General features: G+C 37.1%; 131 protein-coding genes, 1 tRNA gene, 1 pseudogene and 3 riboswitches (1 of these 136 running past the window's edge). Of the genes and pseudogenes, 37 read left to right on the plus strand and 96 right to left on the minus strand.

The genetic code is table 11. From position 1 onward, the window contains the following. From AC6CH1_RS07770 to ilvD, 5 genes are all read right to left on the minus strand, one after another. On the minus strand, positions 1 to 1216 hold the 5' portion of the coding sequence (locus AC6CH1_RS07770) for a 2-isopropylmalate synthase (protein WP_251687733.1). The gene continues 329 nt to the left of window position 1, outside the view; only the first 1216 of its 1545 coding nucleotides appear in the window; it begins with the start codon at positions 1214 to 1216; its stop codon lies off the left edge, out of view. A gap of 1 nt (position 1217) precedes the next feature. Continuing rightward, a complete protein-coding gene (ilvC, locus tag AC6CH1_RS07775) occupies positions 1218 to 2231 on the minus strand; it encodes a ketol-acid reductoisomerase (protein WP_079526917.1) in 1014 nt (337 codons plus the stop codon). A gap of 228 nt (positions 2232 to 2459) precedes the next feature. Beyond that, positions 2460 to 2975, minus strand: a complete 516-nt coding sequence (gene ilvN, locus AC6CH1_RS07780) for an acetolactate synthase small subunit (protein WP_008403681.1) — start codon at positions 2973 to 2975, stop codon at positions 2460 to 2462. After that, positions 2972 to 4717, minus strand: a complete 1746-nt coding sequence (ilvB, locus tag AC6CH1_RS07785) for a biosynthetic-type acetolactate synthase large subunit (protein ID WP_498316947.1) — start codon at positions 4715 to 4717, stop codon at positions 2972 to 2974. The genes ilvN and ilvB overlap by 4 nt, the downstream gene beginning before the upstream one ends. A 447-nt stretch (positions 4718 to 5164) precedes the next feature. Next, positions 5165 to 6835, minus strand: a complete 1671-nt coding sequence (gene ilvD, locus AC6CH1_RS07790) for a dihydroxy-acid dehydratase (RefSeq protein WP_251687729.1) — start codon at positions 6833 to 6835, stop codon at positions 5165 to 5167. A gap of 674 nt (positions 6836 to 7509) precedes the next feature. Between ilvD and AC6CH1_RS07795 the strand changes: the two genes are divergently transcribed. Both AC6CH1_RS07795 and AC6CH1_RS07800 read left to right on the plus strand, forming a co-directional pair. Then, positions 7510 to 8052 (plus strand): cysteine hydrolase family protein, encoded by a 543-nt coding sequence (locus tag AC6CH1_RS07795; protein WP_498316948.1) that lies wholly within the window; start codon positions 7510 to 7512, stop codon positions 8050 to 8052. A 171-nt stretch (positions 8053 to 8223) separates the two neighbouring features. Further along, positions 8224 to 8481: a GlsB/YeaQ/YmgE family stress response membrane protein gene (locus AC6CH1_RS07800; protein ID WP_251687726.1), complete on the plus strand. Its 258-nt coding sequence runs from the start codon at positions 8224 to 8226 to the stop codon at positions 8479 to 8481. 49 nt (positions 8482 to 8530) lie between these two features. On the opposite strand, the gene AC6CH1_RS07805 is transcribed toward AC6CH1_RS07800, so the two are convergent. Next, positions 8531 to 9214, minus strand: coding sequence for a lytic transglycosylase domain-containing protein (locus AC6CH1_RS07805; protein ID WP_498316949.1), 684 nt, complete (start codon positions 9212 to 9214; stop codon positions 8531 to 8533). A 141-nt stretch (positions 9215 to 9355) separates the two neighbouring features. On the opposite strand from AC6CH1_RS07805, the gene mscL reads away from it, so the two are divergent. The 3 genes from mscL (at position 9356) to metC (ending at position 12207) form a co-directional block, all read left to right on the plus strand. Further along, the gene (mscL, locus tag AC6CH1_RS07810) at positions 9356 to 9748 is read left to right on the plus strand and encodes a large conductance mechanosensitive channel protein MscL (RefSeq protein ID WP_427709716.1); all 393 of its coding nucleotides are present in this window, start codon (positions 9356 to 9358) and stop codon (positions 9746 to 9748) included. Between the two features lie 183 nt (positions 9749 to 9931). Next, positions 9932 to 11047 carry a methionine biosynthesis PLP-dependent protein gene (locus AC6CH1_RS07815; protein ID WP_498316951.1) on the plus strand — a complete coding sequence of 372 codons (1116 nt, stop codon included), beginning with the start codon at positions 9932 to 9934 and terminating at the stop codon, positions 11045 to 11047. After that, entirely contained in the window at positions 11044 to 12207 is a 1164-nt protein-coding gene (gene metC / locus AC6CH1_RS07820; RefSeq protein WP_251687717.1) for a cystathionine beta-lyase, read from the plus strand. Before AC6CH1_RS07815 ends, metC begins: the two co-directional genes overlap by 4 nt. A 55-nt stretch (positions 12208 to 12262) precedes the next feature. Here the strand turns inward: metC and AC6CH1_RS07825 are convergent, their stop codons facing one another. Continuing rightward, positions 12263 to 12694 (minus strand): DUF4362 domain-containing protein, encoded by a 432-nt coding sequence (locus AC6CH1_RS07825; RefSeq protein WP_498316953.1) that lies wholly within the window; start codon positions 12692 to 12694, stop codon positions 12263 to 12265. Between the two features lie 175 nt (positions 12695 to 12869). Here AC6CH1_RS07825 and AC6CH1_RS07830 point away from each other — a divergent pair, with 175 nt between their 5' ends. From AC6CH1_RS07830 to AC6CH1_RS07840, 3 genes are read left to right on the plus strand one after another with little or no spacing between them, the layout of a single operon-like run. Beyond that, on the plus strand, positions 12870 to 13304 hold the full coding sequence (locus tag AC6CH1_RS07830; protein ID WP_498316955.1) for a MarR family winged helix-turn-helix transcriptional regulator: 435 nt from the start codon (positions 12870 to 12872) through the stop codon (positions 13302 to 13304). 17 nt (positions 13305 to 13321) lie between these two features. After that, positions 13322 to 14260 carry a ring-cleaving dioxygenase gene (locus AC6CH1_RS07835; protein ID WP_498316957.1) on the plus strand — a complete coding sequence of 313 codons (939 nt, stop codon included), beginning with the start codon at positions 13322 to 13324 and terminating at the stop codon, positions 14258 to 14260. A gap of 13 nt (positions 14261 to 14273) precedes the next feature. Further along, positions 14274 to 15347, plus strand: coding sequence for an LLM class flavin-dependent oxidoreductase (locus tag AC6CH1_RS07840; RefSeq protein ID WP_498316959.1), 1074 nt, complete (start codon positions 14274 to 14276; stop codon positions 15345 to 15347). Positions 15348 to 15496: 149 nt separating this feature from the next. Here AC6CH1_RS07840 and AC6CH1_RS07845 read toward each other — a convergent pair whose 3' ends face one another. The 14 genes from AC6CH1_RS07845 to AC6CH1_RS07910 form a co-directional block, all read right to left on the minus strand. Next, a complete protein-coding gene (locus AC6CH1_RS07845; protein WP_498317754.1) occupies positions 15497 to 16411 on the minus strand; it encodes a 3-hydroxyacyl-CoA dehydrogenase in 915 nt (304 codons plus the stop codon). Between the two features lie 135 nt (positions 16412 to 16546). Continuing rightward, positions 16547 to 17080, minus strand: a complete 534-nt coding sequence (gene ssuE, locus AC6CH1_RS07850) for an NADPH-dependent FMN reductase (RefSeq protein WP_498316961.1) — start codon at positions 17078 to 17080, stop codon at positions 16547 to 16549. Between the two features lie 12 nt (positions 17081 to 17092). Further along, complete coding sequence (locus tag AC6CH1_RS07855) at positions 17093 to 18415, minus strand: LLM class flavin-dependent oxidoreductase (protein WP_498316963.1); 1323 nt, start codon at positions 18413 to 18415, stop codon at positions 17093 to 17095. Positions 18416 to 18426: 11 nt separating this feature from the next. After that, entirely contained in the window at positions 18427 to 19554 is a 1128-nt protein-coding gene (locus AC6CH1_RS07860; protein ID WP_498316965.1) for an LLM class flavin-dependent oxidoreductase, read from the minus strand. A 12-nt stretch (positions 19555 to 19566) separates the two neighbouring features. Next, positions 19567 to 19938, minus strand: a complete 372-nt coding sequence (locus tag AC6CH1_RS07865; protein ID WP_498316967.1) for a chemotaxis protein CheY — start codon at positions 19936 to 19938, stop codon at positions 19567 to 19569. A gap of 15 nt (positions 19939 to 19953) precedes the next feature. After that, positions 19954 to 21252 (minus strand): O-acetylhomoserine aminocarboxypropyltransferase/cysteine synthase family protein, encoded by a 1299-nt coding sequence (locus AC6CH1_RS07870; protein ID WP_251687698.1) that lies wholly within the window; start codon positions 21250 to 21252, stop codon positions 19954 to 19956. A 15-nt stretch (positions 21253 to 21267) separates the two neighbouring features. Further along, positions 21268 to 21759: a redoxin domain-containing protein gene (locus AC6CH1_RS07875; protein ID WP_498316969.1), complete on the minus strand. Its 492-nt coding sequence runs from the start codon at positions 21757 to 21759 to the stop codon at positions 21268 to 21270. Further along, positions 21756 to 22109, minus strand: coding sequence for a FixH family protein (locus AC6CH1_RS07880; RefSeq protein ID WP_498316970.1), 354 nt, complete (start codon positions 22107 to 22109; stop codon positions 21756 to 21758). The genes AC6CH1_RS07875 and AC6CH1_RS07880 overlap by 4 nt, the downstream gene beginning before the upstream one ends. Next, positions 22106 to 22876: an ABC transporter permease gene (locus AC6CH1_RS07885; protein WP_251687692.1), complete on the minus strand. Its 771-nt coding sequence runs from the start codon at positions 22874 to 22876 to the stop codon at positions 22106 to 22108. The genes AC6CH1_RS07880 and AC6CH1_RS07885 overlap by 4 nt, the downstream gene beginning before the upstream one ends. Positions 22877 to 22889: 13 nt before the next feature. Continuing rightward, positions 22890 to 23960: an ABC transporter substrate-binding protein gene (locus AC6CH1_RS07890; RefSeq protein WP_498316972.1), complete on the minus strand. Its 1071-nt coding sequence runs from the start codon at positions 23958 to 23960 to the stop codon at positions 22890 to 22892. Between the two features lie 12 nt (positions 23961 to 23972). Beyond that, positions 23973 to 24848, minus strand: a complete 876-nt coding sequence (locus AC6CH1_RS07895; protein WP_498316973.1) for an ABC transporter ATP-binding protein — start codon at positions 24846 to 24848, stop codon at positions 23973 to 23975. A gap of 4 nt (positions 24849 to 24852) precedes the next feature. Next, positions 24853 to 25992, minus strand: a complete 1140-nt coding sequence (locus AC6CH1_RS07900; RefSeq protein ID WP_251687687.1) for an acyl-CoA dehydrogenase family protein — start codon at positions 25990 to 25992, stop codon at positions 24853 to 24855. A 259-nt stretch (positions 25993 to 26251) separates the two neighbouring features. Further along, positions 26252 to 26470 (minus strand): hypothetical protein, encoded by a 219-nt coding sequence (locus AC6CH1_RS07905; RefSeq protein ID WP_251687684.1) that lies wholly within the window; start codon positions 26468 to 26470, stop codon positions 26252 to 26254. A gap of 22 nt (positions 26471 to 26492) precedes the next feature. Beyond that, on the minus strand, positions 26493 to 26861 hold the full coding sequence (locus AC6CH1_RS07910) for an SLAP domain-containing protein (RefSeq protein WP_498316975.1): 369 nt from the start codon (positions 26859 to 26861) through the stop codon (positions 26493 to 26495). Between the two features lie 111 nt (positions 26862 to 26972). On the opposite strand from AC6CH1_RS07910, the gene AC6CH1_RS07915 reads away from it, so the two are divergent. Then, positions 26973 to 27356, plus strand: coding sequence for an SET domain-containing protein (locus AC6CH1_RS07915; protein ID WP_498316976.1), 384 nt, complete (start codon positions 26973 to 26975; stop codon positions 27354 to 27356). 21 nt (positions 27357 to 27377) lie between these two features. Here the strand turns inward: AC6CH1_RS07915 and AC6CH1_RS07920 are convergent, their stop codons facing one another. Next, a complete protein-coding gene (locus tag AC6CH1_RS07920; protein WP_498316978.1) occupies positions 27378 to 28127 on the minus strand; it encodes an alpha/beta hydrolase in 750 nt (249 codons plus the stop codon). A 156-nt stretch (positions 28128 to 28283) separates the two neighbouring features. Here AC6CH1_RS07920 and AC6CH1_RS07925 point away from each other — a divergent pair, with 156 nt between their 5' ends. Next, on the plus strand, positions 28284 to 28847 hold the full coding sequence (locus AC6CH1_RS07925; RefSeq protein ID WP_251687678.1) for a copper resistance CopC family protein: 564 nt from the start codon (positions 28284 to 28286) through the stop codon (positions 28845 to 28847). Beyond that, positions 28844 to 29923, plus strand: a complete 1080-nt coding sequence (locus AC6CH1_RS07930) for a CopD family protein (RefSeq protein ID WP_251687676.1) — start codon at positions 28844 to 28846, stop codon at positions 29921 to 29923. Before AC6CH1_RS07925 ends, AC6CH1_RS07930 begins: the two co-directional genes overlap by 4 nt. 61 nt (positions 29924 to 29984) lie before the next feature. Here the strand turns inward: AC6CH1_RS07930 and AC6CH1_RS07935 are convergent, their stop codons facing one another. The 6 genes and pseudogenes from AC6CH1_RS07935 to ribE all read right to left on the minus strand — a co-directional run bounded on the left by AC6CH1_RS07935 (position 29985) and on the right by ribE (position 34958). Beyond that, positions 29985 to 30710 carry a TspO/MBR family protein gene (locus AC6CH1_RS07935; protein WP_427709687.1) on the minus strand — a complete coding sequence of 242 codons (726 nt, stop codon included), beginning with the start codon at positions 30708 to 30710 and terminating at the stop codon, positions 29985 to 29987. A 111-nt stretch (positions 30711 to 30821) separates the two neighbouring features. Continuing rightward, positions 30822 to 31454 (minus strand): LysE family translocator, encoded by a 633-nt coding sequence (locus AC6CH1_RS07940; RefSeq protein WP_251687672.1) that lies wholly within the window; start codon positions 31452 to 31454, stop codon positions 30822 to 30824. A gap of 325 nt (positions 31455 to 31779) precedes the next feature. Next, positions 31780 to 32976, minus strand: a complete 1197-nt coding sequence (locus tag AC6CH1_RS07945; protein WP_498316980.1) for a DUF2812 domain-containing protein — start codon at positions 32974 to 32976, stop codon at positions 31780 to 31782. Between the two features lie 239 nt (positions 32977 to 33215). Continuing rightward, entirely contained in the window at positions 33216 to 33680 is a 465-nt protein-coding gene (gene ribH / locus AC6CH1_RS07950; protein WP_427709683.1) for a 6,7-dimethyl-8-ribityllumazine synthase, read from the minus strand. Positions 33681 to 33698: 18 nt separating this feature from the next. Continuing rightward, positions 33699 to 34307 (minus strand): annotated as a pseudogene (gene ribB / locus AC6CH1_RS07955) (3,4-dihydroxy-2-butanone-4-phosphate synthase); the annotation flags it as partial. Between the two features lie 15 nt (positions 34308 to 34322). Then, positions 34323 to 34958, minus strand: a complete 636-nt coding sequence (ribE, locus tag AC6CH1_RS07960; protein ID WP_498316982.1) for a riboflavin synthase — start codon at positions 34956 to 34958, stop codon at positions 34323 to 34325. 120 nt (positions 34959 to 35078) lie between these two features. Further along, positions 35079 to 35213: riboswitch (FMN riboswitch) on the minus strand. 98 nt (positions 35214 to 35311) lie between these two features. After that, a riboswitch (FMN riboswitch) is annotated at positions 35312 to 35448 on the minus strand. A gap of 322 nt (positions 35449 to 35770) precedes the next feature. Between ribE and AC6CH1_RS07965 the strand changes: the two genes are divergently transcribed. From AC6CH1_RS07965 to AC6CH1_RS07985, 5 genes are all read left to right on the plus strand, one after another. After that, positions 35771 to 36454 (plus strand): VC0807 family protein, encoded by a 684-nt coding sequence (locus AC6CH1_RS07965; protein WP_498316983.1) that lies wholly within the window; start codon positions 35771 to 35773, stop codon positions 36452 to 36454. Between the two features lie 106 nt (positions 36455 to 36560). After that, on the plus strand, positions 36561 to 36941 hold the full coding sequence (locus AC6CH1_RS07970) for a group-specific protein (protein ID WP_427709677.1): 381 nt from the start codon (positions 36561 to 36563) through the stop codon (positions 36939 to 36941). A 7-nt stretch (positions 36942 to 36948) separates the two neighbouring features. Next, positions 36949 to 37464 (plus strand): RNA polymerase sigma factor, encoded by a 516-nt coding sequence (locus AC6CH1_RS07975; protein WP_427711585.1) that lies wholly within the window; start codon positions 36949 to 36951, stop codon positions 37462 to 37464. After that, the gene (locus AC6CH1_RS07980) at positions 37448 to 37696 is read left to right on the plus strand and encodes a hypothetical protein (RefSeq protein WP_427709675.1); all 249 of its coding nucleotides are present in this window, start codon (positions 37448 to 37450) and stop codon (positions 37694 to 37696) included. The genes AC6CH1_RS07975 and AC6CH1_RS07980 overlap by 17 nt, the downstream gene beginning before the upstream one ends. A gap of 45 nt (positions 37697 to 37741) precedes the next feature. Continuing rightward, a complete protein-coding gene (locus tag AC6CH1_RS07985) occupies positions 37742 to 37945 on the plus strand; it encodes a transcription initiation factor TFIIIB (protein WP_251690010.1) in 204 nt (67 codons plus the stop codon). 377 nt (positions 37946 to 38322) lie between these two features. Here the strand turns inward: AC6CH1_RS07985 and AC6CH1_RS07990 are convergent, their stop codons facing one another. The 7 genes from AC6CH1_RS07990 to AC6CH1_RS08020 all read right to left on the minus strand — a co-directional run bounded on the left by AC6CH1_RS07990 (position 38323) and on the right by AC6CH1_RS08020 (position 42884). Beyond that, positions 38323 to 38502, minus strand: coding sequence for a hypothetical protein (locus tag AC6CH1_RS07990; RefSeq protein WP_251687660.1), 180 nt, complete (start codon positions 38500 to 38502; stop codon positions 38323 to 38325). A 16-nt stretch (positions 38503 to 38518) separates the two neighbouring features. Beyond that, entirely contained in the window at positions 38519 to 39517 is a 999-nt protein-coding gene (metE, locus tag AC6CH1_RS07995) for a 5-methyltetrahydropteroyltriglutamate--homocysteine S-methyltransferase (RefSeq protein WP_498316985.1), read from the minus strand. Between the two features lie 15 nt (positions 39518 to 39532). Continuing rightward, the gene (locus tag AC6CH1_RS08000) at positions 39533 to 40789 is read right to left on the minus strand and encodes a hypothetical protein (RefSeq protein ID WP_498316987.1); all 1257 of its coding nucleotides are present in this window, start codon (positions 40787 to 40789) and stop codon (positions 39533 to 39535) included. A gap of 162 nt (positions 40790 to 40951) precedes the next feature. After that, positions 40952 to 41131, minus strand: a riboswitch (cobalamin riboswitch). Between the two features lie 360 nt (positions 41132 to 41491). Further along, positions 41492 to 42103 carry an SCO family protein gene (locus AC6CH1_RS08005; protein ID WP_427709671.1) on the minus strand — a complete coding sequence of 204 codons (612 nt, stop codon included), beginning with the start codon at positions 42101 to 42103 and terminating at the stop codon, positions 41492 to 41494. Positions 42104 to 42209: 106 nt separating this feature from the next. Further along, positions 42210 to 42350, minus strand: a complete 141-nt coding sequence (locus AC6CH1_RS08010; protein WP_251687655.1) for a YvrJ family protein — start codon at positions 42348 to 42350, stop codon at positions 42210 to 42212. A gap of 63 nt (positions 42351 to 42413) precedes the next feature. Continuing rightward, positions 42414 to 42635: a DUF2922 domain-containing protein gene (locus AC6CH1_RS08015; protein ID WP_251687653.1), complete on the minus strand. Its 222-nt coding sequence runs from the start codon at positions 42633 to 42635 to the stop codon at positions 42414 to 42416. Positions 42636 to 42665: 30 nt separating this feature from the next. Then, positions 42666 to 42884 (minus strand): DUF1659 domain-containing protein, encoded by a 219-nt coding sequence (locus AC6CH1_RS08020; RefSeq protein WP_498316990.1) that lies wholly within the window; start codon positions 42882 to 42884, stop codon positions 42666 to 42668. A gap of 164 nt (positions 42885 to 43048) precedes the next feature. Here AC6CH1_RS08020 and AC6CH1_RS08025 point away from each other — a divergent pair, with 164 nt between their 5' ends. Further along, positions 43049 to 43483 carry a DUF2621 domain-containing protein gene (locus AC6CH1_RS08025; protein ID WP_498316992.1) on the plus strand — a complete coding sequence of 145 codons (435 nt, stop codon included), beginning with the start codon at positions 43049 to 43051 and terminating at the stop codon, positions 43481 to 43483. Positions 43484 to 43534: 51 nt separating this feature from the next. Here AC6CH1_RS08025 and AC6CH1_RS08030 read toward each other — a convergent pair whose 3' ends face one another. From AC6CH1_RS08030 to AC6CH1_RS08070, 9 genes are all read right to left on the minus strand, one after another. After that, a complete protein-coding gene (locus tag AC6CH1_RS08030; protein WP_079527013.1) occupies positions 43535 to 44026 on the minus strand; it encodes a CcdC family protein in 492 nt (163 codons plus the stop codon). A 125-nt stretch (positions 44027 to 44151) separates the two neighbouring features. Further along, positions 44152 to 44862 carry a cytochrome c biogenesis CcdA family protein gene (locus AC6CH1_RS08035; protein WP_251687648.1) on the minus strand — a complete coding sequence of 237 codons (711 nt, stop codon included), beginning with the start codon at positions 44860 to 44862 and terminating at the stop codon, positions 44152 to 44154. Between the two features lie 215 nt (positions 44863 to 45077). Next, positions 45078 to 45455: a hypothetical protein gene (locus AC6CH1_RS08040; RefSeq protein ID WP_251687646.1), complete on the minus strand. Its 378-nt coding sequence runs from the start codon at positions 45453 to 45455 to the stop codon at positions 45078 to 45080. Positions 45456 to 45570: 115 nt separating this feature from the next. Continuing rightward, positions 45571 to 46203: a GIY-YIG nuclease family protein gene (locus AC6CH1_RS08045; RefSeq protein WP_498316994.1), complete on the minus strand. Its 633-nt coding sequence runs from the start codon at positions 46201 to 46203 to the stop codon at positions 45571 to 45573. Positions 46204 to 46347: 144 nt separating this feature from the next. Beyond that, positions 46348 to 46989, minus strand: a complete 642-nt coding sequence (gene cbpA, locus AC6CH1_RS08050; RefSeq protein ID WP_251687642.1) for a cyclic di-AMP binding protein CbpA — start codon at positions 46987 to 46989, stop codon at positions 46348 to 46350. A gap of 94 nt (positions 46990 to 47083) precedes the next feature. Beyond that, a complete protein-coding gene (locus AC6CH1_RS08055; protein ID WP_498316996.1) occupies positions 47084 to 48415 on the minus strand; it encodes a dehydrogenase in 1332 nt (443 codons plus the stop codon). Positions 48416 to 48430: 15 nt separating this feature from the next. Then, on the minus strand, positions 48431 to 49054 hold the full coding sequence (locus AC6CH1_RS08060; RefSeq protein ID WP_498316997.1) for a serine protease: 624 nt from the start codon (positions 49052 to 49054) through the stop codon (positions 48431 to 48433). Positions 49055 to 49176: 122 nt separating this feature from the next. After that, positions 49177 to 50364: an NAD(P)/FAD-dependent oxidoreductase gene (locus AC6CH1_RS08065; protein ID WP_251687636.1), complete on the minus strand. Its 1188-nt coding sequence runs from the start codon at positions 50362 to 50364 to the stop codon at positions 49177 to 49179. Positions 50365 to 50399: 35 nt separating this feature from the next. Beyond that, a complete protein-coding gene (locus AC6CH1_RS08070; protein WP_498316998.1) occupies positions 50400 to 50828 on the minus strand; it encodes a helical membrane plugin domain-containing protein in 429 nt (142 codons plus the stop codon). Positions 50829 to 51365: 537 nt separating this feature from the next. Between AC6CH1_RS08070 and AC6CH1_RS08075 the strand changes: the two genes are divergently transcribed. Further along, complete coding sequence (locus tag AC6CH1_RS08075; protein WP_251687631.1) at positions 51366 to 52205, plus strand: aldo/keto reductase; 840 nt, start codon at positions 51366 to 51368, stop codon at positions 52203 to 52205. A gap of 62 nt (positions 52206 to 52267) precedes the next feature. On the opposite strand, the gene AC6CH1_RS08080 is transcribed toward AC6CH1_RS08075, so the two are convergent. Continuing rightward, positions 52268 to 52651 carry a winged helix-turn-helix transcriptional regulator gene (locus tag AC6CH1_RS08080; RefSeq protein WP_251687630.1) on the minus strand — a complete coding sequence of 128 codons (384 nt, stop codon included), beginning with the start codon at positions 52649 to 52651 and terminating at the stop codon, positions 52268 to 52270. 109 nt (positions 52652 to 52760) lie between these two features. Here AC6CH1_RS08080 and AC6CH1_RS08085 point away from each other — a divergent pair, with 109 nt between their 5' ends. Further along, a complete protein-coding gene (locus tag AC6CH1_RS08085) occupies positions 52761 to 53984 on the plus strand; it encodes an MFS transporter (RefSeq protein ID WP_498317000.1) in 1224 nt (407 codons plus the stop codon). 204 nt (positions 53985 to 54188) lie between these two features. Next, complete coding sequence (locus tag AC6CH1_RS08090; protein ID WP_498317001.1) at positions 54189 to 54989, plus strand: M15 family metallopeptidase; 801 nt, start codon at positions 54189 to 54191, stop codon at positions 54987 to 54989. A gap of 85 nt (positions 54990 to 55074) precedes the next feature. Here AC6CH1_RS08090 and rarD read toward each other — a convergent pair whose 3' ends face one another. From rarD to AC6CH1_RS08105, 3 genes are all read right to left on the minus strand, one after another. After that, a complete protein-coding gene (rarD, locus tag AC6CH1_RS08095; RefSeq protein ID WP_251687623.1) occupies positions 55075 to 56001 on the minus strand; it encodes an EamA family transporter RarD in 927 nt (308 codons plus the stop codon). A gap of 86 nt (positions 56002 to 56087) precedes the next feature. After that, positions 56088 to 57854, minus strand: coding sequence for an ABC transporter ATP-binding protein (locus AC6CH1_RS08100; RefSeq protein ID WP_251687621.1), 1767 nt, complete (start codon positions 57852 to 57854; stop codon positions 56088 to 56090). Further along, entirely contained in the window at positions 57844 to 59607 is a 1764-nt protein-coding gene (locus AC6CH1_RS08105) for an ABC transporter ATP-binding protein (protein ID WP_498317003.1), read from the minus strand. Before AC6CH1_RS08105 ends, AC6CH1_RS08100 begins: the two co-directional genes overlap by 11 nt. A gap of 277 nt (positions 59608 to 59884) precedes the next feature. Here AC6CH1_RS08105 and AC6CH1_RS08110 point away from each other — a divergent pair, with 277 nt between their 5' ends. Then, on the plus strand, positions 59885 to 60463 hold the full coding sequence (locus tag AC6CH1_RS08110; protein ID WP_251687616.1) for a copper resistance CopC family protein: 579 nt from the start codon (positions 59885 to 59887) through the stop codon (positions 60461 to 60463). A gap of 62 nt (positions 60464 to 60525) precedes the next feature. Here the strand turns inward: AC6CH1_RS08110 and AC6CH1_RS08115 are convergent, their stop codons facing one another. The 12 genes from AC6CH1_RS08115 to AC6CH1_RS08170 all read right to left on the minus strand — a co-directional run bounded on the left by AC6CH1_RS08115 (position 60526) and on the right by AC6CH1_RS08170 (position 71120). Next, positions 60526 to 61260, minus strand: a complete 735-nt coding sequence (locus AC6CH1_RS08115; protein WP_251687614.1) for a glucose 1-dehydrogenase — start codon at positions 61258 to 61260, stop codon at positions 60526 to 60528. 76 nt (positions 61261 to 61336) lie between these two features. Further along, positions 61337 to 61969, minus strand: coding sequence for a TetR/AcrR family transcriptional regulator (locus tag AC6CH1_RS08120; RefSeq protein ID WP_427709644.1), 633 nt, complete (start codon positions 61967 to 61969; stop codon positions 61337 to 61339). Between the two features lie 123 nt (positions 61970 to 62092). Next, positions 62093 to 62281, minus strand: a complete 189-nt coding sequence (locus AC6CH1_RS08125; protein ID WP_008403793.1) for a hypothetical protein — start codon at positions 62279 to 62281, stop codon at positions 62093 to 62095. A 15-nt stretch (positions 62282 to 62296) separates the two neighbouring features. After that, positions 62297 to 63493, minus strand: a complete 1197-nt coding sequence (locus tag AC6CH1_RS08130; protein ID WP_251687610.1) for a class I SAM-dependent rRNA methyltransferase — start codon at positions 63491 to 63493, stop codon at positions 62297 to 62299. 154 nt (positions 63494 to 63647) lie between these two features. After that, the gene (gene bioB, locus AC6CH1_RS08135) at positions 63648 to 64643 is read right to left on the minus strand and encodes a biotin synthase BioB (protein ID WP_498317006.1); all 996 of its coding nucleotides are present in this window, start codon (positions 64641 to 64643) and stop codon (positions 63648 to 63650) included. Between the two features lie 248 nt (positions 64644 to 64891). Next, complete coding sequence (locus AC6CH1_RS08140; RefSeq protein WP_427709639.1) at positions 64892 to 66133, minus strand: ABC transporter permease; 1242 nt, start codon at positions 66131 to 66133, stop codon at positions 64892 to 64894. Further along, positions 66117 to 67019 carry an ABC transporter ATP-binding protein gene (locus AC6CH1_RS08145; protein WP_251687605.1) on the minus strand — a complete coding sequence of 301 codons (903 nt, stop codon included), beginning with the start codon at positions 67017 to 67019 and terminating at the stop codon, positions 66117 to 66119. The genes AC6CH1_RS08140 and AC6CH1_RS08145 overlap by 17 nt, the downstream gene beginning before the upstream one ends. Before the next feature lie 219 nt (positions 67020 to 67238). Beyond that, positions 67239 to 67649 carry a VOC family protein gene (locus tag AC6CH1_RS08150; protein ID WP_498317007.1) on the minus strand — a complete coding sequence of 137 codons (411 nt, stop codon included), beginning with the start codon at positions 67647 to 67649 and terminating at the stop codon, positions 67239 to 67241. 21 nt (positions 67650 to 67670) lie between these two features. Then, the gene (locus AC6CH1_RS08155) at positions 67671 to 68114 is read right to left on the minus strand and encodes a GyrI-like domain-containing protein (RefSeq protein WP_498317009.1); all 444 of its coding nucleotides are present in this window, start codon (positions 68112 to 68114) and stop codon (positions 67671 to 67673) included. A gap of 13 nt (positions 68115 to 68127) precedes the next feature. Continuing rightward, positions 68128 to 68574, minus strand: coding sequence for an aspartate aminotransferase (locus tag AC6CH1_RS08160; protein WP_498317010.1), 447 nt, complete (start codon positions 68572 to 68574; stop codon positions 68128 to 68130). 115 nt (positions 68575 to 68689) lie between these two features. Then, on the minus strand, positions 68690 to 70582 hold the full coding sequence (locus AC6CH1_RS08165) for an N-acetylmuramoyl-L-alanine amidase (RefSeq protein ID WP_498317011.1): 1893 nt from the start codon (positions 70580 to 70582) through the stop codon (positions 68690 to 68692). 301 nt (positions 70583 to 70883) lie between these two features. Beyond that, positions 70884 to 71120 carry a hypothetical protein gene (locus AC6CH1_RS08170; RefSeq protein ID WP_079527068.1) on the minus strand — a complete coding sequence of 79 codons (237 nt, stop codon included), beginning with the start codon at positions 71118 to 71120 and terminating at the stop codon, positions 70884 to 70886. 224 nt (positions 71121 to 71344) lie between these two features. On the opposite strand from AC6CH1_RS08170, the gene AC6CH1_RS08175 reads away from it, so the two are divergent. After that, positions 71345 to 71971 carry a LysE family transporter gene (locus AC6CH1_RS08175; protein WP_427709627.1) on the plus strand — a complete coding sequence of 209 codons (627 nt, stop codon included), beginning with the start codon at positions 71345 to 71347 and terminating at the stop codon, positions 71969 to 71971. 93 nt (positions 71972 to 72064) lie between these two features. Next, positions 72065 to 73294 carry an MFS transporter gene (locus AC6CH1_RS08180; RefSeq protein WP_498317013.1) on the plus strand — a complete coding sequence of 410 codons (1230 nt, stop codon included), beginning with the start codon at positions 72065 to 72067 and terminating at the stop codon, positions 73292 to 73294. Positions 73295 to 73340: 46 nt separating this feature from the next. Here the strand turns inward: AC6CH1_RS08180 and AC6CH1_RS08185 are convergent, their stop codons facing one another. Beyond that, the gene (locus AC6CH1_RS08185; RefSeq protein ID WP_420820144.1) at positions 73341 to 73604 is read right to left on the minus strand and encodes a YqhV family protein; all 264 of its coding nucleotides are present in this window, start codon (positions 73602 to 73604) and stop codon (positions 73341 to 73343) included. A 194-nt stretch (positions 73605 to 73798) separates the two neighbouring features. Between AC6CH1_RS08185 and AC6CH1_RS08190 the strand changes: the two genes are divergently transcribed. Beyond that, positions 73799 to 75049 carry an MFS transporter gene (locus AC6CH1_RS08190; RefSeq protein WP_498317015.1) on the plus strand — a complete coding sequence of 417 codons (1251 nt, stop codon included), beginning with the start codon at positions 73799 to 73801 and terminating at the stop codon, positions 75047 to 75049. A gap of 90 nt (positions 75050 to 75139) precedes the next feature. Here AC6CH1_RS08190 and AC6CH1_RS08195 read toward each other — a convergent pair whose 3' ends face one another. After that, positions 75140 to 76039 (minus strand): stalk domain-containing protein, encoded by a 900-nt coding sequence (locus AC6CH1_RS08195; RefSeq protein ID WP_498317016.1) that lies wholly within the window; start codon positions 76037 to 76039, stop codon positions 75140 to 75142. A 55-nt stretch (positions 76040 to 76094) separates the two neighbouring features. Continuing rightward, entirely contained in the window at positions 76095 to 76898 is an 804-nt protein-coding gene (locus AC6CH1_RS08200; RefSeq protein ID WP_498317018.1) for an N-acetylmuramoyl-L-alanine amidase, read from the minus strand. Positions 76899 to 77088: 190 nt separating this feature from the next. Here AC6CH1_RS08200 and AC6CH1_RS08205 point away from each other — a divergent pair, with 190 nt between their 5' ends. Next, positions 77089 to 78015, plus strand: a complete 927-nt coding sequence (locus AC6CH1_RS08205) for an EamA family transporter (RefSeq protein WP_498317020.1) — start codon at positions 77089 to 77091, stop codon at positions 78013 to 78015. Between the two features lie 411 nt (positions 78016 to 78426). Here AC6CH1_RS08205 and AC6CH1_RS08210 read toward each other — a convergent pair whose 3' ends face one another. Continuing rightward, positions 78427 to 79446 (minus strand): serine hydrolase domain-containing protein, encoded by a 1020-nt coding sequence (locus AC6CH1_RS08210; RefSeq protein ID WP_498317021.1) that lies wholly within the window; start codon positions 79444 to 79446, stop codon positions 78427 to 78429. Between the two features lie 287 nt (positions 79447 to 79733). Beyond that, the gene (locus tag AC6CH1_RS08215) at positions 79734 to 80612 is read right to left on the minus strand and encodes a helix-turn-helix domain-containing protein (RefSeq protein WP_498317756.1); all 879 of its coding nucleotides are present in this window, start codon (positions 80610 to 80612) and stop codon (positions 79734 to 79736) included. Between the two features lie 191 nt (positions 80613 to 80803). On the opposite strand from AC6CH1_RS08215, the gene AC6CH1_RS08220 reads away from it, so the two are divergent. Further along, the gene (locus tag AC6CH1_RS08220; RefSeq protein ID WP_498317023.1) at positions 80804 to 81487 is read left to right on the plus strand and encodes a toxoflavin lyase-like VOC family protein; all 684 of its coding nucleotides are present in this window, start codon (positions 80804 to 80806) and stop codon (positions 81485 to 81487) included. A 31-nt stretch (positions 81488 to 81518) separates the two neighbouring features. On the opposite strand, the gene AC6CH1_RS08225 is transcribed toward AC6CH1_RS08220, so the two are convergent. The 4 genes from AC6CH1_RS08225 to AC6CH1_RS08240 form a co-directional block, all read right to left on the minus strand. Beyond that, a complete protein-coding gene (locus tag AC6CH1_RS08225) occupies positions 81519 to 82088 on the minus strand; it encodes an AAA family ATPase (RefSeq protein WP_498317025.1) in 570 nt (189 codons plus the stop codon). Between the two features lie 30 nt (positions 82089 to 82118). Then, positions 82119 to 82523 (minus strand): HIT family protein, encoded by a 405-nt coding sequence (locus AC6CH1_RS08230; protein ID WP_498317026.1) that lies wholly within the window; start codon positions 82521 to 82523, stop codon positions 82119 to 82121. Positions 82524 to 82580: 57 nt separating this feature from the next. Continuing rightward, positions 82581 to 83081 carry a DUF402 domain-containing protein gene (locus AC6CH1_RS08235; protein ID WP_498317027.1) on the minus strand — a complete coding sequence of 167 codons (501 nt, stop codon included), beginning with the start codon at positions 83079 to 83081 and terminating at the stop codon, positions 82581 to 82583. A gap of 148 nt (positions 83082 to 83229) precedes the next feature. Next, positions 83230 to 83439, minus strand: coding sequence for a hypothetical protein (locus AC6CH1_RS08240; protein WP_251687572.1), 210 nt, complete (start codon positions 83437 to 83439; stop codon positions 83230 to 83232). Between the two features lie 238 nt (positions 83440 to 83677). On the opposite strand from AC6CH1_RS08240, the gene AC6CH1_RS08245 reads away from it, so the two are divergent. Continuing rightward, positions 83678 to 83800, plus strand: a complete 123-nt coding sequence (locus AC6CH1_RS08245; protein WP_498317028.1) for a hypothetical protein — start codon at positions 83678 to 83680, stop codon at positions 83798 to 83800. Between the two features lie 56 nt (positions 83801 to 83856). Here the strand turns inward: AC6CH1_RS08245 and AC6CH1_RS08250 are convergent, their stop codons facing one another. The 5 genes from AC6CH1_RS08250 to AC6CH1_RS08270 form a co-directional block, all read right to left on the minus strand. Beyond that, positions 83857 to 84048, minus strand: coding sequence for a DUF6366 family protein (locus AC6CH1_RS08250; RefSeq protein WP_427709604.1), 192 nt, complete (start codon positions 84046 to 84048; stop codon positions 83857 to 83859). 60 nt (positions 84049 to 84108) lie between these two features. Continuing rightward, positions 84109 to 84708, minus strand: coding sequence for a protein kinase (locus AC6CH1_RS08255; protein WP_498317030.1), 600 nt, complete (start codon positions 84706 to 84708; stop codon positions 84109 to 84111). A 100-nt stretch (positions 84709 to 84808) separates the two neighbouring features. Continuing rightward, a complete protein-coding gene (locus AC6CH1_RS08260) occupies positions 84809 to 85168 on the minus strand; it encodes a nuclear transport factor 2 family protein (RefSeq protein ID WP_427709600.1) in 360 nt (119 codons plus the stop codon). Positions 85169 to 85213: 45 nt separating this feature from the next. Further along, positions 85214 to 85999, minus strand: a complete 786-nt coding sequence (locus AC6CH1_RS08265) for a GNAT family N-acetyltransferase (protein ID WP_498317032.1) — start codon at positions 85997 to 85999, stop codon at positions 85214 to 85216. A gap of 86 nt (positions 86000 to 86085) precedes the next feature. Further along, entirely contained in the window at positions 86086 to 87348 is a 1263-nt protein-coding gene (locus AC6CH1_RS08270; RefSeq protein ID WP_498317034.1) for a M48 family metallopeptidase, read from the minus strand. A gap of 160 nt (positions 87349 to 87508) precedes the next feature. Here AC6CH1_RS08270 and AC6CH1_RS08275 point away from each other — a divergent pair, with 160 nt between their 5' ends. The 3 genes from AC6CH1_RS08275 (at position 87509) to AC6CH1_RS08285 (ending at position 89037) form a co-directional block, all read left to right on the plus strand. Further along, on the plus strand, positions 87509 to 87730 hold the full coding sequence (locus AC6CH1_RS08275; protein ID WP_251687559.1) for a hypothetical protein: 222 nt from the start codon (positions 87509 to 87511) through the stop codon (positions 87728 to 87730). Between the two features lie 124 nt (positions 87731 to 87854). Next, a tRNA-Val gene (locus AC6CH1_RS08280) sits at positions 87855 to 87927 on the plus strand. Between the two features lie 279 nt (positions 87928 to 88206). Continuing rightward, positions 88207 to 89037, plus strand: coding sequence for a GNAT family N-acetyltransferase (locus AC6CH1_RS08285; protein ID WP_498317036.1), 831 nt, complete (start codon positions 88207 to 88209; stop codon positions 89035 to 89037). Positions 89038 to 89519: 482 nt separating this feature from the next. On the opposite strand, the gene AC6CH1_RS08290 is transcribed toward AC6CH1_RS08285, so the two are convergent. From AC6CH1_RS08290 to AC6CH1_RS08320, 7 genes are all read right to left on the minus strand, one after another. After that, positions 89520 to 89900: a hypothetical protein gene (locus AC6CH1_RS08290; protein WP_498317038.1), complete on the minus strand. Its 381-nt coding sequence runs from the start codon at positions 89898 to 89900 to the stop codon at positions 89520 to 89522. A 562-nt stretch (positions 89901 to 90462) separates the two neighbouring features. Beyond that, complete coding sequence (locus tag AC6CH1_RS08295) at positions 90463 to 90924, minus strand: GNAT family N-acetyltransferase (RefSeq protein WP_498317039.1); 462 nt, start codon at positions 90922 to 90924, stop codon at positions 90463 to 90465. 364 nt (positions 90925 to 91288) lie between these two features. Then, positions 91289 to 91627: a YunG family protein gene (locus AC6CH1_RS08300; protein WP_427709584.1), complete on the minus strand. Its 339-nt coding sequence runs from the start codon at positions 91625 to 91627 to the stop codon at positions 91289 to 91291. Positions 91628 to 91762: 135 nt separating this feature from the next. Further along, a complete protein-coding gene (locus tag AC6CH1_RS08305; protein ID WP_498317041.1) occupies positions 91763 to 92062 on the minus strand; it encodes a GNAT family N-acetyltransferase in 300 nt (99 codons plus the stop codon). A 30-nt stretch (positions 92063 to 92092) separates the two neighbouring features. After that, entirely contained in the window at positions 92093 to 92710 is a 618-nt protein-coding gene (locus AC6CH1_RS08310; RefSeq protein WP_498317042.1) for an HAD family hydrolase, read from the minus strand. 427 nt (positions 92711 to 93137) lie between these two features. Further along, positions 93138 to 94445 (minus strand): sensor histidine kinase, encoded by a 1308-nt coding sequence (locus AC6CH1_RS08315; RefSeq protein ID WP_498317043.1) that lies wholly within the window; start codon positions 94443 to 94445, stop codon positions 93138 to 93140. Positions 94446 to 94750: 305 nt separating this feature from the next. Continuing rightward, entirely contained in the window at positions 94751 to 95044 is a 294-nt protein-coding gene (locus AC6CH1_RS08320; protein WP_498317044.1) for a GNAT family N-acetyltransferase, read from the minus strand. Positions 95045 to 95422: 378 nt separating this feature from the next. Here AC6CH1_RS08320 and AC6CH1_RS08325 point away from each other — a divergent pair, with 378 nt between their 5' ends. Continuing rightward, positions 95423 to 95872 carry a hypothetical protein gene (locus AC6CH1_RS08325; RefSeq protein WP_498317045.1) on the plus strand — a complete coding sequence of 150 codons (450 nt, stop codon included), beginning with the start codon at positions 95423 to 95425 and terminating at the stop codon, positions 95870 to 95872. Positions 95873 to 95937: 65 nt separating this feature from the next. Further along, on the plus strand, positions 95938 to 96537 hold the full coding sequence (locus tag AC6CH1_RS08330; RefSeq protein ID WP_498317046.1) for a hypothetical protein: 600 nt from the start codon (positions 95938 to 95940) through the stop codon (positions 96535 to 96537). 631 nt (positions 96538 to 97168) lie between these two features. Here AC6CH1_RS08330 and AC6CH1_RS08335 read toward each other — a convergent pair. Further along, complete coding sequence (locus AC6CH1_RS08335) at positions 97169 to 97609, minus strand: DUF3997 domain-containing protein (RefSeq protein WP_498317047.1); 441 nt, start codon at positions 97607 to 97609, stop codon at positions 97169 to 97171. 340 nt (positions 97610 to 97949) lie between these two features. On the opposite strand from AC6CH1_RS08335, the gene AC6CH1_RS08340 reads away from it, so the two are divergent. Then, on the plus strand, positions 97950 to 98156 hold the full coding sequence (locus AC6CH1_RS08340) for a helix-turn-helix transcriptional regulator (RefSeq protein WP_014823680.1): 207 nt from the start codon (positions 97950 to 97952) through the stop codon (positions 98154 to 98156). Next, a complete protein-coding gene (locus AC6CH1_RS08345) occupies positions 98153 to 98833 on the plus strand; it encodes a DUF3169 family protein (protein ID WP_498317048.1) in 681 nt (226 codons plus the stop codon). Before AC6CH1_RS08340 ends, AC6CH1_RS08345 begins: the two co-directional genes overlap by 4 nt. 207 nt (positions 98834 to 99040) lie before the next feature. On the opposite strand, the gene AC6CH1_RS08350 is transcribed toward AC6CH1_RS08345, so the two are convergent. The 4 genes from AC6CH1_RS08350 to dnaN form a co-directional block, all read right to left on the minus strand. Continuing rightward, positions 99041 to 99319, minus strand: coding sequence for a hypothetical protein (locus AC6CH1_RS08350; RefSeq protein ID WP_498317049.1), 279 nt, complete (start codon positions 99317 to 99319; stop codon positions 99041 to 99043). 198 nt (positions 99320 to 99517) lie between these two features. Next, entirely contained in the window at positions 99518 to 99691 is a 174-nt protein-coding gene (locus AC6CH1_RS08355) for a Fe3+ hydroxamate ABC transporter substrate-binding protein (protein ID WP_498317050.1), read from the minus strand. A 177-nt stretch (positions 99692 to 99868) separates the two neighbouring features. Further along, positions 99869 to 100168: a hypothetical protein gene (locus tag AC6CH1_RS08360; RefSeq protein WP_498317051.1), complete on the minus strand. Its 300-nt coding sequence runs from the start codon at positions 100166 to 100168 to the stop codon at positions 99869 to 99871. Positions 100169 to 100597: 429 nt separating this feature from the next. After that, complete coding sequence (gene dnaN, locus AC6CH1_RS08365) at positions 100598 to 101728, minus strand: DNA polymerase III subunit beta (RefSeq protein WP_498317052.1); 1131 nt, start codon at positions 101726 to 101728, stop codon at positions 100598 to 100600. 333 nt (positions 101729 to 102061) lie between these two features. Here dnaN and AC6CH1_RS08370 point away from each other — a divergent pair, with 333 nt between their 5' ends. Next, complete coding sequence (locus AC6CH1_RS08370) at positions 102062 to 102406, plus strand: short-chain dehydrogenase (protein WP_498317053.1); 345 nt, start codon at positions 102062 to 102064, stop codon at positions 102404 to 102406. Between the two features lie 1034 nt (positions 102407 to 103440). Here the strand turns inward: AC6CH1_RS08370 and AC6CH1_RS08375 are convergent. The 4 genes from AC6CH1_RS08375 to AC6CH1_RS08390 form a co-directional block, all read right to left on the minus strand. Beyond that, the gene (locus tag AC6CH1_RS08375) at positions 103441 to 103767 is read right to left on the minus strand and encodes a nucleoside triphosphate pyrophosphohydrolase (protein WP_498317054.1); all 327 of its coding nucleotides are present in this window, start codon (positions 103765 to 103767) and stop codon (positions 103441 to 103443) included. A gap of 218 nt (positions 103768 to 103985) precedes the next feature. Then, positions 103986 to 104501, minus strand: coding sequence for a P-loop NTPase family protein (locus AC6CH1_RS08380; protein ID WP_498317055.1), 516 nt, complete (start codon positions 104499 to 104501; stop codon positions 103986 to 103988). A gap of 246 nt (positions 104502 to 104747) precedes the next feature. Further along, positions 104748 to 105143, minus strand: coding sequence for an NUDIX hydrolase (locus tag AC6CH1_RS08385; protein WP_498317056.1), 396 nt, complete (start codon positions 105141 to 105143; stop codon positions 104748 to 104750). 88 nt (positions 105144 to 105231) lie between these two features. Next, positions 105232 to 105687, minus strand: a complete 456-nt coding sequence (locus AC6CH1_RS08390) for an NUDIX hydrolase (RefSeq protein ID WP_498317057.1) — start codon at positions 105685 to 105687, stop codon at positions 105232 to 105234. 437 nt (positions 105688 to 106124) lie between these two features. On the opposite strand from AC6CH1_RS08390, the gene AC6CH1_RS08395 reads away from it, so the two are divergent. Beyond that, the gene (locus AC6CH1_RS08395; RefSeq protein WP_498317058.1) at positions 106125 to 106448 is read left to right on the plus strand and encodes a hypothetical protein; all 324 of its coding nucleotides are present in this window, start codon (positions 106125 to 106127) and stop codon (positions 106446 to 106448) included. A 720-nt stretch (positions 106449 to 107168) separates the two neighbouring features. On the opposite strand, the gene AC6CH1_RS08400 is transcribed toward AC6CH1_RS08395, so the two are convergent. The 6 genes from AC6CH1_RS08400 to AC6CH1_RS08425 form a co-directional block, all read right to left on the minus strand. Then, the gene (locus tag AC6CH1_RS08400; RefSeq protein ID WP_498317060.1) at positions 107169 to 108818 is read right to left on the minus strand and encodes a catalase; all 1650 of its coding nucleotides are present in this window, start codon (positions 108816 to 108818) and stop codon (positions 107169 to 107171) included. A gap of 380 nt (positions 108819 to 109198) precedes the next feature. Further along, on the minus strand, positions 109199 to 109504 hold the full coding sequence (locus AC6CH1_RS08405) for a cAMP-binding protein (protein ID WP_427709551.1): 306 nt from the start codon (positions 109502 to 109504) through the stop codon (positions 109199 to 109201). Between the two features lie 122 nt (positions 109505 to 109626). Beyond that, entirely contained in the window at positions 109627 to 110259 is a 633-nt protein-coding gene (locus AC6CH1_RS08410; RefSeq protein WP_498317061.1) for a histidine phosphatase family protein, read from the minus strand. A gap of 284 nt (positions 110260 to 110543) precedes the next feature. Next, positions 110544 to 111560 (minus strand): LLM class flavin-dependent oxidoreductase, encoded by a 1017-nt coding sequence (locus AC6CH1_RS08415; RefSeq protein WP_498317063.1) that lies wholly within the window; start codon positions 111558 to 111560, stop codon positions 110544 to 110546. 6 nt (positions 111561 to 111566) lie between these two features. Continuing rightward, positions 111567 to 111851 (minus strand): DUF3219 family protein, encoded by a 285-nt coding sequence (locus AC6CH1_RS08420; protein ID WP_498317064.1) that lies wholly within the window; start codon positions 111849 to 111851, stop codon positions 111567 to 111569. 39 nt (positions 111852 to 111890) lie between these two features. After that, positions 111891 to 112046 (minus strand): hypothetical protein, encoded by a 156-nt coding sequence (locus AC6CH1_RS08425; RefSeq protein ID WP_251687487.1) that lies wholly within the window; start codon positions 112044 to 112046, stop codon positions 111891 to 111893. 192 nt (positions 112047 to 112238) lie between these two features. On the opposite strand from AC6CH1_RS08425, the gene AC6CH1_RS08430 reads away from it, so the two are divergent. Then, positions 112239 to 113492: a flavin-dependent oxidoreductase gene (locus tag AC6CH1_RS08430; RefSeq protein WP_498317066.1), complete on the plus strand. Its 1254-nt coding sequence runs from the start codon at positions 112239 to 112241 to the stop codon at positions 113490 to 113492. Positions 113493 to 113567: the final 75 nt, after the last annotated feature.

Consider the following 113567-nt stretch of genomic DNA (forward strand, 5'->3'; position numbering starts at 1 on the left):
GAATATTTTCTGTACCATATTGAACTTGAACGGATTTAAGTTCAAATAACGGAACATCTTCTATTGAAACTTGCTGCTCAGTTAAAATCGTTGTTAAATCTTCTTCTGTCACTTCTTTTTTGCGGTCCGCTAATTTTTTGAACTCAGCGAAAGCTTTGTTCAGTTTTTCATCAGACAGCTGGAAGCCCATTGTTTCAGCACGGTCACGGAATGCTGCGCGGCCTGAATGTTTTCCTAAAACTAATGGGATATCGTCTTCACCGATCAGTGCCGGTGAAATGATTTCGTATGTCTCCGGATTTTTAAGTACACCATCCTGGTGAATACCCGATTCATGTGCGAATGCATTTTTACCGACAACCGCTTTGTTCGGTTGAATGACTACATTTGTTAAACGGCTAACCATCTGTGATGTACGTTTAATTTCTTTTAAGTTCAAGCCAGTTTCAACACCGTAGAAGTCATTACGAATATGTAGAGCAACACCGATTTCTTCCAATGCGGCATTTCCTGCACGTTCACCTAGACCGTTAATCGTACATTCTACTTGGTCTGCACCATTTTCGATGGCTGCCAATGAATTCGCAACTGCCATTCCTAAATCGTCATGACAATGGGCAGAGAATTTAATTTTTTCTGCACCGATTACGTTTTCACGTAAATAACGGAATAAAGCGCCGTATTCTTCCGGTGATGCGTAACCAACTGTATCTGGAATATTAATCGTTGTTGCACCAGCTTTAATAACTTCCTGGCAAATACGAACTAAAAATTCTTTGTCTGAACGGAAACCATCTTCTGCAGAAAATTCTACAAGCGAGAATTTTTCTTTTGCATACTTTACCGCAGTAACAGCTTGCTCAATTACTTCATCTGGGTTTTTCTTAAGCTTATATTCCATATGAATCGGACTTGTTGCGATAAATGTATGAACATGTGGCTGCTCAGCATGGCGAATTGCTTCCCAAACTGCATCGATATCGCTTTTCACAGCACGTGCTAAACCTGTGACGATTGAATTCTTCACTGTTTTTGCGATTAACGATACCGCCTCCAAGTCACCTGGAGATGAGGCAGGGAATCCCGCCTCAATGATTGTGACACCTAAACGCTCTAGTTGTTTTGCGATTTCTACTTTCTCTGCTGTATTTAAATTAATACCAGCCGATTGTTCTCCGTCGCGCAATGTTGTATCAAAAATGTCAATTTTTCTCATATTATTTCACTGTTACCTTTTGTTTTCCTTGGTTGATGAATGGCATCATAGCACGTAATTTTTCGCCAACTTCTTCGATTTGGTGGTTTGCGCCAGCTTCTTTGAATTTTGTATATTCAGGACGACCATTTTCGTTTTCAGCGATCCAGCGTTTCGCAAATGTACCATCTTGGATATCAGTTAATACGTCTTTCATACGAGCTTTAACTGATGCGTCGATAATACGTGGGCCTGAAACATAATCGCCCCACTCTGCTGTATCAGAAATTGAGTAGCGCATTGTTGCCATACCACCTTCGAACATTAAGTCAACGATTAATTTAAGTTCATGTAATGTTTCAAAGTAAGCTAATTCTGGTTGGTAACCTGCTTCTACTAATGTTTCGAAACCTGCTTTAACAAGTTCAGTTGTACCACCGCAAAGTACTGCTTGCTCACCGAATAGGTCAGTAACTGTTTCTTCAGCAAATGTAGTTTCAAGTAATCCGCCACGTGCTGAACCGATTCCTTTACCGTATGCAAGAGCTAAATCACGAGCTTGACCTGTCGCATCTTGGTGGATTGCGAATAATCCTGGTACGCCAGCGCCTTCAGTGAATTGACGACGCACTAAGTGACCTGGGCCTTTTGGAGCTACTAGGAATACGTCTACATCTGCTGGTGGTTGAATTTGACCGAAGTGTACGTTGAAACCGTGTGCGAACATTAATGCTTTACCTGGTGTTAAATGTGGTGCGATTTCAGCTTCGTATACTGCTTTTTGACGCTCATCCGGAAGTAGGATTTGGATTACATCTGCTTCTGCTGCTGCTTCTGCTACTGATTTAACTTCTACGCCATCTTCTTTTGCAGCGTCATATGATTTACCTGGACGGATACCTACTACTACATCAAAACCTGATTCTTTTAAGTTAAGCGCATGAGCATGGCCTTGTGAACCATAACCGATGATCGCGATTTTTTTCCCTTGTAATACTTGCTCGTTAATTTCGTTTTCATAATACATTTTTGACATTTTCATTTCCTCCATTTAATTGAATGTTTTTTTATTTTGTAATTCGGGCTTCAGATGACATCCTCCACCCTGTTTAAAACCAATTGAGTAATGTTGTATTCCGTTGCGGTGGACGCTTTCCAGGGGCACGGCTCGAGCCTAAAGTCTCTCCCTCGTGCTTATCCCCTAGGAGTCGCCACCTCCACTACATACAACGTATCCATCTTTGACATAAAATTGGCCGTTTGCTTATTTTAAAATCGATAATTGCGGGCTTTCGATTTTTTGTGCTTCACGGATAGCTGCTGTTGCACCTGTACGTGTTAACTCTTTAATGCCATATGGACGAAGTAACTCGATAAATGCATCGATCTTTTCCGGGTGACCAACTACTTCATATGTCACGACATTTTTTGATGTATCGACAACTTGCGGACGGAATGGCTCAACGATTGCATTCATTTCCAGGCGCAAGTTTGGCGGTGAAACTACTTTAATAAGCGCCAGCTCACGAAGAACGATTGCTTTTTCAGTAATATCATTTACTTTTAATACATCAATTTGTTTCGAAAGCTGTTTGATTAATTGTTCGATTTTATTTTCATCTTCAACATGGACGATGAACGTCATTTTCGAAAAATTAGGCTGCTCCGTATGACCTACTGTAATCGATTCAATATTGAACTGACGTTTCATTAATAAGCCAGTCACTCGGTTCAATACGCCGCTTTGGTTAATTACTGTTACTGTCAGCACTCGCTTCATGGCTTCATCACTCCAATCATTTCATGTAACCCTTTACCAGGCGCAACCATCGGGAATACGCTCACAAGTTGCTTCACTCGGCAATCAATAACAACCGGTTCGTCTGAATTGATCGCTTCGTTAAAGATCGCTTCCGCTTCAGAGATATTGTCAATGCGGTAGCCTTTAATGCCATATGCATCGGCAAGTTTTACGAAGTCCGGCTGGATAGGCATTAAGCTTTGTGAATAACGCTCATCATAGAATGTTTCCTGCCATTGACGTACCATTCCTAAACAGCTGTTGTTAAGGATTACTACTTTTACTGGTAAGTTAAATTCTTTGAGTAATGCAAGCTCTTGATTTGTCATTTGGAAGCCTGCATCTCCTACAATCGAAATAACTTTCTTCTCAGGTTTCGCAAACTGTGCACCGATCGCTGCCGGGAAACCGAAGCCCATCGTTCCTAAACCGCCTGATGTTACCCAGTTATGCGGATTATTTAAATGATAGTATTGGGCTGCCCACATTTGATGCTGTCCAACATCCGTTGTGATAATCGCTTCTCCGTCCGTCAATTTATGAAGGATCTCAATTGCTTGCTGCGGTAATACTTCTTCTCCTGCATCTTCATACCAAAGCGGATATTTATCACGGCTATCATTTAAGTAATGGATCCATTCTGTCGTATCCGGTCCTTGGAAGTCTTTTTTCAACAGTGCAAATAGTGCTTCTTTTGCATCCGCAACAATCGGTATATCAGTTGGTACATTTTTTCCGATTTCTGCCGGATCGATATCGATATGGATGATCGTAGCGTTCGGTGCGAATGTTGCTAAATTTCCTGTTAATCGGTCATCAAAACGTGCACCGATATTAATTAATAAGTCGCATTTTGTAATCGCGTCATTTGCCGTTGCATATCCGTGCATTCCAGCCATTCCATAGAATTGTTTGTGCTGTCCGTGAATGCTGCCTAAACCAAGCAATGTATTAATAACCGGTAAATTATATTTTTCAATAAATTCTGTCAATTGTTCACGTGCATCTGCGAATAATACACCGGCACCTGCTAGCACTAAAGGTTTTTTAGCTAAACTTAATGCTTGAATTGCCTTTTGGATTTGAAGATAATTCGGTTTTGTTGTCGGTTGATAACCCGGTAAATAAATATCTTCCGGAGCTTTAATTTCATCCAGGAACACTGTTTGTGAGATATTTTTCGGGAAGTCAATGACAACCGGTCCTTTACGTCCTGTATTGGCAATATGGAATGCCTCTTTTACGATACGAGGGATATCCGCTACGTCCTGCACCTGATAGTTATGTTTTGTGATCGGTGTTGTAATTCCCATAATGTCCGCTTCCTGGAAAGCATCTGTACCGATTACGGATGTCGCAACCTGCCCTGTAAAAATAACTAACGGAATCGAGTCAATCATCGCATCGGCAATACCTGTAACGAGGTTTGTCGCTCCCGGTCCTGATGTTGCAATTACTACACCTGGTTTATTCATAACACGTGCATATCCTTCTGCCGCATGAATCGCGCCTTGTTCGTGGCGTGTCAGAATGTGACGAATCGGGTTACGGTAAAGAGCATCGTAAATTTGTAAAACTGCCCCACCCGGATAACCGAAAATAATATCAACATCTTGTTCATGCAGTGCCTGCACTAATATATCCGCACCGTCTCTCGGTTTTGTTACTTGTTGTTCTTCGGGCTTTTCGATTTCTTGATTTACTGAAACGTTTGCACTCATAGTAATTTCTCCTTCCTTTTTCAAAACTTTATATATGAAGTCATTGTTTAAAATTTGATAAAAAGAAAAAGCCTTGTTCTCCGCACGCAAAAGAAAACCTCTTACGTAGGGATGAAAAAGACTTTTCATGGTACCACCCTCATTTATAACATCGATGAACATGTGCTTCTATAAGAAACAGTGTCCATCTAGTTACCTCGCGAACCGCCTGAGCCTCTTTATTTCAAAATTCCCATTAGGAAATTTGTGCAACTAAACAAAGAGCACGGTTCATTAATAACGAGCAATTCGAATATGCCCGGAGCTATCTAATAGCGAATGCGTTTAACAGCTCACTCCGAGGGGATGTCGGATATAGTTGTATCGCCGGCTTCCACCACTACCGGCTCTCTGGTAAATACAAGACTCTATATCCTTTAACCTCATCAACGTTTTAATATATTCAGATTATATTTTCATTACGCCGCCTTGGGAAGCATTTGTTACTAATGCAGAGTAACGTGCCAACCAGCCGCGCTTAATTTTTGGTTCAAATGGTTTTAAGTTTTGACGACGCTCTGCAAGAAGTTCGTCGGAAACTTGTAAATTAATTGTTCTGCTTGGCAAATCAATAATAATTGTATCGCCATTTTCGACTAATGCGATTGGACCGCCTTCAGCCGCTTCCGGAGAAATATGGCCGATTGAAATGCCGCGTGATGCACCTGAGAAACGGCCATCTGTAATGAGTGCGACTTTCGTTCCTAGCCCGCGCCCTTGAATCGCAGAAGTTGGTGCCAGCATTTCCGGCATACCTGGCCCGCCTTTTGGACCTTCATAGCGAATGACAACTACATGTCCTTCACGTACTACGCCGTCATCGATTGCCTGCTGTGCTTCTTCCTGTGATTCGAATACAATCGCTTCGCCTGTAAAGGTTTTAATAGAAGGATCAACCGCACCGACCTTAATTACCGAGCCTTCAGGGGCAATATTTCCGAATAATACGGAAAGTCCGCCTACAGCACTATATGGATTATCTTTTGTGCGAATGACACGATCATTCGTAATTTCATAGTCTTTCACAAGCTCTCGCATTGAAACACCTGCGATTGTTGGTCTGTCAGGGTGAATTGCCCCTGGAATTTTTGTTAATTCATTAATAATCGCCTGAACACCGCCAGCTTTTGCAATGTCATCCATCGAAATGTCCGATGCCGGCATAATTTTTGCAATGTAAGGAACACGTTCTGCTACTTTATTAATATCTTCAATGTTGTAGTCAATTTCTGCTTCATTGGCGATTGCCAGTGTATGAAGCACTGTATTTGTAGAACCGCCCATTGCCATATCAAGAGCAAAAGCATCATCAATCGCTTCTTTTGTAACAATGTCGCGTGGTTTTACATCTTCTTTAATCATGCGTACTAAATGTTTCGCTGCTTCGTAAATCAGTTCTTTACGTTTTTCGCTTGTTGCAACGATTGTACCGTTACCCGGTAATGCTAATCCTAGCATTTCCATTAAACAGTTCATTGAGTTAGCTGTGAACATTCCCGAACAAGATCCGCATGTTGGACATGCATTGTTCTCGATATCAAGGAGCTCTTCAGCCGTCATCGTACCTGCTTTATGTGCACCGACCCCTTCAAAAACACTCGTTAATGATAATGTTTTACCTGAAGAAGAAGTACCTGCTTCCATTGGTCCTCCTGATACGAATACTGAAGGAACATTTGTACGAACAGCTGCCATTAACATACCTGGTGTAATTTTGTCACAGTTTGGTATGTAGAACACTCCGTCAAACCAGTGTGCGTTAATTACCGTTTCAGCTGAATCGGCAATAATCTCACGTGATGGTAATGAATAGCGCATCCCTATATGACCCATTGCAATTCCGTCATCGACTCCAATTGTATTGAATTCGAATGGAATTCCGCCTGCTTCAATAATGGCCTCTTTTACTACGTCCGCGAATTCTCGCAAATGGACATGGCCTGGAATAATATCAATATAAGAATTACATACACCGATAAATGGCTTTTCTAAATCTCTCGCCTTTACTTTACCTGTAGCGTATAAAAGACTACGGTGTGGAGCTCGGTCCACTCCCATTTTAATCATATCACTTCTCATTTTAAACGCCCCTCAACGTAATGCTTTTACTCTAGCTGTATTTTTATATGTTCGATTTTTCATATAAATTTCGAATATTCGAAATTTTATAATCAGAAAGTATCGAATGTTTTACACCTTGCAAGCTCACATCAAAATGTCGCTTGAGTGATGTGGTGTACTAAATTGTTGTTATCATAGTACGAAATGAACTAGAACGTCAACACTATTTTTTGAATTTTTTATACAATTCAAAAAGTCTGAATTTAATGCAATCGCTTTCATCCTTATTGATGTTGCTTTTTTACTCTTTCGTCACACTTTTTATAAAAATTGAATTTTTAAAATTTTTTGTACATAATTATTGAGTCCGAATCTTTTTCTCCATAAAAAAGAACCTAGCACCTATTCAGGCTAGATTCTATTAAGTATCGTAATCTATTAGAGTAATAATAATTCAATAGCAAAATTCAAAATGATTAAACTGTGGATTCCTACAAAAATTAACCCTTGACGGTCCAGCTTCTTCTTTATTGCCATATCCATATTAATCACCCCATTTATTTGATAACCTAACTATACATCATCAAACATTAAAAATCAAAATATTTAGAATGTTTAATTAATTATTTTACCTACATTTTTTCATTAACCATGGCATAATAACGTTACAACTAATAAGGAGTGAAATACGGATGAAAAAAGCTTTAATTGTAATTGATTACACGTATGATTTTGTAGCGGATGATGGAAAACTGACTTGCGGTAAACCGGGACAGGCAATAGAAAATAATATTAGGACTTTAATAGAACAGTTTATTGAACAAAATGATGTTGTCGTATTCGCTAATGATTTACATGTGGAAAACGATCCATATCATCCAGAATCAAAATTATTTCCGGCCCATAATATTGTAGGAACTAAAGGTCGTGAACTTTATGGTTCAGTAAAAGATCAATATGAAACATACAAAGATCGCGTCATTTCATTTGATAAAACCCGTTATAGTGCTTTTGCAGGGACGAATTTGGATATTTTACTTCGTGAACGCAATGTGGAGGAAGTTATACTTGTTGGAGTATGTACTGATATTTGCATTTTGCATACCGCAGTGGACAGCTATAATTTAGGCTATAAAATTACGATTCCTGAACATGCCGTTGCGAGTTTTAATGAAATCGGTCATAAATGGGCACTTGGTCATTTTAAATCATGTTTAGGTGCATCAATTATATAAAATTAAATACATTACCTAATTACTATTCAATATAAAGTAATTTTACTTCCATAATTTCCGGATCTGCTTAAAAACTTCCAGCTAAAAAAATGTTTAACCTTTTGCCTGATAGGAAATAAATAACTAGATGCAATTATTATTCAATAATTTTAAACAAAGGAGTTGGAAAGTATGATGAGTTTCATTTGGTTTTTAATTATCGGAGGTATTTTAGGTTGGTTAGCGGGTGTCATTTTAGGTAAGGATGTACCTGGTGGCATTATCGGTAACATTATTGCAGGTATTGTCGGATCATGGATTGGTAGCATGATTTTAGGTAACTGGGGCTGGAAAGTTTCAGATTTCTATGTATTCCCCGCATTAATCGGTGCCATTGTTTTAATCTTTATCGTAAGCTTTATCATGCGCTCAATGCGTAAAGCGACTTAATTGGAAATCTGCATCTGGAATAAAAGTGTGACGTTACGTCACACTTTTTTTATTTGTCCTCTTCAAGAGCAATTTGTTTCAACTGATTGCCGTAATCCCGGTACATCTTATAGTAGTATAAAATGTCTTCCACATAATCATCACTATGATTATACTGAAAAATCGCTTTTTTCAATTGCCCATCATTTACACCGGCAATGGATAAAAATTTGGCTGCACTGAATACGGCATCTTCTATATCAAATGGATCTGCTATACCGTCGCCATTCGCATCTACCCCATACCCCCCATATTTTTTTATGATCGCTGGATTCGTTTTATCATGATCCGGGATGTCCCCCAGCCCTAAATCTTTGCAGGAAGGATGTTGCCAGCCGACAAATGTACAAGGCATAAACTGAAAGTGTCCTTCTGCGCCAACCGGTGAAATAAGTGTTTTCATTGTGGAAAAACGGGTTTCTACGCGGTGATGTGCTGCCAAAAGCGTCCATGGAACACCGTATTTCTGTTCGGCTGCGACGTAAACAGGGATATATTCGATTGGAATTTCCAAATCAAATTGTTCCTGAATTTGCTGGTACACTGTTTTATCAGTAAATGGCCAACCACGGAGTTGCTGCCAGCTGAAATAAGCGACAATATAAACTATTAAAGTGATGGGGATAAGCAAAATAATTAATACTATTTTAGTTTTTGGAGAGAGTAAAGGGTTCTTTTTCTTGCTTTTTGCCATATAAGCCACCAATCTTTAAAACGAAATAATGTTGTTAACTTTCATTCTACTAAAAAAGCAGGTAATTTTCACTGTTGAAAATTAGAATATCAATGTATAAAATTAAACTTTGTTTAAAAAAGATAAAAGGAGTTTTATATTATGTGGAAAGATTTTAAAGAATTTGCGATGAAGGGCAATGTTATCGATTTAGCGGTTGCAGTTGTTATTGGTGCAGCATTCGGTAAAATTGTTACATCATTGGTTGAAAATATTATTATGCCACTTGTCGGTATGCTTACAGGCGGAATTGATCTGACAAACGAATGGAAGTTTGGACCAGGTGAAGCACAAGTTGCGCTAGGCGTATTCGTTCAATCGATTATCGATTTCATTATTATCGCATTTGCTATTTTTATGGCTTTACGATTACTGACGAAACTGAACCGTAAAAAAGAAGCACAAGTTGCCGAAGAACCGACACCGGAACTGGATGCTAAAGAAGAACTGCTGAAAGAAATCCGTGATTTATTAAAAAAAGAGCAATCTAAATAAAAATATCTAATCCTAGTTTACAAATCAAATGTATTCTAGGATTTTTTATATTTTAATTCAATTAATCCCCTATTCTACTTAATACTCGTTTCTCCTATTGTCCCTTTGATCTGTTCATGATAAATTGATGTAATACTCGATTCATTCGAAATGTTTAGTAAATTCATGTAAGGAAGTGTATTCATGTCACAACGTTCAATTGAAACAAAATTAGTACAGCTCGGAAATTTAAGTGATGCCAAAACAGGTGCGATTAACCCGCCGATCTATATGTCGACAGCATATCAGCATACGGGCATTGGTGAATCGACAGGCTATGATTATACACGTACAAAAAATCCAACTCGTACAATCCTTGAACAAGGAATCGCAGAGCTGGAAAACGGCGATGCTGGATTTGCCTGCAGTTCCGGAATGGCGGCAGTACAACTTGTCATGTCATTATTTAAACCGAACGATGAATTAATCGTTCCGGAAGATTTATATGGCGGAACATATCGTCTATTCAAAACATTTGCGGAAAACTATAATATTAAACCGGTTTATACTCCGTTTACTAATGTTGAAGAAGTTGAAAGGTTAATCAATGAAAATACGAAAGCATTGTTTATCGAAACTCCGACAAATCCGTTAATGCAGGAAATCGATCTTGTGGAATATGCGGCTTTGGCGGAAAAACACAACTTATTGCTAATTGTTGACAATACATTCTACACTCCTTATTTCCAGCGTCCTCTTGAATTAGGTGCACATATTGTTTTACATAGTGCAACAAAATATATTGGCGGACATAATGATGTATTGGCAGGTCTAGTCGTAGCAAAGGGTGCTGAATTATGTGAAAAGTTAGCATTCTACCATAACGGGATTGGTATGGTGCTTTCGCCGATGGATTCATGGTTGCTCATTCGCGGACTGAAAACATTGCATTTACGTTTAAAACAGCATGATGCGAATGCAAAAAAAGTGGCGAAATACTTAGCCGATGAACCTCTCGTGACAGATGTACTGTATACAGGAAAAGGCGGTATGCTGTCTTTCCGTGTCAAAGATTCGTCAATGGTCAACCCGTTTTTAAAAGGTATCAAACTGATCACATTTGCAGAAAGTCTTGGCGGCGTTGAGAGCTTTATTACTTATCCTGCTACTCAAACACATGCCGATATGCCATATGATGAACGTGTTGCACGAGGTGTTTGTGACCGATTACTTCGTTTCTCGGTAGGTATTGAAGAAGCAGAAGATTTAATCGCTGACTTAAAGCAAGTTTTCGATTCGTTACGAGGTGAATTTGCATGACAAACCGCATTGAAACAGCATTAGTTCATGGGGCGATCCGTGAAGGCTATGCCGATAAAAAAGGTGCTGTAAACGTACCAATGTATTTATCATCGACTTTCCATCAGGAATCGATCGATGAATTTGGTGAATATGATTATGCTCGTTCGGGAAACCCGACACGTGCCGCATTGGAAAAAGCGATTGCCGAACTTGAAGGCGGTAATCGAGGTTTTGCATTTGCAACTGGTATGGCAGCTGTATCAGCTTGCTTTATGATTTTATCTGCAGGCGACCATATTGTCATTACCGAAGATGTTTACGGTGGTACGTACCGTTTCGTTACAAAAGTATTGCCGCGCTACGGGATTACCCATACATTTGTGGACTTTACAGATACTGAAGCAGTAAAAGCAGCTGTACGTCCTGAAACGAAATTAATTTATATGGAAACACCTTCGAATCCTACATTAGGCATCACGGATATTCGTGAAGTAGTTGAAATTGCAAAACAACACGGTGCACTCACGTTTTTAGATAATACGTTCATGACACCGCTGCATCAAAAACCGCTCGAATTAGGTGTCGATGTTGTGATTCATTCCGCAACGAAGTTTTTATCAGGACATTCCGATATAGTAGCGGGCCTTGTAGTAACAAAAGATGAAGCGCTGGGCAATGAAATATATTTCGTTCAAAATTCATTCGGTTCTGTACTAGGTGTGCAGGATTGCTACACATTAATTCAAAATATGAAGACGACGGCTGTACGTTTTAACGAGGAATCACGTGTTGCAATGCGCATCGCACAATTTTTACATGCACATCCGTTAGTGGAAAAAGTCTATTATCCTGGACTCCCTACTCACCCGGGGTTTGAAATTCATGCAGCACAGGCAACTTCAGCGGGTGCGGTCTTATCGTTTAGTTTACCGAATTATGAGATTGCAAAAGCTTTTGTCGAAGCGATGAAAATTCCGGTATTTGCGGTTAGTCTTGGTGGTGTTGAATCAATTTTATCGTACCCTGCCAAAATGAGTCATGCAGCGATGGAGCCCGAAGAACGTGCAAAACGCGGAATTACTGATGGTTTGCTGCGCTTTTCAGTCGGATTGGAAAATGAAGATGATCTGATAGAAGATTTTACACAGGCATTGGAAATCGCCAGTAAAATTAAATAGTTTGAAGGCCGACATAATTTCCTGATACGGATTTTGTCGGCTTTTTGTTATGTGCTTATTCACTTATTACCGATAATAAATTGATTTCAAAGCCTCCTTCACATGATTTAAAATTATAATCAGTTAAAGAACCTGTAACATCTTTACTTAATTTATCACATGTATAATTTTCAGTATTTTTACTTCCAAAATTATCTTCTCGATTATCGACTTCGATTTTATATTGCCCTTCTTGAAAATCAACTTTCCAGTAAATTGGTGCCCCCTCTATCGTATAGCGCGTCATCTCCAATGATGTTTGTTTATTTTCGTCGGTAGCTTTTAAAAACTGATGGAATAACTCCAAATTTTCCACCTGACCATGTTGATCAATTACACGATTGGTTTGTATGGGTTCGATTTCCTGTTGATTAATTGTCCCCGCTTGTTCGTTATCTTGACATCCGGTCAATAGTAGCAATAAGCTAAATGCGAGTAGTCTGTTCATTATATTCCCCTTCTACATGTTTAAGTTTAATACTGAATAGTTTTTCGAATCCTTTATCTATAGACGAACTAAAAGGAAAATAGTTACAATAAATATTTATTTTGAATTCGAGATATTTTTCTTGTCCTTTAATCAGTTGAGTAGTAAAGTGATAATTAAGAAAGGACGTGTACAGATGAAAAGAAATACACTAGGATCACTTATTTGGCTTCGAATGATGCGCTTTACCCATGAAAGTAATAACCTTTCGAATGAATTTTTAAAGCAATTTGATTTGACAACAGCGCAATTCGATGTGCTTATGCAAATCTCTTTGTTTGAGCCAATTACCCAATCGGAGCTTGCAAAAAAAGTGACGGTAACACAAGGTGGGATTTCACGCATGCTGGCACGCCTTGAGCAAGAACAGCTGATCATGAGAGCGCCAGACTGGAAAACAAAATATATATCATTAACTGAAAAAGGTAATGTACTTTTAAACAATGCGTTCGACGCGCAACTTGCCTTTCAAACGTCTTTTTTCGATGAAACATTAACAAAAGAAGAGCAAAAAACCTTATTTAAATTGATCTCCCGCGTTCAAAAAAATAGCGAACAGCGTTGTAAATAATTATTGGAGGAATGAACATGTATACAATTCCAGGACATCATCATATTTCGATGATTACAAAAAATGCACAGCAAAACAACAAATTTTACCGAGATATTTTAGGATTACGCCGTGTTAAAGTGACGGTCAATCAGGATGACACATCAATGTACCACCTTTTTTATGGTGATAAAACAGGCAGTCCGGGTACAGAGCTTTCGTTTTTCGAGATTCCGTTAGTTGGACGCACTCACAGAGGCACAAATGCCATTACAAAAATCGGTTTGATTGTACCAAGCGTCGATAGCCTTCAGTATTGGGCAAAACGTCTGGATGAATTTGGCGTTAAACATGAAGACATTACAACATTTACAGGTCGCCCTGCCCTCCTTTTTGAAGATGAAGAAGGTTTACGTTTCGCACTTATAGCTGCACCAAATACGAAAGCAGGACATTGGGAAACGTATGAAAAATCCCCTGTTCCGGTTCAACATCAAATTCAAGGGATGGGAGCTGTTGAAATAACCGTGAAGAATAAAGGAAAACTGGTTCGAACATTAACAGAAATTTTTGGTTTTGAATTGAAAACGCAGGATGAAACAACTGCCCTGCTCCAATCAATCGGTGATGAAATGTTTGGGGAGATATACATTGTCGAACAGGACGGACCTTCGGAAAAACCTGGTCGCGGCAGCATTCACCATTTGGCCATCCGTGTGAAAAATGATGAAGAACTGTCGTATTGGGATGAGCAAGTAAAAGCTCGAGGTTTTATGTCCTCGGGTATTGTCGACCGCTTTTATTTTAAAAGCTTATATTTCCGTGAATCGAATGGAATCTTATTCGAAATTGCGACGGATGGACCAGGATTTTTACGCGACGGCGATGTGGCATCGCTCGGTGAACAATTGGATTTACCGGATTTTTTGGAACAACAGCGTGAAGAAATTACAGCAAAATTAAAGCCTATTTTATAAGGGGGCAATGATCATGGAACAATATCGAATCAATGAAAAAAATGGGATGGAGTTTGGACTATATACGTTAGGTGACCACATTCCAAACCCTTTAACAGGGTCACGTATTCCTGCGCAGCAGCGTATTCAGGAAATCATCGAAGCGAGCCAATTAGCGGAACAGGCAGGAATTGATGTATTTGCAGTCGGTGAAAGTCATCAGCAATATTTCACTACACAGGCTCATTCAGTCGTACTCGGTGCAATTGCACAGGCAACGAAAAGCATTAAACTGACAAGCTCTGCGACCGTGTTAAGCGTAGCGGATCCAGTCCGTGTTTACGAGGATTTTGCGACAATCGATCTAATTTCGAATGGCCGTGCAGAAATCGTTGCAGGTCGCGGTTCACGGGTCGGCGCACATGAACTGTTCGGGGTCAGTCTACGTGACTACGAGGAAATTTTTGAGGAAAAACTCGCTCTTTTAAAACAGTTAAATGATAATTCGGTTGTAAACTATAACGGCAAATTTCGTCCGACTTTAAAGGATGCACATATTTTACCTCAGCCTTTAAATGGTTCGATTCCGATTTGGCGGGCTGTTGGCGGTCCTCCCGGCAGTGCGATAAAAGCCGGCTATATGGGCATTCCCATGATGCTGACTACTTTAGGCGGACCTTCGATAAACTTTAAAGCTTCTGTTGATGCATACCGCGAAGCAGCAGATCGCAGTGGTTTTGATGCAGCATCTTTACCGATTGCAACGACGAGTCTGTTTTATGTTGCGGAAACGGAAAAAGAGGCGGTAGATGGGATGCACCCGCATTTAAGCGGCGGTTTCCAGGCGATTCGCGGTCAAGGCTATCCGCGCTGGCAAGTGGAACAGGCACCGCAAGTGGAACAGGCACCGCAAGTGGAAGATGCACTCATGGTCGGCAGTCCGAACCAAATAATTGAAAAGATACTGTACCAATACGAATTGTTCGGCATGCAGCGCTTCATGGCCCAAATCGATTTTGGTGGTGTACCGTTTGACAAAGTAATGAAAAATATCGAACTGATCGGTAACGAAATCATCCCAGCGATTAAAAAATATACGGCGAAATAACATAAAACCCATCCATTTTCTTTGAATGAAATGGATCGGTTTTTGCGATAATACCTCTACAGAATCAGCATTCATCCGGTTCAATAAAAAAACCGTGAAGTATGAATTCCTTCACGGGATAGACTTGGTTATTATCCATACTTTTGGTATTAATTCGATTTTAAAAAGTCTGGATCCATATAGGCCGGATTCGGGTATTTGTAGAAACCTTCGCCTGTTGAAACGCCCATTTTACCTTGATCAATCATCTCGCGTTTAATTTTTTCTGCCACTAGTTTTGCTGCAGGATCATGTTCTGCGCGCATTAAGTTTAAATTATACGGTGTCTCCATCCCTACGATGTCGTATATTGCAAATGGTCCGCGTGGCGAACCTGTTGAAACCATCCAGTTTTTATCGATTGTATGCGGATCTGCGATATCTTTAACCCAAAGCTCCATTGCCGCAGATAAAAATGGTACTAATAATGAATTAAGAATATAGCCGGGCTGCTCTTTTTTCAGCACAAAAGGAATCATGCCGATATTACGTGCAAAATCTGCCACTTGTTCAACATACTGCATATCTGTTCCAGGATGTCCCATTACTTCCGCCGTATTGTTTTGCCAAATAGAGTTCGCAAAGTGTAATGCCAGGAACTTTTCCGGGCGGCCCGTAAACTCGGCAAATTGACTTGGTAATAATGTTGAGGAATTGGAAGCAAAAACTGTTTTTTCAGGTGCCACTTTCCCAAGGTTTTCATAGAAATTCTGTTTGATTTCTATACGTTCCGGCACTGCTTCAATAACGATATCTGCATCTTTTGTTGCTTCTGTTAAATCAGTGTAAAACTGAAGACTGCCAGACGCTTTTTCAGCACGGTCAACGTCTTGAAAATATTCGCCATATGTTGTTTTTAATGTGGCCATTCGCTGTTTTGCCTTAGTAATTGCCTCTTCATTAATATCATAAACATTTACTTCAAATCCGAAAAATGCGGATTGGAATGCAATTTGACTACCTAAAACACCGCTTCCTGCAATTGTTACCTTTTTATACTTCATAGGAACCTCTCCTTTTAAAATAAACTCAATCCACAGAGAGTATTCCCGGTTTTGCCGTAAATGAAAAGCAGTTACTTCATAAATTGACAATGAGTTAGAGTTATTCATTCAATAAAAAAAACCCCGCGAAGGAAATGACTCTTCGCGAGGTCCATTTTATACAGTTACTTTACTTTTGGGTGCAACACTTTCCCACACCTTTTCGATGCGTTCTTTTGCTGCTTCCTCTATTGTAAAGCCATTGTCAGTTTTCGTTACTTGTGAATCAACGATATAAATCGGACTAGAAATTGTAGTCGCCCCTAAAATCGAAAGGACCGGCTTCAATGAATATTCCAGTGCCAATAAGTGTGCGATTGACCCGCCGATTGCAACTGGTACGACAATTTTGTTTTCCAGCCCTTTTTGCGGCAGTAAATCGATGAATGTTTTCAAAATGCCAGTATAGGAACCTTTATAGATCGGTGTAAGGAAAAATACGATATCGGCCTCTCCTACTTTGACAATTTCTTCAGCAATCGCTTCACTCGCATAGTTTGCAGTAATTAAGTCTTCTGCAGGCAACTGATGAACCTGAATTGTTTCATGAGAAATGCCCTGCTGCTCAAGCAATGATTCAATTGATTGCTGAACGCCTGTTAATCGGGATGTCACACTGTTTCCCCCATTAATTAAAATCGCTTTTGTCATGATTCACTCCTCCTAAATATTTTGTAAAGTATAACGGGATGGGACTTGTTTTATCCCTAAATTTTCACGTAGTGTCTTACCTTCATATTCTGTACGGAATACCCCGCGCTTTTGAAGCTCCGGAATAACTAAATCAATAAAATCGGTAAAACCGCCCGGGAAATACGGAGGCATTAAGTTGAAGCCATCCGCAGCTTCCTGATCTACCCACTCTATTAACTGATCAGCTATTTCACTCGGTGAACCGAAAATAATGCGATGACCACGTGAACCGGCGATACGTAAATACAGCTCACGAATCGTCAGATTTTCACGTTCCGCCAATTCGATGATCAGCTGCTGACGGCTACGGTTACCGTTTGTCGGAGGAATATCTTTCGGCAATGGGCCATCCAGGTCATGTTGTGACAGATCAACACCTAAATAGTCTGCTAAAAAGTCCAGGCCAATTTCCGGTGTAATTAACTGTTGCAGTTCCTCATATTTGGCATACGCCTTTTCTTTCGTTTCCGCCACGTAAATCGATACGCCCGGCATGATTTTAATATCATCACGGTCACGGCCTGCAGCAACTGCCTTGTCTTTCAGTTTTTTATAAAATTGTTGTGCGTCTTCAAGCGTCTGCTGTGCTGTAAAGATAACATCCGCTTGTTGTGCAGCAAGTGTCGTACCGGCTTCCGATGATCCTGCCTGCACTAAAACCGGTCTTCCTTGAGGCGGACGCGATGAATTTAACGGACCGCGTACAGCGTAATATTCACCTTTATGGTTTAACGTGTGCAGTTTCCCTTTTGTAATATATTCACCCGTCTGTTTGTTGCGTGCCAATGCATCATCTTCATAAGAATCCCATAATCCTTTAACTACTTCGACAAATTCTTCTGCCCGTTCATAGCGTAGAGAATGATCCAGATGCTGATCCTTGTTAAAGTTGCTCGCTTCTGCTGAATAGTAACTTGTTACAATATTCCATGCAGCACGCCCGCCGCTTAAATGGTCAAGCGATGAAAACTTACGTGCGATATGGAATGGCTCATTGTATGTTGTTGAAGCAGTAGCTGTTAAACCGATATTTTTAGTCACTGTTGATAAGACACTTAGTAATGTAAGTGGTTCAAAGCGAACTTGTTCTGCCGGGTGTGAAAGCTCATTAAAAGATAAACCATCACTTAAGAACAGCATATCCAATTTCCCTTGCTCCGCTTTTACAGCAACTTCTTTAAAAAACTCGACATTTTCGCTTGCGTCAGCCTGTGCATCCGGATGACGCCATGAAGCGATATGATGCCCTGTACCCATTAAAAAGACGCCTAATTTCATTTGTTTTTTCGTCATTTACGTACCTCCTACACTAACTGTTCTTCGCGCTTAGCCAATATTTCATGAACGAGTGGAATGACCTTTTCGCCAATCTCTTCAATTACTTCCAAGTGCGGGAAACCGCGTAACAACACTTTGTCGAAGCCTAAATCAACGAACTCCACGATGCGCTCCGCTACCTGCTGTGGCGTACCGACAAGCGCAATCGAATTGCCGGATAACACTTGTGTTAACCCTGCCCAAATATTCGGTGCGATCACGAAATTATTGTCTTTTGACTCAAGCATCAACTGATGAAGGCGGCTCACACCTACTGCTCCGTTGCTTACTGTATTAGCATGTTTTGCTTCCAATACTTCCGGGTCCACTTGGCTAATAATTTTGTTTGCATTTTCAAACGCAGCTTCTTCTGTTTCACCCAATACAACCTGGAATGAAACACTGTATGAAAGATCGCGATTTTTTTCTTTTGCCAGTTTAACTACCGTTTCCAGCTCTTCTTTTGTCGTTTCCAATGTTTCGCCCCAAAGCATGTAGACGTCAGCCACATCTGTTGCGACATCTTTTGCAATCGGTGATGAACCACCGAAGAAAATCGGAGGTGCATTTTTAACAGGCAATGGTAAGTTCGCTCCTTTTAATGTGTAGAACTCGCCATTATAATCAAACGTTTCCCCGTTAAACAGGCGTTTTAAAATTTCAATATACTCACGTGTACGCTTGTAACGATCAGTATGTGATAAGAAGTCCCCGTCATTTTCTAGTTCCTTTGGCGCTCCGCCTGTTACGACATTGACAAATACACGGTTATTCGTCCAGTAGTTGACTGATGAATACTGTTTTGCCAGTTGTGTAGGCGCAGTAGACCCAGGTCGAACAGCAATCAGGTAATTCAATGTCTTCGTATGTGCAGTCAAATGCGATGCGGCAACCAATGAATCTACACAGCTTCCGCCAATCGGTAACAATAATGTCGAGAAGCCTGCTTTTTCAGCAGCCTGTGCCACTTTTGTAATATAATCTACAGATGGTTCACGATCCGAATCAACACCGACACCTGACCATGTTTGTGCACCTTTATTTGACGTTTGGTTTCCTACATATTCACTATCGCCTGAAGTTGGCGCCATCGTAATAAACTCTACTTTTGTCATTTTAATTCCCCCTTATTTTGTAACCGGTGCACTTGCTACTACTTCATCAGCCGGTAATTCGTTTGATTGTTGAATTGTGCCTGATTTCAACTGTTCTGCAACCTGTGCAAATGATTGATTTGCCGGAATGTTAATAAAAGAAATTTGCTCTTCCTGTGCTTTTTTGTAAGATAATTCGCAGAAAGTTTCAGGCGGTGCAACAAAAGTTGTCGCCCCCAGTTCAATTGCTTTACGTAATGTTGCGCCACGACGTCCTTCTGTTAAATCAAGTGCCGGATTACGCAAATCTTCTACAGTATGGTCCTGCTGAATAATACGTAAAATTGTTCCTTCCACAATCGGTGTTACTTTACCTTCATCATTTACTACAACTGCAATCGCCATGTTAAAATCCCCCTGTTATTTTGTTATTTGAGCAACTTCGGCAGCTTTTTGTAAGCTTTGTGCCAAGTCGTTTTTAATATCTTCAATGTCTTCCAAACCAATTGATAAACGGATCAAACCCGGTGTTACACCACTTGCCAATTGCTGTTCCGGTGATAGTCGTGAGTGCGATGTACTTGCCGGATGGATGACAAGTGACTTCGAGTCGCCAACATTTGCAACATGTGAAAGTAGCTGAACATTATTAATAAATGCCTTCGCTGCTTCTAGTCCGCCTTTGATACCAAAGCTGAATATTGACCCCGCCCCTTTTGGTAAATATTTCTCTACTAAATTGTTTGGATCATTTCCAGGTAGTGTCGGATAATTTACCCATTCCACTAAATCATGCTCTGCTAAATATTCAGCTACTGCCTGTGCGTTTACAACATGCTGACGAACGCGCACTGCCAGTGATTCAAGACCTTGAATAAAAAGCCATGCATTGAATGGTGATAATGTGGCGCCTAGATCATGCCCCAGCTCAAAACGTGCCTTCGTAATGAATGCTTTTTCTCCAGCAGCTTCAACAAATGAACGATTGCCTATTAATTCATTCGGTTCCACGAAGCTTGTGAATCGAGGCGCTTTCCATTCAAATTTACCGCCATCAATTATCGCACCGCCTAATGATGTTCCGTGACCGCCGATAAATTTCGTTGTAGAATGTACAACGATATCTGCTCCAAATTCAATCGGTTTTGATAAGTAAGGTGTCGCAAATGTATTATCAACAATAAGCGGGACATCATGGCGATGGGCTACTTGTGCCAATCCTTCAATATCTGCAATTTGCAAACTCGGATTGCCAATTGTTTCAGTGAATACGGCGCGTGTTTTATCATTGATTGCTGCTTCAACTTCCTGTAAGTCAGATCCTTCGACAAAGCGTACCGTTACACCGAAGCGAGGCAAAGTCTTAGAGAACAATGTATACGTGCCGCCATAAAGGGCGTTCGTTGCTACAATTTCATCGCCTGCCTGTGCGACAGTCAGTACAGCAATTAAGATTGCCGCCTGTCCGGAAGCGACCGCAAATCCTCCGACACCGCCCTCCAATGCAGCAAGACGCTCTTCAAATACAGCATTTGTCGGGTTGGCATTTCGCGAATATAAATAGCCGCTTTCCTGTAATTTAAACAAGTTTGCCGCATGTTCCGTGTCATCAAATACATACGAAGTTGTCTGATACAGTGGAACTGCACGCGAGCGTGTTACCGGGTCAACTGTCTGACCTGTATGGAGAGCGATTGTTTCCTGGTTAAAAAATGTCATATGAAAGATTCTCCTTTAATAAAGAAATTTTTGGGTAAGTGTAAGCAATTCTTGTTCTGTCAGTTCACCTTTTACGGTGTGTACTACTTTTCCATCTTGCAAAAATAACGTCGTCGGCAATGTTAAAATTTTATAGTTTTCTTTCAGCTGCCCTTTACGGTCTAACAGAATCGGAAAAGGCAAATCGAATTTCGTTAAGTATTGATTGACCAGCCTTGTCGGTTCTTCCACATTGACTGCATAAAGCTCTATGTTATGTGACTGAAGTGTTTTATACGCCGCTTTAAAGGCGGGCATTTCCCTTTCACATGGGGGGCAGTAAGTTGCCCAGAAGTTAAGGATATAGTTGCCTTCATCCGGAATGGCAAATTGCTCACCGGAAGTTGACTGGAGCACAATTTCCTCGGTTTTCGCTTCTGCCTTCTGTTTGGACGTATTTGAAATAATGGCATAGCTTAGTGCGACTATCAGGACCGCGGATAATGATAACTGGATCCATTTTCTCAATTCAGCTTCACCTCGATTTCAGGCATTTCGTGCTGTTCCCCATAATTAACATGTGAAATCACTTTATAAGTGCCGGTACCGTCAAAGCTCGTTTCGATCGTAAACTTCCCGTCCCCGCTAGTATCTGGTGTCACGGAACCAATGGCATTGCCGGTTGGATTGATCAGTTCGAATTCAATTTCCACATCGTTTTGAATTGGTTCACCGTTGTACGTTACGGTTGCTGTGATCGTTACAGGTTCGAATGCTTCGAGCTCAGATTTACTGGCATTTAATGTTACATCGAGCGTTTCATTTGCTTGTGCACTACAGCCGGTAAGCAGTAGCACTGTAAGTAAAAGTCTTTTCATTTACCATCAGCCTTTAAATTTGTCCAGAACAGCAGGCGTTTTTTTAATTTTTCAAATGCAATCATGATAGCGACAATTATAATACTGTTAAAAATAATGCCTGCAAGCACGTAATGATATTGTGAGAAGTCACTGTAATACTGGATGAAAAAGCCCATTCCTGATGAAGCACCGAACATTTCGGCGATCGTTAAAATCAGGAAGCTCATACCAAGTGATGTACTCGCACCACTTAAAATATGGGGTGCACTTGCGGGCAACACGACTTTCAGTAAAAACGTTGGTCCTTTTAAACCAAGAGATTTCGCATTGTCAAGATAATGCTTTTCAATCAGCAGCACGCCATGAATCGTTCCTAAAAATACTGGCCAAAATGCGCCGATAAAAATAAGAGACATCGAAGCTGTTTGGAAAGTCGGTAAAATTGCAATGACATATGGTATGAACAGCGTTGGCGGAATCGGACTTAGTGCATGAAAGTAAGGCATTAATATTTCACGTGACCGTTTGTTCAATCCGAAAAACAGACCGCCTACAATACCTGTCACTAAAGCTCCGAAGAACCCTGGTATCAGTAGTTTCATCGAGCTCACAACACCGGTTAATAGCTCCCCGATTTTCGCGGAAAATGACTCAACGACCGTTAGAGGCTGCGGGAATATTACCGGATTGATCCATGTCGCATATTTTGTGACAAGTGCCCAAACCGCAATAAATATTATTCCTATCAAAATAGTAAGATTATAGCGTTTAAAAAATGTGAGCATTCCATCCCACCCCTTAAATGTTTTGTTCATTAAAACGAACGAGCTGATCTTTGTAATAAGCATCATCCGGATATTGTTCGATTAACTCAGTTAATGCTTTTTCGTATAGATCGATATTTACATATTCGTTTACATCAATATCATCCACATTTTCAACATAGCCGATTTCTTTCATTTGCTCCCACATTTGAACGACTTTCTCTCTGCTTGGATCAGAAGAATAATTCGAGTGGCTGTCGTTTACAATCGTATTAATTACTTTCTCATCGACTTTCATATACTCTTTCGCTGCAGTTACTGCTGATTGCGGATCTTCAATCTTTTTACGTTCAGCGCGAATAAGTGCCTTTAAGAAACGTTTATATGCTTCCCCGTCTTCTTCCGCCAATAATTCCGAGCGTGTTACAACACGACAGCATACATGCCCTTCCTGTAAATCATTGCTCCATGCAACTGCTTCAAGACCCATATCAACTGCTTGTGCGTAGAATGAGTTTGCCGATACTGCAACGTCCACTTTTCCTGATGCTACCGCTTCAAGCAGCATACTACCTGTTTTGAATTCAACAATTTCCAGATCTTTTTTCCAGTCGATACCTGCATCTTCAAGCGCAGAACGGAAAACGATATCCGATGTAAAGATCCTGATCGTTCCAACTTTTTTTCCTTTATAGCTTTCAAGTGAAGTATATTGCCCCGCGTTTTCCTTTTTCGTTAAAATCGGGTGTCCGCCCTCCAAATGCCCTCCAATAATGGAGAAATCCGAGCCGTTTGCGATAAACGTTAAGGGGCCAGCTGTACCGAATGTTAATCCGACATCAATTTTCCCCGCCTGCAGTGCATTCAGTCCGTCTGCCGAGTTTGCAAAGCCAACACGATTGACCGTAATATGTTCTTCTTCAAAATAGCCTTCCTGATGAGCAATGTCGACAAGTGTTCCACCTGCAGACTGACTTAAACCAACCGTGATTTCATAATCGTCAGAGGCTGCCCCTTTTGAAATTTGTTCATCATCTCCGCATGCAGCAAGTAAACCTACTGTTAAAGCGAGTGAAGCGATCCATTTCTGATTTGTTTTTTTCATTCAACGATCCTCCTATATTCCTGCGCCATCTGCTATTTCTGTTTTTAAACTATTGACGATCTGTTCGTTCATCTCATTTAAAAGGGATTCACGAAATGCACGGAACTTCTTGTTTTCAAATAGTTTTTGACGATCCGTCCCTTTTTTCTCAATTGGTACTTGAATGCTTTTCGTCACCGCCCCGTTTTTCCCGGGAGCAAAGATGACAATACGGTCCGCCAAATAAATGGCTTCGTCAACATCATGTGTAACAAATACGACTGTACGTTTTTGTTCGGCACTAATTTGAACAAGCAGATCCTGCAGTTGAATACGTGTGACAGGATCCAAAGCACCGAATGGTTCATCCATCAGCAGTAAATCCGAACCGTAGCTTAATGCACGCGCAATGGCTGCACGCTGTTTCATACCACCTGACATTTGGCCAGGATATTTTTTTACTGCGTGCCCTAAATGGACAAGTGTCAAATATTGCTCTGCGATATGTGCCAGCTCTTTTTTTGGCATTTTTTTATTACGCTGTTTTAATGCAAGCATGACATTCGCCTGTGCCGTCAGCCATGGAAATAAGGAATAATCCTGGAAAACGACTCCGCAGTCAGGGTGAGTTTGCTTTACGGATTTACCGTTTATTTCGATATTGCCATTTGAAAATGGTTCAAGCCCTGCCATCATTCTGAGCAATGTACTTTTCCCGCATCCGGAAGGTCCCATAAATACGAGAAACTCGCCATCTTGTACTTCAAGCTGAATATTGTTTAAAATTTTTGTCGTCGCATCATAACTGAAATCGATATTCTGGACTTTAATCTTCGTTTTTTTCTCTGTACTATCTTTCGTAGATATAGGGGTTTGTTGTGGCACTGGACGTTCCAATAATTGAACCATGTACTCACTCTCCTAACAGAAATTTTCTACCTAATGATTGGATCGATGTATCAACCGGAACATGCAGTGTCATCGTCCGCAAATTACGCCAATAGCGGTCAAACCCATAACGGCCTGCAGTAGCGCGGCTACCCATCACTTCGAAAATTTTTGATGTAATATCGAGCCCTACTTGCGTTGTGAAGATTTTCGCTGTTTGCAATGCATCATCAAGATCACTGCGATGCTTAGGGGTAATCTTTTCAGGTTCATCCCAAAGCTCCTGTAATAATTGATCCGCTTTTTTCACAACCAGGGTTGCTGCTTCTACCTGTACGTAAAACTGGCCGTAATGATGTTGGATAATCGGATCTTCAATCGCCGAAGTCTGTGTAACGGCGCGCGGTCTTGTTTGCTCTCTTGTATATGTAAGCGCTGATTGAAGAGCACCTTCTGAAATCCCTAAATAAACATGGTTTAAAATAAATGTAGCGATATTCAGACGCAGCTGTGAAAACTCGCTTGCGTAAAAGCCTTGCTGCAACACTTCTTCATCATGTACTTCAACATCGTTGAAAAGAATCGTTCCACTGTCTGTCTGGCGTTGCCCCATATTGTCCCAATCGCCTTTTATATCTACACCTATCCGTTTACTAGGAATAACGACCAATAATGGCTCATCCTGCTCTTCCACTAACGCCGATACTAATAATACATCCGAATCGACACTACCAGAACAGAACGTTTTTACGCCGTTTAACAAATAGCCTGTTGTTGTTTTTTCAGCCTTCAGTTGAATAGCCACCGGGTTGAACGCATTCCCCCAAAAATAATTGTGCTTAGCTGTTTCGCGATAATAAAATTCCTTTTGCTCTTGTGAACCACATAAATGCGGTGTAACAAGATTGATAAAATGATAGCCTATAACATGTGCCAGTGAACTATCCGCACGTGCAATCGTCCGAACGACTTGAAACACATCATACCAATTCCCACCTAAACCACCGTATTCTGTCGGAATTAAAAGTTTCAAAAGTCCGCTTTCGCGAATTAAATCTCGCTCAGTTTTAGCATTGCCTCCAATTTTATCTCTTTCTACTGCTGTTTGTTCAAACTGTTCGGCAAGCTTTTCCGCGATTTCATCAATATGTGCAACTGCTCCCATAACACCTCTCCTTTACTAGTTATAGAATTTTCTTGCAATTCAGTATTCTTAATTCGTTAGTTTACAGATGCATGTATTTAAAGTCAATAGTTAATTTGAATAATTCATACTGGAATAGTATGCTTTTAGCGAATTAACGTAAAAAACCGCATTTATTTGTATTTTTTTACAGATTAATTGTGTGATTTATAGGGTGATTTCGAAGTTAGAAGAAGAAAAAACCACTATTTTCATAGCGGTCTTTTAGTTTTTGGTATGTTTAGTAATGCATGACTTGATAATAAACAACAATTTGATAAATCGCCGGTACAATTAATGCAATCGCCAAAGAGATGACTGCACCCCACTTCGATTGTGTCATTAATCGATCATTGTCGATTTTCAAGTGCTGTAAAAATGACAGTGTAAAATATAACGCACTGACTAAAAAGATAGGGGTTACGAATGTGAGCCAAATTCCTGCATTCATTTCATGCATCGATTCCTTCACCTCAATCTCATTATATTTCAATATCCATCTGTTTTATTTCTGTGAATTGAAAATTAATACTTTCGTCGAAAATAAAAGTCCACGGCATTGAACAATAAGGAGGAATTTCAAGTGCATCCATTGTAAAATTTTGAGCAATTTTCCCCGCTTCTGTTATAATACTTACTTCCCTATTATGGAAATTAAGTTGTTGATCAGTCCGGTTATGAATAAGCGTTGTAATGAGCAGCTGTTTTCTATGATTCAAGGCCCTTCTAATTACGTAACAGGAAATATGCTCATCCTGTTCTTTTGTTTTTTGAAAAGCTTGTTCGATTAATAACCGGTCCTGATCTGAAATCGTTTTATCCCATGCAGCTTCAAATTGCAGTTTTTGCATGAACTTCACCCCTTCAATGAATAATTTATGTAAATAAGCAATAAAACAACCTTTCTTCTATAATACATGTTACAGTAGGAAAGAATCTTAAAAGTTAGAAGGCGAAAAAATATGATCGAAGTAAAGAATTCCCCGATAAGTGATGGGGAATATAATCGCGGTATTTTTGCGATTAATGCAATTCCTAAAGGAACGTTATTCCACCAAGCACCGGTACTAAGCTATCCAAATGAGCAGCATGAACATATTGAAAAAACAAATCTTGCAGATTATGCGTTTGAATTTGGCATTGGCCGTTCTGCAATCCTGTTGGGCTACGGAATGCTATTTAATCATTCATATGAGCCGAATGCCACGTATGAAATTAATTTCGACAACGAAACATTCGATTTCTTTGCTTATAAAGATATTGAAGCCGGTAAAGAGATTTTTATTAATTATAATGGCGATGTAGATGATAATGACCCACTATGGTTTAACAACGAAGAAGAATAACAAGGGGGAGCTGTCTAAAAATTAGACAGTTCCTTTTTCTATTCCTTCGATAAAGCGAATGATATCTTCCGTCAGTAATTGGCGTTCTTTTCCTAATGTAATAAGATGACCACTGTTGTCGTATTGTTTTTTCGTAATGACGTTGCTAATTGCATTCTTTTCAATCATGTCAATGCTTTGATGGAAAACCGGCTCGTCCAGCATACCTTTTGCCAAGAAAAGAGGCTGTTTCAGCAAATGAAGCTGTTTGCCTGTTTCAACGATAAACTGCTGCAGCGCAATCAGTTTTTCGGCAGGTCTTGGGAAGTGATTATCTAAAAACGCTTGCAGTTCCTGTTCAGAGCTTCCTCTATTTTGTAAATACCTCTTGGAATAATAGACGACACGCTGTTCCAAACCTTCCACTGGCCGCTCCAATACTGGTGAAGAAATAATACATAAAGCTTTCACTTCAGGGAATTCATTTGCCAGTCTTATTCCAAGTACACCACCTAATGACTGGCCAATTACTGTAATCGCTTCATATTTTTCATCGATTAAAAACTGTACTGCTTGTCTGCTATGTTCCCATACGCGTTTCATAGAACTTGCAAATAATTGTTCCGGTGATGCTCCGTGCCCTGCCAGATTTGGCGCATAACTCGTATACCCTTTATTATGAAGCATTTTTGCCAAATAGTGCATCTCCTTCGCATTGCTCGTAAAACTATGTAAAAGCAGAACGGCCTGTTTATGTCCTTTTAAATAAATATCCTCGACAAACTGTTGCATGTTAATCCCCTTTTCATTTGTGACAATATTATAGCATAATAATTCTCTGTTACTGTCATTTCCTCAAGTTTAAAAAGCGGAAACAGTGCATTTGTTTTATTGTTCGGCTACAATATGGTTGAACAAAAAAACATATGAAAGGAGAATCATATTAATATGAGAACAATATTATTATCGATTCTTGCTGCACTATTTTTAGCTGTACCGAGCGCAGCAGCACATACGTATTTAGACACGACTAATCCCGAGGATGGAGCAGTTGTAACTGAACCGTTGCAGTCGATTGAACTTACATACGCCGGGAGAATTGAAGTAGGCAGTACATTTAACGTCATTTCAAGTAACGGTGAAGAAATAGAAACAGTATCGATGGATTTAGTCGATGGTGTATTGACGGGTACTTTTGAAAATCCATTACCAAATGATGACTATACCGTTGAATGGAATAGTATTAGTGCAGATGGCCACCCATTGTCAGGTCAATTTTCCTTTACGGTTGATGCACCTGTAGCAGAAGAACCGGCCGAAGAAGAAGTTACAGAAGAAAATGAAGAGCAAGCGGAAGTAGACGAAACGGTAGAAAACAACGTAGCGGAAACGACTGCGGCAGATAATGAAGAAACATCAAACGATACATTACTATACATCATTGGAGCCCTTTTACTTCTTATTATAATAGTAAGTATTTTCACTATTGCAAGACGGAAAAATACAAAATGATGTCATTGACAATTTTTAGTCAATTTTTACTTTATGTGAGTTTAGCTCTTCTTATGGGAACATTTATCTTATACTGTATCCCTGAAACAATTCGCCCAAAAATCGATATTTCAGCCAAGTGGCTTATTGTTAGTGCGGTCATTTTGCCGATTGTCACATTTGTACCGAATATTCAATTGCTGACAATTTTGACACCACAGTTCGGCTTCATCGAATCATTGGGCATGCTCCTTTTGAAATTTAAAGTTGGCCATTCATGGCTCGCGGTCGTTGGCTTTACGATTATTTTGCTTATAATGATTCGCCAGTTTATGAAAAAACCTTCGAAGCTTATATCGGTCATGTCAATTTTTATTTTAATCGCCATTATGACGGCAATTGGCTATATTAGTCATGCAGGTTCGATGACAGGCATTGTCGGATCGGCATTGGATTTTGTTCACCTTCTAGCTGTCAGTGTATGGCTCGGCATCTTAGTTCTGATGAGCTTTTTCTCAAAAGATGCGCAAAACTGGGATGCCTTTCTGAAGTGGTTCTCCCCCGTGGCACTCGTAGCTTTTACGGCAGTTGCATTAACAGGTGTCCTTATGACTGACACAATCGTGCCGGGCTATGTGACAAGCTGGTCGAGCAATTATGGACAGTTTTTGTTCATTAAGCATGTTCTGCTCGTACCTTTGACTGTTATTATTTTGGCAAACAGTCTGCTCATTAAACTGAAGATGGACAAGCCATTATTTGAACCGCGTACGTGGGTACGAATCGAAACAGTTTTGCTCGTAATGATATTATTCATTACAGCGCTCTATAGTGAACAACAGCCCCCGAGTTTTTATGTTCAGGAAATTTCTCCGTTTTTTGAAATGTTCTACCGTAGCTCGATTGAAGCTGGCATGCGCGGGTATTTACAAATGACGGGTATCGGGTTAGGATTTTTCCTGTTGACTGCACTGTTCATCGCTCTTGTCATCGTAAGTTATATTAAACAGCTGCCGGTTGTTGTATCGGCTGCCATGACTTTTGCGCTGGCATTATGTTTTTACATGGGCTTTATGTCGATTGTGTTCTTTAAATAACGTCAAAAAATAAAGGGTTGTAGTAAAAGTCATTTCCGACTAATACTACAACCCTTATTCATTAGGCGAGCCTTTTTGTCTTCATACGCATATAGCGAACAAGCGCCGCGATGATTAATATTACTGTTAACACTATTGTACCGTTCTGCATTGTTGGTTCATCTGTTTTTACAGCAATACCGATGAGTGCCCAAACGATAACAAGAGTAAAGAAAATATCTTTTGAAACAGCAACCGCCAAATAACCGAGAATGACCGCAACCCCGACAAGTACGAGTGATCCGATCACCTCTGATATCCCCAAATCGACTCCATGATGTTTTAAGACATAGCTTACATTAGCGATTGTCGCTACGGATATCCACGCTAAGTAAAATGAAAACGGAAAGCGTTCTGAAATACCTTTTTCCGTGTTTTTATACTGCAGGTAAATCGCAATGAGTGTAAATAACAAAAAGAACATTACAATAATGGATAGTATAAATTGTTCATAATGCCAGCTGAACAGCCAAGCAATATTAAATATACAGCTGATGATAAATAAAATACCTACTTTTCCTTTAAAACGATTGTCTTTCACTTTGCGGTATATCGTAATCAGCCATATGACAAGCAGTACATAAATTAACGACCAAATAGAAAATACGTAGCCTGCTGGTGTAAATAACACTTCTAATCGATTCGTAATTTCTGATGCCGTTTGCCCGTTTAAAGGCAGTGTATTGGATAGCGCATTTACTACGATTACAGCAATCATGGCTATCCACATTGTAATATACAAGCCCATTTTTCATCATCCTTTTTTCTAGAATTAGGGAACTATACCCTTCTTTAAAAAAGAATAAGCGGTAAATGGGCTATTGATTGTAAAGGTAATGTGATTTATGCAAAATTATTTTTAAGTCTGCTTTTCAAAGGCAAGTTTGATTCCAAAACCGATAAGAACAGCTCCAGTCAACGTTTCGATTACCGATTGTGTAGCAGGTTTTTTCATGAAATTGCGGATTTTGTTTAATAAAAAAACATAGAGCGCAAACCAAATAAATGTTAAAACAATATAGATGATTCCCATCGTCAAAAATGGCCAAAACGGTTCTGCGCCTTTAGATAGGAATTGCGGTAAAAACGTCAGGAAAAATACTGCTACTTTAGGGTTTGTGATATTCGTAATGAGTCCCTGCTTAAAATACGAATTGCCTTTAGCTTCAATTTCCGGAATGTCCGTCAATTCCTCTGAATCAGCTTTTTTAGCACGCATGCTCATCAATGTTTTTATACCCAAATAGCATAAATAGGCTGCTCCTACGTATTTCAACACTGTAAATGCCACGGCAGATTTTACGATAATCGCCGATAGCCCTGCCACCGCTGCAATTGTATGGACCGTTAATCCTGCGCAAGAGCCGACCATTGTTTGAAATCCGCCCTTTTGTCCGTTAACGATTGTATTTTTCGTAACGATAGCTGTATCAGGACCCGGCAATACAATCAGAAGAACACACGCAATGATAAAGAACACAACATTCTCCATTTACTCACCTTCATTTTCTGAATTTTTAAATATGGTAACATGTTCATCTGAATGAAGCTAGGGGAATTTATAGTTTAATGGATTGCTAGTGTGGCATTACTTGTATGCATTCTTATGATATGACCGGCAACTGATTTTATTAGAAGAATTTTATATTTATTAGAAAACTTCAATAGGTTATTAGCATTTTCCGAATGTTTATTTAAACATCTAAGAGCATTATTAGTACAATTGCCTTATAATTAGAAAATCGGTAACTTATTAGAAGATGTCAACTTGATATTAGATGATTTAAATATTTATTAGAATATTACTAGTGACTCCTTCAATCGTCAGCAAGTAATGCCATTTTCTCAGCAGCTTTCTCTATGATTACATCATCTTCAACCTGACCAGTATAATTGATATACATCACGGCCCGCCCCTTTACAAAGAGAAAATCTTTATGAAAAGAATTATCCCGAATCAGCAGTCGATCAAAAGCTGTGTGTTTTCTTTCTTTAAAACTTCTAGGTTCACTTCCATATGTATGCTTGATTATTAACTCATTAACTAATGAGCTAACATGGGAATGGAACCGTAACTTATAAACTTCCGATGAGATTGATGGTTGATATGCATGATTGGGATCGTACCATTCCCCTTCCTGAATAACGCCCATTTCTGTTGAATCATATTGGACAGAAGCAAAAATATTCCACTGTGATGAGTAGTTGCTTCCCAAATCCTCGCCTTCAAAGTAAAGTGGCTTCCTTTTAAGATGCGGCTGATTTTCAATGGAAGCTAGTCGGACAATTGGCAGCCCTGCATCTTCTTCTGTTAAAGGGCTTGTTTTCATACTCCATATTTGGTAAATCGGTATTAACACAAGAGTTAATGTAATTACTAATACTATGAAACTGTAGACAATACTTGACCGGTAAAAGTTTTCCCATGGTTTTTGTTGATCGTCTAATATCCCAGCTTTAAGTTCATTCCGCAAATGATTGATTCCAAATAAGCTTTTACCTATCGGAATTATTTGCATAAAACTAACAAACAATACTAATAATGGAGCAAGTGTATATCCATCTATCAGTTGCAAAACAGAAATATTTCCGTTTTCGAAAGATTTGACGAAGACCGTAGTGATTACAATAATCGCGATTAAATTAACTATAAAATTAAATAATGCTTTATTAAAAGCTTTTTTTGCTATTGAGATTTGCTCTTCCCGATCTATTGGAGGTTCATTTACTTTACGATCAGTCGGTGCTGCAAATACGTGAAAATTGCTGTCACTCGCAATGTAGTCCCAGCCGCTTTCTTCGTATAACCGAATTTTTTCACTCGATATATATTTGTTTTTTGCCAGTTCAAGTCGGTAGCCCGTTCTTTTGCGATCACCTTTTTTAAACTTTGCAAAATGTGTGCCAATCTCATAAAAATGCAGCCCTTGCTCGGACATATCCGAAAACCAGCTTTCATGTTCCTTAATACGCCAATACTGCCCGGGTCTTATTCTGCGTACTATTTCTGCCATCGCTCTCCCTCCTCATATGACTGACCTAACAATAAAATAGAAGGGAATGTTTGTAAATAAATAATTAGAATCAGCAAACTATTTCAGCACTCTCTGACGCAATAAAGAATATTGAAAATGTTCACAGTAAAAAGGCAACCCTACCAATGCAGGATTGCCTATTACACCGCTTAGAACTAACTTTCCGCAAGCAGCAATATTTTCTGAGCTGCATTTTGAGTGGCGTGCACTAATCTTTATTAAAACATTTTATTCAAGTTCGCCATTTCAATTGCAGACATTGCGCTGTCGTAGCCTTTATTGCCTGCTTTTGTACCAGCACGTTCGATTGCCTGTTCGATATTTTCAGTTGTGACAATGCCGAAAATTACCGGTACGCCTGTGTCCAACCCTGCTTTGGCAATTCCTTTTGCCGCCTCGTTACATACATAATCGTAATGTGTAGTTGATCCGCGAATGACCGTACCTAAACCGATTACTGCATCATAATTATTTGTTTCAGCCATTTTTTTTGCAACAAACGGTACTTCGAAAGCACCTGGAACCCATGCTGTATCAACGTTTGCTTCATCAACACCATGACGTTTTAAGCCGTCAATTGCACCGCTTAATAATTTATCATTAATAAATTCATTAAAGCGCCCTACGACAATTCCGATTTTTAGATCTGTTCCGACTAATTGTGCTTCAAATGTTTTTCCCATTTTAATTGCTCCTTTTTATACCAATACGGTAGTTAATTTTATATATTGAACTAAGTCTTCGATTGTAATAAATTTCAGGTTATGTTTTTGTGCAATCTTTTCGAGCTGTGGCATGCGGGCCATTGAACCATCTTCGTTCATAATTTCACAGATGACCGCAACTTCATTCGAACCGCATAGTTTCGCCAGATCAACACCTGCTTCCGTATGCCCGCGACGTTCCAACACGCCTCCCTGTTTAGCAATGAGCGGGAAAACATGGCCGGGACGATGAAAATGCTCCGGTTTTGTTGCAGGATCCAGTAATGCTAACATCGTTTTAGAACGCTCAAATGCACTTATACCTGTCGTTGAATGGATATGATCGATACTAATCGTAAAAGCTGTTTGATATGTATCGGTATTGCTTTGCACCATTGGATGAAGGGAAAGCTTTTCTGCAATTGCAGATGAAACTGGTGTACAAATTAACCCTCTTCCATAAAGCGCCATGAAATTAATATTTTCCGGTGTAGCGAATTCTCCTAACACAAGAAAATCCCCTTCATTTTCACGGTTCTCGTCATCTGACACAATAATAATCTCGCCGTTTTTCAATGCCTGAATTGCTTCTTCAATTGTATTCATTTTGTCACCACTCCTTTAAAATCCTGTACGTTGCAAAAAGTCCATTGTAATTGTACTTTCCGTTTGATTTTGTAAATGTTTTTTTACATATTTTCCGATTAGATCTGTTTCAATGTTCACAACATCTCCCGGCTTTTTAAAGCCTAATACAGTCTGTTCATACGTATGAGGGATTAAGGAAATGGTAATGAATGTGTCCGTCACATCAAAAATTGTTAAACTCGTGCCGTCCACTGTAATTGAGCCTTTCTTAATACATTCAGCAAACAAATGCTTTTCCATTGCCAAATCAATATAAACTGCATTGGCAACAGGTCTTTTCCGTTGTATTGTTGCAATTCCATCAACATGGCCCGATACGATATGTCCACCGAATCGACCATTTGCCGACATTGCCCGTTCTAGATTGACAGGCATCCCAGCAGTTAATTGCTGTAGGCTTGTTGCTTTGACGGTTTCCGGCATGACATCTGCCAAAAATACGGTCGGCGAAAATTGTTTCACTGTCAGACAGACACCGTTAACGGCAATGCTGTCCCCGAGTTGAACATCCTCTAGAATTGTGCTTGCGCGAATGGCTAGTTCCATCGCTTGTGTGGATTGGCTGACTGTTTCAACCGTTCCAAGTTCTTCAATGATTCCTGTAAACATCCTGCTCACCTCTTTTTAAGATTAAAAAAGAACCCCGATTGAATTCGGAGTTCGATGAGAGGAAAATTGAGCATCATCAAATAAGCTTTTTGAAGTAAATTTTCAAAAAACTGCTGACATTGCTTCCTTCTCCCATCCAGACTGTAACTGTCGGCTTTGGACTTGCACCAAATCCTGCACACATAAGTGGCTCACGGGCTTAGAGATAAACTCATCACCGTCGATTGGGAATTTCACCCGACCCCGAAGGAAATTATTTTTTTCAAATAAAATAAAAAAACCCGTCACAAGGTGCGACAGGAAAAGTGTATAGCAAAAAAGCACATTTAAAATCAAATTTTTAAAATGCGTTGCCATTCCTTCTCCCATCCAGACTATAACTGTCGGCTTTGGATTTGCACCAAAATCCTGCACACATAAAGTGGCTCACGGGCTTAGAGATAAACTCATCACCGTCGATTGGGAATTTCACCCGACCCCGAAGGAAATTATTTTATTTGAAAGTTATTGTAACATAAATAATTTAAAAAGCTAATAGTATTTTAGCACCTACTTACTTTTTGTTCCATCAATCCTTTTACCTCTATCCCCTCTGTTAAATTATAAAAATTTTGAAACTTTACTAAAGATAATACGTAGAAGAATATACATAATATTACATAAATTAGAAAGGAGTTATTGCAAGCTTTTTTTAAGTGTCTTTCGTTTACTTGGTTGCTTTTTTTCGTATAACTATTTCATAAAATATAGTGTCGGATAATCTTTAGTAATATAAAAAAACAAATACTTTTTTAACGGTAATGGAGGCTTTTATGGCAAATAATTCACAGTCGAATAAATATCTTATCTTTCTAGAGCTACTGTTTTATGCAGCATTACCTTATGTAATCTGGAAGTTTGGGCGAGAGCCTTTTGGTGACTATGCCGCAATGCTGCTGTCCACTGTTCCCGGGATAATTTATACGGTTTACCGCTTTGCTAAAGACCGGCAATTCAATGTGACAGGCCTGTTTATTTTAGGCTCAATGCTTATAGGTACAGCGGTCGATTTACTGTCGGGTTCAGCGGAGCAGATGATTTGGAATAACGTTTATTTAGGTCTTTTTTATACGTTGCTCTATGTAATTTTATTCATCGTAAAACAGCCTTTTTCCCTGTATATTGCAGTTGATTTTGCTTATTTGCAAGGACATGCACGAAAGGAAAGTAAAGCATTATTCTTTCAAAAAGGGATCTTCCGATGGTTTCAGCTGATCCAGGTTGTCTTCATTATTCGAGGACTGGTTATGGCAGGAATTACGGTCTTCCTGCTTCGTAAATATGGAATTGACAGTTATGGTGACATGCTTATTTATAAACGGGTAGCGAGTTGGGTGTTTTCCGGAATTTTAATGGGGATGTTCTTTTACATTAATGTTGTTGTACAAAACTATATGAACCGATTAAATGAAAATAATCTGCAAAAGCGGCAGGAACCGGAAATTGTCGCAGAATAAATATTAAAAAATTTTTGAACCTTTTTCCTCTCCTGTTTGTATAGTCAGTGAATGCATCAAAAGTTGCAGCTTGTTATAAAATTTAACTAAGTAAGGAGAAATCGATATGGGGATTGGTTTTAAAATTTCGTTAATTGTGAGTGCAGTTGAAATGGTTGTATTATTTACGATTTTGATTCCGTTTTTTAGAAAACATATTATCAGGGAAGGTAAAAAAATTAATTATGCGAAAACAACCGTTTATTTACGCTGGAATATATTTGACACGATTACTCTGATTTTAGCGGTTTATACGATTATCTGTGTGCAAGTTTTGAACATTTTACTTTCATCCGGTGAAACAATTGAAAACCCTTATGTTCAGTTTTTTACGAACCAGGCACAGGCATGGGTCATTGTAATGGTTGTGTATTTGGTCATGCGCATATCGGCTACACTAAAAAGTATTAAAGCACGTTTCGGTGACGTTTATGATAGCGAACAATGAGCAGTTGATGATCGCGTTTCAAATTGGCGATTCGGAAGCGTTGGCACAACTGTACGACCAGTTGCATGAGCCGCTGTTCTGTTTTTTGTACCGTTATACAAAAGATGAGCAATTGAGTGTCGATATTGTTCACGACAGCTTTGAAGTGCTGCAATCAAAAAAATTTCAGTATGAACAGCAACGTGGTACGGTAAAGTCCTTCTTGTTTCAGATTGCCTACCGCCTTATGATCAATAAGCTGAAAAGGCGCAAACGATGGCAGACACTCCTGCCTTTTCTCATCCCTATTCAGAAAAAAACGCTGCAAACCGAAGACACACTCGTCATTCAACAAGCGATTTCCAACTTGCCGGATAAACAGCGGGCTGTAATTTTGCTTGCTTACTATGAAGATTTGCCGCAAGAAGAAATTGCCTTAATATTGGATGTTCCGATCGGTACGGTAAAATCACGGCTTCATCACGCTATTAAAGCTTTAAAGGCTGAATTAAAGGAGGATTTCCAACATGAACGAGGAATTTAAAAAGGAAAAAGAGCTATCCGGTTTGCTTGATTCCTATAAAATCGACATACCTGTGACAAAACTTGCAAAAAAGCAGTCACCATTTCAAAAGTTTATTCGCTATCTTGGTTCTCCGACGAAAGATCCATTTGAAAAATGGACAATTCAATCAAAGGGCTATCTGTTTTTTAAAATTTTCCCCGTTTCCCTTGGTTTGTTTTTAGCAATTTTACAGGGATTCCTAATGAACTAATGGTAATTCCTTTGCTGGCTACCTAACTATGAAAGGGTGATAGAAATGAAGAATACGACAACCGTAAAAGAATGTCCAAAATGCGGCTGCTCTGAATTAGGGAAAGGCAAACATAGCGGGTACAGTGTTATGTCACCTGTCAATAAAATGAGCTTAGGTTCCAATATCGAATATATTATTTGTACACAATGCGGTTTTATTATTGAAGGCTATGTCGTAAAGCCTGAGAAATTTAAAGGAACATTTTAATTCGATATCGGGATTACAAATAGAGGGTGGGACATAATCCAAAAATGCAATTTTTCTCTTAGAGAAAAATTGCATTTTTTTGCTGAGCGTAAAAATTGATTTCCATTCCGGGGCGCTTTCCTCGGGCGTGGCCTTACACGAAAGTCTCAGGCGTCAGTGCTCCTGACGCTTCGCTTTCGTCGCAAAATAAATTTCGCTATTCCCGCAGGAAGCTGTGCTTGTTGCGAAAGGTGATACCGTCAGCACGAACACTCGCCCTCCATTCCAATCAATTTTATAAAATATCCGTTTCTTAATAAGGTTTTTCTCCTTAGTTTATGAAATTTCTACTTCTGTCCCGGCCTCATTGTATTTTCTACCTGTTTCTAAAGATCACTTCAACCTACTAATTCCGCTTTTACAAAATAATATGCTTTTTGAATTTCCTTTTCATCCGCTGGGTATGACGTCATCAACTCATCACGTAACTCTTTAAGGCTTTTTGTATTACTTTCTGTAAAGCCATTCATTACAGCCGTCAAAAACACGGGGTTGTAATTTCTTTTCATTTGACTCATAGTATCCGCCCCTTCATTAATTCAACAGTTTTAGTCGCTCTTTTGCGGCCACCATATTTTTCAATGATGCAATCGTCTCTTGCTCCGTGCGAGTTTTCAGTCCACAATCGGGATTGATCCAAAATTGTTCTTTTTCGATCACTTCTTTACTTTCTCCGATAATAACGGCCATTTCTTCCACTGTTGGTATACGGGGGCTATGAATGTCATATACACCTAAACCGATGCCCAGTCTGTACGGTGTCTCTTTTAGTATTTTTACCAGTTCTCCATGGCTTCGTGATGTCTCAATCGAAATCACATCCGCGTCCAATGATTCAATTACATCAATAAAGTCATTAAATTCACAATAACACATATGTGTATGAATCTGGGTCGTATTCCGCACACCGCTTGTCGCTAATTTAAATGCATTTACACTAGATTCGATATAAGCCCGATGTTGATTTTTACGGATCGGCAGCCCTTCTTTTAATGCAGGCTCATCAACTTGAATAATATTGATTCCTGCTTTTTCAAGCGCATATACTTCTTCCCTTAATGCCAGGGCGATTTGATAAGCAACTTCCGAGCGGTTCAAATCATTTCGCACAAATGACCAGTTCAATATTGTAACGGGTCCTGTCAGCATCCCTTTGACCGGCTTATCCGTAAGTGATTGTGCGGCACTTACTTCCCTTACCGTCATCGGTTCCGTCCATTCAACATCTCCGTAAATAATAGGCGGTTTAACACAACGTGAACCATAAGAAACAACCCAGCCATTATTCGTAAACGCAAAGCCATCCAATTTTTCACCAAAAAATTCGACCATATCTGTACGTTCAAATTCTCCATGAACAAAAACATCAAGACCAAGCTGCTCCTGAATCGCAATCCATCGTGCTGTTTCGTTTGCATTAAATGCTTCGTACTCCGCTGTTGTAATTTCCCCTTTACGCCACAAACTGCGATTTTTCTTAACTTCAGCCGATTGCGGGAAACTCCCGATTGTTGTTGTCGGGTAATCCGGCAACTGTAAAAAGGCACGCTACAGTTTACTGCGCTTGTTGTAGTTATCTGCTCGTTTAAAAGCTTCCTGTGTTAGTGCGTTCACCTTGTCATGTACAGCTTGTTTCCGTCTTGATTTATGCTGCGCCAATGTGCGGATTGCTTTTTGACTTTCTAAAATTGCATGTTGATAAGGACCTTCCAACTGAAGTATTTTTCCTTTAATCATTTGCAGTTCCTTTATTTTTTCATTGGCGAATGCTAAGACGTTTTGCAGCTCAGGTACAACCCCTTTTTCTCCTGCTGTTGTAACAGGCACATGCTGGAGGCTGCACGATGTTTGTAGATGGATAGGTGAATATGGTACGTAGGAACGAATTTCCGCTACTAGTGCCAACTGCTTCTGCAATTCGGCTCTCCATATGTCACGTCCATTAATAATTCCTGCATATAGAACTTTATCTTTGGGGAAAGTAAATTTTTTTAACGATGCTATATTTTCAATTTTTCCATGAACAAAGTCCAGTCCAAAGCCATCGACTGGCAAATTAATCATTGTTTCATAGTCGGATAACGCTTCAAAATAAGATGTGCAGATCGTTTCAACTGTAAGTCCTTTTAATACTTGATGATAGAAATGCTGAACTAATGCAATATCTTCGGAAGTAAGGTCTTTTGTAAGGCTTGGTTCTTCAAGCTGGATTGTCGTTGCACCACTTGCTTCTAACGACTGAAGCAACTCTTTATACACAATCACCAGCTGCTGAATATAGTGTTGTTTTTGTTCTTGGCCAACACCTTTTGTCAGTTTATAAAATGTAAATGGACCAATAATTGTCACACGAGGGGACATGCCGAATGCTTCGATTGCCTCCTGGATATATTGCGCGTAAACATTGTGCTGCAATGCGAGTTGTTGTCCCTCATATTCAGGTACAATATAGTGATAATTCGTGTTGAACCATTTCGTCATTTCACATGCCACCACATTTTCAGCTCCACGGGCCATTGCAAAGTATGCCGTAAAATTATGCTTCAAAGAAAGATAATCATAACGCGATGGAACCATATTGAACATTACAGCCATGTCCAGCATACGGTCATAGTATGTAAAATCACCTACTGTTAAAATATCCAGCCCTAAATCTTTTTGTTGATATAGCTGAGCAAGGCGTAAGTTTTTCATTTCCTGTTCATAGCATTGCAAAGTCAGTTGTTCTTTCCAAAATGCCTCTGTCACACGTTTCCATTCACGATTTTGTCCAATATACGGGTAACCAATTACTGCTGTTTTCATAAACAATTCCTCCTTAAATTTGTTACATAAAAACCAAAACCCCTCTTTCTAAGTGAAAGAGGGGTGTGAATGTTTAAGAGATTGACAAAAGAAACCTTTGTAAACTCAAAGGTTGTTGTCTCACTATCGCACAAAATCACCACCTATTTCCACGTAGGTATTGGCGTGTACTAGTTTCCGGCAGGTCTCCTGGCTCATCATCAACGTTCTTGTGATCCTTCCCATCAATAGACAGTGGTTGAATATCACGAACTCCGATTTACAGTTGCGGGACAGCACCAGACTTTCACTGGTTTCCCTTTTCAGCTTGTTCTCACAAGCACCGTAACTTACACAGTATGTAATTTTGTATACTATATCACAGAATTTGAGTTTTGAAAATTCTTTTTATTTATTGCTTTATCAATATAATGGTTGAAACAATTTGGGTTGATGCATTGTGCTTTTTATTAGAAGGAATTTATTTATTTTAGCACTTTTGCAGGTGATATTAGAAAAGTTGGCGTGCTTATTTGCTAATCAAGAACTGATATTAGCATATCAAGCATATCCAGTTCCTTTGTTAGAAGATCCGCAACTTATTAGAAAATTTGTAGTTTTATTAGCACAATTTCAATTTTATTAGAAAAGCCCTCACTCCACAAAAAAACTTGCTTAAAAAGCAGCTACACTTTTTTCGCAAGTTAATCTTACATTTCACTATTATTTTAGACGCTCGTCAATGAGTGCCTCCATATCACTAGCAATCGTTTCATATGGAACACCATCTTCTCCTGTGCCATAACCTGAATAGTTTTTCACGGCAATTCCTTTTTCATCTACTAGGAAAAATGTATCAGCGTGGATAACTTGGTCGTTTCCTTCAATTGACTGAACAGGTGTTTTAAATGAGTTTCTGCCAAACTGCTCGATAAATTTTTGATCGTACCCTGTCAGCATATGCCATTTTGATTCATCTACCGGTTTATGGCGCGATAAATATTCTGTTAAACGCTCCGGTGTGTCGTAGTCCGGATCTACTGAAAACGCGACAATTTTATAATCTTCCAGCCCTTTTTTCTCAAGGTGATCTTGTACTCGGGTCATATTCATTGTCATTGGCGAGCAAATGGTTGTACAGCTTGTGAAGATGAACATTGCCAGCCATGGTTCCCCTTTTAGGCTTTCCAGTGTCACTTCTTTGTTACGGTGATCGGTCATCGTAAACCCGCTAATTTCAAAGTTGGTCGTCGGTTTAAACTGATAATTGCTGCATGCAGTGAGAACTGTTGCTGCCAAGAGCATAAGTGCGAATACTATTTTTTTCGTTTTCATTTCTCTCTCTCCACTCTTTGAACATTACTCTCATCTTACCCAATATTTAGTATATTCTCAATAGTTATCGGAAGAAAGGAAGTGTGTCAACATTGTGAAGAGTTTTTCATGCTCTGTCTGCAGGATGATGTAATGATACGAGTGCTGTATGAATCGCTTCAAGTTTTGTTTCTATCCGATACAGTAAATAAAAAGAAATAAAGATCGGAAATGTTACTTCCTGAAGAATTGCTATCCACTGCTCCATTAAAATCCCTCCTTTTTTCATTTGAAAAGGCCGGCAAAGCATCACACTTCACCGGCCTTGCTTTTAGCTATTCAGTTCGATTGCTGTGACATTACGTTCAACGATGCGAGCTGATTTTTTCACATTGTACAAAAATCCGTCCTTCGAAAACACTGCCTGATCAATAATTGTTTGCATCGCAGCATTCACTTCAGCCTCCGTTAAATTCGGCTTCGGATCATTAATATTAATCGTCATCGTATCCCCTGCAATGTTGGCAAATGTTAATTGTAAAACTTGTGCCATGTGATCACCTCCAATTCATGATAATGTTAATTAAGCGGTAATACTGTCTTTTTGCGTTTTCACAGATTCAATATAATTGTAATCTGTTAAGCCGACGATTGTTGTTGCAACAGTGTATAGTTGCTGAGCTGTCGCACTTCTTTCCAAGTTACGGAATGTGGAACTTTTAATAATCGGCTCATTAAATTCATCAAGGCCTGTCTGATAAAATACTGTCAATGTTGCAGATAAAAATCCGAATTCGTTCATGTTTATCACCTCCTTGCCCTATATATGTCATGATTTACCGAAAAAAGGGACAATGACGATGAAAAATTTTACAAAACCTTATATAATAGACAATAATGAGGTTTATCACCAGTAGTTTAGTAGAAGGAATTTCATAAACAATATTTAGTAATGAGGTGAACATTGTGGGCTTAGATGGCTGGTTTTTATGGTTTATTTTATTTTGGGTTGTAGTATTGATTTCGCTTATGGGGATTGGCGGCTTTTTTATGTTCCGCAAGTTTTTGAAGGCCCTGCCGAAACAGGACGGAAAATCGGATCTAGATTGGCAAAACATATACTTAGATAAAACGATTCATCTTTGGGGTGAAGATGAAAAACAATTACTTACCGAGCTTGTCAGTCCTGTACCAGAGCTATTCCGCCAAGTTGCCAAAGAAAAGATTGCCGGTAAAATCGGTGAAATTGCACTGAATGAGCGTGCCTCAAAAATCGATTTGGACTTAATTATTCGTGGCTATATTATTGCTTCGCCAAAACGCGACCATAAGTTTTTACGTAAAAAACTCGATGAAATGAAAATTGATACAACGAATTATGACCATTTATTTAAGGCATAGACGAAAAGAAGACTGTCTTTAAAAGTATAAAACTTTTAGAGACAGTCTTTTCTATGCGACAATATGCGATTTTTCAAGCTTCTTATATTTAATAAGCATACCGATTCGCCACGGCAAAATCATCGAGAACGCCAAGATGAAGAACATACCGGCAAGTTCACCGACATCGAATGTTTCGGCAAATATTAATTTTAAAATAATACGTAGTACTAATAATCCCACTAATATGAATGGAAATGCTTTAGATTGCTTCATATAAATTGCGCCGTCTCGCACTTCGAACTTCGACGTTAAGATTAATACAGATGAAAATAACAAGCCTAGTGCGGCCGCTTCTACTATTTGAATTGGCGCTACACGAAACTCCTCAAAAATAAACATCAGCGCGCCTGTTGACATCGCAAAAGGCGGAATGAGTATTTTTTTCGTGGATACCGGCTTTTTTTGTGCACGCAGTCTTATGAACATAACAAAAGAGCCCATTATGACTGCCATAATCGTCGAACCAATTAATAAATAGTGAGAAGGTATACTGTCGAACATCATATTCCTCCTCTTGCATGAACGTATGTAAAATTATCGTGTAAACAAGATAATATGGATCATGCACACTTTTTCACTTATGTTACTTCCCTTAGTATAGCACGGTCTGAATAAGCAGGGAACTGTTAGAATCCTTTAAAACCATCGAAAATCGGCAAGAGAAGATTAATAATGTAAGTCAATCCGTCAAAGAACAATAAAATGCCGACCGCGATCATAATATAGCCGCCAACTACTATGATTTTTTGGCTATGTGTGCGAATCCAGTTCATTCGTGAAATGAAGAATGATAATGTAAAGAATGGGATTGCAAAGCCTAAGTAATATGCGACCATATACAACATTGCCGAATCAGGGTTCGTACCGCCAAGCGTAATAATCGCTGCCAGTATCGGACCTGTACAAGGAGTCCATCCAGCTGCAAAAGCTAGACCGATCAGCACCGAGCCGAAATAACCGGATGGTCGGTTTTTGAACTGGAACTTGCGGTCTTTCATTAAAAAGTCAATCTGCAGAAGACCAACAATCATTAAACCGAATGCGACAATTAAAATAGCGCCGACTTGACGCAGTAAATCCTGGTACTGGAAAAAGAAATCTTTCGCTAATGATGTTCCAAATCCGATAGCGATAAATATAATCGAAAACCCAAGCAGAAAAAATAAAGTATGTAAAATTGCGCGTTTTTGCATCATCCCTTTTTCGGTTTTCAGCTCATCGAGTGTCATCCCGGTTATATAGGATAAAAATGCAGGATATAGCGGTAGCGTACATGGTGAAATAAAACTTAAAAACCCGGCACCGAACGCTAAAAGGACATTTAAATCTGTATTCATGCTGCTTCATTCTCCTTAACATTGATACCTTCATCGTACCAAATTTCCCCATACATTACTTGCTTTTTTAAATGAATATTTTTTGTCAGTGATTTGTGGGTAAGGTAAAAGATAAATGTGCGAAAGTGCCGCGTTATTTGTATTTGAAAATAAATGCTCCTTCTTTATACATGGAAGGGCTCTATCGCACATTTGAGAAAGGAGGGGTGATTTTATTATCGAATCATATCAATAATAAAAAGACTGGAATAAATAACCGAGGTAAACAAGACCACTATTGAAATAGTAATTAGTTGGAATTTTAGCGACCAGCGCCATACACATTCCTTAGGATAGCTTTTTTTCCATCGAAGTGCTGCTTTAAAGTTAATAAACCAGCAATGCAATGTTACAACGATGGAAGGTACCGTATACAGGGCAATCAACAACAAAGACTGCTGGAATACGTTTGTCGTATATTTTCCGTAATTAATCATGAAGTATGGAAGTACGAACCAGAATACGGATGTAAATACTAATACGACAGCCGCCAAAAAATGCAGCCATTTATATTCGCTGTGTGTTTGCCTGTAATGTTTTAATGCTGCCTGCATGATCATCACCTACTTTTTTCACTTACTATTCCCTTTTTTTGTCGAAAATGAAACCGGAAAAATGTAGTAAAATGAAAAATTCTGCCTTTATCTATAAAGATTAAGGCAGAATTTTTTATAACGATGACGAAGATAATTCGAAAACTTCTCTGTTGGACCGTAAATTCCATTCAGGTTCGAAGCGCTTCACAATCGCATTCTTCAATTTATTCATCGCTTTTTCGTTCTCCATTGGATAGATTGCAAAATGTACATCGCTCGCAGGCAAAAGCTGTGTTATCTTTGCGTTAACATGGCAATGAGTAGATGTTCCATCCCGATAGCAGCCTTTTGCATATATACTGCCAATATGCTGATTAAAACGCTCTTTAAATGTTCTTGCACATACACCGCAAAATTTCAGTTCATTGTTCGCAATAATTGTATACACCCCCCGTTTCTTCAATAAATCCTCTTCACCACTAACGACAAACCGAGAATATATAAGATCACCGTAGTTATTCAAAAACTGCCTGTAAAAATGATTCCCTTCTTTTTTTAGCGCCTTTATTGCTGCCCCGGCCGGCTTATCCTTTAAGTGTGTTTGTTCGTTAACAAAGTCATATAAGTGTTCATATTTCTTTTGTTTCACAAGTTCGCCAAGCGTCTTTTTATCAAAACTCTCGTATAAGTCGGCAATTCCCTGTTCTAGTACAATTATCTCGATTTTAGTGAACTCTATTTTGTCCTCGTTTATTTGGATAAACATTATTGTTCTCCTTTCAGAAAATCCCCTTTTTACATACATTTCTATATAAATCAGCAAATCCCTCTTAATTTTTCCGATTTCTGTATTAGTACACAATTAATAAAAGAAAAAGCGATTCGCTCTATTGAACGAATCGCTTTATAACTAAAAATTTTCTTTATCAAATACTTCCAAATCAATAATACGGGCACCCTGTTTTAAGATGGCTGCCTCCAGCTCGTCCACTGTCGATTGTTTCGCACCTTTTGCCAGAGTAATAATTACTCGACGTAAATAAGTCGTATCATCATCAAGAGAGAACACACAATGCAGTGGCCACACCTTTTTAACCGCAGTCAGAACTCTAATTAGGATACCGTCCGTGTCCGGCAATGCAATTGTAATGGCACAGCTTCCTGTACGGTAGCCCCACGCCTCTTCCAGCAACTCAAATACTTTAGAATGAGGTAAAATACCGGCAAAGTTCCCTTTCGTGTCAACAACGGCCAAATAAGGCAATTGTTTAATTGAATGGAATACTTCAAAAAATGAACTGTTTTCGTGGACGAAAGCATCCGGTTCTTCAGTAAGTGCTTTAACCGGGGCTTTCATGTCGCCTTCTTTTAATTTATATTCGAGTACTTGGACTTTATAAATATTTCCGACGAATTTTTCCCCCGCTTCATCCAATACAGGGATGCATCTGTAGCCGTTGTCATTTAACTGACCGAGAACGTCTTTAATAGGATCCGTCTCTTTCACATAACTTACATCTTTTTTCTTTACATATCTTTGTTTCACTAACATGGCATTACCTCCTTGATGTTCTACTCTTATTTTAAAGGTAGTCCTTCAAATACGAAAGTAATTTTTAGAATATTTCGTATTTTACAGTTGAACCTTATTTGTAAATTTCATAATAAATATACGCATATGCTAAATCAAGGCATTTTTGGTAGTTCGGTAATTTATTTTCTTTATTATTTACCGATGCAAAATAGATGGCCTCCAGTACGCTTTCGTTTTTCGGGTAATGTTCACGGATTTTATAGAAGACCTTTGCGCACAATGTATCGGTACATTTTTCAGATAGCTGAATAATATAGCCGATTGTAGATTCATCAAGGCGTGTACTCGTTATGATGACCTCTTTCATCTCTTTCATCATTTCTAGATTGATTAAATGGATGATTTCATTTAACTTCTCTTTTTCAGACTCCACCACTTTACAATCAACTAGTACGAGCGTAAACCCTGCATCTTTTGTCGATTTTAATAGATATGTACCCGCGAGCTGAAACTGCTGTAATGGCGATATAAAACTTTTATCCAATTCAAATTCGTTAGTTATTGACGTTTTAATATATTTTTCCATATAGCGTTTATCTGTTTCAATTTTGCGGTAAAAACGCGCTTGGTACTGCTCCATCTTTTTTAGAAGAGTTTCTTCATTTATCAGCTTATATGATTGGGTAATATATTTATAGCACTCCTGCACTAAATCCTTATGGCTGTTGGCTTTCATACAAAGAAGGAGCACCTCATGAAGTACTTCTATTGCACATTCAAATCGGTCATTTTCAAAAAGAATTTTTCCCCTTAGTACACGGACATGCAAATCTATACGAGAAAACTTTTCGAACGGGTACTCTTCAAAATAGTCATTAAATAACTTTTTCGCATACTCCACTTTACCAATCTGCAGGGACAATTCAATATGAGTGATAAAACGGACGAGCAAAAACCTCTCATCTTCCGGGTTCCCCATCTTTAAAAAAACAGCTGGAATCTTGCTAATATCCCAAAAGATATCTTTTGGTAATTCATCCATTTGTGTTGCATAATAATTATTCATCGCAATTGACAGTAATGAAAAATTTTCATCTTCCAATGCGAAACTGCTCGCCAGTCTGTAATATTTTTTTGCCTGTTCAAAATCAATACTGAAATAATAGCAATGTCCAATGACCAAATAGAGGCTTGCTAAACACCCTTTTAAGTTCTCTTTTATATGCTGTTCAGTGTCCAATAATAATTGTAAAATCTTCATATTGCTATTGGCTAATATAAAAGGCTCACTATCAAAACGAAGGAAGGCATTCACCTTTTCAATATTCGCCTCTACTACTAATGTTTCTAACATTGCTATATATGCCTCATAATGTGCATCGATTGATGAAAATGTTTGTGAACGATAATGATCAAGTTGCAATGACTTAAGTTGCTTCCCCATCGTTATATCCACCTCCTACTTTTTCAAAGATAACGGTTCGTACAACTCTCGTTTAATAATTGAAAATTGATCCATAAAACGAATGACTTTATATTTACTGTCAGCATATTTCGTTTCGTTGTCTGCCAGGTAATCACGTAAACTCTTTATAATTTTTGTTTCGATTTGGACGAGTTTTTTTGGATAATGTTCGTATTCATAGAAGCGATCATGAAATAATTGCTTCGAGCTGTTTTCAAACTTCATATATAAATCATATTGTTCTTTTGGTAATATTCCGAGTACTTCACGCAAATAATCCAAAAATAGATTGACGGTCATTACCGAAGCCATTAAAGCTTTAGTATACGACCCAACCGTGGCTTTTTTCAGTCGTTTAAATTTCGAACTTATTAGTACTTCATTCAATATAAAATTACGAAGCAGAAAAATGAGTGCATGTTCTGAATTGATGACCGGCTCTTCTTCAAAATAAAAGTAAACCCAAACATCGCTTACAATGTATTTTGCGAAAGATAATTGCGCAAAGTCATGGCGGATTAAATGGAAGAAATAGTCGTAGTGTTCGAGCAGGATTAATTGTTCGAGCTGCTGTTCATTTAAAATAAACAAAGAATTTGATGTATCAAAATCTTTCATCTTCACACCTCTTTCTCGACATTTACTACCATTATAATAGTTTTTTGTTAAAATTTGTTGTTTTTTGCAGAAATAAAAAGACATACCCGAAAGAAAGTGACTTTCGGGTATGTCTATATTAATTAATATGCTAGGCCAAATAACGCTTTAATATGAGTCATATAGCGGATATTTGAAGCTTCTTTCATTAATGAAGCTGGTAAACCTACTAATTGAGTATTGTTTGCCCCAACTGTAGCAATACCGTCTTTGCGGCCTAAAGAACCTAACGTACCTGAGTTAGTAAATTTGAATTCTTTTAGGTCAGCACCTTTAATTTGTGCAAAAATATTGTAACCAGCAATTTCACCTTGCTGCCATGCTACTTGAGCAGTTGGAGCATAGGTTGGACGGTCACCTGGGTTTGGAATATGTGCTGAAGCATCACCAATAACAAATACTTCAGGATGTGAAGTAGATTGTAAGAAGTCATTGATTGTTGCTTTACCGCGATCTGCAGCTAAACCTGATTCTGCTACTAATGGAAGTGGAGCAACTCCACCTGTCCACACTAATGTGTTTGCAACGATTGGTTCACGGTCTTTTAATTGAATAACATTGCCTTCAACGCCAGTAACAGGTGTTGATGTAATGAATTCTACACCGCGTTTAGATAATGACTGAGTTGCACGATCGATTAAGTTTTCTGGGAATACCGGTAAGATTTTTGGACCTGCTTCAACTAGTTTGATTTTAAGATCTTCAAATTTAACACCGTATTTCGCCGCAACTTTAGGGAAGTGGTCTACGATTTCACCAACAAGCTCAACGCCTGTTAAACCGCCACCGCCGATAACGATTGTCGCATCTGCTTCGTCTTTTGTTGTTGCATATGCTTTAATGCGTGCTTCGATATGCTCGCGAATTGCATTAGCTTCATCAACTGATTTTAATACGAAAGAGTTTTCCTCTAAACCTGGGATTCCGAAGAAACCTGTTTGGCTGCCTAGAGCAACAACTAATGTATCGTATTGTAATGTTTTGCCGTTTGAAAGTACTACATTTTTGCTTTCAACGTCAAAGCTGTTTACTTTTGCGATTTCCAAGTTGATGTCATAACCTTTGAAAATCTTTTCAAGTGGCAATGCTACAGCACCTTCAGCAATTGTACCGCCAGCTAAACGGTGTAATTCAGTAATGATTTGATGTGTAGGGAATTGGTTTACAACTGTAATACGCGCTTCGTCTTTATTTAAATATTTACGAGCTGTTTGTGCTGCTAATACACCAGCAAATCCAGCACCTAAAATAACGATTTCTTTAGTTACCATATTAAAAATCCTCCAATAAAATTAGATTATACAAATTATTTCATTTGTTTACGTTCAGATGCTACTTGTAAAAATGCATTAGCAAAACGTAATGCCCCTTGAACTTGTGGGTCTTTTAACATTTTTAATAAGCCGAATACGCCTACTGTTTCATTGCTTACTTCAGCACGGTCTTTTGCTTCGATCGCTGTTTGTGCCAATGATTTTGCAGTACCAACGACTGGACTAGCCATTTCTGTTACAGCAGCAACTGTATCATTTTTTAATGTTTCGTCAGTTGCAACACTCGTCGCGAAATCATATGCTTTTGTTAATAATGTAGTCATCTCAGCCAATTTCGGTAAGTTATCTACTAAAGTAGTTAATGAAGCTTGTACCTCTGGCTTTAGTAACTGGTCTAATACATCTAATTGCTCTTGTGTAACAGCCATTTTTTCTACCTGCTGATTATTCATTTCTGACATAATAACTCTCCTTTGCCATCACTTAATATTATTTTTTTTCGAAAATTTTATACCGATTGTAAAAACTTTCACATACCATTCAATAAGCAACGATAGCACAAAGATTCGTTTGTTACAATTAGAAAACGGAAATAAACGACCGAAAAACTTAATTCAAGAATATTCTGTTATTTTATTATTAAAAAAAATTTTGTTTTTATGTATTTAGCGTATTTTTGTGTATTTTATAATAAAAATTTCCCTTCATTATTTTTAATATTGGAATTATTTTATAAGTTGTTTCTTATCATTATTAAAGGTTAATTAGGTATTTATATGTTAGAAAACAAAAATTCTTTACAAGTAAAAGTGATTCGCCCCCTCCTCTATTTCCCACCATGTTATTTTTCTAAAAAAACTTACTCTCCAAACGGTTGATTTGACTCAATAGGAACCTCCACGTTGCTATGAAACGAAAAAGTGCGTACTTTTTTTAATTTTTAACTGGATCCATAATAAAAAAGCAACGAAATACTTATTCAATTGGAGGATCAATAAATGATTACTAGTTTACAGGATACAATCAAATTAAATAATGAGGTAAAAATGCCAGCAATGGGCCTTGGCGTCTTTCAGGTGGAAAACGACACAACAGCAGAAATCGTTAAAAATGCGATTGAGCTAGGTTACCGCAGCATTGATACAGCCGCTATTTACGGAAACGAAGCGGGTGTTGGCGAGGGCATTAAATTAGCACTGGCCTCTACCGGTTTAAATAGAGAGGACTTATTCATCACATCTAAAGTTTGGAATGCCGGATTAAATTATGAGGAAACTGTTTCAGCTTACGAAGAGAGCTTGGAAAAATTAGGGCTGGACTATTTGGATCTATATTTAATCCACTGGCCAGGTAAAAATAAATTTGCCGAGTCTTGGAGTGCTTTAGAGGATCTGTATATAAAAGGTAAAATCAGAGCAATCGGTGTTTGCAATTTCAATATTTCGCATTTGCAGGATTTAATGAAAAACGCTCGGGTAACACCAGTCATTAACCAAGTTGAGTTTCACCCGCGCTTACAACAACAATCATTACGTGCATTTTGCAAAGAGCACAATATTCAATTGGAAGCTTGGGCTCCATTAATGCAAGGCGATCTACTCGAAGATCCGACGATTGCAAAGATTGCCGAAAAGTATGGAAAATCAAATTCACAAGTTATTTTACGTTGGGATATTCAAAATGGAGTTATCACGATTCCTAAATCCGTTCGTAAAGAGCGGATGGCGCAAAATGCCGACATTTTTGACTTTAGTCTAACTGATGAAGAAATGCAGATTATTAATGCGATGAATTTAGATAAACGGGTCGGTCCGGATCCGGTAGTTTTTGATTTCTAATTTGAATGGAAGATTTGAAGAGACAAAAAGCCTCAAGTTTTTTGAGGCTTTCATTATTTTCATTAGGATAGTTTTTGCTCAGCAATATCATCATCACGCTGCATAAGAAGAACTTCTTCACCATTCTCTTTTAATTTATCGATATGTTTCTCCCCCCACGTGCAAAGTAAGTTGAGCACCGGCTCCATCTCGTGTCCATATGGGGTTAAGGAATATTCCACTTTCGGCGGTACTTGGTTGTACACCTTACGATTAATTAAACCGCATTGCTCAAGTTCGCGTAATTGGGACGTCAGCATTTTCTGTGAAATGCCGGGAATTAACCGGCGAAATTCATTCGTCCGGATTTGACCATGGTGATTGAGGTGACATAGAATGACTGGTTTCCATTTACCCCCAATGACTTCGAGTGTTGCTTCGACACCAATATTATAAACTTTTTTCATTTTGAAACCCCCAGTATTATCAAAAGTAACTAAAAGTACTGTACATGCTTTTTTTGTATGTATGAATAATACTATACCCTATAAAATAAATCAAAGGAGTTATTTTAATATGTCTACATTAAAAACACCAAACGCCAGATTAACACTTCTTGCGTTAGCAATCAGTTCGTTTGGTATCGGTTCCACAGAATTTATTAGCGTTGGATTGCTCCCGCTTATCACAAATGAGTTTGATATTACTTTAAGTACTGCAGGATTAACAGTATCAATCTATGCATTAGGCGTTACAATCGGAGCACCAATTTTAACCGTTTTAACATCCCGGCTTGACCGTAAAAAGGTGCTGCTGATCGTAATGGTACTTTTTATCGTCGGTAATTTATGGGTAGCGATAGCACCAACATTTACTTTACTGTTGATCGGACGCATTATTTCTGCTTTTGCCCATGGTGTATTTATGTCGATTGCGGCGGTTATAGCTGCTGACGTTGTGGCACCAAACAAACGGGCAAGTGCCATCGCTTTTATGTTTACAGGATTAACTTTGGCAACTGTCAGTGGAGTACCTTTAGGAACATTCATTGGCCAAGTAACGGATTGGCGGCTATCATTCATCTTCATCGTCGTTATTGGCATAATTGGGTTAATCAGCAATGCATTCCTTGTACCAAATAATTTAACAAAAAGTAAACCAATTTCATTAAGTGATATTGGAAAAGTATTAAGTAATTTCCGTATGCTGTTAATTTTATTTATTACAGCAATGGGTTACGGAGGCGTATTTGTTGTTTACACATATGTGTCCCCTATTCTTGAAAATCAAATGGGCTACTCCCCTCATGCGATTGTCGTAATATTAGTTGTATACGGAATTTGTGTCGCTATTGGTAACACAATCGGTGGCCACTTTGCAAATATTAATCCACTGCGTGCGATATTCATCTTCTTTATTGGACTAGCCTTAACGTTACTTGGTGTATACTTCTCATTTGATTCCAAAGTAATTGGGCTCGTAATGGTATTAGCAATGGGACTGTTTATGTTTATGAATGTGCCAGGCTTACAATTGTATGCCGTTCAGCTATCCGAAAAATATGTACCAGCTGCTACTGCAATGGCTTCTGCTTTAAATATTTCAGCTTTCAATATCGGGATTTTCCTCGGTTCATATGTCGGCGGTTTGATTGTACATTATCAGTCACTGGACAATACTCCCCTATACGGATTTTTAATGGTAATCATTGCAGCAAGTATTACATTAGTTTGGATGATAGTAGAAAATAAACAAAATGTTTGTACTAAGAATGAATTCCCGCCATTATCCAAAAATTAATATTTATAATATAGTTAAGTAGAAATGGATAGAAACCTCTCAAACATTAATGTTTGAGACGGTTTCTGTTTTTGTTTATAATTCCATATGGAAATATTTCAAGAGGAGCTCAACCGAATTTCCTAGTTCTTCGGAATATCTCCACAATTTAACCTTCAAAATTCCATTATATTTGCTATGCTTAGATTGAAGGAGCGTTATTTAATGAAAAAGATTATTTTTATACTGATTTTGGCCGTTATTGGCTTTCAATTTTTTACGACTGAACAAGTTGGTGCTCCCGACTTACCTCAGCAGCTTTCACTAGCATCGTACTCCGTCTCAAACGGGGATCTTGTCCTTGTTAACCGGGACATCGCATTACAGAATGAACCAGGCAACTTAGCCACCATTCCAGATGATATTGCTGAAAATGTAATCGTCAATTCAGAGTATTTTCTTGAAGAACAGGCTATTGCACCACTCAAGCAATTATTTGATGCGGCAGCGAAGGATGGAATCGAGCATTTCATAATCAATAGTGCCTATCGCAGCGGAAAACTTCAGAAACAGCTTTTTGAACAAATCGGTGCCGATTATGCCCTGCCAGCCGGCTATAGTGAACATCAGACGGGCTTATCGATTGATATTGGTTCGACTATCGGCAAAATGGAGAATGTTGCAGAAGGAAAATGGATGGAAGAAAATGCAGCGGAGTTTGGCTACATTCTACGCTATCCTAAACACAAAGTCGACATTACCGGTATTGAGTATGAACCTTGGCATTTCCGATACATAGGCTTGCCCCATAGCGTGATGATGAAGCAGCACGACTTCGTTTTTGAGGAATATATCGCTTATCTAAAAGAGAAGCAATTTTATAAAATGAAATTAGATAATACAACTTATTTCGTGCATTATACCGATAACAAAACATCTGTTAACACACTTGAATCAGACAATATCAAAGTATCGGGTGATAATGTCGGAGGATATATTATTACTTCCGTATTGGAGGAAATATGATAGGCGTTCGTTAATGTTAATGGGATAAATAAAAAACGACCATTTGCAAGTTGCAAATGGGTCGTTTTTCATTTTTATTGCTAGATTATACTTTAACTTCATTCTCTTTATTATACGTTGCATGTTGTTTTCTCGCTTCGAGCACTTTGGATGCCGAAAAGATGAATACTGCCAGCCAAATACATACGAAAGTGATGAATTCTGTCAGTGTAAAAGGCTCCTTGTATAAAAAGATACCGAGCATTAAGCTGATCGTTGGTGCCAAAAATTGAATAAAGCCCAATAAATAAAGTGGAATTTTTTGCGCACTTTTTGCAAATAGTACAAGTGGCACGGCCGTCACGATCCCGCCGCCCATTAATAATAGATTGGTTTTCCAGTCCACATGCATAAAGGCAATTTCCGACGTATTCATTAAATAAATATATATCGCAACGGCAATCGGTAAAACAAACAATGTTTCGATTGCGAGTCCGCGTGTCGCATCGAGCGGAATCTGCTTTTTAATTACACCGTAAAAAGCAAATGTCAGCGCCAGCGCCAGTGATACCCAAGGAATCGTTCCGCCTAATATCGCCTGATACCCTACCCCGATGGCCGCAATGATAACGGCTACTGCAGTTGCCCGGGAAATTTTCTCTTTAAAAAAGATCAATCCGAACAATACGGATATAAGCGGATTAATATAATAACCTAAACTTGTCTGTAGTAAATGTCCATTGTTTACTGCCCAAATAAAAATTCCCCAATTGAGCGAAACAAAAACCGATGCTATGAACAGTAAAAAAAACTGTTTCTTATTTTTCCATAGCATTTTTATATCTGCTATCATCTGTTTGTACTGACGGATCAGCAACACAAACAGAACGGTGAATACAAAGGACCAAATTACACGTCCCACTAATATTTCTACACTGCCCACATGCTGCAGCTGCTTCCAGTACAGGGGAATGATTCCCCACATTAAATAGGCGCCGATTGCTAATAAGACGCCCTTCTTTAGTTCTGACATTGGTGCACCTTCTAATTTTTGATACTCTCATTATAGATGTCCATATTTGAGAAGTAAATAATTGTAGCTTAATAGTGACATTAAAATTATTCCACTATACCATTTTGTAGTAAGTACATTTTGTGATATAACCCTTTTTGTGCGATGAGTTGCTGGTGTGTACCACGTTCAACGATCTCACCTTTATGCAATACTAATATTTGCTCGGCATCCTGAATTGTTGAAAGTCTGTGGGCGATTGCGATCGTTGTACGGCCTTTGCGCATTTTTTCCAATGACTGCTGAATACCGACTTCCGTTTCGGTATCGATCGCTGCCGTTGCTTCATCGAGTACAAGGATTTTCGGGTTTGTCGCAATTGTCCTCGCAAAAGCCACCAGTTGGCGCTGACCGCTTGAAAACGTTGAACCTCGTTCTGTTACACGGCTTCCATAGCCATCCGGAAGCGATTCAATGAAATCATTTGCCTGCACAAACTCTGCCGCTTCCTTCACCTTCTGTAATGTGAGATTTTCATTATACAGTCGAATGTTCGAATCAATCGTTCCGTAAAACAGGAAAGGATCTTGCAGTACAAGCCCCATTTTTTCTCGCAGTTCCCTTTGTTCGTAATCTTTGATCGACTGGCCGTCAATTAAAATTTCACCGCGCTTAAACTCATAGAAACGCATTAGGAGATTGATAATTGAACTCTTTCCGCTGCCGGTATGCCCGACTAATGCAACCGTCTCCCCTGGATTGACCGTGAACGAAATATTTTTAAGCACGTCTTGCTTGCCGTCATAGCTAAACGACACATTTTTAAATTCGATATGGCCTTTTGAAACTTGAACCGGCTTATTTTGCTGTGCTGGCTCGAGCTCTTCATTATCTATCAGCTCAAATACACGGGATGCCGCTACAATCGCTTGCTGGAACAGTGCGAGACGTTCCATTACTTGATTGATCGGGTCAAAGAAACGGTTCATATATGTTATGAACGCATAAACAACCCCGACTTCCACTGCTGTTTCAAATGATGTCCATCCAAAGTAAAACAGTAAAATAACGATTGCTGTAAAGTACACTAAGTCAATAATCGGACGAAGCAAAAGACTGTTCATTTTCGTATTGGCCATCATTGACTGGAAATGCTCTTCATTGACACGGTCAAATTCGTCATTGAAACGAGGTTCTTGACGGAAAGCCTGCACGATACTCATTCCAGATAATGTTTCAGAAAGTTTCGCATTAAGCTCACTCAGTTTTTCCCGCATGCGCATATACACAACCGAACTCATTTTGCGGTAGAGCCAAATGATGTACATAATGACCGGCAGCAAAAGCAGCATGTAAAATGCTAGCTTTGCATTTAGGAAAAACATCGCAAAATACACCCCGACAATTAAAAACGCCGCCTGTACAAAGCTGATGAGTACCGACACGAACATATCTTTAATAGCTTCCGTATCATTTGTTGCCCTGGACACGATTGAACCAGCCGGAACCTGATCAAAATAGCGCATGCCAAGTCGGTGAATTTTTGAAAACACATCAATTCGCAGTTGTTGAATAACTTTTAGTGCAAGCTCCTGGAATTTAATATTTTGATAATATGTGATAATAACGTTCAGCAACTGAATAATAAAGTACCCAACCCCGAGTGTGACGATTGGGGTCATATCAAAATTGCCGATCATTAAATGGTCGTCGATATAGACTTTGATCAAATACGGACCGATAATATCTCCGAGCACGGTTAAAACAAGAAGAAACAGCGCAATGGCCAATATCTTTTTATGTGGCTTTAAATACGTAAAGAGGCGCTTTAAAACGAGGCGCTGTTCTTTACTTGAGATCGTCTCATTCGCCATCGTGGTCACCCCCCTGTTCCACTAACTGCTCAAGTTGCTGTAACTGGTACATTTCATAATAGCTTCCTTCTAGTGCCATTAACTGTTCATGGGTACCTTTTTCAATAATTGTACCTCCATCAAGAACGATAATGACATGTGCCTGCTGGATTGCGCTTAAACGGTGTGATGTAATAATCGTTGTCGCATTTTTCCGCTCTTCTTTTAATGCATGCAAAATCGCTTCTTCTGTCCGCGCATCAACCGCAGATAAAGAATCATCCAAAATGAGCAGTTCAGGTTTCATAAGTAATGCTCTAGCGATGGAAATACGCTGTTTCTGTCCACCTGAAAGGGATACCCCTCGTTCTCCGACAATCGTGTCATAACCATCTGTAAAGCTCATAATGTCTTCATCAATATTTGCAAGTGCCGCCGCTGCACGAACTTCCACCATGCTTGCACGTGGATTGGCAAAGGCAATATTGGAATAAAGTGTTGCCGAGAATAAAAAATGATCTTGCGGTACATAACCAATCGCCTGACGCAGAGAACTTTTCTTATAGTCATTTATATTGTGTTCACCAAATTGTATTGTTCCTTCATATCCTTCAAACTCACGAAGCAACAGCTTTAAGATCGACGTCTTCCCCGCACCTGTTTTACCGACGATTCCGAGTGTTTCGCCGTGTTTCAGCTCAAAATGCACATCGTGTAATGTCGGCGCCGCATCTCCAGGGAATGTAAATGAAGTGACATTGAATAGAAGATCTCCTGAAGGATTTTCTTCAATTGCGTCAACCTTGTCATCGATTTCAATCGGGGTATTTAAAATGCGTTCGATCCGGTCATATGAAACACTGCCTCGCTCGACAATATTGAACAGCATTCCAATTGCCAGCATCGGCCAGATCAGAATACTTAAATACGTCGTAAAAGTAACTAAATCACCGACTGTCATCGCATCTTCCAAAATAAATTTCGTCCCGAATCCAAGGCTTAGCATGAAACTTAACCCGACAACAAAGCTGATTGTTGGGTCAAATAATGAATCGACTTTTGCTACACGCATATTTTTTTCCACAACTTCATCGGAAAGCTTCGTAAAATCCGTAACGTCCTCCTGTTGCTGACCAAACGTTTTCAGTACTTTCATTCCGCTGATACTTTCCTGAGTTTTATCGTTTAAATCGGAAAATGCAGCTTGGGCATGACGGAACCGCTCATGCAGAAGTTTGCCGTAATAGCTCGTCGATAAGGCTACTAGCGGCATCGGAATGAGTGCAATTAATGTCAGACGCCAGTCAATCGTGATTGCCATTGCCAAAATGACAAAGCCCCCTGTTGTAAGCGAGTCAAATAATGTTAAAACCCCGCCGCCAGCTGTTTGCTGTACTGCACTTATATCATTTGTTGCATGTGCCATTAAATCCCCGACACGATTTTTTTGATAAAATGACGGAGACATTTGTGTAAAATGGCGATGGAGCTTCTCGCGTAATGTTCGCGCCAACAAGTTAGACGATCCAAAAATCATTTGACGCCAATAGTAACGCAGTATGTACATGGCAATTGCTACACCGATAATGACAGCAAGCCATTTAAATAGGCCAGCTTTTGTTAATGTCCGTGATCCGATCTCATCAATAGTAAAGCCAATAATTTTCGGTGGCACGAGTTGCAGGATGGCTACTAGTACAAGCATTAGAAGTCCGACTGTGTATTGGTATTTTCGCTCTTTAAAAAACCAACCTAATTTAAGAAATACCTTCATTCTTTCACCCTCTTTTTTTACTCAAGTCCCACCATTTTACCAAATATTTTAATTTTCCGATATATTTTACAAATATTTTTTTTCGGATTCCGAATTATTTTTCTGATAAAAATTTTACTGATGATTTTGTAACGGTTTTTGCATTTATATTTTCGCATTCAATATTTCTGTATCTTTTTGTCCATACTACAATCAATACTCCATTTACAGCAGATTTATTTTAATTTTTCTGCAGGAATGGGAACTGCTAAATGAATATCGAAAGGAAGTTTTTTTATTGAGGAAACAATTATTATTATCGTTTGTTGCTACATTTTTATTATTTGTACCGGGAGCATTCGCACATACACACTTGGTATCAACAAATCCTGCAGAAGGTGAGTCGGTTAACGAAAATATAAAAACGATTGATTTAACGTTTGAAGGAAAAATTGAAGAAGGCAGTCTATTTAAAGTAATAGCAAGTGATGGTAAGGAGATGGCGATTCATTCTATTTCTGTAAATGATGGAGTTCTATCCGGAATTATGCTTGATCCTCTTCCAAATAACACTTATACCGTTGAATGGGATAGTATTAGCGAGGATGGCCATCCGTTATCAGGTTCATTTTCATTTGCAGTAAATGCGCCTGCGGAGACAAAGAAAGAAGAGGATAATGCAGCTGATACAACTGAAAAAATTGCCAACGATGTAGATTCACTTGTCGATACATTAAAGGATGAAACGAATTCAGATGATAATGACGAAGGATCATTTTGGACGCTCGTTATTGTCATTACGCTGATTGTACTTGTGCTGGCAGTGATAACGATGTACAGCTATAAGAGATGGTTAGTTAAGAAAACGAAAAAATAAAACAAATAAAAACTGCACTCTAACTGTTTAAAAGTAACAATTAGAGTGCAGTTTTTTACAAATTACTGTGCTGTTATTCCGCCATCTACTACAAACTCTGCACCTGTTGAGTAGCTTGACTCGTCAGATGCTAAGAAGACTACTAATTGAGATACTTCTTCTGGTTGCGATACGCGTTTCAGCGGGATATGTTTAGCAAATTCTTCAATCGCAGCTTTTGCATCTTCCTGCATAATCATTGGAGTTGCAATAACACCCGGGTGTACTGAGTTTACACGAATACCCATTGGCGCCAAGTTTAATGCAGCTGCTTTCGTCATACCACGAACAGCAAATTTAGTATCTGTATAACCTACAGCACCACCAACTAAGCCATTGATTGACGAAATGTTGACGATTGAACCTCCACCAGCTTTCATCATTGAAGCCGCTACTGCTTTCATACCTAAGAATACAGATACTTGGTTAATATTGACGATTTTCATGTATTCATCTAAAGACATTTCCAGCATGTTTTTGTTCATCGAAATACCTGCATTGTTTACTAGTACGTTTACAGGACCAAATGCTTCTTCTGTTTTCGCGATAACAGTTGTCCAATCTTCCTCTAAAGTAACGTTTTGTTTTACGAAGATAGCATTTCCCCCTAATTCTGCAGCAAATGCTTTCCCTTTTTCTTCATTTAAATCTGTTAAAACTACTTTTGCACCTTGTTCTACAAATGCCTTTGCATGGGCAGCACCCATACCTTGAGCAGCACCTGTAATAATTGCAACTTTACCTGTTAATCGAGTCATCAAAATCATCCTCCCAAAAATATGATAGTTAACTATCACTATCTTAATTTAACAATAACAATGTTTGATCGGTCCGTCAATTTTTAGTCGCTATGAATTGTAAAAACATCTTCTTAATAAGTTGTAACTGCTTTTTAGGATCTAATTTCACAGGTAGATCAGGGTCATGCTCGGTCAAATAGGATTCTACAGTAAAATAACTTATATTTTGTACGACAGTAAACACATACTCCGGAATGTCAATGCCAGCTCGGATTGATTGATCTTCCATTCCTTTTTTTGCAATAGAATACAATACATTGGCCATTTCTCTTCGAATATCTAGAAATTCCTTGTACTCGTACGTCTCTTCAGATATCGGTTTATATGCTTCGAACGCTTTAAAAAACTTCACGAATTGATGCTCCGAATCATCGATTAACTCAATATAATAAGTTAATATCCGTTCAATTTGTTCATAAGCGTTCATTGGTTCATTTGCAATGTGCTTGATAGAATTTGTCATTTCCCTAGTTATTTCATTATTGATTGCTAAAACGAGCAATTCTTTATTGGCAAAATAACGATAAAATGTCGCAATACCAATCCCTACTTCATTTGCAACGTCCTGTAATTGAACTTGTTGAATTCCGTTATTTAACATCAATGTTTTTGCTGCCTGAATGATTTGTTCCCTGCGCTGTTGTTTTCTTTGTTCTCTGATGCTCAATAGTATTCCCCTCAATTTTACATATTATAGCTGTATTGTATCATGATTATGTACGGTTAATTTAATGGTCATGCTCAAAAAAATACACCGCAACAATTGGATTCAATCGTTGCGGTGCGTATATTAGCGTAAACGTTCCAAGTCCTGATAATCTTTCATATATGGGCCATCTTCAGCCACAGCTGAATGGTACAGCGCTTTAACAGCAAAGTTTTTTTCCAGTCCCATTTCCGATTTCAGTTTTTTCAGTTCATCATGCAGTTCGCGATGCTCGTTGATTAATTTCAGCATCGTTGTTTTATTGTATTTCATCTAATATCACTCCGATTAGTTCATCACTTGAATGATGACTACTTTTAAATAATTGAATTCCGGGAAATTATGCGGCACCGTGAAATCTTCCGGCAACTGGTGCTCTTCTAAAATTTTATAGCGTGCACCATAATCTTTAAACGCTTTGTCGATAAATGTTTTGAACTTTTTCATATTAAAGCTTGCATTGTTTGTCGATGCGATAATAACGCCACCATCGTTTGTAATAGTTAACGCATCCTTGAGCAATTTCGGATAATCTTTTGACGTACTGAACGTCATTTTTTTCGTACGGGCAAAGCTTGGCGGATCCAGTACAACTACGTCGAACTTCAGGCCTTTTCTTGCTGCATAACTGAAATAGTCAAATACATTCATCACTTTAATATCCTGTGATTCATAGTCGATTCCATTCACACTGAATTGCTCAATTGTTTTCGGCAAGCTGCGTTTAGCCAGATCGACACTCGTCGTACCTGATGCACCGCCTAAAGCTGCGGCAACCGAAAACGCACCTGTGTACGAGAATGTATTTAGCACCGTCTTATCAGTTGAATAGCGGTCACGTAATGCTTTGCGTACATTTCGCTGATCCAGGAAAATTCCTGTCATTGCCCCATCATTCAGATCAACCGCAAAATTCATGCCGTTTTCCTGAACGATCAGCGGAAATTCGCCTTTTTCACCGGATACATAATCATCCTGATCAATATATTGACCATTTGTATCAAAGCGCAGTTTTTCATAAATACCGCGTGTATTCACTGCCGCATTCAATGCTTCATAGATATCATTACGGAATGAATAAATTCCTTCACTGTACCAGCTCACCATATAAAAGCCGTTAAAGAAATCAATTGTCAAACCGCCAATGCCGTCGCCTTCACCGTTAAACACACGGAAAGCTGTTGTATCTTCAGAGGCAAAAAAGTCTGCACGTTTTTCAGCAGCTTCACGGATTTTTTTCGTAAAGAACTTCACATCAATCTGCTCTTTTTCTTTACGAGTCAGTACCCAGCCGATTCCCTTATTTTGAATCCCGTAATAGCCCGTTGCAATATATCCGCCGCTTTTATCAACTAAATGAAGAAGACTACCTTCTTCAATCGATACTTCCGGCATTACAACAGTATCTTTTAAAATTAATGGATTGCCATTCGTCAAATCCTTAATCGCTTTACTTTCTACTTGTAGTTCTGTTTTTTTTCTCATGCTTTCATCCTTACTACTGTTTTTCGTTCATAAAAAAGAGAGACTTGTTATAGATACAAATCTCTCCGTACAATATAAGTTTACTACGAATGCTTGCGAATAGCTACTCGCATGTTGAGTTGTACTTACTTTTGGATGAACTCTCGTATACATCCTACATTTGAAATGCTGCTTGCTTCTCATTGATTTCAATTTCAAAGCCTAAATCTCTGATTAATGCATAATCCGCATTTTCCTCTTGCCCTTCTGTTGTTAAATAATCCCCTACAAAAATACTATTTGCAGCATACAACCCAAATGGCTGTAACGAACCTAAGTTGATTTCACGTCCTCCAGCAATTCGTATTTCCTTTGTTGGATTAATGTAGCGGAATAAGGCGAGTACTTTCAAGCAATAGCGGGGATCCAGCTCCTTTGTACCTTCTAGCTTTGTACCGTCAATTGCATTTAAAAAGTTGATCGGAATGGAGTCTGCATCCAGCGCATGAAGTGCATAGGCAATATCAACAACATCCTGTTTCGTTTCACGCATCCCAATAATGGCCCCCGAACAAGGTGACATTCCATATTTTTTAGCAATTTCAACTGTATCGACTCGATCTTTATATGTATGTGAAGTTGTAATATAATCGTGATGCTTTTCAGATGTATTCAAATTATGATTATAGCGGTCGACTCCAGCTGTTTTTAATTGTTCGGCCTGTTCATCTTTTAGCAGCCCTAAACAAGCACATACTTTTAAACCATATTTTTCTTTAATTTCCTGAACCGCTTCACTTACAACCTTTACATCTTTACGTGTCGGTCCGCGTCCACTCGCAACAATACAAAACGTTCCAATCTGATTTTCAAATGCTTTTTTAGCTCCGGCAATAATTTCTTCTTTTGTTATAAATGGATATTTTTCAATTGGTGCAGTGGAAATGGATGATTGTGAGCAATAGCCGCAGTTTTCAGGACAATAGCCACTTTTTGCATTCATAATCATATTTAGTTTTACCTTTTTACCGTAATAGTGTTTCCGAATAAGGAAGGCCCCTTGCATTAATAGCAGCAATTCATCGTCTGGTGCATGGACAATGGCTAACGCTTCCTCATTCGTAAGTATTTTTCCTTCGAGAACTTCTTCAGCTAATTGAACCCAATTCATTAATACTTCCCCCTATTGATCAGTTCGATTTCTTTTATAATCATTAAACAACTGATTTAAAATTCTTCACTTTCGTTAACCTTCAATTTTATAAGGTTAACGTAAATATAAAGTAATCACCTTTTTACGTCAACTATATTTTTTATTTGGTTAACTTAAGAGATGACTTTGTTAAGGGAACGTATAAAAAACTCCCCATTAAGAGGAACAGTTTTCCTGTCCACATAATGGGGAGCATATTTTAAAAGTTACGTTGTTACTTTAAATACTGTTTTCATTTTTTCAATAATTCCGCCTGATGAATATGTCAGTACACTTCGTTTGTAGAATGACAGACTTAAGAAGTATAGTGTCAGTACTGTCACAACTAAAAGAGCAAAGCTAATGATTGGTTCAATGGCATTCATATCCGTCGCACCTAAACGCATCGGCATAACCATACCTGATGTAAACGGTATGTACGAGAATACTTTAATCAGCATTGTATCCGGGTTACCCATACCTGTCAGCATTACGTAGAATCCTACAAGTGTCAGCATCATTGCCGGCATCATTACTTGCCCTGCCTCTTCTACTTTTGATACTAGGGAACCGAATAATGCGCCAATAATTAGATACATGAAAATCGTTAAGAATAAGAACCCGATAATATACAAGAAGTAACTGATCGATAATGAATTAAGCAGATCGGTTACAATTGACCATTTGTTTCCGCCATCCGAGAAGCGAAGTAATAATAATAGGCCTCCGAATAGAATGACGAATTGGGTAAGTGCGACTAGAAATACACCGACAATTTTTGAACGGAAATGCACTTCAGGCTTCACGCTCACTAATAACATTTCCAGTGCACGAGACCCTTTTTCCGAAGCAACATCTGTTGTAATCATTGATAAATACGATGCGACAAAAATATAAATAATAATCCCAATCGCATACGAAACCCAAACACCCGCCATTTTTTCTTCTGCAGATTTACCGTCATCCGCAGCTTCATTCAATGAATTTAACGTAATGACCGGTTCTGACGATAAAAGTAGCTGTTGCTGTTCTGGTGATAATTCCATTTGGCTCATCGCATACAGCTGACCTGCTGCACTTAGCGCACTTTGGAAATCTTGCTGGTCATTTAGCGGAAGCGGATCATATGATTCAATTTTCGCCGCTAGTTTGCCCTCTGCATCTGATAAGGTAAAGGCAGCATAATAATCTCCATCTTTCAATTTATCCGCGATATCCCCCGATTCAACATATACATATTCCACATCATCGGTATCCTGCAGTACTTGCGCGATATCAAAATCAGTTTCATTTACAACAGCAACTGTATCGGCATCCCCAGAGAAAATGAGGTCTTTGATTTCAGACCAGAACATAAACCCGCTTAGCACAACTAAATAAAGCAATGTTGTTAAAATAAAGGACTTCGATGTAATTTTTTGTTTATATAACTTTTTAATGAGCACTTTAAATTTAGACAAGGCCGGCACCTACTTTCTCTTTGAAGATTTCATGCAGGGATAAATAATCTAAACTGAATTTTTCGATGTAATTGCCGTTTGAAAGCAGGTCAAAAATTTCAGGTGCATATTTTTCATCTTCAAGGGTCAGTACTGCCTGTGAATCCCGTTCCATTTTGACATGATTCACACCTGGGTAGTTGCTTAATACTTCAAAAGATTTGTCAGTACGTACTGTCAGTTTCGTTTTACCGTACTGCTTTTTCAGATCAAGCAGCGAGCCTGAAAACAGGGATTCCCCGCGCTTTAATAAGCATAAGTGATCACAAAGCTCCTCAACGTTATCCATTTGGTGACTCGAGAATAAAATTGTCATACCTTGGTCGCGCAAATACAGAATCGCATTTTTCAGCAGCTCCATGTTTACCGGGTCCAATCCACTAAACGGTTCATCAAGAATTAAAAATGCCGGTTTATGAATAAAGCTGGCAATTAATTGGACCTTTTGCTTATTCCCTTTCGATAAAGTCTCGGCTTTTACATGTCGTTTTTCTTCCAGATCAAAGCGCTCGATCCAAAAGTCGATATCTTTTTTCAGCTCGTTTTTATCCATTCCATGCAGCTCGCCGAAAAAGTAAAGCTGCTCTTCCACTTTCATTTGCGGGAAAATACCGCGTTCTTCCGGTAAATAACCTAAAAAGTCACGGCTTACCGATTTAATCGGCTGCCCATCCCATGTAATGATACCTTCTGTTGTATCCTGTAAATCCAGAATCATTCGGAATGTAGTCGTTTTACCTGCACCGTTTTGTCCGATCAAGCCGAATATTTCGCCTTTTTCAATTGTAAAGTTCAATCGATTTACCGCAACAAAATCACGGTAACGTTTCGTCACATCTTTCAGTTGTAACACCATGAGCGTACCTCCTGTTTATAAGAACTAGCGAAATTCCATTATATAGCAATTATTCGGATTATAAAATGAGTAAAAAAAAATATGTAATAAACACAGCATATAAAAATACTTAACAATTTCATTCGCCACTATGTTTATGTACGGAACAGAACAAGAAAAGATTCATTATTACGAAAAAAACTTAGTAAGGAATTTATCCATACTAAGTCCGTAAAGAAGTTATTTAAATTTTTCTTTAAAAGTAGGGCTCAGTTCGCTCCACACATCGAATTTGTTTTTATCCAAATCATAAAAGACAAAATTTCTTCCGGCATGCCCTCGATCTTCAATCTCACCGACTTTCACACCGCTTTGCTGAAATTCTTTATGCAATTTTGCTAAAGCGTGTAATCCATCAACTTCAAATGTTATTGAAAAACGTTCGTTTCCATTTTTATCTTTAAAATTGGCAGTGACATTTTCATTAGATTTCACTAGAAAGAAACTTTGATTCGCAAAGTTTAATATGGCTTTATCCGTGTCTTTGTAACTTAAAGCCGCTTCCAAGTTCTTTACATACCATTCAGCAGATTGATCCACATCCGTTACCGGTATGTAAGTTGTTCCGACTCTCACTAATTTATCGCCCATTTTTCTTCTCCCTTTTAAGTTCTACGCAATGATTGGTAAATAGATTTCTACTTCTTCCCCTTCGCTGACAGGGTGATAAGTTTCGATAATATAAGAATCAAGATCTCTTTTAAAATCTTGCGCTGTTCCCCAATTCAGCAAATTTTCATGAAGTTTATCCAACTCCATTATGTTCCCTCTTGTCGTGATATAATGGTTATTCGTCTCTACATAATCCATTCCTGTCGGGATTCTCTTCACTCTCTCGCGAACGATAAGTCCTACATAGAAATTACCTGTCGTATGATCGGCACTCTTTTTAGGCTCATATAATGCAATTTCACTTTCAGTCGGGAAGTCGATCTCACTAAAACGGCTTAATAACCGTTTTGCAAGCAATGGTACTTCACTTCCAAAGTTTTCATACACCCCGCTGCCCATTAAGCCAATCAACTTGAATTCTTTTTTTAACATTTTAAATGTCAATTAAATCACCGCATTATTCATTATTTTTAATCCACTCTTCCAGCAATTTACGGTCAAACGGTTCATTTAATTTTAGATAACCGGTTGACCGTAAATTTGTTCCCTCTTTTTCCCGTTTTACTCTATCATTATCGTAAATCGTATAGGTGACCGTCTTCCCGAGCGATTGGTCGGAGAATTTAATTGTATAATAGGATGTGGTTTCTTTTACTTTACGTACCCTTTCGGATGGCATTGTCTCCAGCATAAGGTAAAGTTCACTTACTTCATCCATATTGTAAGAAACTGATGAATCATTTGATGGATATTTAGCGACTGTGACCTTTGTTAATTCTTTACTGTCCACTGTATGCAATTCATCGAACTCTTTAGAAAACTGGTACATTTCATATTGATTCCACAAATAATAAACACCTAAAATAAATCCAATTAATAAGACTATTTTTATTGATTGCTTCATTTCATCCCCCAATATGCAAACGTTAATTTCAATAAATTTTACCATATTTTCCTTTTAATCTTAAATAAAAATGGCTTAGTCCTTTTAAAAGAACTAAGCCATCAAACAGCATATTTTATTTTCTGTAGTAATCAACAATCCCGTTGTAAATAGATTGTGCATAGATTTCTACATACTTATCATTGATTAATTTTTTACGGTCTTCTGCATTGGAGATGAACCCAAGTTCGACTAATACAGAAGGAATGATCATATTGCGTGTCACATAATACTGTGCTTCTTTTACCCCTCGGTTTTTCATATCCGCATTTTTGACGATTTCATTATTGATATACGTCGCAAGCTTTTTATCCTCTTCATACTGGTCACCTGTTGTAATGCTGTAATACGTTTCCGTACCTTTCGCACTTGTAGATGTAGCTGAATTTACGTGAATGCTTACATAAACTTCACCGAACTTGTCCTTTGTAAATTTCACGCGTTCCTGAAGGGATGGATACGTATCTCCTGAACGTGTAGTAAATACTTTTGCGCCGTTTGCTTCAAGTTTTTGTTTGACAAGATTGCCAACTTTTAAAACGATCGCTTTTTCAGTACTACCAGAGTTAACAGCACCTGGATCTTTACCACCGTGCCCTGGGTCTAAAATAATAATACGGTCTTTAACAGGACTGCCTTTTTCGTTCACGAGTTTAATGTACGATTTGTGCACATAACCTGTATCTTTTCCCGCTGTTACCTTTGCCCAATAGCCATCAATGGAATGTACCGCAATTACTGATCCTTTTGATAACTTTTTAATTGTTGCTGATGATCCTGATGCCGATTTGCGCATGTTTAAACTCGCAACTGTTACTTTACCTGTTGTGCCGGATGTTACGACAGGATCGTTATTGTCGGAATCTGTTTCTGCTGGTGGCGGAGTCACAATTGAACCCCCTACATCCGTCGTGCTATTTTTTACAATATAGCCTGGAATTCCACCTACTGTTGTTAAATAATAACCGTCAATTTCTTTATAGACTGACAATGTTGAACCAGCTGAAATTTGTTTAATTTTTTTCGATGACGATGTCGGTTTGTAATACAGATTTATAATTGTATTTGTCTTGACAGCTTTAATTGATGGTCCAATGGCACTGCCGTCTTGTTCAAGGAATTTAGCATATGATTTACTGATATAACCGTAATAACCTTGATAAGAAACTTTTAACCAATTACCTTCCACAGCATACACCGATAACTTACCGCCCGAATTTACTCTGCCAATCACTGCACTTGATGTTGTCGGCTTTGTACGAACATTTAAGCCATCTGTTGTTATTGAAACAAGACCAATTACTTGTTTCGTATCAACGGAATCAAGGTGTTCGGGTAAGGCTAGTCGGAATTCATCGCTTTTTGCTCTTGCGATAAATGATGCAAACTGTGCTCGTGTTACCGAGCCTTTTGGCATATATTTGCCGTCACTACCTTTTGTAATCCCATTATAGTAGATTGCTTTAATATACGGAGCATATGTATTCGAATTCGATACATCTGGGAAGTACACCGGTAAATCTTTATAGTCACTAACATTTAAATTAAATGCGATAGATAGAACGTGACTCATTTCTTCACGAGACAAAGTGGCATTAGGAGAAAATTTCCCTGATGTTTTAGTAAATAATCCAAGTTGACGTGCACGTTCGATGTATGTCGATTGTTCTGTCCCGACTTTAACATCTGTGTACGAGGAGTTACTTACTTTTAGTGGACTTTTACCTGCAGCAATGACTGCCATCTTGGCAGCTTGTGCACGCGTCACACTCATGTTGGGTTTGTAGTACGTTTTGCCCTTTTCCTGATATCCTTTAATCGCCCCAAGGCTAATTAAATACTGGATCTCGTCGTAAGTGGCATCGGTTGTCGCAACATCTGCAAATACTACTTTAGCTGATGTCGGTGTAACAGCTAGTGTACAAACGAGGAAGATTGCAACAACCAATGTAATCAATTTTTGATTCATTGTTCCCTATCCTTTCATAAGCTGTCCACCTCATTGTATAGTACAAAACCGGAAAAAAATAGAGGTAAATCCATATTTAATGTCAAAATCTTGTTACAGTCTAGTTACAAAAAGATTACATTGCATAATAAATTAGGTTTGTAAAGTGGAAGTAAGGGGTAAATAGTCTATTTAACATTGTTGTAATAGAGCGAATTATCGATGTTTTGTGATGGGTAAAAAAAAGAATCCTGTCCGTAATATTTCGGACAAATGGATTCTTTGTGAGTCTATAATTTTTTTGTGAATTCGTCTTTTTTTATTAGAAATTGATAGAAAATTGCTTTGCGATTGTACGAATCTCTTCAATTTTTTCCGGTTTTAAGTATTCCATCATTTTTGGAACAAACTGTTCAACATCCTCTTTAGTAAATGTACCTTCATCCTGCTTTTTAAAATTTTCAGCAAGTAAAGCTTTAGCTTCCTCCATCTTGTCCTCTTTTACTCGTTGTAAAATGAAGTTCGAAAACATTTCCTGCATATTTTTATCTATTTGCATAATGACTGCCTCCCTATAATTTAAATATCATCATTACTTTAAAATTATAACAATAAATCCATTTAATAATCTATTTATTGAATATAAATCTAAGTAAACTTCCTCCCCTTAATCGCTGCAAATAAAATTCCTCAAAATAAATAATCAGCTCAGCCTATTACTAGTCCTAAAAAACCCCACCATCGAATAAAATGCACAAATATGTAATTAATGGAGGACATTTTATGAATTCAATATTTACCTATATCTTTTTAGGCATAACGATGGCCGCTACATTTGGACCTGTGAAGAACGTCCTTTTAAATACAGGTTTAAAGAACGGATTTTTTCATGCCTGGTTTTTCAGTCTTGGTGCTTTGACTACTGACATTGTCTATATGTTCGTCGTTTATTTTGGAGTGGGAAAATTCATTGATTCGATACTTTTACAAACAATACTATGGTCTTTTGGGTGCTTTGTTCTTTTGTATACAGGGATAGAAAGCTTACTGACGCTACATAAAATTGAGATGAACTCTAAAACCGGCAAAATAGTTAGATTGAGACATTCGTTATTAGCTGGATTGTTAATGTCATTGTTAAATCCGATAACAATTCTTTTTTGGCTGGGGATTTATGGCTCCATCCTCGCAAAAACAGCGGGTATCGCTTCTGGATTTGACATCATAATAATAAGCAGTGCCATATTGCTCGGCATTATATTAGTTGATTTTCTATATTCATTTTTATCCAGCGTCGCTCGCAAATTATTATCCATTAATCTTTTGAAAACTGTAACGGTTATTTCATCTATCTTTATGATTGGATTCGGAATTTACTTTGGAAAGCAGGCTTTTCATTTGTTATTTTAATTGTTAGAGCATAGCCAAAAAAAGCCTTGCGTATAAAATGAACACGAAAGGAAACCATACCTAAATAAATATAAAATTAGTCGAGGTGTGGTAATGGATAAAAATAAGGGACATGTAAGTATATGGTGTATTGTAAGTCTGACTTCTATTCCTCTCATCATGACTTTAGGAAATTCAATGCTTATTCCAGTGCTCCCAATACTAGAAGACAAAGTCGGAATTACATCATTTCAATCGAGCATGATCATTACAAGCTATTCAGTCGCAGCAATTTTTCTTATTCCAGTAGCAGGCTATTTATCTGACCGCTTTGGCCGGAAAGTCGTCATATTACCGAGTCTGATCTTAGCTTTAATCGGCGGACTAATCGCAGGGTTTGCTTCATGGAAAATGGATGACCCTTTCACAATGATTATTATCGGCAGGATCATTCAAGGTATAGGTGCTGCCGGAGCGATGCCAATTGTTTTACCTCTTGTAGGTGACCTTTATCAAGATGACGATGAAAAAATCAGTTCAACTTTAGGGATAATAGAAACTTCAAATACGTTCGGAAAAGTATTGAGTCCTATTTTAGGCTCAGTTTTTGCTGCTATATTATGGTTCCTTCCGTTCTTTTCTATATCAGCACTCAGTTTAATTTCCATTGCACTTATATTCTTCTTTGTTAAAGTACCTAAAGATAAGGATGAACCTTTGAAGTTTAAGGAATTTATACGTAATACAAAGGAAGTTTTTAAAGACGAAGGAAAATGGTTGTATACGGTATTCCTTAACGGTGTCCTTGTTATGCTCATATTATTCGGCATGTTATTTTTCTTATCAGAAAATCTGGAAAAAGTTCATGATATTAAAGGGATTAAGAAAGGTTTTGTACTTGCCATCCCGCTTTTACTTCTCTGTATTTCTTCTTATATTTCCGGTCGGAAAATTAAAGGAGATTTAAACAGAATTAAGAAAATTATTATATTTTCCTTGATTGCAATGTCTGTCAGCATTATCTTTGTCGGGTTCACAAGCAAAAAACTCATCCTTTTGCTGATTGTCACAAGTGTAGTCGGAATAGCTATCGGTGCTCTATTGCCTGCGCTTGACACCATTATTACGGATAATATTAGAAAAGAATTACGTGGTACTGTATCCTCATTCTATAGTTCCGCGAGATTCATCGGTGTTGCAGCAGGTCCGCCTATCATGTCACTTGTCATGAAAGAACACCTCAATATTAGCTATATTACTGCAGGTATATTAGGATTTATTCTTCTATTTTTCGTTATAAAGTTTATCAAAGTAGAGGATATTGAGCCAAAAGAAATAACATAGAAATAAGGACCTAACAGCAATAGCTGCATAGGTCCTTTTTTATGTTTCATGCAGATTTCAAACTAAAAAGTATGAGGGAAATCCCGCAGAAAAGACATATTATTCGTGTCAGCGAAATTTTTTCTGCCAGGCCAAGCAATGCTAGTGCTGTTGTCACAATTAAGACAACCGGACCGACCAGGGCTAGTAGCGTATTAATATAAAAGGCTTTTTCTAAATCATTGAATTTAAACATTAATGCAGCAGCCGTTAATTCTATACTTCCGGACATAATTCTTAAAGCAATAATAATAATGAGTGCCTTATCCATAAATGTAACCACATCCTTGCTAGTGTTGTTACCTAACATATGCAATAGAAGCTAGAAATATATTTATAAAACATATGGAAATCTTTAGTTAGCAAAAGTCCGTACGATATTCTCAAAACAATCTGAAAATATAATTTTACATATGATCCATTTCTATTTAAAATTAAAATATAGTAAATAAAGGCGGTGTTCAGTTGAAAAAACTTCATTATAGCTGGATTATTCTTGCTATATCATTCTGCTCCATTATTGCCGCCGGGATTGCGATGGCGTCATCCGGGGTTTTCTTAACTCCTTTTGAAAAAGAGTTTGGCTGGGATCGTCAAGTGATTTCTCTAGCCTTTGGAATCAGCTTGTTTTTATACGGATTTGCTGGACCATTCATGGCTGCATTGCTCCAAAAATTCGGATTAAAGAAAATGATGCTTGCTTCAATGGGGACGTTACTGATGGGTCTTCTATTAATTTTCCTGATGAATCAATCATGGCAACTGATCATTATTTGGGGTGTAATTATCGGACTTGGCTCCAGTCTGTTTTTAACAGTTTTAAGTCCATATGTAGCGAATCACTGGTTTAAAGAAAAAAGAGGACTTGCAACAGGGATTCTGACTGCGAGTACGGCAATGGGCCAATTAATACTCCTCCCTGTATTAGCCACAATTATCGAAAATTACTCGTGGCGATGGGCAATTGGTTTAATTATAACGATTAGTTCCATAATGTTTTTCCTTATCTTTTTATTTATGAGAAACACACCGAAAGAAATCGGCATCCTTCCATTTGGTCAGACAGAGGATGTAGAGGTCGCGGATGATCAATCAAAAGGCAATCCCATTGTTCTCGCATTTAAAGGGTTGGCCGATGCTGTACGCGCTAAAGAATTTTGGTTATTGGCAGGAAGTTTCTTTTTTTGCGGCTTTTCAACAAACGGGCTCGTCGGGACACATTTTATTTCTTACTGTATCAGCTTCGGCATACCTATCGTGACTGCGGCTTCCTTGCTATCATTTATGGGCGTTTTCAATATGGTAGGAACAACACTTTCCGGTTGGCTGTCCGATCGTATTGATAATCGCTGGCTACTGTTTTGGTATTATTTGTTTAGAGGTGCTTCTCTTGTCTTGCTGCCTTTTACGTTAATGGAAGGCAATCTGACTTGGATCCTTGTTTTCACTGTATTTTACGGATTGGATTGGGTGGCGACTGTACCGCCGACCATCAATCTTTCGAGACAAATATTTGGAGTACATAAAAGCGCGATTATTTACGGGTGGATTTTTGCATCTCACCAAGTAGGTGCCGCAACTGCCGCATATGGTGGGGGTATGTTATATTCCTATTTTAATACTTATACTTGGGCATTTTTTATGGCCGGTGTCTGCTGTGTCATGGCAAGTTTATTTGTAATATTAATAAAGAAACAGCCTCGCTTTATACATTAAAAACATGGTGCTTTGAGTTTTCAAAGCACCTTTTTAATATAAAAAATGGCTAAAATCCATATGACGAATGAATTTTAGCCCTTGCACAATTTAATTTTTTTTCAGTAACTCTTTAACAAAATCATATTCTACATATGTTTTGTTTTCTTCCAGTAATGCTGGTGCAACGTCAAAATGTTTAAGTGCACGGTTATGGCCATATGTTTTCTCGCCACGTGTAATTGTGTACGACAAAGCATTTTTTGAAATGACCGCGCCATTTCCTGTTGAAGTGACTTTAAAGCCAAGTTCTTCTGTGACAATGCGTAACGGCACCATGATTATGCCATCGACTTCTTTGTAATCTTCCCCAATTATTTCCTGTATTTCTGGTGCTATTTCAGGGTTTTCTACTTCTTCTTCAAGTTTTGGGAATACAATGATTTTTTCTGGTGCTGCCTGTGCTGGAATACTCTTTGTTGTTGGTCCGTAAAATACAATTGCGCTATAGTTTTTCAATTCCTTTGCAGACACTTTTTCGCCTTTTGTATTAATAATGACCGATTCCTCATTTAAATTCAGTTTTAACTTTCCATCATCACTTAAGAAGTTATCGTCAAATTGTGTGATCTTTGCTGAGTTGGCAGTATCATCTTTTTCCACAATCACTACAGGTGGTGCATATTGCGGAGGATAAATTAAGATCATTGGCTGATCCGCATAAATTGAAAGTGAAATCGTATCACCAATTTTCAGTTCCACTTCATTGCCATGTTCATCAAAAACAAGTGTTTTGTCATCTACATAGAAATTGAACACATTGTTTTCAAGTTCTGCCGTAAATAATTTGGCATTTCCCCTCTGTTCGACTGCAGTAATATTCCCTCTGTGCTGGATAAATGTCCCTGCTTTTTCCACTTCTTCAGTCCCTTCTGTTATTGGCTGATCAGCGTAAGCAGTAACGGTTCCAAGTAGCAGTACAGATAATGCTAAAGGTGCAATTTTTTTCATATAGTTCCATCCTTTCGGTAATTTCACTACATTAGTCGATTTAAGGGGGAAAAGGTTACATATTCAAGTTATTTTTTTGATATTGCAATGTTGTGAGCGCAATATAATCGTATAACGTTAATTTACCCAGATCAAAGTTTTCCAACCATAATGGCTGAAAAGCGCCTATTTGTACACCTTGTTTAAGTTGTTCACGTACAGCTTCTTTTTCATTGAAAATTGCTTCCACTTTTTGCTGTAATGCCTTGCTCGTAATCGTTTGCGGGTCCGGTTTTGGTGCCGGTGGTGTCGGTTTTACTGGTGGTGATGGTGTCGGCGTTGGTGGTGCCGTATTTGGAAAATAGCTTTTCAATGTCTCGGCAATTGCTTCAATTATTTGGTCTTTATTGGACCGGTATAACTTTACATCTTGCTCCGAATTGACAAAACATACTTCTATGATAATGGCCTTTTTCGTTGTGCCATTTAAAAATGCCAAGTTCGTTCGCTGTTTTGCCCCGCGATTTTTAAATTTTCCTGCTTTCGCAATTTCGGTGCTCATCTTTTGCGCAAATGATGATATAGAAGGATTTACATACAGCACTTCTGTCCCGATCCCTTCTTTTTGCTGTGTTGGTGCAGAATTAAAATGAATGCTGACATCAAGTTCGCGCTGAGTTGCGTTATGCTGCTTCACTAAATACGTCAAATTTTGCTGCTGGCTTTTAGATTGTTTATCGATAATTACGTTGACCTTCACACCTTTTTGCTGTAATTTTTTCCCGAGTTCCTGCACAAGCGAGGCAGTTTCCTCTCCTTCATTCATGTAACCTGATGCGCCTGTCCCCTTTCCGTAGTGACCTGCACTAATTGTTAACATCGTTATTCACCTCCTTTTTCTATCTATATGTCCGTTTGTGTACCGAAAAAGGGACATCGCGGTTTTTTATTATATTAAAATAGCAGTTAGTTTTTTAACACATTGAAAGACAGTCGTTCAAATAGCGATATAGCAATTCGAATAATAATTCGTTACAATGAAGTAATTATACATAATGTGAGGGTTTGGCATGAAAAACAAACGAATGATTGGCTTTTTATTAGTTGTGAGTGGCAGTTTTTTCTGGGGTATCGGCGGAACGATGGCACAACAACTGTTTTCTCTTGGCATTGAAGTGAACTGGCTTGTGTCAACACGCCTTGTCATTGCCGGTATTCTTCTTTTAATTGCCCAGGCAATATTTAAAGATCGGGGGCAAATTTTCAAGATTTGGCGTGAGAAACGAAATGCATTCCGCTTACTCGTTTTTGCGATTATTGGAATGCTGGGGGTTCAGTATACATATATGGCTTCGATTAAAGAAGGCAATGCAGCGGTCGCAACATTATTGCAATACTTGGCACCGGTCATGATTATTATTTGGGTAACGGTGCGTGGTCTGTCCAAATTCACGAAAAAAGACGCGGTAACAATTGTGCTTGCTCTTAGCGGAAGCTTCTTTTTATTAACAAACGGTTCACTTTCCGCATTTGCTGTACCGCTCCCTGCAATTATTTGGGGGTTATTGTCCGGTGTGACGTTGGCATTTTATACACTCTATGTCATTCCCCTATTAAAACGCTTCGACTCGCTTGTCGTTGTCGGCTGGGCGATGTTTATAGCGGGATTGACAATGAGTTTTGTGCAGCCTCCATGGGATGTGGATGTTTCAGTATGGACAGGCACGACTGTCTTTTATTTGATTGTTGTTATTATTTTCGGCACGATGCTGGCATTCTGGTTTTACATTGAAAGCCTACAAACTCTTACTGCGAAGGAAACAAGCCTGCTTGGCAATATTGAGCCGCTGACTGCCGTGCTGGCAACAGTTTTATGGCTGAAGGAACCGTTCGGCGGATTCCAGTGGCTCGGAACTTCACTGATTTTGGTGATGATGATTTATATAGCGTTGAAGGCGGATCGGGAGAAGGTTGAGGATGAGGCAGTAGACGTTTGATAGAGGAAGTGCTCGCATGGAGTGTGCGGGCGCTTTTTTTCCGAAATCTGCGGAAGAATTCGGAAGCGTATTTGAAAACTGTGGTAAGGGGTGTGATTTTCAAGTTAGTTTCCGGGAAATATTAGGGTTTGATGAAGCTGTTTTGGTTTTTATTAGAACATTGGCGACTTTTATTAGAAGAGTTGAACCGGTTATTTGAACATTTCGGAGAGATTTTAGAAAACTCTTATTAGAACAAATCTGCAGTTATCAGAAAATCTGAGAGTGATATTAGAACTTCTATGGAGGTTATTTGAACATTTTGATGGTTTATTAGAATATTGAACGATTATATTAAAAGATCAGAGCTGGATATTAGAAAACTGTACCCCCAAAATAAAAACCAACTAGCCTCAGCTAGTTGGCTCAAAACTAAATGTTTTCAATTTCCTTAAATACGTCAAAAGCGCCTTCACTTTTATTCGAACAGACGACACTCACCAAACCACTTTCCGGATAATATGCCGAGTGGAAACTCACACCGGGATCATAGCCCATCACATGGTATTTCGAGATACAATCTTCCTTCTTATCAATCCATACACCATAGCCGTAAAAACGGTCATAATCATCATCCGTATTTATATATGGCGTTAACAATTGCTGCGTTATCGCTTCGCCTAATAGTTCAAATTTCATCAATGCTTGCCAGAAGCGATGCATATCTTCCACAGTGATAAAAGCTCCGCCGTCCGCCCCTCCTTTTACGGGAACAGAGTAAATATTCGATTTCCATGAGCCGTCTTCCTCATCAATATAGCCGAGTGCCGTATTTCGAGGCAGTGCATCCAGTTCAAAGTATCCTGATTGCTCCATTTCTGCACGCTTGAATATATTTTCCGTCACATAAACATCAAAGCCTTTGCCACTTACCTGTTCAACGACAAGACCGAGCAGTATATAGCCCGCATTATTATAATGGAAACGCTCACCTACTTTTAATTTCATCGGTTCATGCTGGAACAACGGTAAAAAATCAAGGCCGTTTCGCATCAAATACATCGGCTGACTCACCCATAAATCCGCAAAATCCTCCATAACTTCTTCGTCAAAGTAATCCGGGATCCCGGCTGTATGTGTCAACAGGTGGTGGATTGTAATTTCCTCATCGAATCGGGGAAATGGAATGTCCAAAATATCGGATAACTTCGAATCAAATGAAAGCTGGCCCTTCTCTGCAAGCTGACAAATCGCTACTGCTGTAAAGATTTTACAACCGGAAGCAATCCCGAATCGCGTTTGCTCATTATTCAAAATGCTATGCGTACGATTCGCAAAACCGTCACTATGTTGCTGTAATAAAACATTATTTCGTTTTACTAAAACATTGCCTGAAAAATTAACTTCATTCATAACTGCTATTACTTTTTCGTTTAACATATTCATTTTCATCTTACTTCCCTTCAAATTTGAATGAGTTCAGATAAAAACTGGTTAACTAATATTTCCGGAATGGTATTTTCGGAATAACAAAACTTGGCAATTTCATTTTAACATAGTAGCCATTGTTCCATATATAAAAGTTTCAAATAAAAAAGGATCGCTTTTAATAGTCCCCAAAACACCCCTCTGTCTTGTCCATTTCACTTTTAGTTTACATAAAATGCTTATCGTCTGCCTAAGAAATAAGAAAAAAAACGCAAATCCACTTACACTGGAAATGCGCTTAATTTCTATTATTACTCATTAAAATCTAAATTACTTGGTTGTTTGGGCAAATGTTCAACGTCCAGCATATTCGTTGTCGGCACTTTTTTCGTTACTTCTTCAAAACGGAAGCCATCAGCCCATACCTTTCCCTGCCCTATAAGTAAAACGCCAAAGTAAATAGAAGAACTGTCTTCCGGAACATCTAATACGATTGAATAGTGATTCCAATTTGACGTTCCATGTATCGATCGATTGTCCATATTGTCAAATTGAATAGTATCTCCCATGGCATTGTCAATTCGAAGCCAAGCCCCGCATTTAAAAACATTCTCTGTTTTCAGGAAACATGAAAGCTTTAACCGTTTCCCCTTATAGTCATCCGCTTGAAAACCTTGCATCATTGTAGCAAAGTACTGCTCCTTTATATCACCTTTAGAATAAAGTAGTCCTGATTTTGTCCCTGTATGAAAAACATCTGAATCGACCGTTATTTCATATAACTCAGGGTTCGATCCACTTAAACTCCACCCTTTAACTTCTTTACTTTCATTCATTTCTTTTTCCTCCTCCATCATTTGTACGGATCGCATAAGCTTTCGGTATTTTCCCGGTGGCAAGGTGTACATTTCCTTAAAAGCTCTAGTAAAAGCTTCCTGTGATTGAAAATGAAATATGATGGCAATCGTCAATATAGATTCATTTGAATGCAGAAGAAGCATTGCAGCGGTAGCTAATCGCCGCTCACGAATATATTCACCAATTGACTTACCAGTTTCATGCTTAAAAATGCGCAATAAATGATATTTTGAATATCCAATGACTGATGGGAAAGTATCAAGTTGAATTTCTTCAGTTAGATTACTTTCAATAAATGAAATGACTCTTTGCGTTACTTCACTGTAATACAACTTGCTCACCTCACAATCATCATAACGAATGTAGAGAAGAATTTTTTGATAAATCTTGCTCAAGTTTTATATCCATATTTTAACATAAACTTTCGCATGCGATAGAAGCGAAAATTCAGTCTATTTAACGATTCGTATTTGACGAATACATGGTAATTTAGAGTTATCACAGATTGAGAGAAGGAAATGTTATGAAAATTAAACATGTTGCGATGTACGCTTCAAACTTTGATGCAACAAAACAATTTTATTTAGATAACCTGCAATTCCCTATACTTTCAGAAGAACTGAATCGCTTTACAATGAATGTTGGAGAAACGTCAGTCACTTTCATAGAGGCTCCTTTGAATGAAAAGCCATTCTATCATTTTGCTTTTGATATCCCTTCAAATCAATTTGAAGAAGCGAAAGAATGGACTAAAGGAAAAGTAACATTATCGCAAGAACAAGGTGAAGATGAAGTTTACTTTGAAGGGATTGATGCGAAATCGATTTACTTTGAGGACCCTGCAGGAAATATTGTAGAATTTATTTGCCGCCTTTCAGATGCTAAACAAAGTGCGGTACCGTTTACCGCTTCATCTCTTCAAAAGGTGTCGGAGATGAGTATTGTCGTAAAGGATAAATTAAAATCAGTATCAGCGTTTCATGAAGTATCTATTTTTGAACGAGACCATAAAGAAATTACGGCAGAAGGTTTAACATTTATGGGGGCACGTGAAGATGCATCCTACCTTTTATTCGTAAATGAAGGCCGCACATGGTACTTCTCAAATAAGAATGCTGATATTTTCCCAGTTGAGGTTTTATTAGCGGATGGAGTATCGTTGAAAATTGATGAAAATCTGGAATTGGTGAGTTCAAATCGAGTTTGAAAATGCTCACTATAATAAAACGAGCTTGGTCCTACAAGCTCGTTTGTGCAATATGTATTATACTCTTAATTACTAAATCCATATCATTGTCATCCTTAACGACAAATAAATGATCGGCCTCCTGTTCTGTTGGATCCACTATATCTTCTTTGAGAGATTCTTCGTGCTGTCTAACAAGCAGTTCATCAAAATTTTTAATTGGACCCCTAAATATATTTGTACTTCTTTGACTATGTTTTACTCTGGAATGGAGTACATCATACGATATATCAAAGTGAACCAATATCCTTACAAAATCTTCAGCTGGGAATAAATCCTCAAGTAAATACTTTCGACCTTTGAGGCTTCGATTCGAGTTGCAAATAATAAAATGAAAATCTGTATGTTCTTTAGCATAATCGACCATTAACTTAGAGAGTGAATGTTTAAGTATATTTGGTCCTTCATCTCGTTGTAACTTCTTATAATAAGTATTAAGAAATTGAGCGTGGTTATCCTGGTCGACTACAAAAGAATTGCTTAATTGTTCTTCTAAAGCATGAGCAAATGTAGTTTTTCCGGAATGGGTTTTGCCCACTGTTATAATTACTAATCTTTTCATAGTTAAAACCTCTTTTATTAAACTTTAATATTATCCATTTCCCCTTCTATTCGTCTCACCTTTAAACATGTACCGGATGCCTTTACCTGCAAGCGGTTCATCTGTATACCTTGGTAAAACATGAAAATGAGCGTGAAAAATATGCTGTCCTCCAATTTCTCCACAATTCCACCCCAGATTATATCCTTGAGGTTGGTACATCTTATCCAAGTAATCTTTGACATCTTGAAGAAGTGTATATGTGGCATTCCATTCATCTATTGTTAAGTCAAACGCAGTTTCTCGATGGATTTTAGGTACTATTACGCCAGAACCTTCAAGTTGGATTCCTTTCTGTTGGGATTGTTCTAGTTGTAAAAACCAACAATGTTCATTGCTTAAAATAATATTTTGAGTTGGCTCTAATTCTGGATGACAAAATATACAATCATTCATTTTGTTTCACACATCCTTACTAATTTACTATCTTATTCTGAAATAGTTTAGCGTTTATTATGGTTTTAAAATAGAAGTAAATTCTTTTATAAAAGGAAAGTTCCCTTCATCAACTTCTACTTTCAATCGTTTTAATGCCATGATTGCTTCTTGTTTTAACTCTTCAGGGTACAGATATTTTATACTGTTTTCTTCAAATTCATCTTCGTCCACAACTTCCCAATCGTGATTTTCCCTTTTTATAAAATCTAAATCCAAATCTACAAAACAAAGCTCGTTTTGATTTAAAATTGAAGGCATTGCGACATTACAATATGCTGAAACAACGGCCCCTTCTTGAACTTCCAACGCTGCGGTAAACCATTTATTGAAAGGAAAATATTCTATTGACGTATTATTAATCGTGTAAACTTCATTTTTAGAATGATGCACTAACTTCCTTCCTGATTTGCATAAAACAAGTATGTATTCAGGTGTCGTTTCTAGTATTTCCCCTTCCCATTCATAATGAGGAATACCTGGAAACTTCAACGCTTTAATTTTCAAGATATTATTCAAATAACTCTCCTCCGAATACATTTTAAATTTATCACACTAAGTATTTTTTACTCCTATTCATATTAACATAAATTACCAAACTGAATTTATGACATTTTTGGAACTAAAAAAGCATTACCCGTCTCAAGGTAATGCTCCTCATTTTAAATCAAATATTATCATTTTTCTTTTGATGAATCAGTTGAATTAACTGATCGATTTTTTCATTTTTTTCTTGATCCAATTTTTGTTTCATTTCCATAAATTTTATCGCTTTGACAATAAAATAAATCACAAAAATAATGATAACTAAGTTAATTAGAATTGGTAACAACCCGAATAAAGCAAACACGCCCATACCACCGCCATCATATAACATTTCCATCACTCCATCTCGATAGATCCTTTTATTATATCATTAAATAAAGTAGAGGTATTTATTAGCATAAATCTGTTCGTTCACTTCAATATAAATAAACCGACCAGTATTAACTATTTTATATTTATCTCCACGACATTCCATATAAAACGATGTAGAAAGTAAGCTACTCCCCCAAAAATAAGAAGTATCAACTCGATTTTGATTAAAGACACCTGTTCCATAAGGAGGGTATGCGTTGAGCGATTCGCTGAAAAAATTGACCACCAGCTCGGATCTGGATATTGATGTGAAATCCCAATCCAGAGCAGAAAAAATAGCAAAACTAAAAACCAATAGATTTCCATTGAACCACCTTTAAAATACTTTTATGTAAGATTCCAAAGTTTGTATTCCTCGGTCTATAAGAATGCGCCTTTAGTTGAAAAATGTTAAATAAATTACAATAGCGATTACTATTATAAGAAAAAGAATTCCTGTACCTTTCCACCCTAAATCCCCGATTAAATCTTGAAGGCCGCCACCATGCATAGCTGCCGGATTTCTCTTTAATTCTTGTTGCCTTAATCTTTCTCTTCTTGCTTCTGGAGTTTCTTGATCTTTATTCAATATAGATTCCTCCTACAAACAACACTTGTTTACGTTTTAACATAATTATCCAGTATAAAATTAATAATCTTTTCCACAAGTCATACAGCGATTATCTGTATCTTTTTCTCCATACATCCGAAGTTCTTTTTCTATGTTACAGACACGGCATTTTTCAAATCGTATTTGAGGCAATGTCCCAGCCTCTGCTAATGGGACCCATTGTTCTTCATATAATTTTTTTGTCATTCCATAGTCAATTAAAACAAGATGCCCCTCTTCATTTAGCCCGTAATTTCCACTATCTTTAAAATCAAAGCCATCAAGTTCTTGATCGATGACTTCGATTGCGGTTTTTAAATCTTCCATTATTCTTGGGTCGTTCTCTAAATCAATATCGTAAGAGCAATGATTGTGTAGAGGGAGTTGTTCATAAAAAGGCTGAACGACATATTTCTCACTCAAAAAAAGAATTGGCGCAATATGCTTCTCCAGCCCCTGCATTTCCAATGATTTGTACATTTGATCCTCATTTTTACTTTGGGCGTACCCGATTGGGTGTAAAAATGTTTTTATGACAATATCTTCGAAACGATAAACTTTTCTCGTTGAACCGATTCCTATCATGTCAGCTTGTTTAAGCAAACCTTCTATGTTTTCTACTACTTTAGAAATATTCAATTCTCCATCCCCGAATCATCTATGTATTTAGTTCCAGCTATTGCAACTACTGTTTTAAAAAATTAAGCGCTAATCCTTTAAAAAGAATAGCGCTTGAAAACTATAGTGGGATTTTTGTTCCTTGATGGAAATGCATTTTCCACTGTCCATTGACTAATTTCCAAATTGAGCTCCTTAGTGAATGCTGGTTGTTTAGCTCATTATAAATTCGATAAGTTGCTAGAACGATTTCATCAGACATTAAATGTATTTCAAAATCACTCATTGTCATTTTTACAATTCCAAGAGTCGCTGCGCTAATTTCCTCATCTTTGTACAATACTTTCCCTGAGCTTCCAAATTCAAAAAAATTGTCTGAAAGTAAGTTCGTAAGCTCCTCTTTTGATGTCCGAATTTCCGGTAACAACAATTTGTTTTCTAATTGAAATAAATGTCTTTCTAATATTGATTTATTCTCCACTTTCCAATCACCTTTTCTGTTCATGTTAATGTAAAAAGTATTATCCTAATCTGGTACAGGAATACTAGGTGATTGGCAACCATAAGAGTATGCTAGACAACTAAAACCAGACTTTTCAAGGATCGGTTTACTCATTGGACTGGCATCAACTGTCAGGAAAGAATACCCCTTCTCATAAGCTTTTTGTGCACGAACAGCTAAGAGTTTTGAATAATAACCATTGCCTCTGTATTGCGGAAGCGTTGAGCCTCCCCATAAGCTGGCAAAGGACGAATTATTCTCTAAGTACATCCAAGCAGCACTCACAAGCTGACCATCTACATAAATCCCATAAATATATAGCGAGTCCGGACTATTTTGCTTATCTCTCCATAGCCTTTCCCCAAGCTCTGTATGGGATTCATTCCAGATCGCCTCTTCTAGCACAATAACATCATGGATGCCCTGTTCATCCGTTATTTCCTTTACTGCATGCACATCGTAATTTGTAAGAAAAGGATGACTTTCCGATAATTTCACGACCATGAGTGCTTCTTGATCATCAATCGTAAATCCCTCTTGTTTGAGTAATTCAGTCAAATTATCAGGTTTGTCATAGCTGTACACTTTCCATTCGAAACTTTGCTTAAGGTTTCCGAAAAAAGTTAGCTCCTTTCGAATTACTTCCCTTGCCGACCTTTCATTTACATTAGAAGCTAATATAAATCCGCTTTCGTTAAATTTTGAAATGTGCCGAACAACATGGTCGGTTTCTTCCCTTATAAATCCTGGTGTTACAGCTTCTTGGCGCAATTCTTTGTGAAAAAGTGAAATCCATTCGTTTTTGTCCATAGCCAGTTCCTTTCAACGCCTCAAACATTTATTACAAAAAATTGAAGCGTTTATAGATATAGTAAACTAATTATACATGTTTTTATTTAATCCTCATCAACTTCTTCTGCAATTTTATCGATTCTTTCTAACATTGGCGGATGTGTGTAGCGGAACCATTTCACAAGTGCTGGCGGGTTTACTTCACTAAGACCGGCTTTCGTCAACTGTTGAAACGATGATATCGCTGCTTCAGGGTTTTCTACAAGCTCAATAGCAAATTCATCTGCACGAATTTCCTGATAACGTGAAATCGCATTGGACAATGGGCTAGAGAAGAAAAGTAAAAATGATGAGATTAACAAAAATAACGGCAATGAATTTAAATTGCCCATTTCTTTAATTTTCAGGATCGGTCCGTAACGACGTATCATCCAAGGCATGATTTTTGCGATCAGCCAAAGTCCAATGAGCGTCATAAATATATAAACCGCGATGTTAATATAAATATCCTTCAGCAAATAATGCCCCATCTCGTGCGCCATGATAAACAGGATTTCATCATGGGTTAACCGGTTTAATGTCGTATCCCACAGCACAATCCGGGAATTGTCGCCTATTCCTGTCACATAGGCATTTAAAGCATTCGTTTTCTCCGACATATTCACTTCAAACACATGGTCTGATGGAATGTCCGCCTGCTCAGCGAGAGATAGAATTTTCGTCTCTAATTCCTTGTCTGTTAAAGGAGAAAAATCATTGTAGATCGGATCGATGACGACAGGTTGAATAAACATTAGGAAGATTGAAAACGGTACAGTCAAAGCCCATGCATAGAGCCACCATTTTTTGGGGCTTTTTCTGATAAGCCAATAAAGAACTGCTATCATGATGACCGACATCCCAAACTCCAGCCAAAAATCAATTATATTTTCCCGCATCCATGAGGAGAAAATCTGCGTACTGATCCCATAGCTTTTGCTAAGCGTATAGCGGTAATAGTCCATCGGGAATTGGAGGATGAACAACAGCAAGGACAGGAAGAACAGATACATTGTTGTTCTGAATATGGACCATTTAAATTGTTCAGCACTCCATCTCTCAAACAGACGTGAAATTCCCGTAATTAAAATAACGAAGTAAAGCAGCCATTCCAATGGCGTCGTGATAAAGAACAGGAAATTTCTTACTTTCGATAACTCCTCACTTAATAACAGCTCCTGTGTTGTAAGAAAAGTGCTTGGATCTGCTGCCGTTCCTTGAAGAGCGGCTGGAATCCCACTATTTTGTCCATGGAAAAAATACAAATACATTGCGACAACATACAGTCCAAATGCAAAAACAGCCAGTAAACCCCATTTTTTTGTCATTCCTTCTACACCTCAATTCATTCGTTACCATATCCTATTATTGAAATGTGGAAATCATTTCTATCGAGTTGGTCAATTTCAATTTTTGATGGTTCTATACATCTTGGAATCTTCATAAATTGACTCAATTTAAAATCGAATTAACAAGGAGCGCTTAATCATGTTGTTTGCTGTTCATTATTTGGAAAATAATACACCTGTCCTTAGCCAGTGTTTGGAACGTATTCCTGAAGTAGATGAGGATTTAAAAATAAAAGGACGTAAAGGAAAGGTTGTAAATGTTGTTCAAATCGAAGAGAGTAAATACCACGTCTATGTCGTCCTGGAAAAAGTAAATAAAAAACAAGCTTTATTAAAAGACGATAAAAAGAAAAGACGTTGATCTATGGGGAAATTGTAGGATTCAATAAAAATAAAAGTAAAAATATAACAGTTTTCTATATACTGCTCCCTCTGTGGATGCTATAATAACAGGTAAGAACATTGTTATATATGTTTCTTATCACGGTCTTGTAGCTCAGCTGGGAGAGCACCACCTCGACAAGGTGGGGGTCGCAAGTTCGAGACTTGTCGAGACCATTATTTCAAGTGTGCCCGTAAACGTTGGTATAACAACGTATACGGGCTTTCCCTTTTTGAGAGACTTCCTTTATTACACCTGGTTTTTTGGGTTTGTCCGCAATTTGGTTACTACACTACATTGAATAAGTGAGCGTCATATTCATGTGGTATACTACCTTACATAAAAAGAAGTATCAAATATGATTTTGAGTACGGAAATAGACTGTAGTTATGTTACCAAAGGACGCTTTGGTAGCTTTCTTTGTATTAGTTTAGGGAAAGTGAGGAAATCTTTTAATGATTACAGAATTAAATAGCTTAGAATTTTTCAAGTGTAAAGAACTGTTATATGAGCATGGTCAATTAGAAGCAAATGCAATAATTGAAGGTATAAATCCAGGTAGAGTATTTGTAGATGATGTTGATTCGCCAACATCTGGCCTTATTTGGCTAGGTAATAATGATGGTTTTATCTTTATTGGAGATGAAAAAAACGAAGCATTCAATAACGAATTAAATGCTTTTATTGACCAATTCATTATACCCGAGGCACTAAAGTTAGGATTACATTGGTTTGAAGTTGTTGGTAATCATCCAAAATGGAATAAAGTAATTGAAAAAGTGTTGAGTAATCGTGAATTAAGTAGCTGGAATCAACTTGTATATACACTGCAAAAGGCTGATTATACATATAACAATGAACTCACTATTGGAAAAGAGTATAGAGCTGAGAAAATAACAAAACAGCTTTATGAAAATAAAAACAATGCAATAAAAAATATCGAATATTTACATACAAAAATTTTAGAGTTCTGGTCTTCGTCTGAAAAATTTTTTTATCATGGGATTGGTTACTGTATCATTTATAAAAATGAAATTGTGAGTATTTGTGTTTCGTGCTTTGTCGTTAGAGATGTGCATTGTGTAAGTATTGAAACCTTAGAACTGCATCAAGGAAAGAAGCTAGGTCAAAAAATAGCAAAATCTTATGTAGAAGAATGCATACATTATAATCTCATTCCGTATTGGGACTGTATGGAATCAAACAAGCCCTCTATTGCTGTGGCAGAAAATTTAGGATTTACAATGACATTTAACTACATAGGTTATGAATTTCCTTTTAAGTAAATTTAATTTTTCTATATAGAGCCTTCTTTCAATAAAGATTTATAAAATATACATAAATAAATTAAAAAACGTTCCCAAATGAAAATTGGGGGGCAACAGAAAAACCAGTAAACGTTGTTGTAGCAACGTTTACCAGTTTTTATTGGAACATTGTTTATACGATATTTGATGCAAGTCAATGAAACGTTATTAAACCAACTTCTATACTTGTTGGGCATAATCTTTAATTTGCATAAAAACTTGTATAGCCATTCTTTTATCAATATAAATATGCATCTTCTCTAGGACTCCCCCAACAAAAAGCGTTGCTCCACAATATGTCCCATAATTGAATAAAGCACTTTTCTTATTCAAGAAAAGCGCCGCCATTTAATTATATTCCATTTATAAAGGTGAAAAGGAGTTATCAGTAATTGCTACTTATTCTCTATAAAAAGTATCCAACTAAGTGTAGTGTTTCCAAATAAATCCTTTTGGAGAAGTTACTTATTCTTATAATTTATGGCCTCTTTAAATTCTTCGCTAGCTCTGATATTGTAAAACATATTTCTACTTTTTATGTTCGCTATTGTTCCTGTTTTTGTATGGTCTATCCACAAATAAAATTCACCATCGCTTAGTTTGATTTTATATTGCGGAACTATTTGATTATCTACTTCACCAAATTCTCTAGCCTTTTTAAATGTTTTCTCTATAATTTTAATATCCTTCACATCAGATATTAATTGTAATGTATCTGGTTTTTCTTCTTCAAAATTAATTAATTCTTGAATTTCTATAGTGTTTATTGTTTCTCTAGTGCTGTCACAAGCTACTAACCACATAGTACAAATAATTACAAATAAAATTGTCTTTATATTCATCTTACGTTCACCTCTTTTGTTATTTTAATTTTACCTATATACTATTCGAATTTATTAAGTCCTTCTTCAATAACTAAATGCTGTGTTAGTTGAACAAAAAAGCTAGCAAAGTATCGTTTAGTAACTCCCCTTAACAGATTGCTATTCCACAATATGGCCCTTTAACGGAAAAACGCAATTTTCTCATTGAAGAATCGCCCCCGATCGTATAATTAGGTCAGCCAGAAATTATTTCTGGTTGACCATTTTTTATATCGATATAGGATAACGGTAGCCGGGGTAGAACGTTCGCGACCGTGGGGCAAAGACCTCGTCCTCAAAACAGTTCACCCCCTACTTGTAGAAACATGTTTGAGGCTGGTTGGGACAGTGATCTCGTATAACAAGCGAAGCTATGACACTACAAAGGGGATATAGGGGTTCTAACCCCCAAGACTTGGGCTTGCTACAATTAATGTTACAAAACAGGGCTTGGGGACATCTTATCTTTATATATAGTAATGGCCCGCTCAAAAAAGCTGCGAATCGGTTGTAGATTAAAAAACTGATTTCACTAATCCTCTCAGAATAAGAAACTCATCACAATTAATTCACCCTTAGGCCCTTGACGGCGCACACCGTAATCCTTAAATCCACACTTCTTATAAAGATTTTGTGCAGCTATGTTTGCAACATTAACTGCAAGTACGATTTCATTAATATGAGGGAAATTCTTTTGTACATATGCGGGTAGTAACTGCAATGCATGCTTTGCATAGCCTTTCCCTTGTTCATTAACCGCTGTTGAAAAAGCACGTACTAAAATCGCATTACAATTATCCGAATATGGTGCTACTCCTTCCTGCTGATGTAAATCAAAATATGTCACAAGCTTTCCTTCAACTATCGCTAATATAGGTGTTCTGCTATTACTGGCCAATTTTACACATTCACGTGGGTGTCCTGTAAATTTTAGCTGGCTTTCAACTAATTGATATTCGTTAATTAAATTTTGGTATGATTGAATGAATGATTGTAATTTCAAGACTAACGCCTCCAAATAAGAACTTATGTTATGATTCTATCGTATCTTTCCGTATTTAATATCGCAATAATTTTTGGAATTATGTGCCAAAATAACGCTTTGGTGCGTTTCATATTTTTGATTCTACACACAAGTTAAGTTAGGATTACCCCAGAAAAAATGTTCCTCAACAATATGACCCGATTTTTGAATAACGTGTTTATCAATAAGGGATTAAAAATAACGAAATAAAAAGAAGACCGTTGTCACACAATGGTCTTATACATATGTATTGTAGGGGTGGTGGGACACTACCGCCACTGTATCGGTTTATACCTTAAGGAATGCTGAACATTACATCTTGATTTGTTCAACAATACAGCCATTAGTATAATAAGGAGTCTAAAACCTTTTGTTTTAAATAAGAGTATTGACCTTCATTAGTATCTGCATATGCTTCATCTCTATTAGAGGTAATGTCCATATATAAAATTCCTTCTCTAAATTGGGAAGCTGTGAAATCATATCTTTTGTTATTAATAAAATTATAAAAGTGCCACCCATCAGGTAGTTTAGTTTTTTTTATTTCACCGCCCAATAAATCATTTACAACCAATGCAGTAACTCCACATTGCCCCGCCGAGGGAGTATCTCTGCTCCATTTTGTACTTGATTCTACCGACCAAGATTTAGATAAAGCATTCGCCATTCGAGCTATTTCCATATTAATTCTCCCTCCCTTTTATAAAACACCTATTTTCCTTCCATTACCGTAAATGTTAATTCACATTTTGAGGCCAGTGCCTACTGGTTAATCTTAAGATAGTCTTCTTGAAGAATTCCCCATACAGCACAGTCCTTATATTGTTTTCAAATTACGTATCATATGTTTAAGTATTCCTTCTTGTACCATCCCTACTGTGCTCATAATTTTTCCAGAAGCAGGATTATCTGTGTTATGTGCTGCAGAGATTTTATGTACGTTTATGCACCTAAAACTAAAATCTACAATAGCTCTCAAAGCTTCAGTACCATAACCTTGGTTCCACCATTTATAACCAATAGAATAACTTACCTCACAATCTCCAGTGGAATTGTCAAAATTATATAAGTCCATTTCTCCAATTAGTTCATCACTTGCTTTCAATTCAATTCCCAATTACAAAATTCCTTGGTTTTATCACCATCACTAGAAAATACTTAAAAGTTCATCAAAACTTTCAATTTCATTATCATATTGACTTACTTGCCCAAATCCGTATTTAGCAAATATAAAAGGAATTTTAGCAAATCTGGCTGCATTTAAATCACCTTCCGTGTCACCTACATACACTGGATTTAATAAGTTGTTTCTATCAATCACTAATTTAATATTTTCACCTTTTGACAGGGCTGTTCTTCCATGACTTTCAAAATCCAAAAAATACTTTTCAAGTTTATGATACTTGTAAAAAGTTTCTATGTAGCCATCTTGGCAGTTGCTAACAATATATAGTTTATAATTTTTAGAAAGCTCTTTTAGGACCTTCTCTACATTTTGATAGAGCACTCCGCCATGTTTTTCTAAGAAAGATTGTTCTACTTCGCAACAAACTTTTACTAGTTGTTGCCGCTCCGTATAACTTAAAGCGGGAAAGAGTTTTCTACTTATTTCATTCATCTGTAATCCCATTGTACCTTCAAAGTCTTTCCTAGTTAATTGACTTATTATTTGGTTATTGTTTCTTATAACGCTGTTCCAAGCATTGAGTACTGTGTCAATTGGATCCCAGAGAGTTCCATCTAGATCAAAAATTACACTATCCAATTAAATTTCACTTCCCTCTAAACTAGTTTAAAAACTAACTTTACTACATCCTAATATTACCATTTTAAAATCGATTTATATAGTTGCTTTTTAAATGACTTATTTTGATAATTGGTATTGAATAATTTAGCAAATTACTTTTGATACATATGTTATTCAACAATATGGCCCGTTTGTTGAATAAAGCAAAGATCAAATTTAAGTACTTATATCCTTGTTCAAAAATATGATTTGACAGAACTGATTATATTTGAACCTTGAGTTACATTAAAAGCCACCTGATTTTAAATTAGTAATAGCTTATACAGAAACTCCTACCTATCCAGACAAAAAGTTGTAGCAGCGCTAGACACAGCTTAAAAAGCTTCTTTTCCACTAAAAAAGGCTATGGTACGTTTTTTGAATTTGTACCATAACCTTTTACTATTTACTTAATAGGGATTTTTACAATCGCTATTGTCTCTTTTTCATTTATTCTATCAAATGTAATCGTTCCATTGTATTTATTAATTGTTTCTTTAACAATAAACAAACCTTGTCCTCTAACTCTTCCTTTCTCTACTTTTTTCGTTGAGTAGCCTTGTTTAAAAATTTGATTTTTATCAGGTAGCTTTCGCCCAGTGTTCGTAATCGAGAACGTATAATATAACTCGTCTGCTTTACAGCTAACTGTAATTTTACGTAGTTCCTCTGGCAACTCCATTGTTGCTTCTATCGCATTATCAATTATGTTCGATAATATATTGATTAAATCAATCGTTTTTATGTTATCAAATGGATTGTCATCAACAGTTATCTGTATATCAATTTGTTGATTTTGACATGTTAATTTTTTTGTTTGCAGTAATATCGCTAATCCTGGGTGATCAAGATTCAATTTAATGGATTCAATTGTCTGTATATCTTTAGACAAAGAATCGACATACTTTGTCGCTTGATCTACCTCACCTATATGCAGAAAGCCATGTAAAACCTGGATATGGTTAATATAATCGTGCCTAAATGATGAGACAGAAGCAATTAACGTTTTAATTTCCTTTTGATACGTATCCTCCGTAGTTCCAACTTCTTTTTGATACCACTTTTGTAAAAGTAAGAAAGAAATAATAACAATAATAACAAAAAGTCCGCTGAGTACTAATAGAAAAATATTACTATTAATAACTGTTTCTTTAATCCCATCAAGTGTCTCCGTACTAATATCAATGCCAAGGTAGCTGATGATTTCCCCATTTTCATTCATAACAGGCGTCCCAACCGTTATATAATGATGACCATATTTCGTATCTTCCAGAATCCCTGTTACAAAGTGCTTTCCTTCCTCATACGCTAATTTCACTTGGGCTTCCGGTACAGTACACCCTTCACCTATTGGAAAATCATTTGGATTATCCTTGTTTTCAGGATAACCTACAATTAAAGCTTTCGATGTAGTAGGATTGTCTATTTCCATAGTATAGACGTATAATACACCTAGTTTTTCTCGGGCATCATTCAAATAATGCCGTATTGTCCAATAATCTTCTTCACGATTCCGTTCTTTTAAAAATCGCTCATACGTTTCCAGGTCAATCGCCTTTGCAATGGATTTGGCAGCTTCAAGATTTTGGTTAGCAATCGCCTCTTCCACTGTATCTTCAATCTTTATATAGGAAGTATACATACTTATTCCAATAAAGAATATGACTAATACTATAGATAACACTATTATTAGCTTTAATTTAAAACGTTTCATATCAAAATAATCTTCCTTACTATTAAATACATATTTTGCTGTAAATTAAACAATTAAATTATTTCCCTGAAATTGAAATAGCCCTTCCCACCGACTGTTGAAATAAGGGCTATTTCATTTAATTTCTTTATTCTTTGTACCAATAAAAAACATTTTCATACCATTAAGTCATTACTTTCAATTAGTAATCTGTTATAAAATCTATAATTGTTACTATTAATTCGATATAAAGGAACAAAAAACAGTATAAACGTTCTAAATCCTTTTGTCCAAAAAAACTTTAATATTACCAGGAATGCAATTATTTACTTTTTTCCAATCCAATATGCTAATTCTCCTCTTTTGAACGGAAGCGACAAATTTAAATTAATTAGACCAATTAATTGTTGTGAATCTTTATCTACAATCGCAAACATTGCTATTTTATTATTTTGTTCTGCTGTATGAATACTTTCAATAAATTGTATTGCTGATCCTTCCGGGTATGGATGTGGTATGTTCAATGTAGATTTAGCTACCTCATAATCCCCAGCCAATTCTTCAATTCTACTTGAATCACCCAGTGCTAAAGGTCTTAATATTAATCGTTTAGTTTCCATTTTTCATAACCTCACCTTATATAGATTAAAAAACATTAACATAATTATCCAATTTCATCAATTATAATTTTACTAATATTGGATTGATTTTTAAGTAAAAATCAAAATGTCTTCAAAGCTTCGTCTGGTAACATTTCATAAAAAAATTTATTCAACAATCTGGCCCTATAACTGAAAAACGCGATCTTCTTATTGAAGAATCGCGCCCGATTGTTGAACAACTTGAATATAATCTACGCCTCCTATTAATTACAATTGTACTTTGACTAAAGTACCCTTCACTAGAAGAAGAATATTTATAAATTTAGCACTTGAAAAGGGATAAACTGTCAAACAAATTAATTTTTATGGTAACATTTATAGGTAAGGGGGTTCTAAATGAATAACTTAAATAGTGAGAAATTGATTCTAGAAGAAATTAGAGCTGTAAAAAAACAGACACTTAAAGTATTGGGTTTTGGTTTCTTGGTTATATTATTTTTTTTAATTTATTGGATCTATTTTGAAGAGAGCTTATTAGTTGAAAGTAAGTCCCCTGATGATGATAAAGAAGTAATTATTAATAAAGTCGGTAATTGGATAACAGACTCCGGTACAATTAAAATTTACTTTAAGGAAAATGGAAGGACTAGAAATACTAAAAAAATAGAACTAGAAATTTTTAGAGAATCTAACCATAAGGGAAAATACAATATTGTTTGGAGTGTTGATAACCATGTCTCAATAGCTATGGTTTTTGAAAAATTTATCCAGAGTGTGGATTATAACTTTTCCACCAATGACATAGAAATTGAGAAGTTGGATAACAGCAACGATCAGTCTAATTAAGAGAAATTGAATTTTGTCTTGCGGTTCTTGATTATATTAAATTTATGAGGGAAAGGAGTTTGTGCATGAAAACAAAAATTTTATTTGGTTCTGCTATTGTCGTTATATCTATGGTTACACTCAGTGGGGTACTTAAATATTCAAATGACAAAGATGAAGCAACAAATAGAAACATTATAGAAGCATCTGAATCCCAAATTTATCATGCTGAAATCGGAGAATCGGTTTCAGAGATGAACATATTACTTTCCGAACCGTTGAACGACCCAAAATTGAAAAAAGCGAATAACGATGAGGGATTCGAGTATTATTTGAAGTCACTAGTAGTCGATAGAAAATCACCAATCGATTTAATTAAAGGAAATAAAGAATTGGAAGAAGATTATATAAATTTGTTTCTTTTAACCAGTTATATATCTAATAAGCAAGCTGCCCGTACGGTACATTTAGATCCTAATGGTGAAGCGATAGAATCAACAGATTTAGTTGATCAATGGGCACCTACTGAAGAAAATACGCATAAAGCATTCGAGTACATGAAGCAAATTATGAATGATTTAGACGTTGCCATTAATCATAAAGGAAAAGGTGAAATATTTGGTGTGACGCATTTATTAAACGGTGATAAGGCTTCAGAAGTTAAAAAATTCGTAACCAGCAGTTGATAGTGAAAATGTCGAAAGTTATTCGTCCCCTCTAGACGGTAGACATGTCAATGATTTCGATTTTATCTACTGTCTTTTTGTTTAAATAAGGGCTATTTACTTATACAGCAATTTGGCCCTATAACGGAAAAACGCGATCTTCTTATTGAAGAATCGCGCCCGATTGTGGAATATCATTTTTCTGTATCCCCAAACTTTCATTTTGAAACGTTATTTAAATTAAGTTTATATGCTTTATAAATATATAATCCCCACAGAATTATTAAAAATAAAATATAAGGCATTGTTAGTGTTCCAAAATCCATCTTTAAAAAGAAAGCTATTATAATTAAGGTAGAGAAGAATATTGGAAGAAATAAAAGAGTCTTATTAGATTTAGTAATTGCTTGTAGTAATATCAGCAATATAATTACCACAATAGATAAATGAAACACAACCAAAAACCCCCAGCATTGTTAAAGATAAAATATAATTATACCATTAAATCTTAAAGACCCTAGCCATACAATATGGCCAAATAAAGCACTTTTCTTATTCCTGAAAAGCGCCCGATTGTTGAAGAAGGAAAATACACAAAACGGTTTTTAGGGTCGTTTTTGAAAGGTATCATATTCTCATTAATAATATTTAATTATGGTTCCCTTTTCAACTTATCGATTGGTGTAAATACAATGTTAATTTCTAGTTGGTTCGTGTCATTCTCTAGCTCTTTTAGCGTAAGTGGTCCTTTTACTTCGTTCTTATCTATTTCGATTATCCAATAAGAATAATCATTGTCAGCAGGTGTTTTTGGAGATTTTTCATATCCTCGTTCATCCGCCCTTAAACTCAATTGTTTTGCAATAATATATTGATCGTCCCACCATACAGCAGTCACTTCAGATGGTACATATAAATGATTAAATGTCGTATCATCTCCATCATTTACCGCTTCATCTCCGTAAATTTGAATTTGATGAGCTGAAAGTCTATCAATGCGATAACCGTTGTCTAATGAAATTGTATAATCTGCTAATCCCGCACATCCTGATAGAATAAAACAAGTTAATATCAATAAAATTAAATGTTTCAACGTTAACCCTCCATTTTAAGCGTATTTAAATAATTAATCACTATTTATTTTAATACGCTCAGAATGGAAATAAGTTCCTTTGGTTTTTACAAGTAATAAAAGACTGTTATTCAACATTATGGCCCTATAACGGAAAAACGCATTTTCTTATTGATTAATCGCGCCCGATTGTTGCATAAGGGCGGCATGAGACTTATTCATTTACTATGATAAGCAAAAAGATATTACCAAACGACGTTAAGGAATATTTCCCTAATTAAATGACAACGATAATTTCCTTTTTGACTATTATTATTGTCATTATGACTTTTATCATTTACAATTAATTTGAGGTGATGAAATGAAAAACAGATTAAAGGAGTTGCGTGCTAGAGAAAGTATGAATCAAACTGATTTAGCTAAAAAGGCAAAGGTCTCTCGCCAAACAATTAGTCTGATTGAAAGAAATGAATATATGCCTTCTTTGTTAATCGCCACAAAAATCGCTTATGTATTTAATGAACCCATTGAACAAATTTTTATTTTTGAGAAGGAGGAATTAGAATGATCTTGTTAACATCTGCATTAATTATTACTATTTACAGCCTACAACAATTGTGGGTATCCCATTCCGTTATTTCTACAACTGAAACGCTTTTATTTCTTTGCAATATTAGTAGTGGACTTTTATTAGTTTTTGCAGCTACCTACAATATCAAAATATCACGTGCTTTGAGCTATCCATCTACCGACAATGAAGACACTTTTTTTGATTCTCTTGAACGAAAATATTATCGAATCCCAAACTCAATCATAACAGCACTGGTCATTGCTTTTATAGCAACTGTTATAGGCTTTATTTTTTTACGAGACGAACATCCGCAACTTGTATTAACTTCATTAATTATTGGTGTTGTTTCATTATTGTTCTCCATGTCAGATTCAAAAATGGCATCTATAATTTTCCCGAATTATTCGCCGCCTGTACAAAATACAAAGGAGCCTGTTTTAGATTCCTTAAATATGTACGATGACGGACAAAAATATGTATTATTAAAATCGTTATATAAATTATATTTCCTTATCATATTTCTACTCGTCTTACTTATTTTCGGACTCATGTATTACTCTATTTTATCCGATAATAACCAAACTGTAAGTATTATTGGAATCGGTGTGATTTTATTGATCAGCTTAACTATCTTTACAAGTAGTTTGAAACCCCAGAAAACCATTGAAAAGTAAAGAATCAGATTTAAAGCCTATTAATATGTTACAAAAGTTGGCATAAAAAATCGGTAAACTAGCTACAACAAAGTTTACCGATTCTCTAACACTTCTCCCAGAAAAATGTTGCTCCACAATATGGCCCGATTGTTGAATTAAGAAAATTCACTCGGTTAATTGTTTTCTTTAAGCATTTTTAATTTATTGCCGTAACCATATGTATTACTAATTAATTAAGAGACCTGAAATCCAGGCTAATGCACCAATACTTAGGCAAAGTACATAAATAATAAATTCATAGGACCATGAGTTATCCTTTTCATAATTCCTTTGCCATTGTATCAAAAGTGCCATGTTCACTATTAGTAAGGCTTCACTTATAAATATTATTGGCAGCAACCAGTCAGTTTGATTTTTTTCGTTAGAATCAATATTCCAATATAAAAAAACTAGTAAAACACTAATAATATATGTTATGCTTTTTGCCCATTTTGATATTTTCACTATTCTCACTCCAGTAGAAATTTTGTATTTCGCTACTTCTAATTATTTTAACATAATCATCCATTTACATTGAAAATGAGTTATTCCACAATATGGCCCTTAACTGAAAAACGCGATCTTCTTATTGAAGAATCGCGCCCTATAATTGAATAAAGCACTTTTCTTATACAAGAAAAGCGCTCCATAATTCTTTAACAATTAATTAGTCTTATTATTATAGCAATCCTCACAAATTAGTTTTCCTTCATTTTGTATATAGGCTTTAATTTCAGTCATACCTTTTCGTTCTGGATAACGCATTTTTACAAAAACTACATCGTTTCCTTTAATTTCTTTATCGCACTTAGTACATTTAGGTACAATTTTAAACAATGTATATCCTTCCTCTCAATTATGTTAATCTTTATTACGTTTAACTCTAAAGAAAAGTTTCGTATTCCATTAAATGGCCCTTAACTGAAAAACGCGATCTTCTTATTGAAGAATCGCGCCCGTTTGTTGAATATTGTATGTATGAATTTAACAGCATTTATTCAGATACGTATTAATTTAAAATTTCATATTTAAACTTTGTAACTCCCTATAGTAGTTTAATACTTCTAAGAGAATTTCAAAGTTATAATTTGTTTTTTCCTGTATTATCGCTGCCCATTCTTCTATCGTCCTTTGCTTGGTATCTTCTACTAAACCGTTCATAGTAGAGGAATAACTTTTGAAGTCATAAAATAACAAAATTTCAGTATTATCACCTTGAGGTTGTACTTGAATCTTCGCACCTGGGAAAAACCAATGCACTCTTCTGAATGAAAGAATGGGTTGTTTTGATCTATACAAATCGGCTGAATCCATTGGTCCCCTAGGTCACATAAATAACTATACTTATTTTCGTCTATTGCTATCACAGCTACGTGAGCATCTTTGGTAAATAAATTATGACCAATTGCATACGCCTCAATATGATTAGATTTGAATTCATCTAATAGCCATAATGCTAAATCGAAACAGTTCTCTGTAATTTTATATTGTTTATAATGCTCCTTCATCATCTCAACTGAACGCTGATACTGTGATGGGTTTTGTTTCATATACCAAACTTTTGACAGTGTTTCCATAGGAAAGTGCTTAAATTGATTCCAAACCTTTAGTATATTTTCTGAAGCATGCACTTGAAATTCTCACCTCTTATTTATTGAAATAGAATCAATTATACCTAATAATTACATTTTATAAATGTCCTATAAATTTAAGAGCTCATTCTTACAATAAGGAGTACTTTTATTAATATGAACGTACTGGAGATATAAGATAATTATAAGAAGGATTGTTAATAGGTTCAATTAAAACTGGTCTCATCGAACCACCAAAACTTAATCTTATCTCTTCTTCTTTGATTACTTTTAAGGCATTTATTAAATAACTTCCATCAAGCGAGATAGTTAAATCAGTTTCACCATTAATCTCCTTGATATTTTGTATTTCCTCTATTCCTCCTATATTTGATGAATGGGAAGAAATTTTTATTCTCTTAGCATCTAGTATTTCTAATTGTACGTTATTATTTTTCCATTCACTTGCAAAAAGACATGCTCTATCAATAGCCAATAATAATTGAGCTGTATCAAGAGTAATAGTTGTCTTAAAGTTTTTCGGGAATAATCCTGTTATGTTAGGATAATTCCCTTCAATCAACCTTGAAAATAATGTAAAAGAACTTGTTTTAAATATCATATAACTGTCAGTTACATATATACGTATTTCGCCGTTATCATTATTTATTAACTTGGTAAGCTCATTAAGGCTTGAACTTGGGACAATAAAAGAGCCATGTATATTTGATTCTAATTTGAGTTCTCTTAACGCTAAGCGATGGGAGTCTGTTGCAGCAAATGATAGGTGATTATCTTTAAATGACATATTTACTCCTGTCAAAGCAGGTCGAGATTCACTCTTTGATACTGCAAATGCAGTTTGTTTAATAATTTCAATTAATTCAGTGCTGGTGATTTTAATGTAATCCGTTTCATCAATTTGAGGAAGCTTTGGGTACTGTTCCGAGTTAAAACCGAATAATTTTGTTACAATTTCTTCGGATTGAATGGTAATTACTTGTTTTTCATCTACTCTTAAATGAACTTTAGTTGGTAACTTTTTAATAATTTCACTTAAATGTTTAGCAGGAATGACAACACTACCGGGTTTATGTACTTCTAATACTTTTACTCCATTCAATGTTAAAGGAATAACCTTTTCAATAACAATATCAGAGTTGCTTCCAATAAGTACTAAGGAATCATTATAAGCAATCATTTTAATACCAGACAAAATAGGAAAGGGTGTCTTTGTAGAGATTGCTTTATTAACAACTGAAATTGCTTTATAAAACCATTCATTATCTATAATAATTTCCATATATAGTTCACCTCATTATTATCACTAGGGGTCTAGTTCGACAAAATAATCTATAAAACCTCTTTTTCATATTATTGGATTGTTTAATAAACCTAATTTTCTAAACCTATTTGTTTATGTTATTCCACAATCTGGCCCTTTAACGGAAAAACGCGATCTTCTTATTGAAGAATCGCGCCCGATTGTTGCATAAGGGTAGGATTAGATTTATACATTTACAATGTTAAGCCATGAGATGATATCAAAAACGCTTTGGTAACGTTTATTCAACCTTTAATTATTCATAAAATTTATAGTAGTATTATGAGTAACAATAATAAGAGGTGGTTGCTAATGCCATTAACACACCAATTTGGAATCATAAAAGATATTACCGAAAAATCTTACAAGAACTATGCATCTGAAAAATCTCAATGTATTTCTGTAGACGATGAGATAATTACAAATTTAATGAAGCCCTTATCGTTAATGAATACTTATTTCCATTCTTTAAATCGTCCTGAATACGGATTGGCATATCACGGTATTACTATTATTCCTCCAGAATCATTACCCACATTTTTAGATATTGTTTTATCTGCTGATGATTTGAAACAATTTGATGATTTAAATGAACTGGTCAAAAAAATAATGCAAGCAAAAAAGGAAAATAAATATATGATTCATTACGGGATTTAAACGTATATTTAAAGATACATGGCCTTTTTACGCAAAAAAGGGCTTTCCTTCTCCAAGGAAAGCGACCGATTGTTGAATTATTGTATGAGAAGTGAAATAAACTTCAAATAAATTGTTTCTTTTTTGTATAAATAAAAATATAATAAGAGATTAATCCGAATGATATTAAAGTCACTAAGGTAATAATTAAAAAATCCATTTTATCCAATGATGTTAAATATAAAATTCTAACTGGATATGACCAGGGAAAGAAAATCCAAAATGATGTAGAAGAAATAAACAGATTTAAAAATGAACATAAAATGGATATTAATAAAGAAATCATTGGCATTTGCCTAAAAATCATACTTAAAAACATATGTATATTGACTAATAAGATAGCAGTTATGAATAGATAAGCGAAACTCATTAGTATTTCTTTATAATATGAACTTAGTTCTGAAACTTTAAATAATTGGAATCCTAAACTAACTGAAAGAGCGAATAGTAAATATACTAGTATAAAAGTATAAAAAAATAGCAGCTTATTAAGTAAAAGTCTCGAAAAGGATTGTCCGTTTAAAATTACATTTAGATATCCTTTCCGATTGTATTCGCTATAAAACGAGAGTGAAATAAGTAAACCTATAGCAACACCTAAAAACAATCTACAAAATAATCCGAACGTTGTCACAAAATATTTATAATCAGCAATCTCTGCCATTAAACCTAATACCCCATTCCATCCCCTATTCGAATGTTTCATTCTGACTTTATCATATTCAATTGAATAGGGGTTATTTTGGCTGCAATTTGAGGCTAAATGTGCCTAGGGATAAATTAAAGAGAAGACCGTTGCCAAAGCAGTGGTCTTTTACAAATGTTTTGTATAGGTGGCGGTACACTACCGCCGTAGTGATTGTTTATACCCTGTAAAACGGATATTAACAATCTGGCCCTATAACTGGAAAAAGCACTTTTCTTATTCTGAAGTGACCCCAAAAATTTAGACATTATTAAGTTAAGCAGCTTCGGAGGATTGTTGAAGAAACTAATCACTTGTCTTTTACATCTACTAAGTAAATTGCTTTTTCAAAACCACCTCGCCTTACCTTTTTTTGCAACCGTACTTCATCTAGCTCCTCATATGTCACACCTAATGTACTAAGAGCTGTATGTATTAATTCTAATACATCTGCTAATTCTTCCACGCTTTCATTAACAGTTTCTGTTGCTTGAAACTCTTTAGCTTTCTCAATCATTTTCTCCTTAACTTCCTTTAAGAGTTCAGTTGACTCTAGTATTCGAGCATTATAAACTAATCCATCTGATTCGATAATCTCTAAAATCCTATCTCTTACTAATTTATTATATACAGGCATAATTTTAAGCTCCTTTATGTAAATTAAAACCTTACTTCTTAAAATTGAATTCGTGAAGATTTTAATAACAAATTTTATTAACGCTTGTATATCCCCCTCATAAATAACCAGTTTGTTCTTTGTATAAGAATTGTGCCCAATTGTTGAAGATGGATCCTACATGACAGCTATTACCCTCTCTGTTCTTCGCAGGCCTTCTTATTAGGATATGGTAGCTGTTAATTGAAGTGCTTCTTAACACATTTTGTATTATTAATAACTTTTATCTTATCTTTATGTACGCCATAATTATTAAAAAAGTTAATTTTACCAACTTCTTCGAAATGACGATTCCATTTAAACATTTTAAGAAAAATAGCTAGTGTTGGTTTGTAATTTGCTTTCTCTATTCGAAGCTTTTGTTTTAAAAACCTTTTTATAATTCGGTAAGTTCTTATGGAATATTTTGTATCTAAAAAGAAAATCAAATCTGCATTTTGAAAACAATTGCTTACCCAATCTTCATTGTGTATCCCTTCAATTATCCAACTGTCTGATTTTAATATACTGTTTAGATACTCTTCCCTTTCTTGGTCAGTTCTCCTAATATCTCCGGACTTATGCCTTATCCAAACTATATTGTCTAATTCGTAATACGGGATATCTAACCATGAAGATATTTCTTTTGCTAAAGTTGTTTTACCACTTCCAACTGACCCAATAATATGTATTCTTTTGTAGATTGTCTTTTTCAACAATATCAACTCCAACTCCGCAGAATTTGTTATATAGACATTTCAATATTAATATTGGATTTACCTCTAATTATTTAAATACGCACGTTACTAAAGTAGCTTTTATACTGGCTGAGCATGATCTTTAATTTGTATAAAACTTGTATAGCTCTTCATTTATCGTTATAAATCTGTATTTTTTCTAACATTCCAGAGAAAAAATGTTATTCAACAATATGGCCCGATTGTTGAATAACTTAATCCTCATTAATTAAATAAGGATTGAACTTTAAAAGCTACTTCTCTCGGTTTAACATCAATATACGATAGCATGTTTATATCTACCCACGTCGGCAAATATATTCCTCTCGCTCTCTCTTTATCTGTGTATTCCTCACCTTGTCCAGTACCGAATGTTCCATTAATGATTTCAGTTAAGAAAAAGTATTGAGTCCCATTATATTCAATTTTTGCTATACACTCATTGAGCTTTACCTCTACTCCTAATTCCTCAAATGCTTCTCTTTTGGCACCTTCTTCTGGAGTTTTCCCATTTTCTATTCCTCCTCCAGGAAAAACAAAGTAAACCGAGTTATCTCTAATTCTTTTAATTAATGCAACTTTGTCTTTTTTTACTATTACTACTGAACCTCTATCCCGCATAGCCGTAACCTCTTTTTCATTCAAGTCTTATTATTTGATTTCCTATATATTTACAGAAATGTCCTTAGTGTAATAAAGATAATCTATCTTAAAGAGAATTTTGCAAATTGAATTGTTGAGCTTTGTTGTATGCCAAACTGAGGATATCGATTCTTTTTTTATTGTCTGGTTCCAACTTCCTAATAATTTGTTTAGCTGTTTCAAAATTAAAGATTACATAGCCAGACTTTTCAAAATCAAAAGTATAAGGCATAAATTTATCAGCTTTTACTAAATACCATATTGTATAACTATCAGTAGATTCCCAGTACCAAGAAGCAAACAGCATTTTCTCAGAACTAATAGTCATCCCTACTTCCTCAAATAACTCACGTTCTAATGCTTCTTCAATATTCTCCTCTCCTTCTATTCTTCCACCGATAGTAGTCAATAATTGCTCTTCTTTGTCCCAAGCCATAACTATAGAGCCATCTTTCATAATTGGGACACAATGTACCCCTGCGATTCTTTTATCTTCTGGCAAAGCAGATATCGCTTTCAACATATTTTCAATACCCCTATCTAAATTAAATTTAATTAACTTACCTGCCTATTGGCTTCCACCTCAAATATCCAATTTGTTTGTTGTATTTTACGCGATCTTCTTATTGAAAAATCGCGCCCTTTGTTGAACAATGAATGCTCTTAATTTTATGCGTTCACAAGGTTAAGAATAACATTATTCCCTAACAACGCTTTGGGAATCATTAAAGGATTTTATTAGCACTTTCTAGAAATATAATTATAACGATTTAGAAGGTGTCTTATACTTTAATGACGCAATTTAGTGGAATAAGCCGTCTTTAAAAACACAAAGGAGGCATGTATGAAAAAGGTATTAATTTCTTTATTAGCCGTAGCTGTGTTAGTAGGTGGAATGTATTTTGCATCTAACTCTGAACCACCTAAACCAGTCATAACAATAGAAATAAGACTGTAAAAGTGGCACAAGGTTCTTATTGTTGGAATGGGTTTATTAACGCACAATGTGTTGATAAGATTTCTCCACCTGATCTGATTAAACATCACGAAATTAAAACCGTTGTTGTATCACCTGGAGCTGAATTAAAAATAAAATTTAATCGTAAACCACTAGAGAATACGTTAAACGCATCTATATGGTTCAGTAACAATGAAGTAGAAAATGCTCCATTAAATGAAAATGTATTATCAGTTCCAAAAGAAAAAGGTGTTTATATTTATAGTATTTCTGCATATTGGGAAAAGGGAAGTTCAAGTTATGTCTTTATAATTGAAGTTAAGTAAGTTTTTCACTTAAATGTACTTTAGTGAAAAAGTATTTACAATGTATACATAAATAAATCTAATAACGTTGCCAAATCAAAGTTTTGGAGTGCAAAAAAAGGGACAAGCGTTGATGTGACAGCGCTTGTCTCTTTTTTAGAGTAACTTTGTTTATACAAATTTTTATACTTCCCTATTGCTGAAAATGGTACAATTCGTCTTCAAGAATTGCGCGCGATTGTTGAAGAACATATTTTGTTTCCCAAACCTCTCACTAGGAGACATTATATAGTTTTACCTTTAAAATTAATAGTAATGACTTCAATTCAAATGAATAACGGGAAAGATAAAAAGTACATGCTACAATACAAATTTTACTTATTCTTAATATCAAACTTATTGGTGTTTTGTTATTTCTAAAGATAAATAAAGCGCCAGAAATTTATATTACATTGACCACACCTAAACAAAAATAAAAAAGACAGAGCATAAAAAGTCATTTTACTCGGTTTCTCTGCGAATAGTTTGGAATTTGAATACAGCCATGATTCCTGCAATAATTGCAACTACAACACCGCTGCCAGTCGCAGTTAAGATAAAAGACTTAAGCCCGGTTAGTTACCAAACTTAAGTCTTTTAATTTTACATGATTGCATTTTTTAACTTTTAGTCAAATCAAGGAATAGTTTATAACTATTCCTTTTGAATGTATCACAACCATCAAGGTGTTCTTTTAAATCATTAATACGGGTCTGCTTCATGGCTTTTCTTCACTGCATCTTTTGTTGCCTCATTCGCAGCGATCGTACCCTGACCATATTTAGAAATCCCTGACTCTCTGCCCGGTAATTTACCTTCCTGAGCCATCTTTTCAATTTCTTTCATTTTCTTTTCAGTCGCTTCTTTCACACGGCGGCCGTAATCTTCATCAGCCTGTGTAAAGTGATTAAACATCGCTTCCTGAATACGCTTGTCACAGATTGCCAAAGCATCCGATAAGTTATTTATAAGTTCATCACGTTCCCAGTCTTCAAAACTGCGGTACGTTTCACCAGCTTGGCCATAGTTATTCGGGCGATCAATAGGCTCACTCATTAATGCCGCATTATAAGACGGTTGATGTGGTGGATATGCTTTATCCCCTGCATCACGGTAGCCACCAATCATTGACGGTTCATAATTGATATGTGGGCTTTCGCCGGATTCTTTCGGATCACGAGTATCCATCTGACCACGCTGCTGATTTGTACGAACCGGTACCTTTGGTGCGTTGACTGGCAATTTCAAATAGTTTGAGCCTACACGGTAACGCTGTGTATCTGAGTAAGAGAATGTACGTCCCTGCAGCATTTTATCATCCGAAAAGTCCATACCGTCTACTAGAACACCAGTACCGAATGCAGCCTGCTCGATTTCTGCATGAAAGTCTTCCGGATTACGGTTAAGTACCATTCTACCTACAGGCAGCCAAGGAAACTTATCTTCTGGCCAAAGCTTTGTATCATCAAGTGGATCAAAATCCAGTTCTGGATGATAGTCGTCCTCCATAATCTGAACGTACAGCTCCCATTCTGGATACTCACCACGTTCAATTGCTTCATACAAGTCCTGAGTAGCGTGTCCTACGTTTGCAGCCTGGATGGAGTTTGCCTCTTCTTGTGTCAAATTACGGATGCCCTGTTTTGGTTCCCAGTGATACTTCACAAGTACAGCTTTCCCTTCTTCATTAACCCATTTATATGTGTTAACCCCTGAACCCTGCATATGGCGGTATGTCGCTGGGATGCCCCAAGGTGAAAATAGGAACGTAATCATGTGCGTCGCTTCCGGTGAACGTGAAACAAAGTCAAACATACGCTGCGGATTCGGTACGTTGGATGCCGGATCTGCTTTAAAAGCATGAATCATATCAGGGAACTTCATCGCATCACGAATAAAGAATATCTTTAAATTGTTACCTACAAGATCCCAGTTACCATCTTCGGTATACATTTTCACTGCAAAGCCGCGCGGGTCTCGTGCAGTCTCAGGCGAATCCTTTGCACCTGCCACGGTAGAAAAACGCACCATAAGTGGCGTTTGTTTACCGGCACCAGAAAAGACTTTGGCGCGGGTATATTTTTCTACAGGCTCATCTCCCACCTTACCGTAAGTTTCAAAATAACCGAAAGCACCTGAACCACGTGCATGTACTACACGTTCAGGAACTTCTTCACGGTCAAAGTGTGAAATTTTTTCAATGAAGTGGTAATTTTCTAAAGTTGCTGGTCCACGGTTACCCACCGTACGGATATTCTGGTTGTCCCTTACAGGATGTCCTTGACGTGTTGTTAGAATTTCACGTTCCCCGTCTTCTTTTTTTGCAACATGTTTGTCTTTATTATCTGCCATAATATAACCTCCTAAAAATACTTCACTTATAAACATTAATAAAAAATACTACAACACTATGCTTTATACCCGATTTCCTCCGTATATATTCAAAGAAATGAAAATTATCCAGAGTATAACCTGTACTGTTAATTCATGGGGCACTTTAAAACAGGCTATTGAAGTATTAGGAGGGTTGAAATAGAAGCTAAAAATTTAGAGTTTTTATGATAAACAGTACAGTGAGGGGTTTAGGAGTAAGGGATTCGTGCATGATAATGATTTTAAAAATAAAGGAATCCCTTAAAACAAAAGCATAAGCTCTTAATTTAAGGGATTAAAAAGTTTTGTTACGCTAAAGGAAGAATTGCCTTAAGTCACTATTCATTTACTTACAATAATTACCTTGGCCCATTTCGATCTAAAATGGCGGATGTGTTATCTTCATGTAGGTTGTTCAAAGTTGTTGTTGTACTATCCCTTGCATATACATCTTCTTTTCCTAAAGGGATATCCGTAGTTTGAACTTCTGACGCCTGTGCTAATAATGCTTCGCTATCGTTTTGCGACATACCAAATGCTTCACTTATTAGTTCAGCTCCAGTTTTACCTAATGCTTCGCTATCGTTTTGCGACTTGCCAAATGCTTCACTTATTAGTTCAGCTCCAGTTTTACCATGACTCGCCTTCGAAACGTTATTCCCCATATTCCCACCTCCTATATATAGAATGTGTGATGGTTCATTATATATGTAAAATATATAGGAGGTTTCATTTGCCAATCATTATAAAGTATACTTAAAAACCGAAAATTTCAAAAAGTTTAAAATTATTCTGTTTCATTTTTAAAATGAGAGATATCACCAATCATCTTAAAATTAAACTGTTCCCCATCCCATTGAAAAATTGTAAGACTTGTTCCATGTATAAAAGGAGGGTCCCACATTTTATCAGTTGAAATGTCCATAGTAAATGACAAGATGGCCTTTATAACTACTGCATGTGTAACAATTAATATATTTCCGTCACTGTTGCTAGAAATAACTTTACTTAAAACCTCTTCAACTCTCCTTTTAAAAGTAATTAGCCCTTCTCCGTTGTGAGGTTTATGGTTATACATCTGAGGTATATGCCAAAAATTATGATATTCATTTTTATAATTGTCTACAGCTTCAATTTCATCTTTAGTTTTGCCTTCCCAATCGCCAAAATTCATCTCTTTTAAATTTTCGATAGTATAAATAGGAACATCCTTATCTGATTTTATGTAATTGGCAGTTTGAAGAGCTCTCTCCAGTGGGCTTGTATATATTGCGGAAAAATCAATATTTCTTAAACGATCTCCTAACATAATAGCATGTTCAATTCCCTTGTCTGTAAGCTGTGAATTTTTTGAACCCTGTAAACGATTTTCTATATTCCATTGAGTCTCCCCATGACGAGTAAGGTAGATATTTAGCATATGTGTCTCCTTTAATTAATACTTCCATTGACTTTTTATATAAGCATACCCCACACCTTAAATAGATGGTTTAACTTAATAGCTGGACTAGCAGCAAAATTTTGTAACCGAAAGAAAACAGTATGTGAAAATTATTTATTACACTAAAATCAAGCAAGGCACTCTACGAAATTATATCGTTGGGTACCTTGATTTTCAGCTTTAAGAGACCGTTCATTACTAATTTTCACTTATGATGGCTATAATTAGTTTTCAGGGGATTCAACCTCCTAGCCTAAATAGGGCTATTTTAAGCGATTCTCATCTGAAAAAACTTCTTTCGCAATTAATTCATAGGATTGGATTCGATCTTCAGGTAAATATGTGATTGTATTGATCATCACTTCATCTGCTTCGTATCTTGTTTTCAACTCATATAATTTCTGCTTCACTTCCTGAGGATTACCAATAATTATTTTTTGTCTAACTTTTTCCAATGTTTCTTTATCTTTTTCAGTGAGTTTATATTGCTGAGCATCACTTATAGAGGGAACCCCTTGTTGGCTTTCTCCTTTTTCCATTTTTAAAGACCAAATGAGAAAGCTTGCTGCAACTACTTCGGCTTTTTCCGTTGTCTCTGCACAAATAACGTTAACAGTTAGGATGACTTGTGGTTTTTGTCCTTCTTTTCTTGGTTTAAAGCGATTAATATATTCCTTGATAATAGCAGCTCCATCTTCATCGCTCATAAAATAACCGAAAGTATACGGCACACCATTTTCCGCTGCGAGTATAGCACTTTTCTTTCCAGTCCCAAGGAGCCAAGGGATTGGCGGATTTTCAGGTATAGGAGAAGCCGATAACTTTGAATATTCGCTATCAGTTGGAAAATCATCATCTAAAAAATGAAGGAGGTCTCTCAGTAACGAAGGAAAGTTCCCGACATTTTTTATAAAGTTACCGGACAAAGCAGTCATCGCTTCAGCGGATCCACCTGGCGCTCGTCCAATTCCTAAATCAATACGATTTGGAAAAAGTGTCGCTAACGTATTAAAGATTTCAGCAACTTTAAACGGTCGATAATGAGGCAATAAAACAGCGCCAGATCCTATCCGAATTCGATTCGTGTTTGCCCCTATGTAGCCTAACATCACTTCAGGTGCAGGGCATGCCAGTCCAGATAAATCATGATGTTCGGCAATCCAGTATCTTGTATATCCCAGTGCTTCCCCTGCCTGCGCTAATTTCATTGACCAATTTAATGCATCCTGAGGAGTTTGATTTGAAGGGATTGGTGATTGGTCCAATATGCTTAATCTCATGATATTTCAGTCCTTTTCTTCCACTAACGTCAATTTATACTGTCCTACCTGATCTTTTTCATACAAATTTGTAATAGAAGTGGAATAGTTATAAATCGTCCCTCTGAACATTATCTCTTTTTCAGGAATCTTAACGTCAAATGTTCCTTTGTAAAGTAACATTGCGATGTCATGATATTCTTCACTTGTCACGTCAAAAATGACTGAGACTTTATAGAGCTCATTTACTTTTTCTTCTTCATAGCTATTTAATTGAATTACTCTTTCATCTAACATTATTTTACTGACCAAAAAATCACCCCTTATTAAAATATCTATATAACGTACAATCTATTCGTTGCAAAAATCTACAAATTTTTTAGCCTGTATTAAGGACATTCCTGTTTGTTCTCTCACAAACTTCACTGCTTTAACTTCACCGACTGACTTTATTTTCTCTTTTACTAAGGCAATCAGTTCCTCGTTATAGATTTTAGTATAGTCCATTTTTTTCGCTCCCTTATGTATTTTTAGAGTTACTAATTCCATTATACTTAAAAATTTAACATAAATATCTTTTAATTCCGACAATATTCTCTATCGTGACTAGCTACCAAATCAAACATATGCAATAATGTAAAATAGTAAAAATAATTAGAAAAAATAGATTATTCTATTTTCCTTGATGGAGGGATTGTTTTGTCAACAATTAAAACAGCGATGATTGTCGGTGGGGGTATTGGTGGACTCGTTACAGCACTTAAACTTCACCGTACAGGCATATCTGTAAAAGTATTTGAAAGTGTAGAAACAATTAAAGCACTGGGAGTCGGCATTAATCTATTACCCCATTCAGTTCGCGTGCTAACAGACTTAGGTTTAGCAGAGGAACTAGAACAGACAGGCTTACCGACAGCCGAGTTAATGTATGTGAATAAATTTGGGCAAAAAATTTGGCAAGAAGACCGCGGCATCAACGCTGGTTACAAATGGCCACAATATTCGATTCACCGTGGACGCTTACAAATGCTCCTGTTAAAGACCGTAAAGGATCAATTAGGTGAAGAAGCCGTTTTAACAGGTCACCATTTAACATCTTTTGAAAATGAGAAGGATGGCGTCGCTGCTCATTTTGAAAATAAAAAAACAGGTGAATCACTAGGTACATATCGTGCAGATATTATGATTGCAGCAGATGGCATTCATTCCGTTGTACGAAAATTCTTCTATCCTAACGAAGGACTGCCAAAATATAGCGGACGCATCTTATGGCGTGGGATTACAGAAGCAACACCTTATTTAACAGGTCGTTCAATGATTATGGCTGGTTACCAGGACCAAAAATTTGTTGCCTACCCCATTTGTCCAGATACAGCTGCTCAAGGAAGTTCTTTAATCAATTGGATTGCGGAATTAAATGTCGAGACAATGCCTGATCGCGCAGATTGGAACAAAGAAATTGATAAAGAGAAATTTGCGCCTGCCTTTAAAAACTGGGACTTTGGCTGGCTGAATGTACCAAAAATTATTGAAGAAGCAGAAGCTGTTTATGAATTCCCGATGGTTGACCGTGATCCACTGCCACAATGGACATTTGGACGTATCACCTTACTGGGCGATGCGGCACATTCAATGTATCCAATCGGTTCAAATGGTGCATCTCAAGCCATTTTAGATGCGGATGCCCTTGGACAAGTGATTGCGGAACAACAAGATCAAGATGCGGTGACAACATTAAAAGCATATGAAGCACTGCGACGAGAAGCAACAGCGAATATTGTTTTAACGAATCGCCAAAACGGTCCAGAAGTGGTGATGCAGATTGTAGAAGACCGTGCACCAAACGGCTTTGCTAACTTAGATGATATAATTTCAGACACAGAACTTGAAGAAATTGCAGTTCGCTATAAGAAGATTGCTGGTTTTGACCGCGAATCATTAAATGCCAAATAGAAGGACTAAATTTTTTTGCGCGTCACACTTTAGCGCACAAACGCGTTGAAGCGTTTGTGCACTAAAGTACTTTCT

The organism is Solibacillus sp. GQ1 (genome assembly GCF_059758555.1).

What these genes read in the sequence shown, in the direction of transcription:
- AC6CH1_RS08085 (WP_498317000.1), top strand. Translation starts at nt 52,761, where the DNA reads ATGTCTACATTAAAAACACCAAACGCCAGATTAACACTTCTTGCGTTA.
- AC6CH1_RS08090 (WP_498317001.1), top strand. Translation starts at nt 54,189, where the DNA reads ATGAAAAAGATTATTTTTATACTGATTTTGGCCGTTATTGGCTTTCAA.
- AC6CH1_RS07935 (WP_427709687.1), bottom strand. Translation starts at nt 30,710, where the DNA reads ATGGGCTTGTATATTACAATGTGGATAGCCATGATTGCTGTAATCGTA.
- AC6CH1_RS08270 (WP_498317034.1), bottom strand. Translation starts at nt 87,348, where the DNA reads ATGACAAAAAAATGGGGTTTACTGGCTGTTTTTGCATTTGGACTGTAT.
- AC6CH1_RS07970 (WP_427709677.1), top strand. Translation starts at nt 36,561, where the DNA reads ATGGGGATTGGTTTTAAAATTTCGTTAATTGTGAGTGCAGTTGAAATG.
- AC6CH1_RS08195 (WP_498317016.1), bottom strand. Translation starts at nt 76,039, where the DNA reads ATGAAAAAAATTGCACCTTTAGCATTATCTGTACTGCTACTTGGAACC.
- AC6CH1_RS08100 (WP_251687621.1), bottom strand. Translation starts at nt 57,854, where the DNA reads ATGGCGAATGAGACGATCTCAAGTAAAGAACAGCGCCTCGTTTTAAAG.
- AC6CH1_RS08150 (WP_498317007.1), bottom strand. Translation starts at nt 67,649, where the DNA reads ATGGGCGATAAATTAGTGAGAGTCGGAACAACTTACATACCGGTAACG.
- AC6CH1_RS08425 (WP_251687487.1), bottom strand. Translation starts at nt 112,046, where the DNA reads ATGGACTATACTAAAATCTATAACGAGGAACTGATTGCCTTAGTAAAA.
- AC6CH1_RS07930 (WP_251687676.1), top strand. Translation starts at nt 28,844, where the DNA reads ATGATGTCATTGACAATTTTTAGTCAATTTTTACTTTATGTGAGTTTA.
- ribH (WP_427709683.1), bottom strand. Translation starts at nt 33,680, where the DNA reads ATGGGAAAAACATTTGAAGCACAATTAGTCGGAACAGATCTAAAAATC.
- AC6CH1_RS08185 (WP_420820144.1), bottom strand. Translation starts at nt 73,604, where the DNA reads ATGGATAAGGCACTCATTATTATTATTGCTTTAAGAATTATGTCCGGA.
- AC6CH1_RS08315 (WP_498317043.1), bottom strand. Translation starts at nt 94,445, where the DNA reads ATGAAACGTTTTAAATTAAAGCTAATAATAGTGTTATCTATAGTATTA.
- AC6CH1_RS08220 (WP_498317023.1), top strand. Translation starts at nt 80,804, where the DNA reads ATGAAAATTAAACATGTTGCGATGTACGCTTCAAACTTTGATGCAACA.
- AC6CH1_RS08010 (WP_251687655.1), bottom strand. Translation starts at nt 42,350, where the DNA reads ATGGAGCAGTGGATAGCAATTCTTCAGGAAGTAACATTTCCGATCTTT.
- AC6CH1_RS07925 (WP_251687678.1), top strand. Translation starts at nt 28,284, where the DNA reads ATGAGAACAATATTATTATCGATTCTTGCTGCACTATTTTTAGCTGTA.
- AC6CH1_RS08205 (WP_498317020.1), top strand. Translation starts at nt 77,089, where the DNA reads ATGAAAAACAAACGAATGATTGGCTTTTTATTAGTTGTGAGTGGCAGT.
- AC6CH1_RS08375 (WP_498317054.1), bottom strand. Translation starts at nt 103,767, where the DNA reads ATGCCTGTATATAATAAATTAGTAAGAGATAGGATTTTAGAGATTATC.
- AC6CH1_RS08130 (WP_251687610.1), bottom strand. Translation starts at nt 63,493, where the DNA reads ATGAGAAAAAAAACAGAACTACAAGTAGAAAGTAAAGCGATTAAGGAT.
- AC6CH1_RS08340 (WP_014823680.1), top strand. Translation starts at nt 97,950, where the DNA reads ATGAAAAACAGATTAAAGGAGTTGCGTGCTAGAGAAAGTATGAATCAA.
- AC6CH1_RS08170 (WP_079527068.1), bottom strand. Translation starts at nt 71,120, where the DNA reads ATGCAAATAGATAAAAATATGCAGGAAATGTTTTCGAACTTCATTTTA.
- AC6CH1_RS07805 (WP_498316949.1), bottom strand. Translation starts at nt 9,214, where the DNA reads ATGGCAAAAAGCAAGAAAAAGAACCCTTTACTCTCTCCAAAAACTAAA.
- AC6CH1_RS08065 (WP_251687636.1), bottom strand. Translation starts at nt 50,364, where the DNA reads ATGGTAACTAAAGAAATCGTTATTTTAGGTGCTGGATTTGCTGGTGTA.
- AC6CH1_RS08175 (WP_427709627.1), top strand. Translation starts at nt 71,345, where the DNA reads ATGAATTCAATATTTACCTATATCTTTTTAGGCATAACGATGGCCGCT.
- AC6CH1_RS08275 (WP_251687559.1), top strand. Translation starts at nt 87,509, where the DNA reads ATGTTGTTTGCTGTTCATTATTTGGAAAATAATACACCTGTCCTTAGC.
- AC6CH1_RS08300 (WP_427709584.1), bottom strand. Translation starts at nt 91,627, where the DNA reads ATGGAAATAGCTCGAATGGCGAATGCTTTATCTAAATCTTGGTCGGTA.
- AC6CH1_RS08345 (WP_498317048.1), top strand. Translation starts at nt 98,153, where the DNA reads ATGATCTTGTTAACATCTGCATTAATTATTACTATTTACAGCCTACAA.
- ribE (WP_498316982.1), bottom strand. Translation starts at nt 34,958, where the DNA reads ATGTTTACAGGAATCATTGAAGAACTTGGAACGGTTGAAACAGTCAGC.
- AC6CH1_RS07920 (WP_498316978.1), bottom strand. Translation starts at nt 28,127, where the DNA reads ATGCAACAGTTTGTCGAGGATATTTATTTAAAAGGACATAAACAGGCC.
- AC6CH1_RS08075 (WP_251687631.1), top strand. Translation starts at nt 51,366, where the DNA reads ATGATTACTAGTTTACAGGATACAATCAAATTAAATAATGAGGTAAAA.
- AC6CH1_RS08030 (WP_079527013.1), bottom strand. Translation starts at nt 44,026, where the DNA reads ATGTTCGACAGTATACCTTCTCACTATTTATTAATTGGTTCGACGATT.
- AC6CH1_RS08360 (WP_498317051.1), bottom strand. Translation starts at nt 100,168, where the DNA reads ATGGATTCAGCCGATTTGTATAGATCAAAACAACCCATTCTTTCATTC.
- ilvD (WP_251687729.1), bottom strand. Translation starts at nt 6,835, where the DNA reads ATGAGAAGTGATATGATTAAAATGGGAGTGGACCGAGCTCCACACCGT.
- AC6CH1_RS08405 (WP_427709551.1), bottom strand. Translation starts at nt 109,504, where the DNA reads ATGGGGAATAACGTTTCGAAGGCGAGTCATGGTAAAACTGGAGCTGAA.
- AC6CH1_RS07815 (WP_498316951.1), top strand. Translation starts at nt 9,932, where the DNA reads ATGTCACAACGTTCAATTGAAACAAAATTAGTACAGCTCGGAAATTTA.
- AC6CH1_RS08080 (WP_251687630.1), bottom strand. Translation starts at nt 52,651, where the DNA reads ATGAAAAAAGTTTATAATATTGGTGTCGAAGCAACACTCGAAGTCATT.
- AC6CH1_RS07990 (WP_251687660.1), bottom strand. Translation starts at nt 38,502, where the DNA reads ATGAGTCAAATGAAAAGAAATTACAACCCCGTGTTTTTGACGGCTGTA.
- AC6CH1_RS07830 (WP_498316955.1), top strand. Translation starts at nt 12,870, where the DNA reads ATGAAAAGAAATACACTAGGATCACTTATTTGGCTTCGAATGATGCGC.
- ilvC (WP_079526917.1), bottom strand. Translation starts at nt 2,231, where the DNA reads ATGTCAAAAATGTATTATGAAAACGAAATTAACGAGCAAGTATTACAA.
- mscL (WP_427709716.1), top strand. Translation starts at nt 9,356, where the DNA reads ATGTGGAAAGATTTTAAAGAATTTGCGATGAAGGGCAATGTTATCGAT.
- AC6CH1_RS08370 (WP_498317053.1), top strand. Translation starts at nt 102,062, where the DNA reads ATGCCATTAACACACCAATTTGGAATCATAAAAGATATTACCGAAAAA.
- AC6CH1_RS08145 (WP_251687605.1), bottom strand. Translation starts at nt 67,019, where the DNA reads ATGGTGTTACAACTGAAAGATGTGACGAAACGTTACCGTGATTTTGTT.
- AC6CH1_RS08020 (WP_498316990.1), bottom strand. Translation starts at nt 42,884, where the DNA reads ATGAACGAATTCGGATTTTTATCTGCAACATTGACAGTATTTTATCAG.
- AC6CH1_RS08000 (WP_498316987.1), bottom strand. Translation starts at nt 40,789, where the DNA reads ATGAAAACAGCAGTAATTGGTTACCCGTATATTGGACAAAATCGTGAA.
- AC6CH1_RS07870 (WP_251687698.1), bottom strand. Translation starts at nt 21,252, where the DNA reads ATGACATTTTTTAACCAGGAAACAATCGCTCTCCATACAGGTCAGACA.
- AC6CH1_RS07880 (WP_498316970.1), bottom strand. Translation starts at nt 22,109, where the DNA reads ATGAAAAGACTTTTACTTACAGTGCTACTGCTTACCGGCTGTAGTGCA.
- AC6CH1_RS07800 (WP_251687726.1), top strand. Translation starts at nt 8,224, where the DNA reads ATGATGAGTTTCATTTGGTTTTTAATTATCGGAGGTATTTTAGGTTGG.
- AC6CH1_RS08200 (WP_498317018.1), bottom strand. Translation starts at nt 76,898, where the DNA reads ATGTTAACAATTAGTGCAGGTCACTACGGAAAGGGGACAGGCGCATCA.
- AC6CH1_RS08180 (WP_498317013.1), top strand. Translation starts at nt 72,065, where the DNA reads ATGGATAAAAATAAGGGACATGTAAGTATATGGTGTATTGTAAGTCTG.
- AC6CH1_RS07940 (WP_251687672.1), bottom strand. Translation starts at nt 31,454, where the DNA reads ATGGAGAATGTTGTGTTCTTTATCATTGCGTGTGTTCTTCTGATTGTA.
- cbpA (WP_251687642.1), bottom strand. Translation starts at nt 46,989, where the DNA reads ATGTTAGTGAAACAAAGATATGTAAAGAAAAAAGATGTAAGTTATGTG.
- AC6CH1_RS07915 (WP_498316976.1), top strand. Translation starts at nt 26,973, where the DNA reads ATGATCGAAGTAAAGAATTCCCCGATAAGTGATGGGGAATATAATCGC.
- metC (WP_251687717.1), top strand. Translation starts at nt 11,044, where the DNA reads ATGACAAACCGCATTGAAACAGCATTAGTTCATGGGGCGATCCGTGAA.
- ilvB (WP_498316947.1), bottom strand. Translation starts at nt 4,717, where the DNA reads ATGAGTGCAAACGTTTCAGTAAATCAAGAAATCGAAAAGCCCGAAGAA.
- AC6CH1_RS07985 (WP_251690010.1), top strand. Translation starts at nt 37,742, where the DNA reads ATGAAGAATACGACAACCGTAAAAGAATGTCCAAAATGCGGCTGCTCT.
- AC6CH1_RS08290 (WP_498317038.1), bottom strand. Translation starts at nt 89,900, where the DNA reads ATGAATATAAAGACAATTTTATTTGTAATTATTTGTACTATGTGGTTA.
- AC6CH1_RS07860 (WP_498316965.1), bottom strand. Translation starts at nt 19,554, where the DNA reads ATGACAAAAGTAGAGTTTATTACGATGGCGCCAACTTCAGGCGATAGT.
- AC6CH1_RS07980 (WP_427709675.1), top strand. Translation starts at nt 37,448, where the DNA reads ATGAACGAGGAATTTAAAAAGGAAAAAGAGCTATCCGGTTTGCTTGAT.
- ssuE (WP_498316961.1), bottom strand. Translation starts at nt 17,080, where the DNA reads ATGACAAAAGCGATTTTAATTAATGGGGGAAACAGTGTGACATCCCGA.
- rarD (WP_251687623.1), bottom strand. Translation starts at nt 56,001, where the DNA reads ATGTCAGAACTAAAGAAGGGCGTCTTATTAGCAATCGGCGCCTATTTA.
- ilvN (WP_008403681.1), bottom strand. Translation starts at nt 2,975, where the DNA reads ATGAAGCGAGTGCTGACAGTAACAGTAATTAACCAAAGCGGCGTATTG.
- AC6CH1_RS08385 (WP_498317056.1), bottom strand. Translation starts at nt 105,143, where the DNA reads ATGCGGGATAGAGGTTCAGTAGTAATAGTAAAAAAAGACAAAGTTGCA.
- AC6CH1_RS07885 (WP_251687692.1), bottom strand. Translation starts at nt 22,876, where the DNA reads ATGCTCACATTTTTTAAACGCTATAATCTTACTATTTTGATAGGAATA.
- AC6CH1_RS08070 (WP_498316998.1), bottom strand. Translation starts at nt 50,828, where the DNA reads ATGTCAGAAATGAATAATCAGCAGGTAGAAAAAATGGCTGTTACACAA.
- AC6CH1_RS08160 (WP_498317010.1), bottom strand. Translation starts at nt 68,574, where the DNA reads ATGAAGCAATCAATAAAAATAGTCTTATTAATTGGATTTATTTTAGGT.
- AC6CH1_RS08415 (WP_498317063.1), bottom strand. Translation starts at nt 111,560, where the DNA reads ATGAGATTAAGCATATTGGACCAATCACCAATCCCTTCAAATCAAACT.
- AC6CH1_RS08265 (WP_498317032.1), bottom strand. Translation starts at nt 85,999, where the DNA reads ATGGACAAAAACGAATGGATTTCACTTTTTCACAAAGAATTGCGCCAA.
- dnaN (WP_498317052.1), bottom strand. Translation starts at nt 101,728, where the DNA reads ATGGAAATTATTATAGATAATGAATGGTTTTATAAAGCAATTTCAGTT.
- AC6CH1_RS07835 (WP_498316957.1), top strand. Translation starts at nt 13,322, where the DNA reads ATGTATACAATTCCAGGACATCATCATATTTCGATGATTACAAAAAAT.
- AC6CH1_RS07825 (WP_498316953.1), bottom strand. Translation starts at nt 12,694, where the DNA reads ATGAACAGACTACTCGCATTTAGCTTATTGCTACTATTGACCGGATGT.
- AC6CH1_RS08125 (WP_008403793.1), bottom strand. Translation starts at nt 62,281, where the DNA reads ATGAAATACAATAAAACAACGATGCTGAAATTAATCAACGAGCATCGC.
- AC6CH1_RS08225 (WP_498317025.1), bottom strand. Translation starts at nt 82,088, where the DNA reads ATGAAAAGATTAGTAATTATAACAGTGGGCAAAACCCATTCCGGAAAA.
- AC6CH1_RS08240 (WP_251687572.1), bottom strand. Translation starts at nt 83,439, where the DNA reads ATGTTATATGATGGCGGTGGTATGGGCGTGTTTGCTTTATTCGGGTTG.
- AC6CH1_RS08045 (WP_498316994.1), bottom strand. Translation starts at nt 46,203, where the DNA reads ATGTTTATCCAAATAAACGAGGACAAAATAGAGTTCACTAAAATCGAG.
- AC6CH1_RS07910 (WP_498316975.1), bottom strand. Translation starts at nt 26,861, where the DNA reads ATGCAAAAACTGCAATTTGAAGCTGCATGGGATAAAACGATTTCAGAT.
- AC6CH1_RS08060 (WP_498316997.1), bottom strand. Translation starts at nt 49,054, where the DNA reads ATGAAAGATTTTGATACATCAAATTCTTTGTTTATTTTAAATGAACAG.
- AC6CH1_RS08285 (WP_498317036.1), top strand. Translation starts at nt 88,207, where the DNA reads ATGATTACAGAATTAAATAGCTTAGAATTTTTCAAGTGTAAAGAACTG.
- AC6CH1_RS08210 (WP_498317021.1), bottom strand. Translation starts at nt 79,446, where the DNA reads ATGAAAATGAATATGTTAAACGAAAAAGTAATAGCAGTTATGAATGAA.
- AC6CH1_RS08005 (WP_427709671.1), bottom strand. Translation starts at nt 42,103, where the DNA reads ATGAAAACGAAAAAAATAGTATTCGCACTTATGCTCTTGGCAGCAACA.
- AC6CH1_RS08165 (WP_498317011.1), bottom strand. Translation starts at nt 70,582, where the DNA reads ATGAATCAAAAATTGATTACATTGGTTGTTGCAATCTTCCTCGTTTGT.
- AC6CH1_RS08105 (WP_498317003.1), bottom strand. Translation starts at nt 59,607, where the DNA reads ATGAAGGTATTTCTTAAATTAGGTTGGTTTTTTAAAGAGCGAAAATAC.
- AC6CH1_RS08035 (WP_251687648.1), bottom strand. Translation starts at nt 44,862, where the DNA reads ATGAATACAGATTTAAATGTCCTTTTAGCGTTCGGTGCCGGGTTTTTA.
- AC6CH1_RS07855 (WP_498316963.1), bottom strand. Translation starts at nt 18,415, where the DNA reads ATGACGAAAAAACAAATGAAATTAGGCGTCTTTTTAATGGGTACAGGG.
- AC6CH1_RS08015 (WP_251687653.1), bottom strand. Translation starts at nt 42,635, where the DNA reads ATGGCACAAGTTTTACAATTAACATTTGCCAACATTGCAGGGGATACG.
- AC6CH1_RS08040 (WP_251687646.1), bottom strand. Translation starts at nt 45,455, where the DNA reads ATGCAGGCAGCATTAAAACATTACAGGCAAACACACAGCGAATATAAA.
- AC6CH1_RS08410 (WP_498317061.1), bottom strand. Translation starts at nt 110,259, where the DNA reads ATGCTAAATATCTACCTTACTCGTCATGGGGAGACTCAATGGAATATA.
- AC6CH1_RS07795 (WP_498316948.1), top strand. Translation starts at nt 7,510, where the DNA reads ATGAAAAAAGCTTTAATTGTAATTGATTACACGTATGATTTTGTAGCG.
- bioB (WP_498317006.1), bottom strand. Translation starts at nt 64,643, where the DNA reads ATGAATTGGGTTCAATTAGCTGAAGAAGTTCTCGAAGGAAAAATACTT.
- AC6CH1_RS08330 (WP_498317046.1), top strand. Translation starts at nt 95,938, where the DNA reads ATGAAAACAAAAATTTTATTTGGTTCTGCTATTGTCGTTATATCTATG.
- AC6CH1_RS07890 (WP_498316972.1), bottom strand. Translation starts at nt 23,960, where the DNA reads ATGAAAAAAACAAATCAGAAATGGATCGCTTCACTCGCTTTAACAGTA.
- AC6CH1_RS08320 (WP_498317044.1), bottom strand. Translation starts at nt 95,044, where the DNA reads ATGGAAACTAAACGATTAATATTAAGACCTTTAGCACTGGGTGATTCA.
- AC6CH1_RS08230 (WP_498317026.1), bottom strand. Translation starts at nt 82,523, where the DNA reads ATGAATGATTGTATATTTTGTCATCCAGAATTAGAGCCAACTCAAAAT.
- AC6CH1_RS08115 (WP_251687614.1), bottom strand. Translation starts at nt 61,260, where the DNA reads ATGACTCGATTAACAGGTAAAGTTGCAATTATTACAGGTGCTGCTCAA.
- AC6CH1_RS07905 (WP_251687684.1), bottom strand. Translation starts at nt 26,470, where the DNA reads ATGCATGAAATGAATGCAGGAATTTGGCTCACATTCGTAACCCCTATC.
- AC6CH1_RS07900 (WP_251687687.1), bottom strand. Translation starts at nt 25,992, where the DNA reads ATGGGAGCAGTTGCACATATTGATGAAATCGCGGAAAAGCTTGCCGAA.
- AC6CH1_RS07840 (WP_498316959.1), top strand. Translation starts at nt 14,274, where the DNA reads ATGGAACAATATCGAATCAATGAAAAAAATGGGATGGAGTTTGGACTA.
- AC6CH1_RS07965 (WP_498316983.1), top strand. Translation starts at nt 35,771, where the DNA reads ATGGCAAATAATTCACAGTCGAATAAATATCTTATCTTTCTAGAGCTA.
- AC6CH1_RS08055 (WP_498316996.1), bottom strand. Translation starts at nt 48,415, where the DNA reads ATGGGGAAGCAACTTAAGTCATTGCAACTTGATCATTATCGTTCACAA.
- AC6CH1_RS07895 (WP_498316973.1), bottom strand. Translation starts at nt 24,848, where the DNA reads ATGGTTCAATTATTGGAACGTCCAGTGCCACAACAAACCCCTATATCT.
- AC6CH1_RS08400 (WP_498317060.1), bottom strand. Translation starts at nt 108,818, where the DNA reads ATGGCAGATAATAAAGACAAACATGTTGCAAAAAAAGAAGACGGGGAA.
- AC6CH1_RS07865 (WP_498316967.1), bottom strand. Translation starts at nt 19,938, where the DNA reads ATGGCGATTGCAGTTGTAGTAAATGATGAAGGTAAAGTAACACCGATT.
- AC6CH1_RS08325 (WP_498317045.1), top strand. Translation starts at nt 95,423, where the DNA reads ATGAATAACTTAAATAGTGAGAAATTGATTCTAGAAGAAATTAGAGCT.
- AC6CH1_RS07975 (WP_427711585.1), top strand. Translation starts at nt 36,949, where the DNA reads ATGATCGCGTTTCAAATTGGCGATTCGGAAGCGTTGGCACAACTGTAC.
- AC6CH1_RS07945 (WP_498316980.1), bottom strand. Translation starts at nt 32,976, where the DNA reads ATGGCAGAAATAGTACGCAGAATAAGACCCGGGCAGTATTGGCGTATT.
- AC6CH1_RS08390 (WP_498317057.1), bottom strand. Translation starts at nt 105,687, where the DNA reads ATGTTGAAAGCGATATCTGCTTTGCCAGAAGATAAAAGAATCGCAGGG.